The sequence below is a fragment of the Micromonospora sp. R311 genome (assembly GCF_056780015.1).
On sequence record NZ_JBSWCE010000020.1, the window covers coordinates 57,672 to 140,031 of the forward strand.

General features: G+C 70.0%; 80 protein-coding genes and 12 pseudogenes (1 of these 92 running past the window's edge). 59 read left to right on the forward strand and 33 right to left on the reverse strand.

Annotated features, from left to right (window positions below; genetic code table 11):
- The 4 genes from AC1WTP_RS18330 to AC1WTP_RS18345 all read left to right on the forward strand — a co-directional run.
- Positions 1–338 carry the 3' portion of a 2Fe-2S iron-sulfur cluster-binding protein gene (locus AC1WTP_RS18330; protein WP_481650484.1) on the forward strand. Its footprint begins 190 nt before the window's first position, so 338 of the gene's 528 nt are visible here — the last part of the coding sequence; its start codon lies off the left edge, out of view; the stop codon is at positions 336–338.
- Positions 335–1,324: an FAD binding domain-containing protein gene (locus AC1WTP_RS18335; protein WP_481650485.1), complete on the forward strand. Its 990-nt coding sequence runs from the start codon at positions 335–337 to the stop codon at positions 1,322–1,324. Before AC1WTP_RS18330 ends, AC1WTP_RS18335 begins: the two co-directional genes overlap by 4 nt.
- Entirely contained in the window at positions 1,321–3,462 is a 2,142-nt protein-coding gene (locus AC1WTP_RS18340; RefSeq protein ID WP_481650486.1) for a xanthine dehydrogenase family protein molybdopterin-binding subunit, read from the forward strand. Before AC1WTP_RS18335 ends, AC1WTP_RS18340 begins: the two co-directional genes overlap by 4 nt.
- Positions 3,463–3,771: 309 nt before the next feature.
- Entirely contained in the window at positions 3,772–4,941 is a 1,170-nt protein-coding gene (locus tag AC1WTP_RS18345; protein ID WP_481650487.1) for a low temperature requirement protein A, read from the forward strand.
- An 85-nt stretch (positions 4,942–5,026) separates the two neighbouring features.
- Here the strand turns inward: AC1WTP_RS18345 and AC1WTP_RS18350 are convergent, their stop codons facing one another.
- Positions 5,027–5,785, reverse strand: coding sequence for an alpha/beta fold hydrolase (locus AC1WTP_RS18350; RefSeq protein WP_481650488.1), 759 nt, complete (start codon positions 5,783–5,785; stop codon positions 5,027–5,029).
- 500 nt (positions 5,786–6,285) lie between these two features.
- Between AC1WTP_RS18350 and AC1WTP_RS18355 the strand changes: the two genes are divergently transcribed.
- The 3 genes from AC1WTP_RS18355 (at position 6,286) to AC1WTP_RS18365 (ending at position 9,622) form a co-directional block, all read left to right on the forward strand.
- Positions 6,286–7,026 (forward strand): hypothetical protein, encoded by a 741-nt coding sequence (locus AC1WTP_RS18355; protein WP_481650489.1) that lies wholly within the window; start codon positions 6,286–6,288, stop codon positions 7,024–7,026.
- A 265-nt stretch (positions 7,027–7,291) separates the two neighbouring features.
- On the forward strand, positions 7,292–9,445 hold the full coding sequence (locus tag AC1WTP_RS18360; protein WP_481650490.1) for an amylo-alpha-1,6-glucosidase: 2,154 nt from the start codon (positions 7,292–7,294) through the stop codon (positions 9,443–9,445).
- Between the two features lie 51 nt (positions 9,446–9,496).
- Positions 9,497–9,622: a hypothetical protein gene (locus AC1WTP_RS18365; RefSeq protein ID WP_481650563.1), complete on the forward strand. Its 126-nt coding sequence runs from the start codon at positions 9,497–9,499 to the stop codon at positions 9,620–9,622.
- A gap of 140 nt (positions 9,623–9,762) precedes the next feature.
- On the opposite strand, the gene AC1WTP_RS18370 is transcribed toward AC1WTP_RS18365, so the two are convergent.
- Entirely contained in the window at positions 9,763–10,800 is a 1,038-nt protein-coding gene (locus AC1WTP_RS18370; protein ID WP_481650491.1) for an anti-sigma-D factor RsdA, read from the reverse strand.
- Positions 10,797–11,369, reverse strand: a complete 573-nt coding sequence (gene shbA, locus AC1WTP_RS18375) for an RNA polymerase sigma factor ShbA (RefSeq protein ID WP_481650492.1) — start codon at positions 11,367–11,369, stop codon at positions 10,797–10,799. Before shbA ends, AC1WTP_RS18370 begins: the two co-directional genes overlap by 4 nt.
- 280 nt (positions 11,370–11,649) lie before the next feature.
- Here shbA and AC1WTP_RS18380 point away from each other — a divergent pair, with 280 nt between their 5' ends.
- The 3 genes from AC1WTP_RS18380 to AC1WTP_RS18390 all read left to right on the forward strand — a co-directional run bounded on the left by AC1WTP_RS18380 (position 11,650) and on the right by AC1WTP_RS18390 (position 15,791).
- A complete protein-coding gene (locus AC1WTP_RS18380; RefSeq protein ID WP_481650493.1) occupies positions 11,650–12,864 on the forward strand; it encodes a S8 family peptidase in 1,215 nt (404 codons plus the stop codon).
- 937 nt (positions 12,865–13,801) lie between these two features.
- Positions 13,802–14,851, forward strand: a complete 1,050-nt coding sequence (locus AC1WTP_RS18385) for a S1 family peptidase (protein WP_481650494.1) — start codon at positions 13,802–13,804, stop codon at positions 14,849–14,851.
- Between the two features lie 523 nt (positions 14,852–15,374).
- Positions 15,375–15,791 carry a Fur family transcriptional regulator gene (locus AC1WTP_RS18390; RefSeq protein ID WP_481650495.1) on the forward strand — a complete coding sequence of 139 codons (417 nt, stop codon included), beginning with the start codon at positions 15,375–15,377 and terminating at the stop codon, positions 15,789–15,791.
- A gap of 130 nt (positions 15,792–15,921) precedes the next feature.
- Here AC1WTP_RS18390 and AC1WTP_RS18395 read toward each other — a convergent pair whose 3' ends face one another.
- The 5 genes from AC1WTP_RS18395 to AC1WTP_RS18415 form a co-directional block, all read right to left on the reverse strand.
- Entirely contained in the window at positions 15,922–16,899 is a 978-nt protein-coding gene (locus tag AC1WTP_RS18395; RefSeq protein ID WP_481650496.1) for an ATP-binding protein, read from the reverse strand.
- A gap of 117 nt (positions 16,900–17,016) precedes the next feature.
- Positions 17,017–18,042 (reverse strand): LLM class flavin-dependent oxidoreductase, encoded by a 1,026-nt coding sequence (locus tag AC1WTP_RS18400; protein ID WP_481650497.1) that lies wholly within the window; start codon positions 18,040–18,042, stop codon positions 17,017–17,019.
- A 31-nt stretch (positions 18,043–18,073) separates the two neighbouring features.
- Positions 18,074–18,466 (reverse strand): SCO5389 family protein, encoded by a 393-nt coding sequence (locus AC1WTP_RS18405; RefSeq protein ID WP_481650498.1) that lies wholly within the window; start codon positions 18,464–18,466, stop codon positions 18,074–18,076.
- Between the two features lie 184 nt (positions 18,467–18,650).
- On the reverse strand, positions 18,651–18,914 hold the full coding sequence (locus tag AC1WTP_RS18410) for a type B 50S ribosomal protein L31 (RefSeq protein WP_481650499.1): 264 nt from the start codon (positions 18,912–18,914) through the stop codon (positions 18,651–18,653).
- On the reverse strand, positions 18,911–20,209 hold the full coding sequence (locus AC1WTP_RS18415; protein ID WP_481650500.1) for a CobW family GTP-binding protein: 1,299 nt from the start codon (positions 20,207–20,209) through the stop codon (positions 18,911–18,913). Before AC1WTP_RS18415 ends, AC1WTP_RS18410 begins: the two co-directional genes overlap by 4 nt.
- A 251-nt stretch (positions 20,210–20,460) precedes the next feature.
- Here AC1WTP_RS18415 and rpmB point away from each other — a divergent pair, with 251 nt between their 5' ends.
- The 11 genes from rpmB (at position 20,461) to AC1WTP_RS18470 (ending at position 30,123) form a co-directional block, all read left to right on the forward strand.
- A complete protein-coding gene (gene rpmB, locus AC1WTP_RS18420; protein ID WP_481650501.1) occupies positions 20,461–20,697 on the forward strand; it encodes a 50S ribosomal protein L28 in 237 nt (78 codons plus the stop codon).
- The gene (rpmG, locus tag AC1WTP_RS18425) at positions 20,697–20,864 is read left to right on the forward strand and encodes a 50S ribosomal protein L33 (protein ID WP_481650502.1); all 168 of its coding nucleotides are present in this window, start codon (positions 20,697–20,699) and stop codon (positions 20,862–20,864) included. The genes rpmB and rpmG overlap by 1 nt, the downstream gene beginning before the upstream one ends.
- Positions 20,864–21,169 (forward strand): 30S ribosomal protein S14, encoded by a 306-nt coding sequence (rpsN, locus tag AC1WTP_RS18430; RefSeq protein ID WP_481650503.1) that lies wholly within the window; start codon positions 20,864–20,866, stop codon positions 21,167–21,169. Before rpmG ends, rpsN begins: the two co-directional genes overlap by 1 nt.
- A gap of 78 nt (positions 21,170–21,247) precedes the next feature.
- The gene (locus AC1WTP_RS18435) at positions 21,248–22,720 is read left to right on the forward strand and encodes a choice-of-anchor M domain-containing protein (RefSeq protein ID WP_481650504.1); all 1,473 of its coding nucleotides are present in this window, start codon (positions 21,248–21,250) and stop codon (positions 22,718–22,720) included.
- A gap of 90 nt (positions 22,721–22,810) precedes the next feature.
- Positions 22,811–24,007 carry a WxL protein peptidoglycan domain-containing protein gene (locus AC1WTP_RS18440; RefSeq protein ID WP_481650505.1) on the forward strand — a complete coding sequence of 399 codons (1,197 nt, stop codon included), beginning with the start codon at positions 22,811–22,813 and terminating at the stop codon, positions 24,005–24,007.
- Positions 24,004–25,521, forward strand: a complete 1,518-nt coding sequence (locus tag AC1WTP_RS18445; RefSeq protein ID WP_481650506.1) for an anchored repeat ABC transporter, substrate-binding protein — start codon at positions 24,004–24,006, stop codon at positions 25,519–25,521. Before AC1WTP_RS18440 ends, AC1WTP_RS18445 begins: the two co-directional genes overlap by 4 nt.
- The gene (locus AC1WTP_RS18450) at positions 25,518–27,077 is read left to right on the forward strand and encodes a TIGR03773 family transporter-associated surface protein (protein ID WP_481650507.1); all 1,560 of its coding nucleotides are present in this window, start codon (positions 25,518–25,520) and stop codon (positions 27,075–27,077) included. Before AC1WTP_RS18445 ends, AC1WTP_RS18450 begins: the two co-directional genes overlap by 4 nt.
- Positions 27,074–27,823, forward strand: a complete 750-nt coding sequence (locus AC1WTP_RS18455; RefSeq protein ID WP_481650508.1) for an anchored repeat-type ABC transporter ATP-binding subunit — start codon at positions 27,074–27,076, stop codon at positions 27,821–27,823. The genes AC1WTP_RS18450 and AC1WTP_RS18455 overlap by 4 nt, the downstream gene beginning before the upstream one ends.
- A gap of 35 nt (positions 27,824–27,858) precedes the next feature.
- A complete protein-coding gene (locus tag AC1WTP_RS18460; RefSeq protein ID WP_481650558.1) occupies positions 27,859–28,683 on the forward strand; it encodes an anchored repeat-type ABC transporter permease subunit in 825 nt (274 codons plus the stop codon).
- Positions 28,684–28,822: 139 nt separating this feature from the next.
- Positions 28,823–29,473 (forward strand): choice-of-anchor M domain-containing protein, encoded by a 651-nt coding sequence (locus AC1WTP_RS18465; protein ID WP_481650509.1) that lies wholly within the window; start codon positions 28,823–28,825, stop codon positions 29,471–29,473.
- Complete coding sequence (locus AC1WTP_RS18470) at positions 29,470–30,123, forward strand: choice-of-anchor M domain-containing protein (protein ID WP_481650510.1); 654 nt, start codon at positions 29,470–29,472, stop codon at positions 30,121–30,123. The genes AC1WTP_RS18465 and AC1WTP_RS18470 overlap by 4 nt, the downstream gene beginning before the upstream one ends.
- Positions 30,124–30,458: 335 nt before the next feature.
- Here the strand turns inward: AC1WTP_RS18470 and pgi are convergent, their stop codons facing one another.
- Positions 30,459–32,093 carry a glucose-6-phosphate isomerase gene (pgi, locus tag AC1WTP_RS18475; RefSeq protein WP_481650511.1) on the reverse strand — a complete coding sequence of 545 codons (1,635 nt, stop codon included), beginning with the start codon at positions 32,091–32,093 and terminating at the stop codon, positions 30,459–30,461.
- 224 nt (positions 32,094–32,317) lie between these two features.
- On the opposite strand from pgi, the gene AC1WTP_RS18480 reads away from it, so the two are divergent.
- Positions 32,318–33,769, forward strand: a complete 1,452-nt coding sequence (locus AC1WTP_RS18480; protein WP_481650512.1) for a glucose-6-phosphate dehydrogenase — start codon at positions 32,318–32,320, stop codon at positions 33,767–33,769.
- 454 nt (positions 33,770–34,223) lie between these two features.
- On the opposite strand, the pseudogene AC1WTP_RS18485 reads toward AC1WTP_RS18480, so the two are convergent.
- Positions 34,224–34,532, reverse strand: a pseudogene (locus tag AC1WTP_RS18485) (inorganic phosphate transporter); the annotation flags it as partial.
- A gap of 59 nt (positions 34,533–34,591) precedes the next feature.
- Positions 34,592–35,236, reverse strand: a complete 645-nt coding sequence (locus AC1WTP_RS18490) for an arsenate reductase/protein-tyrosine-phosphatase family protein (protein ID WP_481650513.1) — start codon at positions 35,234–35,236, stop codon at positions 34,592–34,594.
- 197 nt (positions 35,237–35,433) lie between these two features.
- On the opposite strand from AC1WTP_RS18490, the gene AC1WTP_RS18495 reads away from it, so the two are divergent.
- The 16 genes and pseudogenes from AC1WTP_RS18495 to AC1WTP_RS18570 all read left to right on the forward strand — a co-directional run.
- On the forward strand, positions 35,434–35,739 hold the full coding sequence (locus AC1WTP_RS18495; protein ID WP_481650514.1) for an ArsR/SmtB family transcription factor: 306 nt from the start codon (positions 35,434–35,436) through the stop codon (positions 35,737–35,739).
- A complete protein-coding gene (arsB, locus tag AC1WTP_RS18500) occupies positions 35,739–36,836 on the forward strand; it encodes an ACR3 family arsenite efflux transporter (protein WP_481650515.1) in 1,098 nt (365 codons plus the stop codon). The genes AC1WTP_RS18495 and arsB overlap by 1 nt, the downstream gene beginning before the upstream one ends.
- The gene (locus tag AC1WTP_RS18505; RefSeq protein WP_481650516.1) at positions 36,833–37,033 is read left to right on the forward strand and encodes a hypothetical protein; all 201 of its coding nucleotides are present in this window, start codon (positions 36,833–36,835) and stop codon (positions 37,031–37,033) included. The genes arsB and AC1WTP_RS18505 overlap by 4 nt, the downstream gene beginning before the upstream one ends.
- A 20-nt stretch (positions 37,034–37,053) precedes the next feature.
- Positions 37,054–37,464: an arsenate reductase ArsC gene (locus tag AC1WTP_RS18510; RefSeq protein ID WP_481650517.1), complete on the forward strand. Its 411-nt coding sequence runs from the start codon at positions 37,054–37,056 to the stop codon at positions 37,462–37,464.
- On the forward strand, positions 37,461–37,892 hold the full coding sequence (locus tag AC1WTP_RS18515) for an NAD(P)/FAD-dependent oxidoreductase (protein ID WP_481650518.1): 432 nt from the start codon (positions 37,461–37,463) through the stop codon (positions 37,890–37,892). Before AC1WTP_RS18510 ends, AC1WTP_RS18515 begins: the two co-directional genes overlap by 4 nt.
- Positions 37,889–38,014: pseudogene (locus AC1WTP_RS18520) on the forward strand (NAD-binding protein); the annotation flags it as partial. The gene AC1WTP_RS18515 and the pseudogene AC1WTP_RS18520, both read left to right, overlap by 4 nt.
- A gap of 13 nt (positions 38,015–38,027) precedes the next feature.
- A pseudogene (locus tag AC1WTP_RS18525) lies at positions 38,028–38,252 on the forward strand (FAD-dependent oxidoreductase); the annotation flags it as partial.
- 26 nt (positions 38,253–38,278) lie between these two features.
- Positions 38,279–38,854, forward strand: coding sequence for an NAD(P)/FAD-dependent oxidoreductase (locus AC1WTP_RS18530; RefSeq protein ID WP_481650559.1), 576 nt, complete (start codon positions 38,279–38,281; stop codon positions 38,852–38,854).
- 161 nt (positions 38,855–39,015) lie between these two features.
- On the forward strand, positions 39,016–39,660 hold the full coding sequence (gene phoU / locus AC1WTP_RS18535) for a phosphate signaling complex protein PhoU (protein WP_481650560.1): 645 nt from the start codon (positions 39,016–39,018) through the stop codon (positions 39,658–39,660).
- Positions 39,661–39,853: 193 nt separating this feature from the next.
- A complete protein-coding gene (locus AC1WTP_RS18540) occupies positions 39,854–40,822 on the forward strand; it encodes a PstS family phosphate ABC transporter substrate-binding protein (RefSeq protein ID WP_481650519.1) in 969 nt (322 codons plus the stop codon).
- Position 40,823: 1 nt separating this feature from the next.
- The gene (pstC, locus tag AC1WTP_RS18545; RefSeq protein WP_481650520.1) at positions 40,824–41,771 is read left to right on the forward strand and encodes a phosphate ABC transporter permease subunit PstC; all 948 of its coding nucleotides are present in this window, start codon (positions 40,824–40,826) and stop codon (positions 41,769–41,771) included.
- Complete coding sequence (pstA, locus tag AC1WTP_RS18550) at positions 41,768–42,688, forward strand: phosphate ABC transporter permease PstA (protein WP_481650521.1); 921 nt, start codon at positions 41,768–41,770, stop codon at positions 42,686–42,688. Before pstC ends, pstA begins: the two co-directional genes overlap by 4 nt.
- 59 nt (positions 42,689–42,747) lie before the next feature.
- Positions 42,748–43,614 (forward strand): phosphate ABC transporter ATP-binding protein PstB, encoded by an 867-nt coding sequence (gene pstB / locus AC1WTP_RS18555; RefSeq protein WP_481650561.1) that lies wholly within the window; start codon positions 42,748–42,750, stop codon positions 43,612–43,614.
- Positions 43,615–43,884: 270 nt separating this feature from the next.
- Positions 43,885–44,640, forward strand: a complete 756-nt coding sequence (locus tag AC1WTP_RS18560) for a winged helix-turn-helix transcriptional regulator (protein ID WP_481650562.1) — start codon at positions 43,885–43,887, stop codon at positions 44,638–44,640.
- 165 nt (positions 44,641–44,805) lie between these two features.
- Positions 44,806–45,174 carry a hypothetical protein gene (locus AC1WTP_RS18565; protein ID WP_481650522.1) on the forward strand — a complete coding sequence of 123 codons (369 nt, stop codon included), beginning with the start codon at positions 44,806–44,808 and terminating at the stop codon, positions 45,172–45,174.
- A 135-nt stretch (positions 45,175–45,309) separates the two neighbouring features.
- Positions 45,310–46,193, forward strand: a pseudogene (locus AC1WTP_RS18570) (PhoX family protein); the annotation flags it as partial.
- Between the two features lie 79 nt (positions 46,194–46,272).
- Here the strand turns inward: AC1WTP_RS18570 and AC1WTP_RS18575 are convergent.
- Positions 46,273–46,623 (reverse strand): ArsR/SmtB family transcription factor, encoded by a 351-nt coding sequence (locus AC1WTP_RS18575; RefSeq protein WP_481650523.1) that lies wholly within the window; start codon positions 46,621–46,623, stop codon positions 46,273–46,275.
- Positions 46,624–46,687: 64 nt separating this feature from the next.
- Here AC1WTP_RS18575 and AC1WTP_RS18580 point away from each other — a divergent pair, with 64 nt between their 5' ends.
- Positions 46,688–46,921, forward strand: a complete 234-nt coding sequence (locus tag AC1WTP_RS18580; protein ID WP_481650524.1) for a hypothetical protein — start codon at positions 46,688–46,690, stop codon at positions 46,919–46,921.
- Positions 46,922–47,049: 128 nt separating this feature from the next.
- On the opposite strand, the gene AC1WTP_RS18585 is transcribed toward AC1WTP_RS18580, so the two are convergent.
- On the reverse strand, positions 47,050–47,571 hold the full coding sequence (locus AC1WTP_RS18585) for a hypothetical protein (RefSeq protein WP_481650525.1): 522 nt from the start codon (positions 47,569–47,571) through the stop codon (positions 47,050–47,052).
- A 363-nt stretch (positions 47,572–47,934) separates the two neighbouring features.
- On the opposite strand from AC1WTP_RS18585, the gene AC1WTP_RS18590 reads away from it, so the two are divergent.
- Positions 47,935–48,387: a hypothetical protein gene (locus AC1WTP_RS18590; protein WP_481650526.1), complete on the forward strand. Its 453-nt coding sequence runs from the start codon at positions 47,935–47,937 to the stop codon at positions 48,385–48,387.
- 75 nt (positions 48,388–48,462) lie between these two features.
- On the opposite strand, the gene AC1WTP_RS18595 is transcribed toward AC1WTP_RS18590, so the two are convergent.
- Positions 48,463–49,179, reverse strand: coding sequence for a nitroreductase family protein (locus tag AC1WTP_RS18595; protein WP_481650527.1), 717 nt, complete (start codon positions 49,177–49,179; stop codon positions 48,463–48,465).
- A gap of 124 nt (positions 49,180–49,303) precedes the next feature.
- Here AC1WTP_RS18595 and AC1WTP_RS18600 point away from each other — a divergent pair.
- Together AC1WTP_RS18600 and AC1WTP_RS18605 are read left to right on the forward strand one after the other, a co-directional pair.
- Positions 49,304–49,698 (forward strand): annotated as a pseudogene (locus tag AC1WTP_RS18600) (MauE/DoxX family redox-associated membrane protein); the annotation flags it as partial.
- 43 nt (positions 49,699–49,741) lie between these two features.
- Positions 49,742–50,478 (forward strand): annotated as a pseudogene (locus AC1WTP_RS18605) (radical SAM protein); the annotation flags it as partial.
- Here AC1WTP_RS18605 and AC1WTP_RS18610 read toward each other — a convergent pair.
- From AC1WTP_RS18610 to AC1WTP_RS18620, 3 genes and pseudogenes are all read right to left on the reverse strand, one after another.
- Positions 50,476–50,739: pseudogene (locus AC1WTP_RS18610) on the reverse strand (glucose-6-phosphate isomerase); the annotation flags it as partial. The pseudogenes AC1WTP_RS18605 and AC1WTP_RS18610 overlap by 3 nt on opposite strands.
- A 216-nt stretch (positions 50,740–50,955) precedes the next feature.
- Entirely contained in the window at positions 50,956–51,402 is a 447-nt protein-coding gene (locus AC1WTP_RS18615; protein ID WP_481650528.1) for a MerR family transcriptional regulator, read from the reverse strand.
- Positions 51,402–52,901, reverse strand: a complete 1,500-nt coding sequence (locus tag AC1WTP_RS18620) for a SulP family inorganic anion transporter (protein WP_481650529.1) — start codon at positions 52,899–52,901, stop codon at positions 51,402–51,404. Before AC1WTP_RS18620 ends, AC1WTP_RS18615 begins: the two co-directional genes overlap by 1 nt.
- 859 nt (positions 52,902–53,760) lie before the next feature.
- Between AC1WTP_RS18620 and AC1WTP_RS18625 the strand changes: the two genes are divergently transcribed.
- The gene (locus AC1WTP_RS18625) at positions 53,761–54,081 is read left to right on the forward strand and encodes a helix-turn-helix domain-containing protein (RefSeq protein WP_481650530.1); all 321 of its coding nucleotides are present in this window, start codon (positions 53,761–53,763) and stop codon (positions 54,079–54,081) included.
- 305 nt (positions 54,082–54,386) lie between these two features.
- Here the strand turns inward: AC1WTP_RS18625 and AC1WTP_RS18630 are convergent.
- Positions 54,387–54,713 (reverse strand): annotated as a pseudogene (locus tag AC1WTP_RS18630) (ATP-binding protein); the annotation flags it as partial.
- A 213-nt stretch (positions 54,714–54,926) separates the two neighbouring features.
- On the opposite strand from AC1WTP_RS18630, the gene AC1WTP_RS18635 reads away from it, so the two are divergent.
- Positions 54,927–55,292: an STAS domain-containing protein gene (locus AC1WTP_RS18635; RefSeq protein ID WP_481650531.1), complete on the forward strand. Its 366-nt coding sequence runs from the start codon at positions 54,927–54,929 to the stop codon at positions 55,290–55,292.
- Here the strand turns inward: AC1WTP_RS18635 and AC1WTP_RS18640 are convergent, their stop codons facing one another.
- The 4 genes from AC1WTP_RS18640 to AC1WTP_RS18655 all read right to left on the reverse strand — a co-directional run bounded on the left by AC1WTP_RS18640 (position 55,293) and on the right by AC1WTP_RS18655 (position 58,198).
- Positions 55,293–55,985, reverse strand: coding sequence for a PP2C family protein-serine/threonine phosphatase (locus AC1WTP_RS18640; protein ID WP_481650532.1), 693 nt, complete (start codon positions 55,983–55,985; stop codon positions 55,293–55,295). It lies immediately after the preceding gene.
- A gap of 16 nt (positions 55,986–56,001) precedes the next feature.
- Positions 56,002–56,631, reverse strand: a complete 630-nt coding sequence (locus AC1WTP_RS18645; protein WP_481650533.1) for a hypothetical protein — start codon at positions 56,629–56,631, stop codon at positions 56,002–56,004.
- Positions 56,632–56,784: 153 nt separating this feature from the next.
- Complete coding sequence (locus AC1WTP_RS18650) at positions 56,785–57,102, reverse strand: hypothetical protein (RefSeq protein ID WP_481650534.1); 318 nt, start codon at positions 57,100–57,102, stop codon at positions 56,785–56,787.
- 532 nt (positions 57,103–57,634) lie between these two features.
- Positions 57,635–58,198, reverse strand: coding sequence for a transposase (locus AC1WTP_RS18655; RefSeq protein ID WP_481650535.1), 564 nt, complete (start codon positions 58,196–58,198; stop codon positions 57,635–57,637).
- A gap of 97 nt (positions 58,199–58,295) precedes the next feature.
- Here AC1WTP_RS18655 and AC1WTP_RS18660 point away from each other — a divergent pair, with 97 nt between their 5' ends.
- The gene (locus tag AC1WTP_RS18660; protein ID WP_481650536.1) at positions 58,296–59,252 is read left to right on the forward strand and encodes a sulfotransferase family protein; all 957 of its coding nucleotides are present in this window, start codon (positions 58,296–58,298) and stop codon (positions 59,250–59,252) included.
- A gap of 289 nt (positions 59,253–59,541) precedes the next feature.
- Here AC1WTP_RS18660 and AC1WTP_RS18665 read toward each other — a convergent pair whose 3' ends face one another.
- Entirely contained in the window at positions 59,542–59,697 is a 156-nt protein-coding gene (locus tag AC1WTP_RS18665; protein ID WP_481650537.1) for a hypothetical protein, read from the reverse strand.
- 198 nt (positions 59,698–59,895) lie between these two features.
- Here AC1WTP_RS18665 and AC1WTP_RS18670 point away from each other — a divergent pair.
- The 6 genes and pseudogenes from AC1WTP_RS18670 to AC1WTP_RS18695 all read left to right on the forward strand — a co-directional run.
- Positions 59,896–60,128: pseudogene (locus AC1WTP_RS18670) on the forward strand (ISL3 family transposase); the annotation flags it as partial.
- 205 nt (positions 60,129–60,333) lie between these two features.
- Positions 60,334–60,684: an ArsR/SmtB family transcription factor gene (locus AC1WTP_RS18675; RefSeq protein ID WP_481650538.1), complete on the forward strand. Its 351-nt coding sequence runs from the start codon at positions 60,334–60,336 to the stop codon at positions 60,682–60,684.
- Positions 60,681–61,151: an SRPBCC family protein gene (locus tag AC1WTP_RS18680; protein WP_481650539.1), complete on the forward strand. Its 471-nt coding sequence runs from the start codon at positions 60,681–60,683 to the stop codon at positions 61,149–61,151. The genes AC1WTP_RS18675 and AC1WTP_RS18680 overlap by 4 nt, the downstream gene beginning before the upstream one ends.
- Positions 61,148–61,420: a dihydrofolate reductase family protein gene (locus AC1WTP_RS18685; protein ID WP_481650540.1), complete on the forward strand. Its 273-nt coding sequence runs from the start codon at positions 61,148–61,150 to the stop codon at positions 61,418–61,420. The genes AC1WTP_RS18680 and AC1WTP_RS18685 overlap by 4 nt, the downstream gene beginning before the upstream one ends.
- A gap of 23 nt (positions 61,421–61,443) precedes the next feature.
- Positions 61,444–61,986, forward strand: a complete 543-nt coding sequence (locus tag AC1WTP_RS18690) for a dihydrofolate reductase family protein (RefSeq protein ID WP_481650541.1) — start codon at positions 61,444–61,446, stop codon at positions 61,984–61,986.
- Positions 61,987–62,535: 549 nt separating this feature from the next.
- Positions 62,536–63,879, forward strand: a pseudogene (locus AC1WTP_RS18695) (ISL3 family transposase).
- 133 nt (positions 63,880–64,012) lie between these two features.
- Here AC1WTP_RS18695 and AC1WTP_RS18700 read toward each other — a convergent pair.
- Together AC1WTP_RS18700 and AC1WTP_RS18705 are read right to left on the reverse strand one after the other, a co-directional pair.
- Positions 64,013–64,252, reverse strand: a complete 240-nt coding sequence (locus AC1WTP_RS18700; protein WP_481650542.1) for a hypothetical protein — start codon at positions 64,250–64,252, stop codon at positions 64,013–64,015.
- A gap of 96 nt (positions 64,253–64,348) precedes the next feature.
- Complete coding sequence (locus AC1WTP_RS18705) at positions 64,349–68,083, reverse strand: S8 family serine peptidase (protein WP_481650543.1); 3,735 nt, start codon at positions 68,081–68,083, stop codon at positions 64,349–64,351.
- Between the two features lie 120 nt (positions 68,084–68,203).
- On the opposite strand from AC1WTP_RS18705, the gene AC1WTP_RS18710 reads away from it, so the two are divergent.
- Together AC1WTP_RS18710 and AC1WTP_RS18715 are read left to right on the forward strand one after the other, a co-directional pair.
- Positions 68,204–69,172 carry a TrmB family transcriptional regulator gene (locus AC1WTP_RS18710; RefSeq protein WP_481650544.1) on the forward strand — a complete coding sequence of 323 codons (969 nt, stop codon included), beginning with the start codon at positions 68,204–68,206 and terminating at the stop codon, positions 69,170–69,172.
- A gap of 286 nt (positions 69,173–69,458) precedes the next feature.
- Positions 69,459–69,989, forward strand: a complete 531-nt coding sequence (locus AC1WTP_RS18715) for a GNAT family N-acetyltransferase (protein WP_481650545.1) — start codon at positions 69,459–69,461, stop codon at positions 69,987–69,989.
- Positions 69,990–70,257: 268 nt separating this feature from the next.
- Here AC1WTP_RS18715 and AC1WTP_RS18720 read toward each other — a convergent pair.
- Positions 70,258–70,344 (reverse strand): annotated as a pseudogene (locus tag AC1WTP_RS18720) (IS5/IS1182 family transposase); the annotation flags it as partial.
- Positions 70,345–70,779: 435 nt separating this feature from the next.
- Positions 70,780–71,376 (reverse strand): tetratricopeptide repeat protein, encoded by a 597-nt coding sequence (locus tag AC1WTP_RS18725; protein WP_481650546.1) that lies wholly within the window; start codon positions 71,374–71,376, stop codon positions 70,780–70,782.
- Positions 71,377–71,514: 138 nt separating this feature from the next.
- Between AC1WTP_RS18725 and AC1WTP_RS18730 the strand changes: the two are divergent.
- Positions 71,515–71,823: pseudogene (locus AC1WTP_RS18730) on the forward strand (response regulator transcription factor); the annotation flags it as partial.
- A 363-nt stretch (positions 71,824–72,186) separates the two neighbouring features.
- Entirely contained in the window at positions 72,187–73,398 is a 1,212-nt protein-coding gene (locus AC1WTP_RS18735) for a cation:proton antiporter domain-containing protein (RefSeq protein ID WP_481650547.1), read from the forward strand.
- A 235-nt stretch (positions 73,399–73,633) separates the two neighbouring features.
- Here AC1WTP_RS18735 and AC1WTP_RS18740 read toward each other — a convergent pair whose 3' ends face one another.
- Positions 73,634–74,314, reverse strand: a complete 681-nt coding sequence (locus tag AC1WTP_RS18740; protein ID WP_481650548.1) for an STAS domain-containing protein — start codon at positions 74,312–74,314, stop codon at positions 73,634–73,636.
- Positions 74,315–74,624: 310 nt separating this feature from the next.
- Positions 74,625–75,095: an STAS domain-containing protein gene (locus AC1WTP_RS18745; protein ID WP_481650549.1), complete on the reverse strand. Its 471-nt coding sequence runs from the start codon at positions 75,093–75,095 to the stop codon at positions 74,625–74,627.
- A 470-nt stretch (positions 75,096–75,565) separates the two neighbouring features.
- Between AC1WTP_RS18745 and AC1WTP_RS18750 the strand changes: the two genes are divergently transcribed.
- Positions 75,566–75,823, forward strand: a complete 258-nt coding sequence (locus tag AC1WTP_RS18750) for a hypothetical protein (RefSeq protein WP_481650550.1) — start codon at positions 75,566–75,568, stop codon at positions 75,821–75,823.
- A 150-nt stretch (positions 75,824–75,973) separates the two neighbouring features.
- Here AC1WTP_RS18750 and AC1WTP_RS18755 read toward each other — a convergent pair whose 3' ends face one another.
- Together AC1WTP_RS18755 and AC1WTP_RS18760 are read right to left on the reverse strand one after the other, a co-directional pair.
- Complete coding sequence (locus tag AC1WTP_RS18755; protein WP_481650551.1) at positions 75,974–76,252, reverse strand: BON domain-containing protein; 279 nt, start codon at positions 76,250–76,252, stop codon at positions 75,974–75,976.
- An 80-nt stretch (positions 76,253–76,332) separates the two neighbouring features.
- Positions 76,333–76,764, reverse strand: a complete 432-nt coding sequence (locus AC1WTP_RS18760) for a PRC-barrel domain-containing protein (protein WP_481650552.1) — start codon at positions 76,762–76,764, stop codon at positions 76,333–76,335.
- A 208-nt stretch (positions 76,765–76,972) separates the two neighbouring features.
- Here AC1WTP_RS18760 and AC1WTP_RS18765 point away from each other — a divergent pair, with 208 nt between their 5' ends.
- From AC1WTP_RS18765 to AC1WTP_RS18775, 3 genes are all read left to right on the forward strand, one after another.
- Complete coding sequence (locus tag AC1WTP_RS18765; RefSeq protein WP_481650553.1) at positions 76,973–77,992, forward strand: S1C family serine protease; 1,020 nt, start codon at positions 76,973–76,975, stop codon at positions 77,990–77,992.
- A 59-nt stretch (positions 77,993–78,051) separates the two neighbouring features.
- Positions 78,052–78,738 carry a hypothetical protein gene (locus AC1WTP_RS18770; protein WP_481650554.1) on the forward strand — a complete coding sequence of 229 codons (687 nt, stop codon included), beginning with the start codon at positions 78,052–78,054 and terminating at the stop codon, positions 78,736–78,738.
- Positions 78,739–78,841: 103 nt separating this feature from the next.
- Positions 78,842–80,032, forward strand: coding sequence for a DUF2254 domain-containing protein (locus tag AC1WTP_RS18775; protein WP_481650555.1), 1,191 nt, complete (start codon positions 78,842–78,844; stop codon positions 80,030–80,032).
- A gap of 104 nt (positions 80,033–80,136) precedes the next feature.
- Here the strand turns inward: AC1WTP_RS18775 and AC1WTP_RS18780 are convergent, their stop codons facing one another.
- Together AC1WTP_RS18780 and AC1WTP_RS18785 are read right to left on the reverse strand one after the other, a co-directional pair.
- Positions 80,137–81,198 (reverse strand): FUSC family protein, encoded by a 1,062-nt coding sequence (locus AC1WTP_RS18780; protein WP_481650556.1) that lies wholly within the window; start codon positions 81,196–81,198, stop codon positions 80,137–80,139.
- Positions 81,199–81,589: 391 nt separating this feature from the next.
- Positions 81,590–82,360, reverse strand: a 771-nt coding sequence (locus tag AC1WTP_RS18785) for an IS3 family transposase (protein ID WP_481650557.1), incomplete at its 5' end; no start/stop codon positions are given.

An 82,360-nucleotide genomic window follows, 5' to 3' on the forward strand; every position in this document is an offset into this window, starting at 1 on the left:
TCGCCGTGGCACACGACGGCGCCACGATCGTGACAGCCGCCGGGCTGGCGTCGGACGGTGAGCTGCATCCGTTGCAGCGCTCCTTCATCCGCCACGACGCATTCCAGTGCGGCTACTGCACGCCGGGCCAGATCGTCTCGGCCGTCGGCATGCTGGCCGAGGCCGAAGCCGGCTGGCCGAGCGCGGTGACCATGGGTGAACCCGCCGGCACGGGCGGCGGCCCCGCGACCGTGGTGTTGGACGAGGACGAGATCCGCGAGCGAATGAGCGGGAACCTGTGCCGCTGTGCCGCGTACGCGAACATCGTGCCGGCGATCCAGGAAGTCGCCCGGAGGTGAGGACATTCCGCTATGAGCGTGCCAGCACGACGTCTGGCGCGGTCTTGCTGCTCGCCCGGGCGCCGCAGGGCGCCTTCCTCGCCGGCGGGACCAACCTGGTGGACCTGATGAAACTCGACGTCGCCCGGCCGGACCTGCTGGTCGACGTACGGCGGCTGGTCTCGGACCGGATCGAGGAGCTGCCTGACGGTGGGCTACGCATCGGTGCCGGTACTTCCAACAGCGACCTCGCCGCCGACCCGCTGGTCCGCCAGCGTTATCCGATGGTCTCCCAGGCCCTGCTGTCCGGCGCCTCCGGCCAACTGCGCAACCTCGCCACCACCGCCGGGAATCTGTTGCAGCGCACCCGCTGCCCGTACTTCCAGGACGTCACCACCTCGTGCAACAAGCGCGAACCGGGCACCGGCTGCTCGGCGATCGAGGGGCACCACCGCGACCTCGCCATCGTCGGTAGCTCACCCCAGTGCGTCGCGACCCACCCGTCGGACCTGGCCGTCGCGCTGGCCGCGCTGGACGCGACGGTCCGTACCGCGGGGCCGGACGGGGAACGCCTGATCCCGATGACCGAGCTGCACCGGCTCCCCGGGCCGGAACCGCAGCGGGACACGGTGCTCCAGCACGGAGAGTTGATCACCGCGATCGACCTGCCGCCGCTGCCGTTCGCCACCCGCTCGTACTACCGCAAGGTCCGGGACCGGGCCTCCTACGCGTTCGCGCTGGTCGCGGTGGCCGCCGCGATCGACCTGGCGGACGGTGTCGTACGCGACGTGCGGATCGCGCTGGGCGGGGTGGCGCACAAGCCGTGGCGAGCGTATCGAGCCGAGGAGCTGTTGCGCGGCGGACCGGCCGGCGAGGAACTGTTCCGCCGAGCCGCCGACGCCGAGCTCACCGACGCCCGGCCGCTGCGGGGCAACGCGTTCAAGGTCCCGTTGGCCCGAAACACCATGGTGCGAACGCTGCTGGATCTGACCGGAGTGCCGCGATGAGCACAACCACTCCGGCCATCGGGCAGGCGCTGGACAGGTTCGACGGCGCGGAGAAGGTACGCGGCCTGGCCCGGTACGCCTTTGAACAGCCGGTGGAGCACCCGGCGTATCTGTTCGCGGTGCAGAGCACCGTCGCGACCGGTCGGATAACCGGGATCGACTGCAGCCAGGCGAGCGCGCAGCCGGGTGTACTGGCCGTGTTGACGTACCAGAATGCTCCTCGGCTCAGCACTGACGACGGTGAGCTGCGCGTCCTGCAGTCCGATGAGGTGTCCTTCCGGGGCCAGATTGTGGGCGGGGTGATCGCGGAGACCTCGGAGATTGCCCGCGAAGCCGCCCGCTTGGTCCGGGTGGACTACGAGGGGCGGCCCCACAACGTCGACATCCGGGCCGAGGTGCCGGGCCACCGGGAGAAACTGCGGGTGCCGAACGAGGTGCTGCCGCTCTTTCCGATGGACACCGCCGAGGGTGACGTTGAGGCCGCGCTGGCCTCGGCGGCCGTCCGGGTGGACCAGGTCTACAGCACCCCCTGGTACACCCACAACGCGCTGGAGCCGCACACGACGATCGCCTGCTGGACTGAGCACGGGTTCACCCTGCATGTGTCGACCCAGGGGGTGACCGGGATACAGGCTGCGGTGGCTGGGGCCTTCCGGCTCGACCCCGGCCGGGTACGGGTGATCTCGCCACACGTCGGCGGCGCGTTCGGGTCGAAGGTCTATCCGCGTGCCGATGTCGTGCTCGCCGCGATGGCCGCCCGGTTCGTTCCGGGCCGACCGGTAAAGTTCCCGCTCACCCGGCAGCAGACGTTCTCCCTGACCGGCTACCGGCCGCCGACGATTCAGCGGATCCGGCTGGGCGCGGGCAGCGACGGTCGGCTGGTCGCGATCGACCACGGCTCGATCGAGCAGACCTCGAAGGTCAAGGAGTTCGCCGAGCACAGCACCAGAGCCACCCCGAGCATGTACGCCGCGCCGAACCGGCGTACCCAGCAGTGGGTGGCCGAACTGGACGTGCCAACGCCGACGATCATGCGGGCGCCCGGGGAGGCGTCCGGCATGTTCGCGCTCGAGTCGGCGATGGACGAGCTGGCCATCGCCTGCGGCCTCGACCCGATCGAGCTGCGGATCCGCAACGAGCCGGACCTGCACCCCCATTTCGGCCTGCCCTTCTCCAGCCGGAACCTGGTCACCTGCCTGCGGGAGGGGGCCCGCCGGTTCGGCTGGGAGCAGCGCGACCCCACCCCGCGGGCACGTCGGGAGGGGGGCTGGCTGGTAGGCACCGGGGTGGCGGCCGCAACGTACCCGGTACTGCGGCTGCCAGGATCGAAGGCGACCATCCGGGCCGGCGCGGACGGCCGGTACGTCGTGCTGATCGCGGCCGCGGACATCGGTACCGGCACCCGCACCGCGCTGACCCAGGTCGCCGCCGACGCCCTCCAGGTCGGCATCGAGCAGGTCGACCTGCGACTCGGCGACACCGCATACCCTCCGGCGGCCGAGGAGGGTGCATCTGCGGGGATCACCAGCTGGGGCACGGCCATCTACGCCGCCGCCGACCAGCTGCGCGAGCGACTGACCACCGAGCACGGCGGGACCGTGCCGGCGGACGGTCTGGAGATCACCGCCGACACGCCGGAGAACCCCTACCTCAAGCAGTACGCGATGCACAGCTTCGGCGCGCAGTTCGCCGAGGTGCGGGTGCACGAGGAAACCGGCGAGATACGCGTACCCCGACAGCTGGGCGTTTTCGCGTGCGGCCGGATCGTCAACCCGAAGACCGCCCGTTCACAACTGCTCGGTGGAATGACCTGGGGCCTGTCCATGGCGCTACACGAACAGAGTGTGGTCGATCTCCGGTTCGGTCACGTGGTCAACCACGACCTCGCCCAGTACCACGTCAGCAGCAACGCCGACATCGGCGCCGTCGAGGTGCACTGGATCGAGGAGGACGACACGTACGTCAACCCGATGGGGACCAAGGGCGTCGGTGAGATCGGCATCGTCGGTGCGGCGGCGGCGATCGCCAACGCCGTGTACCACGCCACCGGCGTCCGCATCCGAGACCTACCGATCACCCTCGACAAACTCCTCCCAGTCGAGGAGCCCGGGCGCTTCCCGGAAGTGTGGACACCGTGAAGCCTGGACGCCGGCCCAGAGAAGGGGCGTCCTCGTTGGGGCATTCGGCGATCGAAGCGGCCAGTACAGCTCGTGGGACCGCGGAACGCTCGTCCCGGGGTCCTCGACGCGGCGGACACCGGCAGCCGCCCTCGCCCAGACCCGCGCCGGGCCGTCAAGTGGGCGGGCAGAGCGGGTCGAGTTCGACGGTGCCCGAAGCATGGCAGGCTGTGCCGAGCCGCTGAGCAAGCGCCGGACGACGAGGGGCCGGGCATGCCCGACAATCCCGACGGCGACCCGACTTCCGCCGGGCCGGGCCGGGGCGACGCCGTGCCGGCGGACGGGACGCGGGGGCTGCTGCGCCGGCCGGGCTCGGCCGAGGTCACGCCGGTCGAGCTCTTCTTCGACCTGGTCTACGTGCTGGCCGTCACGCAGCTCACCCATCACCTGCTGGAGCACCTGACGCTTCGCGGGGCGGGCGAGACGCTGCTGCTCATGCTGGCGGTCTGGCTGGTCTGGATCAACACCACCTGGGCGACGAACTATCTCGCCCGGAACCGGCGGCCGGTGCAACTGCTGTTCCTTGGGCTGACGCTGGCCAGCCTGATCATGTCGGCGGCCCTGCCGCAGGCGTTCGAGGGCCGTGGCCTGGCGTTCGCGGCCGCCCTCGTGACGATCGAGCTCGGCGCGATCGTGTTCGAGCTGCTGGCCTCCGGTGGCCGCAACCCGCTCGTCGCGGTTGCGCAGCGGGTGCTGTTCTGGCTGTCGGTGCTCGCGGTGCTGTGGCTCGCCGGCGGGCTGGTGCACGGCGACGCCCGGGCCGCGATCTGGCTCATCGCCATCCTGGCCAGTTACGTGGTGATGTGGCTCGGGTTTCCGGTGCCGCGGCTGGGCCGTGCCCACACCACGGACTACACGATCGCCGGTCAACACATGGCCCACCGCAGCTACCTGTTCATCATCATCGCGCTCGGTGAGTCGATCCTGATCACCGGCTCGCGTATGGGCGAATCACCCGGCTCGGTGGTGAGCGTCGCGGCGTTCGTGACGGCCTTTGTCGGGACCGCCGCACTGTGGTGGATCTACTTCGACCGGGCGGAGGAGGCCGGCCTACGGGCAATCTCCACCGCGTCCGATCCGGGGCGTCTGGGCCTCGTCGCGTACACGTACTGCCACATTCCGATGGTGGCCGGCATCATCGTGACCGCCGCAGCCGACGAGTTCACCATCGCGCATCCGACCGAACCGGCCACCATCACCACGACGGCGCTGATCCTCGGCGGTCCAGCGCTCTACCTCCTCGGGCATGCGCTGCTGAAGTGGTCGCTGCTGGGCCACGTCTCGCACACCCGCCTGGCCGGCATCGCCGCGCTGATCGCGCTCGCGCCGCTGGCCGTCGTCGCCTCGGCCCTGGTACTCATGACCGCCGCGACCCTGGTCCTCGTCGGCGTCGTGCTGTGGGACCTGCACGCGGAACGGAGCGCTCCGAGCCTCGCCTGACCGCCAGACGTAGGGGGCTCACCTGGTGGGCCGGAGCGGACAGCGGGCAGCGGGCAGCGGGTATTGAAACGGTGGCGTCGGCTGGCTATCTGGTGGCCAGGACCTCGCGGAGCTTCGCGGCGAACTCCTCGGGCTTGCCCGCGTAACCGAACTCGCCGCCGAGGAAGCCGCCGTGGTGGCTTGGAAACACCGTCGCCTGCTGGCCGAGCAGTGCCGCGGTGCCGAGCGCGGTGCGCGCGGTGTACGTACCCGCCGATTCCTCGCCGACCGCGATCACGATGCGGGTCGGCGCGGCAGTGAGCAGCTTCGGGTCGGGGCGATAGTCGCTGATCGCCCACGAGTTCTTCGACAACAGCGGATCGTCACGCGTGCCGTCGTCGTCGGTTGGCATGCCGAGCGTCGCCGGGTCGGGCGTGGGCTGGGCGAAGTAGTCGTCGGTGAACTCCCCCCGCCAGGACGTCATCGCGACGAACGCGGCCATGCCCGCGCCGAAGCCGTTCGCCTGGTACGCCTCGTGGAAGGCGGCCCGGGCACGCTCGGCGGCCGCGGCATCGGGAAGCACAGCGTTGATCGGTGGTTCGTGCGCCACCAGTGTGACAACGTCGTCGGGGTGGGACGCGACCAGTTCGAGCGCCGTCACCGCACCACCACTGCTTGCGAAGACCTCGACCGGACCGGCGTCGAGCGCCTCAATCAGCAGGTGCAGGTCGGCCGCCTGCTGCTGCGGCGTGTGGTCTGACCGGCCGTCGGTGCGAATGCTGCGGCCCAGGCCGCGAGGGTCGTAGGTGACGACCGTGCGGTCGGTGAAGTTGGCGGCGAGCGCGGTGAAGCCCTCCGCCGTCATCGGCTGACCGATCATGAGTAGCGCGGGCCGACCGTCAGCCGGCGGGAGTGGTCCGCGCACGTCGTAGACCAGATCGACGCCGGGGGCGGCGAGCGTGTGGGTCTGTGTCGTCGTCATGGCGTGACCCTACGGTCCAGCTACGACATGTGCGGCCGGTCCCGAGGCGGGTTGATCGTCATCGCGGTCTTCGTGCGCGTGCTGATGGTCACGGCCGTCGACAAGTGGCAGCCGGAAGCGCCAGGGCGATGTGCTCGTTGTGGTACCCCTGGGCAGGTAGCCCAGCGCCCGGTGAGGAAGCGGGCGGTCAGGGCGCACCCGACCAGGACCGGCAGCATGGACTGTAGCGCCTTGACCAAGAAGTGAAGAGTCCGAGGTTCGAAACCTGCCGCGCGCCCACCAGACAACACCGACCGCGGGGAAGCATGTCTTCCGGGCGTGCTCGAGTCGAAGGCGGCCGACCCGCCTGACGGAGTGTCGCGTCGGCAGGTGATGATCGTGGGATGGGTATTCCAGGATCCCTGCGCGAATCTCTGCACGATCCGGCGTTCTGGGCGCGGTACACCTTCGCGATGGAGGACGGCCCCGGCGCCGACCGGCTCGGCGACCTTGAAGAGCTGCTCGATGAGGACGACGACGATGACGATGACGAGCGGGACACGACGATCAACGTCGCCTTCGACGTCGGCGGCGGCCACCTCATCGGGCTGGACGTCGACACCCGGCTCGGCTCGTACGAATTGGGCATCACCGGGCCTGGTTCCGCCGAGTGGGCTGGGCTCGGCTGGGACGACTTGGCGCACTGGCACCCGTACGCGCTGCGTTGGTCGGAGCTCGATCTGATCTGCCGCGCAGTCGCCGTGCGGGATCCGCTGCTGTCGCACCCCGGGGCGCCGATGGCCCTGCTGTGCCGGTTCGCCGCGGTCTTCGAGGACGACGACGTGGACGCCGCCGTTGCCGCCGTGGACGCGGCGTACGTCGCACTGCGGCCCCAGGGCTGGGACGGCTACTGGCCCAGTGGCGCCGACTGGCTCGAACGCGCCGACTTCCGGGGCGAACAGGTGGTGTGGCACCGCGACGAAGCAGGCAACCTGTGGGCCGAACAAGACGACGACCACGACGTCTCCTTCTACAGCACACGGGTAACACCGCCTTCGGAGGTCGAGGAGCGGTTCCCGCATGCTCGGCTCAGGAACCTGCTGGCCGCCGCCGCGACCACGGTAGCGACCGGATCCCGCCCCTAACCCCTGGGAAGCAGCGCGCCCTCGCGAGCAACGGGCGCCCGGATGGTCACGGGGCCGCCAACCGCCGACCGAAGACGACCGACGCTGACAGTCAGCAACGGGGGAGACGGCAGGTCAGCCGCCTCCGGGCGGCGGCTGCGCCGGCACTTTTAGGCCACCGAAAGGCCACCCTGTCCGGAGTGCGGCGATGTCGACCCGGGAGCACCTGTGAAATCACCCGGAGTGGGTGATGACCGGCCATGACTGGTGTTTCTACGGTCAACGCATGGCCGACCAGCGTCCGACACCTGCCGATCCGACGCCTCACCTCGCTGGGGCGAAGCGGAACGGCGCGCGGCAGCGGGATCTGCCGCCCGAACTCGACCCGGGTTCGATCGCGGTACTCAGTGGTTCCACGTTCATGTATTCCGACCCCGTCGGCAACATACCGGTGGGCTCGATCGGTGGGCTCGTGCATCTCGACACCCGGCTGCTGAACCGATGGATGCTGACCGTGAACGGAGGACCGCTGCTGGTTCTGCGCTCCGGGACGGTCGACCACTACTCGGCGGAGTTCTACCTGGCCAATCCGGACCTGCCGGACCTGCCGGCGGACGCACTCACCGTCCGTCGTCGCCGCTACCTCGGGGATGGCCTGCATGAGCGGATCGAACTGCACTACTCAGCGACCGAACCCGTCCGTGTCGAGCTGCGGCTGGGGGTTGGCAGCGACTTCGCTGACCTTTTGGAGATCAAGTCGGGTGTGCGGGAACGCGCCGAGGCCATCGCCCGACGGCATCGGGCGGACAGCGGTCGACTGTTGTTCCGCTACGAGAACGGCGACTTCGTCGCCCAGACCGAGGTGCATGCGTCGCCCGTGCCGGACCGGGTGGACGGTGACGACTTCGTCTGGGTGCTCGACCTCCCGCCCGGGGGTGACTGGGGGGTCGATCTGAAGGTCTCCCTCTCACCGGGCATGGGAGTGGTGGAGCCGGTGCGGGGGGATTTCGAGGACGTCTTCCGGCACAGCGCCGTCGATCCTGCCGCCCGGTGGCGCTCGGTGGTCGGGCGGTTCAGCAGCGACAGCGGCCTGTTCGAGCAGGCCATCGAGCAGACCCTCACGGATCTGGTGGCGCTGCGCCTGGAGTCCGAGATGAACGGACAACGGGTCGCCCTGCCGGCGGCCGGGCTGCCGTGGTTTCTTACCTTCTTCGGACGGGACACGCTGATCACGGCCTACCAGACGCTCATCGGCGGCCCGCGCCTGGCCAAGGGGGCGCTGGTGGCGCTCGCCGGGTTGCAGGGCCGCAAGGTCGACGACTTCACCGACGAGGAGCCGGGTAAGATCCTGCATGAGGTGCGCAACGGCGAGTTGACCCGGACCGGGCAGCGGCCCTACAGCCCGTACTACGGCACCGCGGACGCGACCCAGCTCTGGCTCATCCTGCTCTCCGAGTACTGGCGGTTCACCCGCGACGACGAACTGGTCCGGTTGCTGCGCCCCAACGCCCTAGCCGCGCTCGAGTGGATCGACCGGTACGGCGACCGTGACGGCGACGGCTACGTCGAGTACCTGACCCGGTCCCCGGAGGGGCTGGGCAACCAGTGCTGGCGTGACTCGTGGGACGGGGTCCGGTTCTCCGACGGCCGGTTGCCGGTCCTACCGATCGCCACATGTGAGATCCAGGGCTACACGTACGACGCGAAACTGCGCCTGGCTGAGCTGGCCGAGGGTCCCTTCGACGATCCTGATCTGGCACGGCGTCTGCGGGCGGACGCCGAGCGGCTCCGGGCCGCGTTCAACCGGGATTTCTGGGTCGAGGAGCGGGGTGGGTACTACGCCGTCGGGATCGACGGTGACAAGAACCGGATCGACTCCATCACCTCCAACATGGGGCACCTGTTGTGGAGTGGGATTGTGCCGGAGGAGCGCGCCGGGCAGGTGGTGCGGCAGTTGATGGCGGATGCGATGTTCTCCGGTTGGGGGATCCGCACGCTGTCGACGGACGAGGCGGCGTACAACCCGATCGGATACCACCTCGGCACGGTGTGGCCGCACGACAACTCCATCGCGGTGCTCGGAATGGCACGCTACGGCTACCGGGAGGAAGCGAACCGGGTCTCCCTGGCGCTGTTGGAGGCGGCGAAGGCATTCAGTTTCCGACTGCCGGAGGCGATCGCCGGCTATCAACGGGGGCGCTCGACCTGGCCGGTGCAGTACCCCACGGCGTGCAGCCCACAGGCCTGGGCGGCGGGCGCGCCGCTGAACTTTCTCCGTAGCATGCTCGGCCTCGACGCGGTCAACGGCAAGCTGGTGGTCGACCCGCAGGTCCCCGAGGAGATCGGACGAATCATGATCAGCGGGGCGCGGGCGTTCGGTCGGCACTGGGACATCGAGGCGGTGGGCTCAACCGGATACGTCCGGCTGGCCGAGCCCTGACCGGTCGCGCCGGCGACATTCGCCCCGGCCGTGGGCGGGAACGGCGTCGAAATGACGAAGCCTCGTGTGGTGATCGGGGCCGCGTCCGCCGGGCACCACGCGGCGAAGACGCTCAGCCGGCTGGCGAAAAACCGGGCCGACATCGTCGTGCTGAACGCGACCGACTACCTTCTCTAGTGCGGGCGCATCCTTGAACAGGCCGTTGAGCCACGATCTTTCCGACGGGTGTCTACGGTGCAGAGCGGAAACCTGCTGCCGGCAGAGCCGCGACGGCAGTGCATTCCACGAAGTTGTCGGCGTCGAGCCCTGTCCCACAGTCACCTCAAGGTCGGATCGGACCGTACCGGTCGCCCTGCTCCGGGTCCGGCCGGGTCCACTCGCGAGGGAACACTTCGAGTGGGGTGGGGCGCGTCGATGCCGGTGGTGAAAGCCGTTGTCGGCGGAGCTTGTGGCTGCGGAATCACCGCTGGGGCGCTCGGCTGGGCTGGCGGCGTCCCTTCGGGCAAGTTTGTCGGTCGGCTCCCGGTTGTTGGGGGCGTCGGTGTCGATTGGGTCGGTCGGCGGGGCGGCGACGTCGGTCCGGTGGTGGCCGCGGGCTGTTGAACGGCGGACGGTGCCAACTCCGTGTCGGACGGTGCCGGCACGCCGGCCCCGATCGAGGTGTCGGGGGCTGGCGGATTCGTCGGGTCCTGGGGCGGGATCAGGTGCCGCAGTTCGTTGATGTCGTCTCGCAGCCGGGTGACGGTCTCGTCATCGCCGATGCGGTTTAGCAGGGCCGTGGCACGGTCTAGGTGGTAGCGGGCGTTGGCGTGCTGGCCGCCGGCAAGGTCCTGCCGCGCCTGGTCCAGTAGTCGGCCGATTTCGCGTTCGGTGCGTAGCGCCTCCGCTCGGTCGGCGTGGACCAGTTGGGTGACCGGCCACAACAGCTCGCCCGGCTCGGCGCGGGCGGCACCGAGCCAGACGGCGCCGACGACGGTGACCAGGGCAAGCGTGGTGCCGGCGAACACCTTCGGTCTCCGGTGTCGCCACCCGGTGGCTTGATTGACGGCGGCGACGGCAGGGGGGCGGCCCATCCGGCCGGATCGGGCCGGAGCCGGCCCACCAGGCGCGGCGTCGACGGTCGAGTGTGATGGGGGATTAGCCGGGACTGCCGACGCCGCGGCCGAAACCTCCAACCTCGATTCCAACTGCTTCGATCGCGCCATCACCTCGGCGTGCCAGCGCGTCAGCAGGGCGGCGATCGGGTCGTCGGCCGGATGGTCGACCGGCCCGTTACCGCGACTGATCGCGTCGAGCAACTGGTCATCCCGCAGAACCGGGTCCGGCGACGAAGCAGAGGATGCCCCTTCGCTCACATGATCACCTCGGTGAAGGTGTCCCCGGCGAGTGTGCGGAGCCGGGTGAGCGCGCGGTGCTGTGCCAGTCGTACGGCGCCGGCCGTCATGCCCAGCACGGTACCGACCTCTTCGGCCGTCAGGCCGACCGCCAGCCGCAACGCCAGGATCTCCCGGTGGGTCGCCGGCAACTGGGCCAGCAGTTCGGCCAATCGGGCGTTGAGGTCGGCGGTGAGTGCCCGCATTTCCGGCCCGGGGGTGGGGTCGGGTGTGTCCGGGACGTCGGCGACGCTGTCGGCCCGCTCCCGGTGGGCTGCGCGGCCGGCGTCGGCCACCTTGCGGGCGGCGATGCCGTATACGAACGCGAGGAAGGGTCGACCTTGGTCGGTGAACCGCGGCAGGGCGCGCAGCACGGCGAGGCAGACCTCCTGTGCCACGTCTTCGGCGGTGGCTCCGCCGACGCCGATGTGGCCCAGCCGCGCCAGGCTGTAGCGAACCGCGATCGGCCTGATCAGCGCCAGGACCTGGGCGACGGCAGCAGGATCTCCGTCGGCGGCCCGACGGACGACGGCGGGATCCGGCGCCTCCATAAGCTCATGGGCCCCTTTCGCTGTGCCTGGCTCGACGGTATCCGCCCGCTGTCGCGGCACCAAGAGGGCGTGGTGAAACGCGAACGCACCACCCGCCGATATCCCGGGCAGGAGGGTTCGCGACCCGACGTCCCCGACGTCGGGTGTCCCGGTATGCCCCTTTTGCCTATATTTATATATTTCCAATAACAGATCCCGTTTCTTCCTGGTCCAAGCCGTTCCTGGTGGGGCAACCTGCGTGTGGGCCAACCGCCCCTACCGCACATGGAGAGGAACCCCTATGCGCAGAACCCTCGGCGTCGCGATGCTCACCGGCATCGTCGTCGCCTCCGCCGCGGCGACAGGCGCCACCGCCGCCCCCGCCGACGCGGCAGCCGGCTACATCGTCGTGCTCCGCGCCGATGCCGACTCCCCATCTGTCGCCGCCGAGCACGCCCGCACCAACGGCGCAACGGTCGGCCATGTCTACCAGCACGCCCTGCGCGGCTACTCGGCGCAGATGAGCGCCACCGCCGCGGAGCGCATCGCGCGTGATTCGCGCGTCCTCTTCGTGCAGGCCGACGGCGTGGCCACCACCACGGCGCAGTCGATGCCGACCGGCATCAACCGGGCCGACGCCGAGCTGAGCCCGACCGCGAAGATCAACGGCGTGGATGAGCGGGTCAACGTGGACGTCGCCGTCATCGACACCGGCGTCGACCTGGACCACTCGGACCTCAACGTCTACACCGCTGGCGCGAAGAACTGCAGCACAGGGCGCACCGCGGACGACGGCAACGGGCACGGCACCCACGTCGCCGGCACCATCGGCGCGCTCGACAACAGTACGGGTGTGGTGGGCGTCGCTCCCGGTGCCCGGATCTGGCCAGTACGGGTGCTCAGCAACTCCGGCAGCGGCAGCTTCTCGGACATCATCTGCGGCATCGACTACGTCACCGCGAACGCTGACAAGATCGAGGTCGCCAACATGAGCCTCGGTGGCTCCGGCTCCGACAGCGCGTGCGGCAGCAACAAGGACGCCATGCACGAGGCGATCTGCAAGTCGGTCGCCGCTGGCGTCACGTACGTGGTGGCGGCCGGCAACAGCGCCGCCGACTCCAACACCTTCGTGCCCGCGGCGTACGACGAGGTGATCACCGTCAGCGCGCTCGCCGACTTCAACGGCCTGCCGGGTGGCGGGGCCGCGGCCACCTGCCGCGCCGATGTCGACGACACTCTCGCCGACTTCTCCAACTACGGCGCCGACGTGGATCTGATCGCCCCGGGTGTCTGCATTGAGTCCACCTGGAAGGGCGGCGGCTACGACACCATCTCCGGCACCTCGATGGCGAGCCCGCACGTCGCCGGCGGCGCCGCCCTCTACAAGGCCAACAACCCGACCGCCTCGCCCAGCACCGTCAAGTCCGCCCTGCAGTCGGCCGGCACGACGGACTGGAACAACGTCGACGACCCGGACGGCACCAAGGAGAAGCTGCTCAGCGTCGCCACCTTCTGAGAGAAACCGGCACCGGCGGCGGTGCCGGCAGGCTCGAACCTTCCCACCCCGGATTCTCGCCGCACGTCCCGTGCTGCGGGAGCCGCCGAACCCGGCACTGGCCGCTCCCCACTCCCCAGGAAGCGGCCGGTGCACGGCTCTGCTGCGCCCACGCGTACCGACGGGTTGCTGCAGATTCGGGTGCAGCGGCGGTGCCCCGGCCGTCATCGGCCTGGGCGCCGCCGCGGGTGGCGCGAGCACGTAAAGGAGTACTGCCAAGCCGGAGTTGCGGCCGACTCGCCTACCGATGCCGTTCTCCACGCGGGTTCGACCCGAGCAGGGCCGGCCGGCCACCATCGCACCCACTCCGGATCGGACGGGTGACGTGCCGACAAAACGACCTGAAATAGCCAAGCCACCTCCTGACCGCCCACCGCTGTCCCAGTGCCGCATCCACCGTTTCCGGCTGGCCCCAGTCGGCGGGTCGGCCGGGTCTCAAGCGGCCCGTGGGGAGCATGACATGCGCGATCATGACCAGAAGCCGCCCCTGTCCTCACTCCGACCGGAAAGATGGCCGGGCGCTCAACCGTCCTACCGCACGGCATCCCAGGAGCGAAACCGGAACGAGCGGCCGGACGAATGGGCTTGGGCGGCGGCCGCCGCCGGCCGCAGGCGGCGCAAGCGGGGCGTCCTCTGGCTCGCCGCGGCATGCCTGCTCGTCGGCTTCGGCCTGGGCTTCGGTGCCCGCGCACAGGCGCGGTCGACCGGCGGCGAGCCGAGCGGTGCGGGGCCGTCTCGCGCCGCCCGCGTCATCGCGAGAGTTATTGATAAAGCACGATGAATACCGGTATTGCCATATACAACACCATCTAACACTATCTATATAGTCCGATTCGTCTTCCCAGGCCGGTGTGGCCCACGGGCTGCGCCGGACCACCCCAACCCCCTTGGAGGAGCGATGCGACCCACAAGGTCAACCTGGCGTCGAGCCGCAGCAGCCGCCGCAATCGGCGCCCTGCTGGTCACCGCGCTGGCCGGCACACCAGCCCACGCCGCCCCCGCCTCCCCGGAAACCGCCGCCAAGCTCGTCGCTACCCTCGGTGACCGTTCAGCGGGCAGCTACCTGGACTCGAGCGGCAACATGGTCGTGACCGTGACTGACGTGGCCGCGGCACGGCAGGTCGCCGCCGCCGGCGCTACGCCGAGAATCGTCGCGCGTGGCCAGGCGGAACTGCGCCGCGCAACCGCCCAACTGGAGCGCACCGCAAAGATCCCCGGCACTGCGTGGTGGACCGATCCCACCACCAACCAGGTCGTGGTCAGCGTGGACAGCACCGTCGTCGGAGCCGCTTTCGACCGGGTGCGCTCCGCTGTCGACCAGCTCGGCGCCACCGGCCGCCTGCAACGGGACACCGGCGTTCTCAACACCACCATCTCCGGCGGTCACGCAATCTACGCCGGCAGCGGTGGACGCTGCTCTCTCGGATTCAACGTCCGAAGCAGCAGCGGCACGCAGTACTTCCTGACCGCTGGCCACTGCACGAACATCTCCTTGTACTGGTACGCCAACTCGTCCCTGAGCACGTACCTGGGACCGCGCGTCGGCAGCAGCTTCCCCGGCAACGACTACGGCATCGTTCGGCACGACAACAGCAACGTCACCCGCCCGGGCAACGTCTACCTCTACAACGGCTCCTACCGCGACATCACCGGTGCCGGCGACGCGTACGTCGGGCAGTCGGTGTTGCGCTCCGGCAGCACCACCGGCCTGCGCAGCGGCTCGGTCACCGCGCTCAACGCCACCGTCAACTACGCCGAAGGCACCGTCTACGGTCTGATCAAGACCAACGTCTGCGCCGAAGGCGGCGACAGCGGCGGCTCGCTGTTCGCCGGAAACACCGCCCTGGGCCTGACCTCCGGGGGCAGCGGCAACTGCAGCACCGGCGGCACCACCTACTTCCAGCCGGTCAAGGAGGCGCTGGCCGCGTATGGGGTCACCGTCTACTGATCCAGCACATCACGCGGGGTCGTCGGAACCCTCGACGGCCCCGCCTCGCTGCTGATGGTCCCCTGCCGGGCTGCGTGGTCGGGAGCTTCATCACGGCGGGTTCGGGCTGATGGCCGCGATCGGCAATCAGTGGGCGGTCGCAGATGCCGCTGTCTTCATGGGTTCTGCCGACGGTCGACCTCGCATCGATCGAGGCCGGTGAGGCGGGAACCTGCCACAGGTCGTGCTTCTCCTTCAGACTGCTCTCCACATCGGCGCGTAGAAGCACCCCCATTACGTTCTCTTTCCTCCAGAGGACGGGGCCCTGTCGATGCAGGGCGCGTGCCTATGCCGTCGGCCGCACCTCCGCCTGGCGGCCGAGTGCGGTGGCACTGTCGGGGGCCTCTGGCCCGCAGGGATCGGCGGTGTCGGAGCGGCGAGGCTCGCCCGGCGCGGGCGCTGACGTCGGGCGACGCATAATGGTCCGACGGCAAGGGCCGGTGGTTCGACAGGTCGACCCCGCGGCGGCCGGGATCAGGGGAGGATGGCGGCGAGGGTGAACCAGGCAATCCCGAATGCGACCCGGAACACCCGGCAGCGCGGCGAGGTGCTGGCGCTGCTGCGGGAGGTCGAGGGCTTCCATACGGCGCAGCAACTGCACCAGATGCTGCTCGCCCGTAGCGCGCGGGTCGGCCTGACGACCGTCTACCGGACGCTGCAGCTGCTCGTCGACGCCGGCGAGATCGACTCCACGCGGTCGCCCGGAGGTGAGCAGCTGTACCGCCGGTGCAGCCAGAGCAAGCACCACCATCACCTGGTCTGCCGCAACTGTGGGCGCACGGTCGAGGTCGCCGGACCGGCCGTGGAACGGTGGGCCGACCAGTTGGCGGCCCAGCACGGCTTCACCGACGTCGGCCACACGTTGGAGATCTTCGGCACCTGTGCCCGGTGTTCGCGTTGATGCCCAGCACCACCTGATGCCGCCCGAACCGTCCGTCGGAATCTGAAGCGGGCGAGCCGCCTCAGGAGCGCGGCCGCATCCGCCGGCCCGCTGCGGCCGATGCGCCTCCTCGTGGGTGTGTCCCTGCGGCTCAGGCGGTCACGGCTGTCGGCACGCTGAGCGCCGGTGCGCCCATGCGGAAGTCGGGGTCGATCTGGGTGGCGAGGTCCATCCCGGTGCGGTCGTTGCCCCAGGCAGCCGCGTTGCGGCGGTGGAACTCGTGCGCCCACCGGGTGAACCGGTCCCAGTCCTGGCCGGTGCGGTCCACGCTCTCGGTCAGCTGGGCCAACACCGCCCGGTTGGCCGCCTCCAGCTCGTCGAGCGGGCCGACCGTGCCCCGCTCCGCGCGGCGCACGTAGGCCGATCGGGACGCCCAGGTCAGCAGGTCCGCGCCCACGTGTTCCCGCAGGAACTCGACGTCGCCGGCGTCCTCCACCTTGTTCCCGACGACGGACAGGGCCACGTCATAGTCGCGGGCGTAGCCTGCGTACTGCCGGTATACGCCCACGCTGCGTACCGTCGGTTCGCATACCAGGAAGGTGCGGTCGAACCGGGTGAACAGGCCGGACGCGAACGAGTCGGCGCCCGCGGTCATGTCCACCACCACGTACTCGCCCGGTCCGTCGAGCATGTGGTTGAGCATCAGCTCCACCGCACCCACCTTGGAGTGGTAGCAGGCGACGCCGAGGTCCTCGGGAGCGAATTCACCCGTCACCGCGAGGCGTACCGGGCCGACCGGGCGGACGCAGGAGGTGTAGATCGGGTTCTCTTCGGCGACGCGCAGCAGCCGCGAGCCGGCGCCCGGCGGGGTGGTCTTCATCATCTCCGCAGCGGAGCCGATGCGCGGGTTGCTGCCGCGAAGGTACTCCTTGATCGCGGGCAGGTGCTCGCCCAGCGGTGTCATCTCCGCGACGGCAGCGGTCGGTCCGCCGAGAGCGACGGCGAGGTGCTGATTGATGTCGGCGTCGATGGCGAGCACAGGCCGACCAAGCTCGGCGAGATGCCGGGCGAACAGCGCGGCCAGGGTGGTCTTCCCGCTGCCACCCTTGCCGACGAATGCGACCTTCACCGCTCATCCTCCGGGGCACCGTTAACAGCAACCGTTTTCATGAGCGGTACTGTAGCGGGCGTTCCGGACCCGCCGGGGTGAAAGCCGGCGCGTGTCGCCCGAGCGGCTGTGCTGGTGTCACGCCACCTCCGCGTGCAGCGGCTGGTCCGTGGGCAGGCCGAGCACGTCCGAGGCGAGCCGTCGCAGCGTCCGCACGGTGGTGTCCCGGCCGCCGGCCGCCTCGACCATCAACAACAGGTGCCGGACCCCGGGCAGTGCCGCAGCCTCGGCGAGCGCCTCCCGGCAGCGCTCGGGTGACCCGATCGGATGGATGTCGATCAGCCGCCGCACGTACGCGTCGATGTCGTGCGAGCCGCTCCGAGCACCGTCCAGCCGCACGTACTCGCGGGTGCCTGCCAGCAGCGGGGGCAGTCCGGCGCGCACGGTGCGCGCCGCCTGCTCGTCGCTGTCCTCGACGTGCGCCACGTGAGCGCTGGCATGCGCGATCAGTTCGGGGTCGTTGCCGTGGGCGGATGCCACCCGGGCGTACCGGTCGAGCAGGTCTGCCTTCTCGTCGGGCGCGGCGTGCAGCCCGAGCAGCAACGGCATACCGAGCCGGGCGGCGAGGTCCACGGTGGTCGGCGAGGTGGCGGCGATCCAGACCGGGATCCGGCGCCGGGGCCGTGGCACGACCCGTACCGGCCGGAACGGGAAACGCTGGTTGCCGGCCACCGTCCTCGCGCCGGACAACCACCGGGCCAGGACGTCCAGGGACTCGGCGAAGCCGGACTCGAAGCGTTCCAGGCCGGTGCCGAAGACCTCCAGATCCACCCACGGGCCGCCGCGCCCGACGCCGAGCAGGAACCGGCCGCCGGAGAGTTCGTCGAGCAGGGCCGTCTCCTCGGCCAGGGCGACCGGATTGCGGTTGGACAGGATGCAGGCAGCGGTGCCGACGGTGATCCGGCGGGTGGCGCCGAGCAGGTGCGCGGCGAAGGCCAGTGCGGAGGGGCACACCCCGTAGGGGATGAAGTGGTGCTCGGCGATCCATACGCCGGCGTAGCCGGCCTGCTCCGCCGTCCGGCCGTAGTGCTGGGCGTCGGCGAGAGCACCTGCGTGCGTGGAGCCGGGGCGCTGCCCGGCGAGCAGGAACAGGTGCGTCGACACCGCCCGCTCCGCTCGCCGGGCCGCGGGTGGGTCAGCAGTCACGCAATTCGGGGGACTGGTTGAGCAGTTGCCCACGGGTGGAGACGAACCGGCGGTAGGTCTCGGAGTCGACGGCGCCCGGTCGGAACGCCGCGACGCGGTGACAGTTCTGGAACGCCAGCTTCACGCCGAAGTGGCGCTCCAGGCTGGACCGGATCGCGTCGCTGGCCAGGGCGCGCAACAGTTGGCCCCGCTCGGCCTCGGTCGGCGGCGGGATCACGTTGTCGGCGAACTCGGCGTCGGACGACTCCAGGTCCGCGGCCACCCGGCTGACGGTCTGCCAGGCGTACGGCAGCGAGTCGCGCACGCAGGCGACGAAAGCCTCGTCGTCCACGGGACCGGTTTCGGCGGCCTCGAGCAGGGCTGGCGGCACAGTGAGAGACATGCTCCTCCTCACGCACGTTAACGATCACGGTTTCCGTTACCGTTATCGGCTGAGCACACCACGTAACGCTCGACCCGTCAATGGCCTGCCGCGTGTCGCCGCGGGTCGCGGCGCGTCACCCGACCGCGGCGCATCCCGGTGCGAGCACGGGCCCGCACCGCGTGGACGTGCGGGCCCGGCGATGTCAGGGCGGTGGCTGAGGGCCGCGCCGGGCGTAGCGGGCGCGGAACCTCTCCACCCGACCGGCGGTGTCGAGCAGTCGCTGCCTGCCGGTCCAGAAGGGGTGGCTGGCGGAGGAGATCTGGACATCGACGACCGGGTACGTGATGCCGTCGGTCCACTCGATCGTCTGCTCGCTGCGGGCGGTGGAGCGGGTGAGGAAGGCGAAGTCGGCGGCGCGGTCGCGGTAGACGACCGGCCGGTACTCCGGGTGGATGCCGGGCTTCATGTGGTGTCTCCTCCGGTGTTGACGGTCGGTGCGGACGGGGCGAGGTCGGCCAGCGGGAAACAGCCGGCGAAGGGATCCTGGTAGCGCCGCCAGATCTCCTCGCCGTCGGCGAGTTCGGCGTCGGTGAGCAGGCAGCGGGCGAGGGCGAGGTGCAGTGCGGCGGGGTCGAGGTCCAGGCCGATGAAGACCAGGTGCTGGTGGCGGTCGCCGTAGTAGGGATCCCAGTCCAGGGCGGCGGCCAGCCGGCGGTGGTCGGACACCTCGTCCCAGTACGGGTCGGGCAGGGCGGCCAGCCAGCGGCCGAGTGAGCCGAGGGCGAGGCCGCCGCCGGCGAAGTCCCAGGCGATGACCGTGTCGGGTTGGCTGGCGAGCCAGAGGTGCCCGCGGGAGCGGACGACCTCGGTATTGGCGTCTTCGAGGACGTCGTGCAGGCGCCGGGGGTGGAAGGGCCGTTGGGCGCGGAAGACCACGGAGACCACTCCGCAGTCGGGGTGCGGCTCGTGCACACCGAGGATGTGGCCCTCCAGGCCGCGGGACAGGACGCCGGGGGTCTCGGGGCGGTGCCGGAGGGTGCCGCGGAGTTGCCGGGTCAGCGCGCCGGCGTCGACCGGGTCGCCGTCGACGCGGACCTGCGCCGCCCACGGTGCCATCCGCTCCAGCAGCACCGACAGGCGGCTCGTGTCGTACGCCCCCTCGCGGGACTGTCCCCACAGGACGAGGGTGTCGGCGTACTCGATCTGCCGGACGATGACGTCGGCGAGCGCCCGGTCGTCATCGTCGGCGGCCTGGATACCGAGGGTCTTCAGGTCGTCGGTGCTGGCCAGCCCGTCGAGCACGTGCTCGGCGTCGACCACGGTCACGTAGGAGTCGACGTGCAGCAGGTCGGTGATCGGGGCGCCGTCGACCAGGCAGTGCGCGCAGACGGCGGCGACGGCCTCCGGCTCGACCACCTCGGGCAGCATCAGCAGCAGGTCGCGGTGCGGGTGCGTGCGGGCGAGCCGGGCGAGGGTGGGCAGCACGTCCTCGCGCAGGGTGCAGGAGACGCAGCCGTGCGCGAGCCTGATCCGCTCGTCCTCGAGCACGCCCGCACCGTCCCGGACGACCCGGTGCACGGTGCCGGCGGCCAGGTCGGTGAGGTCGTGCCGGACCAGCAGCAGTGCCGGGTCCGCGGCGAGCAGTGTGCGGGCGGCGGCGTACGTCGCCGCCGGCCAGAAGCCGCTGAGCACGGTCAACGACGGCCGGACCTCGGCCGTCGGAGCCCCGGGCTCGGCGGGCGCGAGCGGGGACGTGGACATCACATTCCTCTCGACACTTGTTGAAAACGATTGTCATTATAGGCAGATGATCCGTGGCGAGCGACAGGCGGGGCCTGCCCTGGCGGGCGTCGCGTCGGTGGAAGGCGGGTGACGCGATGGTCGCCCTTCATCGGCGGGCACGCCGCGGTGGTCGGAGGTCGTGGGGGACCCCGGGTGAAGGTCGCCCGATCGGCCGATGTAGAAACGAAAACGATTTTCGTTACGGTCAAGCCCGACTGGAGGAGTGAAACGTGTCCCGACGCTGTGACGTCACCGGCGCGAAGCCGAGCTTCGGCAACGCCGTGTCCCACTCGCACCGGCGCACCCGGCGCCGGTGGAACCCGAACGTGCAGAATCACCGCTACTGGCTGCCCTCGGAGCGCCGGTGGGTGCGGTTGACCCTGACGGCCAAGGCACTGAAGACAGTGGACCGCAGGGGCATCGAGACGGTCGTCGGGAAGCTGCGCGCCCGAGGGGTGAGGGTCTGATGGCCCGGCAGACCGATGTCCGCCCGGTCGTGCGGCTGCGCAGCACCGCCGGCACCGGCTACACGTACGTCACCCGCAAGAACCGCCGCAACGATCCGGACCGGCTCGTCCTGCGCAAGTACGACCCGATCGTGCGCCGGCACGTCGAGTTCCGCGAGGCACGCTGATGGCCCGCAAGAGCCTCGTGAACCGGCAGGCCCGACGCGAGGAACTCGTCGCCCGGCACGCCGAGCGCCGGGACGAGCTGAAGCGGCTGATCGCCGGCCCGGACACCGACCCGTCCGTGCGGGACGACGCCGTCCGCCGGCTGGCCCGCCTGCCCCGCGACTCCAGCCGCGTGCGGTTGCGCAACCGGGACGTGATCGACGGCCGCCCGCGCGGCGTGCTGGCCCGCTTCGGGCTCTCCCGGGTGCGGTTCCGGGAGATGGCACTGCGCGGCGAGTTGCCCGGCATCCGGAAGGCGTCCTGGTGACCACGCCGCCCGCTGGCGGGTCACCGGGAGTTTGACGACATCGGCCCGCCGACTGGTGCGGGCCGTGAAAGGGGAGGAATGAACATCGCCATCCGGCCGCGAGGCATCGCGGCCCTGATCGCCGGGGCGGTGGTCGCCGCCGGCGTGGTGCTGGCGCCGGCCACGGCGTCGGCCGCCGACCGGGTGATGCTGTCCAGGGGGCACACCGACGCGGTCGATGTGCACTACGCCGACGGAGAACTGTCCCTGAAGGTCAACGACGACACGATCAGCCCGTCGGTGATCCGGGATCCGGCGGACGTCACGTTCCAGGTGCTGCCGCAGGCGGCGATGCCGGTGCCGGACGACCCGCGGTTCGCGTTCCTGGGACCGGCCGGTGCGCGGATCTGGCTGCTGCCGATGACGCAGGACCCGGACCTGCTCTGGCCGGGCTGGAACACCACCCGGCTCGCGTCCGGCGTGTTCACCGGCAATCAGGTCAAGCTCAGCCTGGTCGACGTCGCCGGGCCTGGTGAGGTCAGCCTGTTCATGCAGGACGCGTTCGGCGGACCGCTGGTGAAGTTCCGCAGCGACGACGGCCTGCCGGACGCCCTCGACGTGCCGGTGGGCACCCACGCCCACGCCAACTGGGCGTTCACCGCGCTCGGCAGCTACACGCTGACGTTCCGCGCCGACGCCACCCTCACCGACGGCACGGCGGTCAGCACCGGCCCGGTGCGGTACTCCTTCCTGGTCGGTGAGCCGCCGACCGGCACCCCGGGGGTGTCGCTGGCGGTCACCGGCATGGCTGACGAGTACCAGCCCGGCGATACCGTGACGCTCAACGCGGTACAGACGCCGCGGACCGAACTGGACCACTACCACTGGTTCAGCCGCTGCCCCGGCACCGACGAGTTCGCGGTGATCCCCGGGGAGGCGGGAGCCGCCTACACGTTCACCGCCATCCGGGAGCTCAACGCCTGCGAGTACGTCGCGAAGCTCTACGACGACGACCACACCGTCGTCGCCACGAGCGAGCCGGTGTCGCTGTGGGTGGCGTTCCCGCCGCAGGAACCGGGCGCGTCGCAGACCATCACCGCGTCGATCGACGCGACCGCCGGGGCCCTGACGATCAGCGTCAACCCCGACGACCGGGCCGTGGTGCTGCCGCCCGCCCAGCTCAACGCGAGCGGCGACCGGTGGGAGAGCCGGGGCGAGCTACGGGCGGTGACGGTCACTGACACCCGGGCCGCCAGCCCCGGTTGGAGCGCCTCCGGGCAGATCCCGCAGGACTTCACCGCCGACGGCGGGGCCACGTTCAGCGCCGGCTACCTCGGCTGGACGCCACGGGTGCTCAGCCGGGGCACCGGCCAGGGAGTCGTCCCCGGCCCGGAGGTCGCCCCGTACGTCGTCGGGGCCGGCGGTGGCCTGGGCGCCAGCGCTGTCCTCGGGTCCGCGCCCGAGGGCGCGGGTCGAGGCACGGCGCAGCTCGGCGCCGGGCTGCGGCTGAGCCTGCCCACCGAGACCGCGGCGGGCACCTACACCGCCACGCTCACCCTCACCGCGATCTGAATCGCCGGCGCCTGGGGCGGGGCGCAGCTCCCGCATCCCGCCCCAGGCATCCGACCAACCTTTCGCACCCTGAAACGGATCACCGACCCTATGCGCCTGACCGCCGCCGTCGCCGCGGCCCTCGTCCTCGCCGTCGCCACGCCACCGCCCACCGCCACGCGAACCGCACCGTCCGTCCCCGCGGCCCTCGCCGCCGCGGCCCCCGTTCCCACCCCGTCACCCGATGGCACCGCCCCCGTCGCACCACGAGGTCCGGGCGCGGTGACCGTCGGCGTCGTTCCCTCCACGGCCAAGGGACCCGACGGGCGGTCGGCCTTCACCTACAAGCTCAACCCGGGCGTCACCGTCACCGACCACGTCGGCATCGTCAACCACTCGGCGCGGCCGGTCACCGTCGCCGTGTACGCCAGCGACGCGTTCACCACGGCGCAGGGCGGCTACGACCTGCTGCCCGCCGACTCCGCGCCGGTCGACGTCGGCGCCTGGGTGCGGTTGCCGCGGCGGACCGTCACCATCCCGTCGACCTCGCGCCTGGACATCCCGTTCACGCTGACGGTTCCGCGCAACGCCACCCCCGGCGACCACGCGGGCGGGATCGTCGCCTCCCTCGCCGGCACCAGCACCGACGCGCTGGGCAACCAGGTCCGCGTCGACCACCGGGTCGGCTCCCGCATCTACCTGCGGGTGGCCGGGCAACTGGCTCCCGGCTTGCGCATCGAGGACCTGCGGGTGCGGCACACAGGCTCACCCAACCCTCTCGCCGGGGGCACGGTGACCGCGACCTTCACCGTGCGCAACACCGGCAACGTGCGCCTGGCCGGCGTGCCGTCGCTGCGAGTGGCCGGCCCGTTCGACCTGCCGTCCCGTACCACCGACGCCGCCGCGCTGCCGGAGATCCTGCCCGGCGGCGCCCTGCGTGCGACCGTCCGCATGACCGGGGTGCCGCCCCTGGCGTGGATGTCCGCGCTTGCCGCCGTCCGGCCCCGGCCGATCGCCGATCAGGTGCTCGACCCCCCACCCGCCACCGCCACCGCGGAGGCCCGCTTCTGGGCACCCCCCTGGCCCCAGACCCTCCTGGCCCTCGGCCTGGGTCTTGCCGGATGGGCCGCGACCGCCGTCCGCCGCCGACGGCGACGGCACCTCGCCCTCGCCATCGAGCAGGCCCGCGCCGAGGGACGCGCCGACGCGGCCGGCGGTCCCGCGCCCGCCGGGCCGGCGGCCGCCGGGGCATCCACGACATCGACCGCCACGACATCCACGCACCACACGGGGAAGGACGATTCATGAGACGCACGCGCCGGGCCGGCGCGCTCGCGCTGGCCCTGACCATCGCCGCCGCCGGCTGTTCGCCAGGGGCGGCGGGCCGCGACGGCCGGGTGACGGTGGCGGTGACCACCGAGATCATCGCCGATCTCGCCCGCAACGTGGGCGGCGACCGGATCACTGTGGAAACCGTCGTGCCGCCGGGCGGCGACCCTCACTCCTACGAACCGACCCCCGCCGACGCGGCGAAGGTCGCCCGCGCCGACGTCGCCTTCACCAACCACCTCCTGCTCGAAGAACACGCCCTGATCAAGCTCTTCGACACCAACGTTCCCGACGGCGCCCCGAACATCAGCCTGGCCGAGAATGCCGAACAGCACGGCGCGACGCTGATTCCGCTGGTCGAGGACGTCGGCCTCGACGTGCTGTGGCTCGGCCTCGCCGTGCGCGGCAAGGGGCCCGGTCGGGGCGCCGACGTCCGGCTGTCGGCCACGGCGGTCGAGGGTCCCGGGCAGTTCGCGGTGTACCTCACTGACGCGCTCGGCCAGCCGCAGGTCTACTACAACGCGGCCGACGGCCTCGACACCGCCGATGTGGCCGTGCTGCCACCGGACGCGCACACCCACGTCAACTGGGCGTTCACCGAGCCGGGCGAGTATCGGGTGACCCTGTCGGCGCAGGTCGACCCGGGCGACGGAACGCCCGCCCGCCCGCTTGGCACGGGCACCGTCGCCTTCGCCGTCGGCGTCGATCCGCAGACGCTCACCGGGCACGGCCGCACCCGCGTACTGGACGCCGGGCACACCGACCTCGCCGTCGACCTGGACACCGCCCAGGTGTTCGCCCGCACCGACGAACAGGGCGACATCCCGGCCGAGCAGGTCGTCATCGACGTGCCCGACCGGGCCGTCGAGGAGGTGCCCGACGACGACCGGTTCGCTTTCCTCGGCCCGCCCGGAACGAAGGTGTGGCAGCTCCCGCAGGCGGTGCTCGGCAAGCACGTCCACGGTGAGATCGACCCGCACCTGTGGCAGGACGTTCGCAACGCCAAGGCCTACGTCCACGTCATCGCCGACACCCTGGCCAAGGTCGACCCCGACGGCCGGGACACCTACCGCGCCAACCGCGACCGCTACCTGCCCGAACTCGGCGACCTGCACGCCTACGTGTCGACCCGGCTGGCAATGCTCCCCCCGGAGCGGCGGCAGCTGATCACCACCCACGACGCGTTCGGCTACCTCGCCAAGGCGTACGGACTGACCGTGGCCGGGTTCGTCGTGCCCAACCCGGCGCAGGAACCCAGCGCCGCGCAGGTGACGAAGCTGACCCGGACCATCCGCGACCTCAAGGTGCCCGCGGTGTTCATCGAGCCGAACCTCGCCGCCCGCGCTGGCGTGCTGCGTCGCGTCGCCACCGACCAGGGCGTGGACATCTGCCTGGTCTACGGCGACGCCTTCGACGCCAACGCCACCAGCTATGTCGCCATGATGCGGCACAACGCCGACGAACTCCTGCGCTGCCTGGGAAGGAAAGCATGACCATCAGAGGAATCCGTACCGGCGCCACCGTCCTGGCTCTCGCCGTCCTCACCCTGACGGCCGGCACCGCGCCGGCCGGCGCCACCCCGCCGACCGTACCGCCGGCGGGCGCCGACCTGCTGTCGGTCGCCCTCGACGACGGCGCGCTGTCGCTGCGGGTCCGCGACGCCGTCCAGACCAGCCTCGGCCTCCCCGGCCACGCTTCGGACGAGATCGACATCGACGCCTCCGGTGGCGCCGCCGGCCGCGTCCCGACCGGGACCTCGTTCGCCTTCCTCGGTGAACCCGGCCGCGCCGTGTGGTCGCTGACCAGCGGGCACCACGGATTCCCGCAGCTGGACGCGACCGGCGTGCCTCGGGGCATCACCGTCGACGACGAGGTGCGGGTGTCCCTGCGCTCGGTCGAGGGACCCGGCCGGTTCACCGTCCACCGCCTGTCGGCACTCGGCACGCCGACCCCGCTGCTCGGCAGCGACCCCGCCGCACCGAAAACGATGCGACTGCCCGCCGCCACCCGCACCGGCCCCACCGTGTGGATGTTCGACACCCCGGGCGGGCACGAGCTCATCCTCACCGCCTCCGCGACCCTACGCACCGGCGTGAGCGTCTCCGCCGAGAAGACCTACCGAGTCGTCGTACCCCCGATCACGCCGTCCTCCGCCGTGCCTCCGCCGGCGCTGGCGGCAGTGACGGTCGAACCGGCGAATCCGGCGTCGGTCGCGCCGCGCGCGGCGGCTCCGCCGGCCTCGGCCGCCCCGCAGGCGCCCGCCCGGTCGCCCGTCGCCGCCCGCGCCGGTGAGCGGACGGTCATCTCCGACGGACACCTGGACATGGGGCCGCAACTGACCGGCGACACCTTCACCATCCGGATCAAGGACGACACGGTCAGCCCGGCGGTCTGGCGCGAGATGGCCGACGTCGTGCTCCAGGTCAAGGACAACGCGAAGATCACCGTGCCGGCCGGCGCCGATTTCCTCGGCAAGCCGGGCGACACCGTCTGGATGCTGCCCCAGTCCCAGCAGGCCGGCATCATCTGGCCCGGCTGGAACACCCAGCACGAATCCGTCGTCTCCGGCACCAGGGGCAACGTGACCTGGACGCTCAGGGGAGTCGACGGACCAGGCCGGTTCGCGCTGTTCCTCACCGGCGCCTTCGGCAAACCCGACGTGCTCTTCGACTCCGCCAGGTCCTTCCCCCAGCAGATCAGCATCGCCCCGAACACCCACGCCCACGGCAACTGGGCGTTCGGCAAGCCCGGCATCTACCGGCTCGCGGTGCAGATGAGCGGCACCACCACCGCCGGCCGGGCGGTCAGCGACACGAAGACGCTCACCATCGCCGTCGGAGGCGGAACCGATCCGGACCGCGGCTTCGGCGGCGGGGACACCGACGCTCCCGCTGGGAGCAACGACGCCGGGGGGCCGTTGCCGCGTACCGGCGCGGGCTGGGTGCTGACCGCGGCCGGCGTGGGTCTGGTGCTTCTGCTGGTCGGAATGCTGCTGGTCCTGCTCTCCCGGCGTCGCCGGGCCAGCGCTCGCGCGGCGGACTCCGCATGACGGCGGCGCTACGGGTGGAGTCGCTCTCCGTGCGGCTGGGGGAGCGGCTCGCCGTCGACCAGGTGGACCTCACCGTCGGGGCCGGGGAACTGGTCGGCCTCATCGGCCCCAACGGCGCAGGCAAGACAACCCTGCTCCGGGCGGTCCTGGGACTCACCCCGGCCGAGTCGGGACAGGTCTGCGTGGTCGGCGAGCCCGCCGCGCGGGTCCGGCGCCTCGTCGGGTACGTGCCCCAGCGCCACGAGTTCGCCTGGGACTTCCCGGTCGACGTGGCCGGCGCGGTGCTGACCGGGCGGACGCGGCAGATCGGCTGGCTGCGCCGGCCGAAACCGGCCGACCGGGCCGCCGTCGCCGAGGCGCTGGACCGGGTCGGCCTGGCCGACCTGCGGAAGCGGCCGATCGGCCAGCTGTCCGGTGGTCAACGCCAGCGGGTGCTCGTCGCCCGGGCCCTCGCCACGCGCCCGGCGGTGCTGCTGCTCGACGAACCCTTCACCGGCGTCGACGCACCCACCCAGGAACTGCTCACCACCCTGCTCGGCCGGCTCGCCGCCGACGGGACGGCGGTGCTGATGACCACCCACGACCTGCCGGCGGCCACCGTCACCTGCACCCGGCTCTGCCTGCTCAACCGGCGCATCGTGGCCGAAGGGCCACCGGAGGACCTTCGCGACCCCGACGTGTGGCTGCGCGCCTTCGGCGTGGCCTCCTCCGCGCACCTGCTCACCACGCTGGGGGGAACGCCGTGATCGACCTGCTCACCGAGCCGTGGCAGCACGTGTTCATGCAACGGGCCTTCGCCGTCGCCGTGCTCGCCAGCATCGTCTGCGCGGTGGTCGGCACGTTCGTGGTCCTGCGGGGAATGGCCTTCATCGGAGACGCCGTGGCCCATGCCGTGTTCCCCGGTGTGGCGGTCGGCTACGTGCTCGGCGCGAACCTTGCCCTGGGCGGGGCGGTCGCGGGCGTGGTGACGGCCCTGACCATCGCGGTGGTGTCCCAGAACCGGCGGCTCAAGGAGGACACCGTCATCGGCGTCTTCTTCGCCTTCGCCTTCGGCCTCGGCATCGTCCTGGTCAGCACCCAGAGCAGCTACACCGGTGACCTCGCGTCGTTCCTGTTCGGGCAGATCCTGGGCCTGTCGGACGGCGACGTGCTGACCGTCGCCGTGGTGGGCGCGCTGCTCATCGCGGTCACGTTGCTGCTGCGGAAGGAACTGGTCACCGTCAGCCTGGACCGGGAGACCGCCGCCGCAGCCGGCCTGCCGGTGTTCCGGCTCGACGTCACCCTGTACGTGATGGTGACCCTGGCCATCGTCATCTCCTTGCAGGCGGTCGGCAACATTCTCGTCCTCGCCCTGCTCATCACCCCCGCGGCGGCGGCGCGGATGCTCACCGACCGGCTCGGCGTGATGATGGCGCTCGCCGCCGGCATCGGGGCGTCCTGCGCGGTTGTCGGCCTCTACCTGTCGTACTACTACAACCTGGCTTCCGGCGGGCTGATCGTGCTGACCCTCAGCACTGTCTTCGCCGCTTGCTGGCTCGCCGCACCCCGCTACGGCCTCCTGAGCCGCCGCCACCGGCGGCCGTCACCTGCCGCCGCGTCCGCCTGACCCCGACCGCCCGAGCGCCCGTGTCGACCCCGCTGCGAGCCGACACGGGCGCTCGGCTGTCCGCGCTCTTCCATCGCTTAATAGAAACGACTATCGTTTCCATGCCGACTCCACCGGGGAGCCGGGAGAGGAGTGCCACGTGCGCAAGCCCATCCGCCTGCTGCTGGCCGCCGGGGCGGTCGCCGCAGGATTGGTCACGACCGCGCTGCCCGCGCAGGCCGCCACGACCGCCGTCCTCAACGCCGGCCACATCGACCTGATCGACATCGGCTACGAGGCCGGCGAACTCGAGGTCGGCGTCCACGACGAGGACAACGACATCGAGTACGCCGCCGGCGACGTCGCGTTCGTCGTGAAGCGCCAGGCCAGGGTGACGGTGCCCAACGACCCCGCCTTCGCCTTCCTCGGCGCGCCCGGGGTGTCGAAGGTGTGGGTCCTGCCGGAGATCCAGAACACCGACCTCATCTGGCCGGGCATCGCCACCGAGGAGATCGAGTCCGGGATCTTCGCCGACGACTCCGTCACGCTGACCGTGCAATCCGTCGCCGGACCCGGCGAACTCGCCGTCTACACCGAGAACGCCGTCGGACAGCCCACCATCCTCGTCGACAGCGGGGACGGCACCCCGGACGCGATCGCCCTCACCGTCGGCGCCCACACCCACGCCAACTGGGCCTTCGACAAGGCTGGCGCCTACTGCGTGACCGTCCAGGCCGCCGGCACCATCGCGGCCACCGGCGAACGAGTCACCTCCCAGCCGGCCGTGCTCCGCTTCACGGTCCAGCGGTGACCGCCATGCGAACCCGACACCGACTCCTGGCCGGTCTCGCCCTGACCGCCGCGCTGCTCGCCGGCTCCGCCACGCCTGTCGCCGCCGCCCCGGTGGTCCTGTCCAGCGGGCACGTCGACGTCCTCGACATCGACTACACCGGCGGCGCGCTCACCGTAGACGTGCTCGACGAGACCACCGGCGTGGCCGTCGAACGCGACCCCGCCGAGGTTGTCTTCCAGGTACCGGGCGCCGCCAAGGTCACCGTGCCCGGCGGATCGGCCTGGTCCTTCCTCGGCGCCGGCGGTCAGGCCTGGGTCCTGCCGCAGAGCAGCACCTCGGGACTGCTCTGGGCCGGCTGGAACACCGCCGGAATCCCGTCGAACGTCTTCCAGAACAACCGCGTCACGGTCAAGCTCACCAATGTCATCGGACCGGCCGGCTTCAGCGTCTACACCGTCTCCGGCGGCACTCCGACCGTGCTGTTCGACAGCGGCAACGGCCTGCCCGACAGCCTCAACGTCAACCGCGACACCCACGCCCACGTCAACTGGGGCTTCGACGCCGCCGGCACCTACGCGGTCACCCTCGAGGTGACCGGCAGACTCGCCACCAACGGCAGCACCGTCACCGCCGGCGCGACGACCTTCACCTTCGAAGTGCTGGCCTGACCTACTGCACCGGCAATCCGTCACCGTCTCGCCTTCCCGCCGAGGTAGGGGTACCTCGGGGCGGCGGAGCCGGCCGGCGCGAGGCCCCACCCACCCGGGTCAGCGCCGGCCGGGCCGGGCAGCGGCAGTCGATTTGGACGCGGCGGTCGTCGAGCGTCCGGCCCGGGTGGAACGGGAGCGGCACTACCACGTCGCCGTCCTGAACCGACCGGCACCGCCGGCACCACAGGCATCCTTCCGCTTCTTCGGCTCCGCTTCGAAGTCCTCGACCGCGAGCCGCCAGACCACCGCCAGTCTCCTGGCGGCGTACGGGTCGGCCCCCGCCGCGACCGGCGTCAGGCGCGCCTGCGCTGGCGCCGGTACCGGCTGATCAGGGCGGCGGTGGACGAGTCGGTGTCGCCGAGGTCCGGATCTGTGTCGGCGAGCAACGGTGCGAGCTGGTTGGCCAGCACCTTGCCCAGCTCGACGCCCCACTGGTCGAACGGGTTGATGTTCCAGATCGCGCCCTCGGTGAACACGATGTGCTCGTAGAGGGCCACCAGCTGCCCGAAGGTGGCCGGGGTCAGCCGCGGGGCAAGGATCGAGGTGGTGGGGTGGTTGCCCGCCATCATGCGGTGTGGCACCAGTTCCGCCGTGGTGCCCTCCGCCGCCACCTGCTCGGCCGTGCGGCCGAAGGCCAGGGCGGCGGTCTGGGCGAAGAAGTTCGACATGAACAGGTCGTGCATGTCGCCGATGTCGTGGTTCGGCTCGCCGAAGGCGATGAAGTCCGCGGGCACCAGCCGGGTGCCCTGGTGGATCAGCTGGTAGAAGGCGTGTTGGCCGTTGGTGCCGGGCTCGCCCCAGAAAATTTCCCCGGTGTCGTACGAGACTGCGCCGCCGTCCACCGTGACCGACTTGCCGTTGCTCTCCATGGTGAGCTGCTGCAGGTACGCCGGGAGCCGGTGCAGGTACTGCGAGTACGGCAGCACGGCGTGGGTCTGAGCGCCGAGGAAGTTGGTGTACCAGATGTTGAGCAGCCCCAGCAGCACCGGCACGTTGCGCTCCAGCGGCGTCGTGCGGAAGTGCTCGTCCACGGCGTGGTAGCCGGCCAGCATGTCCCGGAAGCGCTCCGGTCCGATCGCCAGCATCACCGACAGGCCCACCGCCGAGGGCAGCGAGTATCGGCCGCCCACCCAGTCCCAGAAGCCGAACATGTTCTCCGGGTCGATGCCGAAGTCGCGGACTCGCTGCTCACTGGTGCTGACCGCGACGAAGTGCCGGGCGACCGCCGTCTCGTCCTCACCGAGCCCGGCCAGCAGCCAGCGCCGCGCCTGGTGGGCGTTGGCCAGGGTCTCCTGGGTGGAGAAGGTCTTGGAGACCACCACGAACAGCGTCGTCGCCGGGTCCAGATCCGCGATCGTGTCATGGATGTCGGCTGGATCGATGTTCGACACGAACCTGCAGGTCAGGCTCGGGTCGCGGTATGCCTTCAACGCCTCGTACGCCATCACCGGCCCGAGGTCGGAACCGCCGATGCCGATGTTGACCACGGTGCGGATCCGCTCACCGGTCTGTCCGCGCCACTGCCCCGAGCGCACCCTCTCCGCGAAAGCCGTCATCCGGTCCAGCATCTCGTGCACGCCGGCGACCACGTCCTGCCCGTCCACGGTCAGCGAGGCACCGCGGGGCAGCCGTAGCGCGGTGTGCAGCACGGCCCGGTCCTCGCTGGCGTTGATATGCGCGCCGGAGAACATCGCGGCGATCCGGTCGGCCAGCCCGACCCGATCGGCCAGCGCGGTGAGCAACCCGAGCGTGGTGTCGGTGACCAGGTTCTTGCTGTAGTCCACGTACAAGTCGGCCATCTCGAGGGCCAGCCGCTCGCCGCGACGCGGGTCGGCGGCGAACAGGTCGCGCAGGTGGATTCCGCGGATCTCCTCGGCGTGCCTGCGCAGGGCCTGCCACTCGGCGGTGGTGGTGACGTCCGCAGCCATCAGGTCGATCGTCTCCCTCTGAAGCATCGGCAACCCGTCGGCATTCGGCCCTCCGACGGAGCAGGTGACTTCAGCCTGCCATCACAAAGATCAACGTGCGAGCCGGACGGGACAACTCTCGGATGCCGATCCCGCCCCGATCCGCGCCTGTCTCGACGCGCGGAACGGGATTGTGTCCGCGCAACAGGCACGTACCCGCCCGACCGGCGGGGCAAGGTGGGTGTATGACGATATCGACCCCGAGTGCCGCCGGTTCCGTGGCCGACCGTCCCGCCGGGGACCACGTACCCCAGACGCTGCTGTTGCTGGGCGCCAGCGGTGACCTGGCCGCGCGCCTGCTGCTGCCCGGGTTGGCTCGGTTGGTGGCCACCGGCGCCCAGCGCGACCTGCGGCTGATCGGCAGCGGCATGGATGACTGGGACGACGAGCAGTGGCGTCGCCGGGTGGCCGACTCCTTCGCCACGGTGGGTGCGGACGGACCACGGGAGACCGAGGTGATCCGCGCCGCCCGTTACCTGCCGGCCGACGTGACCCGGGAGGAGGACCTGCGGCGGCTGCTGGCCGCCTGCCACGGCCAGCTGGTGATCTTCTTCGCGCTGCCGCCGACGATCACCGCCCGGGCCGCCGCGGCGCTGGCCCGCATCGGCCTGCCGCCAGGGACCCGGCTGATGCTGGAGAAGCCGTTCGGCACGGACGCCGTTTCGGCGCGGTCGCTCAACGACATCCTGGCCGGGCTCGTGCCCGAGGACCAGGTGCACCGTATCGACCACTTCCTCGGCAAGTCCACGGTGGTGAACATCCTCGGGCTGCGCTTCGCCAACCGAATCTTCGAGCCGCTGCTCACCTCCGCGCACGTGGCCTGCGTCGACATCGTCTTCGACGAGCCCCTGGGACTGGAGGGCCGCGCCGGCTACTACGACGGCGCCGGCGCGCTGGTCGACATGGTGCAGAGCCACCTGCTGCAGGTCCTCGCGCTGATAGCGATGGACCCACCGCCCACCCTCGATGCCCGGGACCTGCGCGGCCGCAAGGCCCAGGTGCTGCGGGCCACCCGGGTCTGGGACGACGACCCGGCGAGGTGGAGCCGGCGCGCCCGGTACACGGCCGGGGAGGTCGCCGGGCGCCGGCTGCCCGGGTACGTCGAGGAGCCGGGCATCGACTCGACCCGGGGGACCGAGACGCTGGCCGAGGTGGTGCTGGCCGTGGACACCTGGCGCTGGGCGGGCGTGCCGTTCCGGCTGCGCTCCGGCAAGGCTCTGGCCGGCAAGCGCAAGGAGGCCGTCATCACCTTCAAGCAGCCGCCCCGGGTGCCCACCGGACTCCTCGGGTACGACCAGCCGGACCGGTTGCGGATCGGCTTCGGCCCGGACCGGCTCGGCCTCGACGTCAACATCAACGGCCCGGGCAACCCCCTGGAACTCGATCACGTGCACCTGGTGGCCGACTTCGGCCCCGGCGAGTTGCCGCCCTACGGCGAGGTGCTCCGGGCCGCCTTCGACGGCGACCCCACGTTGTCGGTGCGGGGCGACACCGCCGAGGAATGCTGGCGCATCGTGGAGCCGGTGCTCGACGCGTGGCGGTCGGGGGCGATGCCGTTGCAGGAGTACCCGGCGGGCAGTCACGGCCCGAGCGACTCCCTCCTAACCCCGGCACCGGGCCAGGTGCGGCGTCACTGACGACGGTCTCGACCGCCGGTGCGACCCGGACGCCCCGGCGGAGCCCCACGGCCGGGACGAGCCCTCGCCGGTGGGCGCAAGCCGGCCCAGGTTTTCTCAGGCCCTTCGCTTACCCTTCAGCCCACCGATGGATCCTTCGCTGCCTGGGACTCCTAAAAGGGGAGGGAGCCAGCGAGGCGGGTGGTAACTGCCGGGTAGTGGTGTACCGGTACCAGCGCGGCCGCGACGGGCATGACGATTGGAAGCTGCTTCCTGACGAGCGGGCTCTTGTGGCGTCTGGCCGTCTAGCGGTTCTTGCTCTCTACGCCTCGTGCGAGCGCGACTATGCCTGACAAAGCGAACCCGAAAGCACGCCGGGCCATCCACAGGCCGCCAAAGGTGGTGCCGCCGGGGGTCAAACCGGGCGACCTGAGCGGCTTGAGGAGGCGTAGGGCGGCATTCCGAGCCGATCATATGACGGCAACCCGAAGTACCAGGTGAGCAGGTTCCAGCCGATCGCCCCGACCAGCGCGGCGAAGACGACGAGGAGTCCGTCCTCGCCGGTGGGGGTGGCGATGATGCCGGCGCCGACGGTCTGCGCGACCCCGGTGCTGATCAACGCGCCGACGAGGTTCATGACCGCCGCCATCCCCAGCGCGACGCGGGGTGTCAGCGCCCGCGTGCCGATGGAGGTGGCGATGGCGTTCGCCGCGTCGTGGAAGCCGTTGGTGAAGTCGAAAGCCAACGCGATGATCACGATGGCGGCCAGCCAGGCCAGCTCCATGGGTCGTCCTTCGTTCTTGCCCGGCTGTGCCGCAGGGGTGGCGTACCCGGCCGCCGTGGTCAGGTGTTGTCGCTGGCCCTGACGGCAGGGGCGAGCCGGTCGATGCGGTCGGCGAGTTCGCGGTAGGCGGCCTCGAACGCCTCGTCGGTGTCGGCCGGTGCCGGGTCGGCCACCGACCAGTGCAGGTGCGCGGCATCGCTGCCGAGGTTCTCGTGCGCGTTGTCGCACACCGCCACGACGAGGTCGTCGGATCGGACGACGTCGGCGACGTGCACCGGGCGGGGGTGCGCGACCACCAGGCCGTGACGCTCTGCCGTGCGCAGGGCACGGGGATGCACACGCGGTGCGGGATCGGTGCCGGCCGAGGCGGCGGGGACGCTGCTGCGGTGCGCCCACAGTGCGGCGGCGAGCTGGGAGCGGGCGGAGTTGTGCGTGCAGACGAACACGACCCGGGGCGCGGTCCGGGTGGGAGCGGGTAGCAGGTCGTTGAGCATCTCGGGCACCAGCCGCACGTAGGTGCGACGCCGGTCGCCCTCTGATCGGTGCCGTACCACCAGACCGCTGTCCTGGAGCACCTTGAGGTGGTGCGCGGTCAGGTTGGTCGGCATGTCCATGCACCGGGCCAGCTCCCCGGGGGAGGCGTCACCGACGAGCAGGGTGTCGATGATGGCGAGCCGGGCGGGATCGCTCAGCGCCGCATGCATCCGGGCCCTAACCTCAAGGGACTTCCGCTCACCTGTCATTGACTCAATCTCCTTCGACTCAACCCTCGCTGTCAAGTATTGTTGCTTCCGAGAGGAAGCTGCGGAGGCACACGGACGGCTTTGTCCGGTTTCAGGCTCCCTGTCGGCTCAGAGGGGCCGATTGGACGGACGCCTCGCGGGCGTGCTTACATCATTGCGTGCTGATATCACACGCGCCTGATGTGATCCGGTTGCTGGCGGACCCGCTGCGCGCGCAGATCGTCGCGCTGCTCGCCGACGGGCCCGCCTGCACCTGTCACCTGGTGGAGGACACCGGCGCCAAGCAGCCCAACATCTCCAACCACCTCCGACTGCTGCGGGAGGCCGGCCTGGTGGTCGCCGAACCCCGCGGCCGGTTCACCTACTACCGCCTGGTGCCAGAGGCGCTCGAAGCCGCCGCCAGCCACCTGACCGACATGGCGCGCCACGCTCGCGCCCGTTCCGACGCCCGCAGGGAGTGCTGATGACCAACACCGACCAGCGTTCAACCGGGACGCAGGTGGTCGTCGCCCGCCTGTCCCGCCTCGATCAGTTCCTCCCGATCTGGATCGGCTTGGCGATGGTGGCCGGTCTGCTGCTCGGGCGGCTGATTCCCGGCCTGAACAGCGCCCTGGACGCCGTCAAGATCGGCGGCATCTCCCTGCCGATCGCCCTCGGCCTGCTGATCATGATGTACCCGGTGCTGGCCAAGGTCCGCTACGACCGGCTCGACACGGTCACCGGTGACCGGCGCCTACTGTTCTCCTCGCTCATGCTGAACTGGATCGTCGGGCCGGCGGTGATGTTCGCCCTGGCGTGGATCTTCCTCGCCGACCAGCCCGAGTACCGCACCGGCCTGATCATCGTCGGGCTGGCCCGATGCATCGCCATGGTCATCATCTGGAACGACCTCGCCTGCGGCGACCGCGAGGCCGCAGCCGTCCTGGTCGCCCTCAACTCGGTGTTCCAGGTCCTCGCCTTCGGCCTGCTCGGCTGGTTCTACCTCACCCTGCTGCCGCAGTGGCTCGACCTGCCCGGCGCCGAGCTGACCGTCTCCGGCTGGGACATCGCCGTCAACGTGCTCATCTTCCTCGGCATCCCGCTGCTCGCCGGATTCCTGACCCGCCGGCTGGGGGAGCGCGCCAAGGGCCGCGACTGGTACGAGGGACGTTTCCTGCCGAAGATCGGCCCGGTCGCTCTCTACGGGCTGCTGTTCACCATCGTCATCCTCTTCGCCCTGCAGGGCGACGCCATCACCTCCCGCCCCTGGGACGTGGCGCTGATCGCCGTGCCGCTGCTCGCCTACTTCGCGATCATGTGGGCCGGCTCCTACGCCCTCGGCCGGGCCATCGGCCTGAACTACGAGCGCACCACCACCCTGGCGTTCACCGCCGCCGGTAACAACTTCGAGCTCGCCATCGCCGTTGCCATCGGCACGTTCGGGGTAACCAGCGGTCAGGCCCTCGCCGGGGTCGTCGGCCCGCTGATCGAGGTTCCGGTCCTGGTGGCGCTGGTCTACGTCAGCCTCGGCCTGCGCCGCCGCCTCTTCCCAGAGATCACCGCGCCGTCGGCGATCCGATGACCTGCCTGGACTGCGGCGCCGCCGGCGTCGGGATCTGCACCGGGTGCGGCGCCGCGGTCTGCCGCGACCACGTCGTGGTCACACAGGTGCGCCTGACCCGCACCGCACCCGTCAACCGGCCGGTGACGGTCGAACCACCGGCACGCCAGTTGCGCTGCACCACCTGCAACGCCGCCCACCTCGCCGCCACCAACTGACACCACCAAGGAGTGCAGGAATGAGCGACAAGCCCACCGTCCTGTTCGTGTGCGTCCACAACGCCGGCCGCTCCCAGATGGCCGCAGGCTGGCTGCGCCACTTCGCCGACGACGACGTCGAGGTCCGCTCCGCCGGCAGCGAGCCCGCCGACCAGATCAACCCCGCCGCCGTCGAGGCCATGCGGGAGGTCGGCATCGACATCACCCACCAGACCCCGAAGCTGCTGGAGTACGCCACCGCCGAATCCTCCGACGTCATCATCACCATGGGCTGCGGCGACGTCTGCCCGGTCTTCCCCGGCAAGCGGTACGAGGACTGGACGCTCGAAGACCCCGCCGGCAAGGGCGTCGAGGCCGTCCGGCCCATCCGCGACGACATCCGCGACCGGGTCCAGCAACTCGTCCGCGAACTCGTCCCGGACCGGGCGTGACCCGGCTGCTGATCATCGGCGGCAGCGACGCCGGGATCTCCGCGGGGCTGCGCGCCCGCGAACTCGATCCCGGCGTCGCACCGCTGCTGGTCGTCGCCGACGCCTACCCGAACTACTCCATCTGCGGCATCCCGTACCACATCTCCGGGGACGTCCCCGACTGGCGCAACCTCGCCCACCGCACCCACGCCGACCTGGAAGCGGCCGGTCTGCGACTGATGCTGAACACCCGGGCCACCGCGATCGATCCCGCAGCCCGGCAGGTCACGGTCACCACCCCGAATGGCGACGAGCGGCGGCTGGACTACGACAGCCTCATCATCGGCACGGGCGCCGAGCCGGTGCGCCCGCCCATCGCCGGCCTGGACCAGCTCGGCCCTGCCGACGGCGTCCACGTGCTGCACACCATCGGCGACACCCGCGCCTGACCGCCACCCTCGACCGGACGCCCCGGCACGCGTTGATCGTCGGCGCCGGCTACATCGGCCTGGAGATGGCCGAGGCGCTGCACGCCCGGGGCCTGAAGGTCACCGTCGTCGAGCAACTGCCGCAGGTCCTGCCCGACGGTCGACGCGGACCTCGCCGGCCTCGTCGCCGAGGAACTGGACCGCCACGACGTCGAGGTCCGAACGGGCATCGCCGTCACCGCCATCGATCGCGCGCCGAACGGTCGCTTGGTCGTCGCCGGCCACCGCGCGAACGAGCCGCAGGACGCCTTCAGCGCGTCCGTTGACCTGGTGCTCGTGGTCGTCGGCGTGCGGCCCGACACCACTGTGGCCTGGTCCGCCGGCGTCGCGCTCGGCGTGCGGACGCGATCGCCGTCGACCGGCAGATGCGCACCAGCGTGCCCGGTATCTGGGCCGCCGGTGACTGCGTCCACACCTACCACCGCGTCCTCGACACCGACGCCTACCTGCCGCTCGGGTCGACGTCACACAAGCAGGGCACGGTGGCAGGGGATAACGCCATCGGCGGGCGACGCACCTTCGCCGGCTCCGTCGGCACCCAGGTCGTCAAAGTCTTCGACCTGGTCGCCGCCCGCACCGGGCTACGCGACCAGGAAGCGGCACAGGCCGGCTTCCACCCGGTCAGCCACCGCACGACCGCCGACGACCACAAGGCCTACTATCCCGGCCCCCGGCCCATCACCATCACGGTCACCGGCGACCGAGGCAGCGGTCGCCTTCTCGGCGCGCAGCTGATCGGGCACCGCGATACGGCCGTCGCCAAACGCGTCGACGTCTACGCCACCGCACTGCACCACACGATGACCGTCGACCAGATCAGCGACCTCGACCTGTCCTACACCCCGCCGCTGGGCAGCCCCTACGACGCCGTCCAGGTCGCCGCCCACCAGTGGGTGCTGCGGCAGCGCCCCCGCACCGTCTAAGCCCGGACGCCGCCCGGGCAGGGCAGTTGCCGGTCCTGCCGAGTGACGCCGAACCGGGTACGTTGCTGTTCATGCCTGGTCCGGCGATCCTGGCGTGCCGGGACGCCCTGCCGCTGGTCGCCTGGCCGGCTCGCCAGGACACGGCGGACGGGAGGGACGCGATGAGCCGGGACAGCTACGACGAGCAGCTCGACCGGCTGACCGGACTCCTCGCGGCGATGAGCCGCACCGCTGCGGCGGCGATCCGGGGCGCCAGCACCGCGCTGCTCGACGTCGACCGAGACGCGGCGGAGGCGGTGGTGCGCGGCGACGCGGTGCTCGACGGGCTGCGCGCGGACGTCGAGGCGATGATCCCGCTGCTGCTGGTCCGCCACCAGCCGGTGGCGTCCGACCTGCGGCTGGTGCTCTGCGCCATGCGGATCGCCGGGGACCTGGAACGGATGGGCGACCTGGCGGTGCACATCGCCAAGGTCGCGTTGATGCGCCATCCCGTCACCGTCGTACCGCCGATGGCGTCGGACGTGCTGACCGCGATGGCGGACGCCGCGGCACGCATCGCCGACAAGACCTCGGTCGTCCTGGCCACCCGTGACCAGGTCGATGCGATGCAGCTGGGGCTCGACGACGACGAGGTCGACGCCGCTCAGGCGCGCCTGCTGTCCCTGCTCGTCTCGGCATGGCCCTACGGTGTGGAGTCGGCGATCGACCTCGCGCTGATCGGTCGTTACTACGAGCGGTACGCAGACCACGCGGTCAACGTCGCGCGCCAGGTGGTCTACCTGGTGACGGGGGACATCCGCCTCTAGCGGGAGTTCTCCGTTCGGACATCAAGGCACTCGCCCGCCGGAAGGTCACATTTCCTTCGCTCCTGGCCATGATCCGCGCCGGGGAGTTCACTTTTCGTTCACCTGCGTCCGGCCGACCGGCTACCTAGCCCTCCTACCTTGACTCTCGTACGGCCCGGACGGGCTGATGCACCCCGATAGAGAGGCTTACCTGGTGAACCGCAAGGTGCTTTCGCGGCGCGTCCTCGCCGGCGTCGCGCTCGCCGCGCTCGCGCTTACCGGCTGCAGCAATAACGCCGAGAACGACCCCGCCGCGGGCGGCGAGAAGCTCTCCGGCGAGGTGAAGGTCGACGGGTCGAGCACGGTCGCTCCGCTGAGCGAGGCCGCCGCCACCCTCTACAAGGAGGACGGCGGGCAGTCCGGCGTCAACGTCTCGGTCGGCACCTCCGGCACCGGCGGTGGCTTCGAGAAGTTCTGCAAGGGTGAGACCGACATCTCCGACGCCTCCCGTCCGATCAAGGACGAGGAGAAGAAGGCGTGCGAGGCCGCCGGCGTCAAGTACAAGGAGCTGATCGTCGCCAACGACGCGCTCACCGTGGTGGTCAGCAAGGACAACACCTGGGCCGACTGCCTCACCGTCGACCAGCTGAAGAAGATCTGGGAGCCGAACTCCAAGGTCAACAACTGGAACCAGGTCGACCCGAAGTTCCCGAACGAGCCGCTGAAGCTGTTCGGCGCGGGCACCGACTCCGGCACCTTCGACTACTTCACCGATGAGATCAACGGCGAAGAGGGAGCCAGCCGCACCGACTACACCGCCTCGGAGAACGACAACGTCACGGTGCAGGGTGTCTCCGGCACCAAGGGCGGCCTGGGCTACTTCGGCTTCTCCTACTTCGAGGAGAACGCCACCAAGCTCAAGGCCCTCAAGGTCGACGGTGGCGCCGGCTGCGTCGAGCCGAGCCTGAAGACCGCCCAGGACAACACCTACAAGCCGCTGTCCCGCCCGTTGTTCATCTACGTCAGCGACACCGGCGTCAAGAAGCCGCAGGTCGCCGACTTCGTCAACTACTACATCGAGCACATCGACGAGGTCGTCGAGGCGGCGAAGTTCGTGCCGCTGACCGAGCAGCAGAAGGGCACGCTGAAGTCCGAGTTCGACGCTCTGAAGGCCGCGGTCTGACGTGACCACCAGCACCTCGAGCGCCGGTTCCGCCGCAGGGAGCGCCCTGCGGCGGGGCCGGCGCCGCCCCGTTGACAGCACCGTCAAGGTGCTGCTCGTCGCCGCCGCCCTGGTGTCGATCGTCACCACGGTCGGCATCGTCATCGCTTTGGTCGAACCGACGATCAAGTTCTTCCAAACGGTGAGCATCGTCGAGTTCATCACCGGCACCAGTTGGACGCCCACCTTCGCCCAGAAGGCGTACGGCGTGCTGCCGCTGGTCGCCGCGACACTGGTGGTGACCGTCATCGCGATCGCCATCGCGCTTCCGATCGGTCTCGGCTCGGCGATCTACCTTTCCGAATACGCCAAACCGCGCACCCGTAAGCTGCTCAAGCCGATCATCGAGCTGCTCGCGGGTGTGCCGACCGTCGTCTACGGCTTCGTGGCCCTGTTCGCGCTCAACCCGCTGCTGCAGCAGATCTGGCCCGGCGACCGGAAGCCCGGCTTCCAGAACCTGCTCATCGCCGGAATCGCCATGGGAATCATGATCGTGCCGACGATCGCCAGCATCTCCGAGGACTCGATGTCCTCCGTGCCGCGCAGCCTGCGCGAAGGCGCCTACGCCCTGGCGTCGACGAAGATGCAGGTGTCCACCCGCGTGGTGGTGCCAGCCGCGATCTCCGGCATCGTCGCCGCGGTCGTGCTCGGCATCTCCCGCGCCGTGGGCGAGACGATGATCGTCACCATCGCCGGCGGTCTCGTCTCCGACAAGGTCACCTTCGACCCGCTCGAGGGCGCTGCCACGATGACCGCCTTCATCGCCAACATCTCCTCCGGTGACATCCCGGTCGGCTCGCTCGACTACGACTCCGTCTTCGCCGTCGGCGCGCTGCTGTTCCTGATCACGTTCGCGCTCAACGCGCTGTCGATCCGGATGGTCCGTCGCTTCAGAGAGGTCTACGAGTGAGCGCCCCCACCCTCACCACCGCCACCCGGCCGGAGCCCTCCGCGCCGGGTAACGCGCTGACCCAGCGCCGTAGCCGACCCGGTGAGCTGGTCTTCCGCCTGGCCATGCAGGCCTGCCTGGTCATCGCCTTCGGCGTGCTCAGCGCGCTGCTGGCCTGGGTCCTCATGAAGGGCTGGAACCGTCTGGACTCCCGGCTCTGGGCCGAGATGCCCACCGGCCTGGTCAGCCGCCTCGACACCGCTGGCGTCCAGTCCGCGCTCGTCGGCACCCTGTGGATCATCTCGCTGGTGGCGCTCATCGCCCTGCCGATCGGCATCCTCAGCGCGATCTACCTCGAGGAGTACGCCGACAACACCCGCTGGTACAACCGGCTGCTGGAGCTCAACATCCAGAACCTCGCCGGTGTGCCATCGATCATCTTCGGCATCCTCGGCCTGGGCATCATCGCCCGCGCCCTCGGCCTCGGCTTCACGGTGATCACCGCCGCTATCGTGCTGTCCCTGCTGGTGCTGCCGGTGGTCATCATCGCCACCCGGGAGGCCATCCGTGCGGTGCCGCAGTCGATCCGTCAGGCGTCCTACGCCCTCGGCGCCACCAAGTGGCAGACCGTGTCCCGGCAGGTGCTGCCCTCGGCGGTGCCGGGTATCGCGACCGGCTCGATCCTGGCCCTGTCGCGCGCGATCGGTGAGGCTGCACCGCTGATCGTTCTCGGCGCGGTCACCTTCATCACCTTCAACCCCGACGGGCTGGACAGCCGTTACACGGCCCTGCCGATCCAGATCTACACGTTCATCACGCGATCCCAGGCCGAGTACACCGAGCTCGCGGCGGGCGCGATCGTCCTGCTGCTCGGCATCGTGCTCGTCATGAACTCGATCGCGATCTTCGTGCGGAACCGGTTCGAGAAGCGCTGGTGACGAACGCCGTGAGAACTGAGCCGCGACACCGCCGTACGAACGAAGCAGAGGTGACCACTGTGAACCAGCCCAGCACCACCAGCCGCCCGGCGGTCAGCATCTCCGCCGTCGGTAACAACGAGACCGCCGGACACCGGCCCACGTCCACCGCCCCGGTCATGGAATTGTCCGGCGTGAGCGTCTACTACGGCGCCTACGAGGCGGTGCGCGGCACGTCCATGCCGATCCAGGACAAGCAGATCACGGCGATGATCGGCCCGTCCGGCTGCGGCAAGTCGACGATCCTGCGCTCGCTGAACCGGATGAATGACCTGATCCCCGGTGCCCGGGTCGCGGGCTCGGTGACCTACCACGGTCAGGACCTGTACGCCAAGGACGTGGACCCGATCGAGGTGCGTCGCCGCATCGGCATGGTCTTCCAGAAGCCGAACCCCTTCCCGAAGTCGATCTACGACAACGTGGCCTACGGCCCGCGGGTGACGGGCATGAAGGTCGCCAACATGGATGACCTGGTGGAGAAGGCGTTGCGGGACGCGGCGCTGTGGGACGAGGTCAAGGACAAGCTCAAGAGCAGCGGGCTGTCCCTGTCCGGTGGTCAGCAGCAGCGGCTCTGCATCGCCCGGACGATCGCCGTCAAGCCCGAGATCATTCTGATGGACGAGCCGTGTTCCGCCCTCGACCCGATCGCGACCGCGAAGATCGAGGACCTGATGTTCGAGCTGGCGAAGGACTACACCATCGTCATCGTCACGCACAACATGCAGCAGGCCGCCCGGGTCAGCCACTACACCGCATTCTTCACCGCGGAGGTGGACCAGAAGCAGGAACGGCACGGACGGCTCGTGGAGTTCAGCCAGACGGGCAAGCTGTTCACCAACCCCGCCGACAGGCGCACCGAGGACTACATCACCGGCCGCTTCGGCTGATCCCCCGGGGCAGCGGTCGGTCATGGATATCGTCATCCGGAATCGGTGCCGTGCGTCTAGGTCATCCCGACCGTCCTTTCGGTGCGGCGTCGCCACGCGCGGGCGACGCCGCACCGGAGGCGGTTGCGCGACCCTTGTGCGAGGACACCGTTACCTCAGATGTCCCAGCTGTGCCGATCGCGCGGTGTCCTGCAGTGCGATGGACCGTCCTCAGCGGCGACGAAGCGTTGATGAGGGCCTGAACCTGATCCGGAGCCGGTGTCGATGCCGATGAACAATCTCGTCGAGGCCACCAAGGGTGACCATCGATCCGACGGGCGGTTCGTGCTGATCGTGGTCGACGACGACGAGAGCGTCGGCGGCGACCTGGTCGGACAGCTGTCCGGTCACCGGGTGCAGGGGCACCACTTCCGACATGCCGCGGAGGCCCTGCTGGGCGCTGGCGCCCTGCGACCCGACGCCGCTGTCGTCGCCGCCGGGCTCAGCACGATGAGCAGCACCGAATTGGTGCGGCTGCTGGCCGAGCGCGCGGGAATCCCTACCGTTGTTGGTGTAGGTGATGATGACGGGCAGGCCGCCGTCGCCGCGCTGAAGGCCGGCGCGACCGCCTGTGTGCGCCATCCATACCGGGTCGAGGAGGTCGTGCCGATTCTCCGCGCGATCCGGCCGGAGACCGTCGGGACCCTCGATCCACCCATCGAGTTGGGCGGGCTGCGCGTGGATCCCGCGACCTTCGAGGTCAGCTTGCGGGGCACGTCGGTGGCCCTGCCACTGAAGGAGTTCAAGCTCCTCTACTTCTTCATGACGCACGCCGAACGGACCGTCACGCGCGAGCAACTGCTGGCCGCCGTGTGGAACGGAACCTCCGGTGACAGCTCCAACACCCTCACCGTGCACATCAAACGGCTGCGTCAGCGGCTTCTGCTGGACCGCAACCAGCCGCCGATCATCCTGACGGTGCGGGGGCTGGGCTACCGGTTCGTGCCGCCGCCGGCCGCGTGGTCCGCCACCCCGATCACGCCGTGACGTCGCCCTCAGATTCGCAACCTGCCGGCCACGCAGCCGACGAACCGCCCGTAACAGATCCCACGGCGGCGGGCGACGTTGTCCTGGTGGCCGTGCCGGTGGCATACGTGCCTCACGTCGCGCGTCTGCTGGCCGAAACTTGACGCTCAGAATCGGCCACGCCCCGTGTCCCGCCACCGTGCCGAGCGGAAGCCCGAGCATCGGGGCGCCCACTGGCCTATCGAGGACCTGCGGCGCCTGAGCCAAGGCCGAAGCGCCACCCACCGCACCATCATCACCGTCATCGACGCGCTTGCCACACAGCCCGGCAAGGTGTTCAGCGTCGGAGAGTTGGAAGCGAACTCGGGCATTTCCCGGGGAAAGATCATCGGCGCGTTCGCCGGACTCACCCGCCTCCTGCGCGCCCACTACGACTACCCGAGCTACGGTTTGCCGTTCGCCAAGATCATCGGGCACGCGGAGGGTCTGCCCAAGGAGATCTACTACACCGTCGACGAGGAGCAGGCGCGCCGTTGGCGGCAGGCTCGGCAGTGATGATCCGGTAGGAACCCGGGGCCCGGCCGCCCGTCATGTCCCGTTCACCGAGGCGCCCGCCCGCGGTCGGGTCCACCTTCGTCGCTGGTCAATCTGGTGTCCCTAGCGTGCCGGTGACACGACCTCGGACCTGCCTCCGACAAGAAGATGCGCCGCGGTGACAGCCCCGCCGCCCGCAGCCACAACATGACCCTGCTCGAGTCGGGCACCCTGTACGTGGCGCAGTTCGGCGCCACGTCCGCCAGTGAGATCGACGGCAGCGGCATACTGCCCGCCGACGGGGCGTTCAACGGCGCCGGCCGGTGGATACCCCTGACGCGAGGCAACCGGTCGTTGGTGCCGGGTATGAGCATCGACGAGGTCCTCGTCCACACCCGTATCGCCGCGGACAAGGTCGGCGCCACCAAGATGGACCGCCCCGAGGACGTCGCCCCGAACCCGCGCACCGGCAAGGTCTACGCCGCCCTGACGAACAACACCCGCCGCGGCGCCGCCGGCCAGCCCGCCGCCGACGAGGTCAATCCGCGCGCCAACAACAAACACGGCCACATCCTTGAGATCACCGAGAACGGCGGCGACAACGCCGCCGAAACCTTCACCTGGACCATCCCGATCGTCTGCGGCGACCCGACGGACCCGGCGACCTTCTTCGCCGGCTACGACAAGACCACGGTGTCCCCGATCTCCTGCCCGGACAACCTCGACTTCGACGCCACGGAAACCTGTGGATCTCTACCGACGGCAACGCCCTGGGATCCAACGACGGTCTCTTCGCCGTCCCCGTCGAGGGCCCTGAGCGGGGGCACGTCAAGCAGTTCCTCACCGTGCCGCCGGGTGCCGAACAGGCATCCGCGCACATCGCACCGGACAACCGCACCGCCTTCGTCTCCGGGCAGCACCCGGGTGAGCTCGACGGCGCGAGCCTCGACAAGCCCGCCTCCACCTGGCCCCACGGCGACTTCGCCCGCCCCGCCGTGATCACCGTCTGGCGCCTCGACGGCCGCCAGATCGGTGCCTAATCGCACACCGACCGACGAGGGTGCCCTCCCCGCCAGGGAGGGCACCCTCGTGTCGTTTTCACCGCCGGACCGCTTGGATTCAGCAGCAGGTCAGCAGGTACGACTGCAGGTCGGCCAGGGCGGCGAGCGCGCCGTCGCGGTCCGCCCGGTAGTAGACGGCCTTGCCGTCCCGCCGCGACATCACCACCCGGCCCCGGCGCAGCAAGGTCAGCTGCTGCGACGTCGTAGCCTGGCTGATCCCCGCCCGCTCGGCAATCTCGCCGACCGACAGTTCGGCGCCCTGCGCGAACAGCATCATGATCCGCTGCCGAGTCGGACTGCCCAGAGCCTTCAAGAACTCCCGCGTGTCCTCCGTCAGCCCTGCGGTCGCGCCGCTCTGGTCCTCAGGCCCGCACGCTGGCCGGGCCTGTTCGGACGTCGACTGCTCCATGTCTCACACCCTCCCGCACCATCATCATATTGTCATTCAACGAAACGACGATATGATCGGTGGCGTGACTCCTCGAACCGAACCCGTGATCATCGTCGGCGGTCAGTTCGGCCTGGCCGCCGCCCGCGCCGCTCTGGCGGCCGGCCTGCGTCCGGTGGTCCTGCACGCCGGTACGGAACCGGTGGGATCCTGGCCGGACTACTACGACAGCCTCACGCTGTTCTCCCGGCCGGCTACGGCGCTGTCTTACCTGGAGCCTCGCCCTCATCGATCTCCGGGCTCGCCGCACCCGCCCTGAGCTGCAAGATCAGCCTGGAAAAGGCTCAGTTATGATGCCGAACGGCGGCTGCCGCACTGGGCGCTTTCCGGGTGATCCGCCGGCCGGTTCATTTCGGCGCAACGGCTGCATTTCTGTTTAGATCGGCATCACTCGACAAGCCGATCTCCAATAAAATACATCCGCTTCAGGATCTTCCCTTCCTTGCTTTTGTCGTAACTATAGTATCTCTTCTGCGGGTCGGCATCTGACCAGTTTATTGATGCGATCAGATCGTTCTTGTGGTGCTCTAACCGATCCGTATTTAAGTAACCTTCATCGGGCTGCCAGCCTCTTGGCAAATCGTCGCTTTCCCTGTAGAAGTACATGTAAAAATTCCTGCTCTTGCCTTCTGCTACTTTAGCTTCCCCTTCAATTGGGTGATCCTTACCGTATTTTTCAACCAATTCTTTCAGTTCTACTAGATCTTCGGGTGGATTCAGAATCATATAATGCTTTCTGAGAGTAACCTCCCGTTCACCCGCTTTACCGAAGACCTCCTCCGTGTTGTCAATTTCGAAGATCCTTGTTTCCCCATCTGATTCCTCATTCTCTGTGCATCCAAGCAGGCTCAGTGGAATGAAGAACGCGCCAATGATCAGGGCCAGAACTCTCAGATTGGCTTTAACCACTCAACTCCCTTCAAATGGCATCTCATTCCCGTTGAAATGGATGGACCGCGGCACAGCTGGCAACGTAGCTGGGCACAAGGCGTCGACGCGGCAAACGCCTCCGTCCGCTTCGACCGTCCTCACGGCGGCCCATCCGAAGAGGGGCCGCAAGACATGACGCGAGGGCCGCCGCGGCGCGGAGGCGCCATGAACGCGAGGCGAGGGGCAACGCGATCATGAGCGAGAGATTACCTATCGGATCGTGTCGGCAGCGCTGCCCGATCGCCCGATGCAATCACCGCCGGTGCGGCAGCGTCCCCCACCGGTAAGTGGCGTAACGGTCTGCCGGTTACCCACCGGTCAGCGGACATCAGGAGCTTAGCGATGACGACCGCACACGCCGCCAGGGGCACGGTGAGCCTGCCGGCCGGCCTCGTCGCCAGAGACGCCGGCGGCCAGGCCGGCGGAATCGTCTTCGGCGTGCTGATGCAGGCGTGGGGCATGCTGCCGATGGTGGCGACGCTGGTGGACAGCGGGTGGATCGCGGTCGGCTGGCTGGTCCACCTGGCCAACTCGGCCCTGTTCGGGGCGATCTTCGCGGTGCTGTTCGGGCGCTGGGCCGCAACACTCGCGATGTCGGCTGGTCTCGGTCTGCTCTACGAGGTGTTGTGGTGGGTCCTTGGTGTCCTGCTGATCATGCCGGCCGGGGCTCGGCAGAACGAAATGATCTTCCAGGTGAACGCCGACGCGTGGCGCAGCCTGCTCGGCCACCTGGTCTACGGCCTGCTACTGGGCGTCGTCTACGCCCTCACCTTGCCGAGGCTGCGGCGAGGCTGAGCACCGACGGTCGAGTAGGCGGGGGTCGCGTTGGACAAGGGTGACCTGGCTGCCCATCCGGACCGGGACCTGCTCCTACCGCCAGATCAGCACCTCGTCCAGGGGTTTGCGGTCGATCGCCGGTACGGTCGCGTTGTCGGCCGGGTAGCCCACCGGGATCAGCAGGTACCCGCGCTCGTGCGCCGGCCGGTCCAGGACGGTGTTGAGGAAACGCATCGGGCTGGGGGTGTGGGTCAGCGTGGCCAGCCCGGCCCGGTGCAGCGCGGCGAGCAGGAAACCGACCGCGATGCCCACCGACTCCTTGACGTAGTACGGGCGTGGCGAGTTCGGACCCTTATGGACCTCGAACACCACGATCACCGCAGGCGCGGTTTCCAGGAACGGCTTGCGCCAGGCGGTCCCCAACGGGGCCAACGCCTCCAGCCACTCCTTGCTGGCGCGCCGGGTGTAGAACTCGCGCTCCTCCGCCTCGGCCGCCTCGCGCAGAACGCGCTTCGTCGCCGGGTCCGTGACCACCACGAACCGCCACGGCTGCACGTTCGCTCCGCTGGGCGCGCTGGCCGCGGCCCGGACCGCCTCCCGCAGCACCCCGTCCGGGACAGGCCGATCGCTGAAGTCGCGGATCGTGCGCCGGGTCACCAGCTCGTCGGCGAACGCCCGGACCCGGGCCAGGCCAGCCTCGGCCGGCACGGCCGAGGCTGGCGCCGGCCGGCTGGCGGGCGCGATCGGCGGGTTCGGCGTCAGGTCCGGGTGCACCGGCCCAGTCTGCCCCACCGGCCTCCGCCGCGACATCCAACGGGTACTGACCGCCGCCCCTTGCCGCTCGTGGCACAGGTCGCGTCGGTGAGGACGTCGGCCGGGAGTTCGGTACGGCGGTTACAGAACGGCGAGAAATCCAGCCCGTACGGTCGGAGGTATGTGGTTGCGACTCATCCTCGGCGTGGTGTACGTCGGTATGGCGGTCGGGCAGCTGGCGTCGTGGACGCACATGCCGGAGATCCTGGCGGCCTACCAGGCGGGCGAACCGGCGGCGATGAGGGGGCTGTTCTCGTCCTGGTGGCCGGGGAGCTGGCCTGCGGACTGTGGTTCCTGACCCGGCCGCGGTCATGGGCACTGACCCCGGTGTGGATCTACACCGGGGTGTCGGTGCTGTGGGCGACGCTTGGTGCGCAGGCATTCGCGCGCGGAATAGAGGTCACCAACTGCGGCTGCTTCGGCCGGTATCTGTCCCAGCGGTTGAGCTGGCTGGTGCTGGCTCAAGACGCGCTGCTGCTGGCGTACGCGGCCTGGATGATCCGCTGGGCCCGCCGCCAGCCCGTACCGCCCGGGCCGGCGCCGGCCGGACCCGATGCTACTCCTGCAGTTCGTCGACGCCGCCCAGGCCCGCCCGATCAAGGCGGTCAACCTCAACACCAACGGCATCCGCCTGGCGTCGGACCGGGCGTTCGTGGCGGCCCTTGCCGAGCGCAACCGACCCGGCCGGGCGGTGAACATCTACCTGCAGTTCGACGGCTTCGACGAGCGCACCCACCGGGAGGTCGGCGGCCGGGACCTGCGGGCGGTCAAGCAGAAGGCGCTGGACAACTGCGCCGAGGCAGGGCTGACCGTCACCCTGGTCGCGGCGGTGGAGCGCGGCCTCAACGACCACGAGCTCGGCGCGATCATCGACTACGGCCTGGCCCACCCGGCCGTGCGCAGCGTGTCGTTCCAGCCGGTCACCCACTCCGGACGGCACGTGGAGTTCGACCCGCTCACCCGACTGACCAACTCCGACATCATCCACGGCATCGCCGTGCAACGCCCCGACTGGTTCCGGGCGTCGGACTTCTTCCCGGTCCCGTGCTGCTTCCCCACCTGCCGGTCGATCACCTGCCTGCTCACCGAGGGCACTTCCGGCAACCCGGACTTCGCTCTGGTGCCGATCCCGCGGTTGCTCGACGTCGCCGACTACCTCGACTACGTGTCGAACCGGGTGATCCCCGACTACGCGATCCGGGAGGCCCTGGAGAAGCTGTGGTCCGCCTCGGCGTTCATGGGCACCGACACCACCCAGGAGAACTGGCCGCCGCGGCCGCCCTGGACTGCGCCGAGCAACGGTGCGAGCTGGTTGGCTAGCACCTTGCCCAGCTCGACGCCCCACTGGTCGAACGGGTTGATGTTCCAGATCGCGCCTTCGGTGAACACGATGTGCTCGTAGAGGGCCACCAGCTGTCCGAAGGTGGCCGGGGTCAGCCGGGGGGCGATGATCGAGGTGGTGGGGTGGTTGCCCGCCATCACGCGGTGTGGCACCAGTTCCGCCGTGGTGCCCGCCGCGGCCACCTGCTCGGCGGTGCGGCCGAAGGCCAGGGCGGCGGGAGTGAGCAACCTGGCCCGCACGTTGGGATGCACCGTCGGGCCCGCCGCCGCCGGGCTCGCCTGGAGCCTGGGCGGCGGCGGATCCGTGGTTTCCGCACTGGAGTCGTCGTGCTGGCCGCCTTCGCGTTCACCGCTCTGGTAGCCCTCGTCGCCACCGTCCGGCGCGCGCCCTAGCCGCTGTGCCCGGCCGCGCATCGATGGCGTCGCGCCGGATCAGCGGTGGGACGTGTGCTGGTCGAGCTGGTGGCGCAGGGTGTCGGCGAAGCCCTCGGCGGTGGCCAGCTGCTCGCGCAGGGCGGTCACGCGAGCGGCCGCGATGGTGTGGAACATGCCGAGCCGGTCGAGCAGGGCCGGCCGGTCGTCCTCGCCGGCAATGGGCAGGGCGTCGAGGACGCCGAGCAGGTCCCGCATCTCGTCGAGGGTGAAGCCGAGCGGTTTCATCCGCTTGACCACGGCGAGCCGGTCGAGGTCGGAGTCGGTGTAGAGGCGGAAGCCGCCCTCACTGCGCGCCGACGGGACGATCAGCCCGGCGTCCTCGTAGTGCCGGATCGTGCGGATGCTCAGGCCCACCCGGTCGGCGGCCTCGCCGATCTGCATGAGCCGCCCGGCGGCCGAACCGCAGGTGTGCTCCGGCCCGGCGCCGCGCACGACGCCCGGCATCAGTGGCCTCCGCTCAGGGTGCCGGCGAGGGTGCCGTGGATCGCGGCGCTGGGCTTGTTCAGCTCGACGATCTCGACGGTCTTGCCCCGCGCAGCGTACTTCGTGGTGATCGCGTCCAGCGCGGCGACCGATGAGGCGTCCCACACGTGGGCGTGGGTCATGTCGATGACCACGTTCTGCGGGTCGTTCGCGTAGTCGAACTGGTAGACCAGGTCGTTGCTGGAGGCGAAGAACAGCTCACCGTGGACCGAGTAGATCCGGGTGCCGCCGTCGGGGTCCAGCACGCTGGTGACCTCCACCAGGTGCGCGACCCGCCGGGAGAAGATCACCATGGCGGTGAGCACACCGACGATCACGCCGATGGCCAGATTATGGGTCGCGAGGACCGCGCCGACGGTGGTGACCATGACCAGGGTCTCGCCCAGGGGCATGCGCTTCAGCGTGGCCGGAGCGACCGAGTGCCAGTCGAACGTGGCCACCGCCACGATGATCATCACGGCGACGAGGGCGGCCATCGGGATCGCGGCGACCACGTCACCGAGGCTGACCACCAGGATGAGCAGGAACACGCCGGACAGGAACGTCGACAGCCGGGTTCGGGCGCCGGACGCCTTCACGTTGATCATCGTCTGGCCGATCATCGCGCAGCCACCCATGCCGCCGAAGAACCCGGTGACGATGTTGGCCACGCCCTGACCCCAGGACTCTCGGGTCTTGTTGGAGTGCGTGTCGGTGATGTCGTCGACCAGCTTGGCGGTCATCAGCGACTCCATCAGCCCCACCAGCGCCACCCCGAGGGCGTATGGGGCGATCAGGGCCAGGGTGTCCACCGTCCACGGGATCTGCGGCAGGCCGAGGGTCGGCAGGCTGTCGGGCAGCTCGCCCTGGTCACCGACGGTGGGCACGCTCATGCTGGCGCCGACGGTGATGACGGTCAGCACGACGATCGCCACCAGGGGAGCCGGCACGACCCTCGTGAGCCGGGGAAGACCCACCATGATCGCCAGCGCCAGGCCGACGAGCGGGTAGACCAGCCACGGCACCCCGAGCAGGTACGGAACCTGCGCGGCGAAGATGAGGATGGCCAGGGCGTTGACGAAACCGACCATCACGCTGCGCGGGATGAACCGCATCAGCTTCGCCACCCCGAGTACGGCCAGCAGCACCTGGATGACGCCGCCGAGGATCACCGCGGCGATGAGGTAGTCCAGCCCGTGCTCCTTGGCCAGCGGCGCGACGATCAGCGCGATCGCGCCGGTCGCGGCGCTGATCATCGCCGGGCGGCCGCCACAGATCGCGATGACCACGGCCATGGTGAACGAGGCGAACAGCCCGACGCGCGGGTCGACCCCGGCCAGGATCGAGAAGCTGATCGCCTCGGGAATCAGGGCCAGAGCGACGACCAGACCGGCGAGCACCTCGGTGCGGAACACCTTCGGCGACAGCCAGGACGGGCGGGACAGACGCGGCCGGAGGGCCGCGGACAGCACAGAAGACATACAGCCGTTTCCGCTCAGGGTGTGCGCCAGGCGCACACGCGATGCCGCGCCCCACGCGGGGAACGGCGTTTACGTGCACATCAGTACCGGTCGGACGTTTCCGGACCGTTTCCGGGCACCGTCGCCCGGGAGAAGACCGCGAGGGGCCAGTAGCCGCACCTCGACGACCTGCACCGAACCTACCGTCCGGAGAGGGTAGAGTTCAGCTTCCGTGATGATCATCACCGCTGGTGCCGCGGCTCTCGTCATGCTTGCTCGGCGGGCCCAGTCATCCTGGCGGCCGGCGGTCAAAAAAATCTAGGCTGGGACGACTAGACATCTTCGACGGTGTGGAATACTCTTCTTCGAGTCGAGAGTGAAGATCCGTCAAGACGCAGACGGGCTGTCCGGGGTGAGGTCACGACGGGCAGCGAGGGGCGGGAACGGTTTCCCCGTTCCTCCCGAGAGGTAGTAGGAGCACGTCAGTCCCCGACGGGATAGGCGCCGGGGTGCAGGTGGGGCCGTTGCTTTTTCGAGGCTCCAGCTGTTGTTCGCCGTATGTGTGGGGGCCATGAAGTCGCGTGGGCTCCGGCACCGGTGGACCGTACGTCAGCACGGGAAAGAGAAAGAAGAGGAAAGGGGAGGGCCGTACACCGTTGGATCGCCCGCCGTCGGCCGTCATGTCAGGCCGGGCGGACACCGCAGTTTCCATCGAACGAGAGGTGGTCTCCGGTCACGCTTATGCGATCCTCGCACCCGAAGCCTTCACTTGCGGCTGGTGCGGATACGACAAGCCGACGTTCCTGTCGGTAGATGGTGTTCTGACCCGTAACCCTGGGCCCCGGCGCTTACGCGCCGGGGCCCTCGACGTGGAGGTGACATGGGGCAGAACCCCGATGACATGTTCGGCGATGAGAACTACCCGGCCTACACCATCGGCCAGGCCGCGGAGATGCTCGGCACCACGCAGGACTTCCTGCGCCGCCTGGACGAGGCGAAATTGATCAACCCGCACCGCTCTGCCGGCGGGCACCGCCGCTACTCCCGCTACCAGCTACGGCTGGCAGCCCGGGCCCGGGAGATGGTCGACCAGGGCACCGCCCTGGAGGCCGCCTGCCGGATCATCATTTTGGAAGACCAACTCGAGGAAGCTCTGCGACAGAACCAGAACCAGCAGCAGGGACGCGGGCAACGCGACTGACCGGACCACCGTCGGGCGAGGCCGCCGGCGGGCGGTGAGCCGGCTGGCCCGCCAGCGCGAATCACCTCGGCCTGCCAGCCGTACTCCTGCTCGTCGGACCTCTTCCCCTCCGGGCCGCCAGCCGGGTGGCGGTGCGAGACCGGGGTCCGACGGGCCGCCAGTCGGCCGCCGTGCCCGGGCGCCGCGGATGGCGTGTGGCGTCCAACCGTGGGCAGCAGCCGGTCATCGGATCGGTGATGCTCGTGCGTCGGTGAGTGTTTGGTGATGCGTAGCAGCACGTGGTCCGGTGGCCCGGCGACGAAGGCGGCCGTGTCGGCGAGTGCGGCGATCAAGGGCAGCCCACGGCCGCCGACGGTAAGCGGGGCGGGGAGTTCGGCGTCGAGTCCAGCGCCATTGGGGGTACTGCCGCGGTTGCCGACCTCGAGTAGGCAGACGTCGTCCTCGATGACGATGGTGATGTCGACGGCGCTGTCGGGATCGGCGTGCATCACCGCCTTGGCGCATGCCTCGGTGATCAGCACGGCGAGGTGGCCACGGGAGTCCTCCGTGACATCGGTGAGGCTCAGCAGGGTGGTGCGTACATGGCGGGCGCGGGTCACCGAGGACGCTTGACGCGGGAGTGACAGGGTCATGCTCACCCGCACTACATAGCTCCTCCCCGGCCCGTGCCTGACCCGCCGGAGGACTGCGTCACCCTGAGGCGCGATGCTCCGGTTGTGGATCAGCCCTACCCGGGGTTGCGGAGGTGAAACGGTCAGTGTGTCGGCTCGACGTACGCCGGCCGACGGGTTCACCTACCGGCAGAATATGGTAGGCGGGGGTCATCGGCGTAGGGGAGGGTTGTTGTGGATCTGCTGTTGTCCGTCCGGCCGGGCCGGGGTTGCACCGTGCTCGAGGTGCGCGGCGAGCTGGACATGGCGACGTCCCCGCGGTTGCGCGACGGCCTGCAACGGTTGGTCGACGCCGGTGACCGCCAGGTGGTGGTGGATCTGGCCGGGGTGGGGTTCATGGACTCCAGCGGGCTGGGCGCGCTGGTGGTGATGTTCAAGGCGTTGCGTGATGTCGGCGGTCGGTTGTGCCTCGCCGCGGTGCAGCCCGTCGTGCGCAGTGTCCTGACGGTCACGTCGGTGAATCGAGTGATCGGCATTTATGACAGTGTGCAGGCGGCTGAAGCCGAAGTGCCGTCCACGGACCACGCGACAGGCCGTTAGTCAGTCGGGCAGCGGGGTGCTGGCACGCTCCTGGTCGGCGCCGGCGCTGGTACGCCGGTCTTCGCAGTGCCCGCTGTGCCAGTCGAGGATGAACAGGGTGGCGTCATCGGCCAGAGCCGGTCCGCTGACCTCGAGTACGGCGTTGGCCAACGCCCGGGCGGCCTCGCGTGGATGCAGACCGGTGATCGACCGCAACATGGCCGGTAGATCCAGGTTGGCGGCGTTCCGCTCCCGCATTCCATCGGTGACCACTACCAAACGGTCGCCTGGCCGCAGCTCGATCTCGCCAGCGCGGTGTCCGGCGCCGGCGAACATACCCAGGGGGAAGTTGGCCGGCAGCGGCAGCGCCCGGGTGTCTCCGTCGCGTACCAGCAGCGGCGGCACGTGCCCGGCGTTGAGCAGCGCGCAGACCCCGGTGCGGAGGTCGAGACGGCCGAGGACCCCGGTGATGTAGCTGCCGGGCACGGTGGCGTGTTCGGCCACGTCGGCATTCGCGGCGTCGGCCTGCTCCACCAGACCGACCCCGCGGCGGCGGCTGTTGCGCAGGCTACCCACGCCCAGGGTGGCCGTCAGCGCGCTGGCCACCCCGTGGCCCATCGCGTCGGTGACACTGAAGTGCAGCACGTCGCGGGCGAGGCTGTAGTCGAAGGTGTCCCCGCCGATACTCGCTGCCGGCTCCAGCCGACCGGACAAGGTGAACGCGCTGGCCTCACACGTGAACGAGGCGGGCAGTAGGCGGTGCTGGATCTCCCCGGACAGGGTGAACGGGGTGGTGCGTTTGCCCCCACTCGAAGAGGTCGGTGTACCGCCGGTTGGCGATCACCACGAACGCCAACAGGTGCGCCGTGCGGGCGATCTCCTCCAGCGCCCGCGGGGCGGGCTCGTCCGGCAGGATCATCTCGAGCAGGCCGATCGCCTCACCGCGGTCGGTCACCGGCGCCAACACCGTCCACCTGTCAGGCTGCGTGACAACCCGCACCGTCTGGGTGCGTAGCGGCTGCTCGGCGGGCCCGCCGTCGAACGGCATCACGGTGGCGACCTCATCACCGCCCCGGCGTCCCTCACCGGTCCCGTCAAGCGGCACGTGGGTCATCCGGACCAGCGCCCGGCCGCTGAGGTCCGCGATCAAGAAGGCGACGGTACGTGCGTGCAGCGCCGCACCGAGTTCCCGGTGACCGCCTCGACCGCCTCGACCGGGGAGGCGTTCTCCGCCGCATCCAACATCTGCGCCGTGATCCGCCCTCGACTGCTTTCCACTGTCCGAGCCTACGAGACCCGGCTGGTCATCGCCGAGCACGAGAATCGTCACAGCAGCGTCGACAGCCCAGATCAGGTCCACGGTCAGGGCCTGTAGACGGGCCTGGTCCCCGACACGCCGCTGCGAAGGTCGCGTTGCCGGAAGCGGCAGCACCGGCGTCACGGACTTGCTGCGCGTCGTCCTGGTCGCCGAGCCGCGCACAACGCCATGGTCGACGAAGCCTGCTGGCCCCAGTCAGCGGCGGTCGAGTGCCGACTGCAGTCGTTGGATGAGTGTCCTGCGGCCCTTCCTGGCGCGTACCGCGCGTAGCGCCGCCCCGAGTTGACCGGCGTCGAGGTCGCGGACGTGTCGGGTCGCCTCAGCGACCGGCATCTCCGTGAGCGGCACGGCCCCGGTGTTCCGGCGCGCGCGCCTGGCCGGCCCGGTGTTGGCGACGTACTGCTTGCCGGACTTCGAGTCCTTGCGCTTCTTGGCGTCGGTCGGTCGGAGTATCCCCGGCGTTGGTGGCTTGCCTGCATCACGCGAGACTTCGGCATGGGACTGCTGATCCACAACTCGACCGGCAAAGGTGGGTTGGCGCGCTCGGGTTAGTACTCGAGCCGCATTTTGCCTGACCTGGAGTTTTGGCGGCTCATCGGGATGATCGACGTCCGAGTTGTACCGGCCATGTAGCTGCGGACGTCGATGCTGATCGGCGGATGGGTTGCGTGGCCGCACGGTCTGTTGTGGTCGGTCGCAGGGCGGGCAGGCTCCCGTGCTCTGTTGATAGATGAGATCGTGGGCTGGCGGGCAGGCTTGGACGATCTGCCGGCGCGGTTCGCGCACCGATTCGGGCGGGCGGAGCCGCGCCGGCAGGCGCTGAGCTACCTGGCCGGGTTGCTGTCGCCGCTGGCGAGCAAGAACGGCTGGACCCTGGCCGAGGCCGCCGGCGGCACCACATGCAACGGCTGCTCAACAGGTCCGCGTGGGACCGGGCCGCTGTTCGCGAAGATCTGTTCGCCTACGCGACCGAGCACCTCGGCCACGACCAACGTCGTCCTGTCATGGCTCCTCTCTGTGTCAAGACATCGTCGGGAGCGGGGGTCTATCCTGGGTGTCGGCGGGTCCGGGAAGTGACTTCTCCGAAGAGCCGGCTTGGGGATGCGAGTTGGTCACGCTGGAGTCTGTTGTCGTTCCCCGGTGTCCTCCCGGGCCCGTCGCCACGGTGGCCGCGGCGTCGTTGATCATGCGCTGGTAGACGATGTCGGACAGGCGCCGTTTCAGCGCGCATCGCTTCCATTGATGCCTTGCCGGCGGCTTTCTTGCGGTCGAAGTAGGCGCGTCCTTCGGTGGGGTTGCGGAGCTGGACGGTGGCCATCATGTGCAGCACCCGGTTGATCTGTCGGTTTCCGGCGCGGGAGAGCCGGTGGCGTACCTGTTCGCCGGATGATGCGTCGATGGGGGCGGTGCCGTTCCAGGAGGCGAAGTGGGCCCGGTTGGGGAAGCGGGTGATGTCGCCGACCTCGACCAGCAGCCGGGCGGCGCCGGAGGGTCCGATGCCGTGCAGGTCCATCAGGGTGGTGCCGGTGGAGGCGACCAGTTCCTTCAGCTCCTTGTCGGCCTCCTTCGATAATTCGTTGCTTGCTTGTTGGAGGCGGTCGTCCGGCACGTACTCGGCGCGGCGGGTGCGGGTCCGGCCCCGTGGCAGCGGGTGAAGGGGATAACTGGCTTGCGCAGGCGCTGGGCTGAGAGTTTGACTGCTCGCCATGCCGTTCCCCTCACCGATCTTCGTTGCGGGTACGGGTCGTTCGGGAACGTCACGGATCGCCGACATCATCGGCGAACATCCGCTGATCCATCGGATTCCCATGGAGACCCGGTTTCTCATCGACCCGGGTGGCCTGCGGGACCTGGCCGACGCGCTGACCGATCGATACGACCCCATCGTCGGTGAGGATGCCCTGCACCGGCTGAGCGACATCCTCACCGTACGAGTGCCCGGCCGGCGCGACGATCGCGGCAAAACCGTTCCCGAGCTGGTCGGCGAGCGGCGCTACCGGGACGCGGTGCACCAGCTCTGGCCGCAGTTGATCGCGTACACATACGACGAACCTGCGCCCGCGGAAGGCTTCGGGAACGCCGACCGGCCTGCCGGGCCGTTCGAGCCGCTGAGCCGCCGGCGGGTACTTCCCAGGTATTTCAGCGACCGGGGCGAACTGCTCGGAATCCTGCGGGGCCTGATCGACACCGTGTTCGGCGGAGCAGCCGCCGACGCGGGCAAGCCGACCTGGTGCGAGAAGACACCGTTCAACCTGCTGTGCATGGAGTTCCTCTGGGAACTGGTCCCCGAAGCGACCATCGTGCACATCAAGCGTCACCCGGTCTCAGTGCTCGCATCCCACCTGGCCCAGCCATGGGCGCCGCCGACCGTCGACGGCGCGCTCGCCTACCTCGAGCCGGTCTACCACCGATGGCTCACCTGGAAGAACACGGTCGACCTGACGGGCAGGCGATACATCGAGGTGAAAGCGGAAGATCTCGCAGCCGACTGGCCCGGGCAGCGCCGCGCCCTGTTCGAACGACTCGACGTCGACGACTTCGCCACCCCTTCAACGTTTCAGTCGCACAAGCTGACGAACCGCAACGGCCAATTCGACGACGAAACCCGCGAGTTCATCGAAGAAGCACTCGGCAAGGTCATCCCGGCCATGGGATATGAGTGACGGGCTCTGGCTCTCCACCTTCACGACGCCGCGTCGCGCCCCTCGAACGCCCGGTAAAAGCTGCTTCAGCCGAACCGCATCGCAGACCACGTTGCTAACTTTCCGGGCGTCTTTTGAGCCCGCGCTTATGGGCGGGTGCACGCTTCTGCCGCGATCCGCGCGCTGCGGTGCGTGACCACCCAGCAGCAGCCCTCGGAGTGTCCGGACATTCCGAATAGCGCGTGTGAGAAAACACTTGAGCGCCCGTCCGTGACTGAGAGAGAAGTCGCGGTGGTGAGGGACTGCGCGGTCAGGGCCGGGATTCGAGCATGGCCTGGATGTCCAGTTGGACGGTGATCTTGTCGCCTACGATGATCTTCTGACCTTGGCCGGCAGTGGCGCCAACGCCGTAGTCCGATCGCTGGATCGTCGTGGTTGAGATGCCGATCCGTTGCTCGCCCTGCAATCCGGCTCTTCACAGACGAGGGTGTGATCGCTTCGTTGGCGGTGTCGGCTCGTCGGCGCGACGAGACAGGTCGAGGTCTTCCAAGGATGAAGGTTCCTACACCGCCCATCCGTAAGACCTCGACGTGCCCGACGCTCCTCCTGACGCCGGATCCGCCGTGCTGATCTGACTGTGGTCTGATCCTTCGGGCCTGCCGATCTGGCGGCGCTCTGCCGGCTCGACGAGCTCGGGCTGAAGGTCACGGGGGCAACGCAACGCCTCGAGTCGGGCCGGGCGGTCTTGGCGTGCAGGGTCATCCCGGGGCGGACCGCGATGAGCGCTGGGGTCGCGAGAAAGGCGCGCCGCGCGACAGCGTGGTCCGGCGGCTGGCGCACGAACCGTTCGGCTGGCGCCCCACGACGCTGCTGGTCACGATCCGCCGCTACCGGTGCGGCGACCGGCCTCAGCTCAGAGCCACTGGTAGCGGCTCGGCCGCGATCAGGTCGGCTGTCCCAAGCCGACGGTCGGGGGCAGCGCAGATGACCTGATCTGCGCTGTCCTGGTCGTTGCGAAGAGCGCCGAGATGTGGCGCTTGCGCTCATTGGCCGCCGACTCGTTCGGACCGGTGCCTTGATGAACACTTCACGAGCTGGTTAAATGAACGAGGTGACCGCCACTGATCAGCTCAGCCTCGTGTTCGCGGCGCTCGCCGACCCCACCCGGCGGGCGATCCTCGCCGAGCTCACGGTCGGCGACGCCACCGTGACGCAGCTCACGGCGCCGCTGCCGATCTCGATGCCGGCGGTGTCACGGCATCTGAAGGTGCTCGAGGGTGCCGCCCTGATCTCACGCTCGCGCGAGGGGAAATGGCAGCGGAGCCATCTGGAGGCGGCGGCGCTCCGGGAGGCGGCCGTCTGGATCGAGCGCTTCCGGGGGTTCTGGGACTCGTCCTTCGACCGCCTCGACGCCCACCTCGCCACGCTTCAACAGGAGCAGGAGAACCGATGACCACCGAAACACCCGACCTCTCCATCTCGCGCGTATTCGACGCGCCCCGGGCCCTCGTCTACCGGGCCTTCACCGACCCGGAGCAGGTGGCGGCCTGGTGGGGGCCGACCGGCAGCGTGCGGCCGCTCGACGAGATGGAGTTCGATGTCCGACCCGGCGGCTACCAGCGGTTCGTGGAGGTGTTCCCCGACGACCCGTCCATCCGGGCGGAGGTGCACATCGACCTCGCCAACGTCGCCGAGGGCAGGGTGCTCGACGGCGTGATGTGCGTGCGTGGCCGCCTTCCGGGGGGCTTCGGGGCGTTCGAGACACGGTTCCGGTTCGAGTTCTACGACGAGCCCGACGGGCGCACCCGCCTCGAGGTGCGCCAGTGGCTGCCGGCGCACGTCAGCGGAGCAACCGAGGAGGGCTGGCGCCAGAGCTTCGCCGAACTCGACGCCCACCTGGCGACGATGGCGGTGTCGTGAGCATGGGCAACCTCGTCTACTTCACCAACGGCTCCCTCGACCTCTTGATCGAGGACGAGCACGGCAGCCTCGACCGGAGAGCGCCGTCCGACGAGCTATTCGTGCACCCCACGAACCTCATCCGCCCGCTCGGGCCACACCTCTACGGCTGGCAACTCTATGAACCCATGGCCCCGTGGGAGACGTCGCCCGAGCTCGCAGCCCAGTCCGACTTGACCGCCGAGTCCGCCTGCACCTGGGCAGCCGCATCAAGGGGGACCTCTCGGTGAGACCACTTCGATACTCGATCAACGTGACGCTTGACGGCTGCTGCCATCACGAGGCAGGGCTCCCCCCGGACGAGGAGTCGATGCACTACTGGACCGCTGAGATGGAACGAGCCGATGCCCTGCTATTCGGCCGGGTGACCTACGAGATGATGCAGTCGGCGTGGCGGCGTCCGGCCACGGGAACGTGGCCTGACTGGATGGGTGAGTGGCAGATCCCGTTCGCCGAGACCATCGACCGGGCCAAGAAGTACGTCGTGTCGAGCACGCTGAGCGGGGTCGACTGGAACGCCGACCTGGTACGGGGCGACTTAGGGCAAGCGGTTGAGCGGCTCAAGCAGGAGCCGGGCGTGGGCCTGTGGGTGGGTGGCGTGACGCTGCCCCTGGCGTTGGCGGATCTGGGATTGATCGACGAGTACGAGTTCCTTGTGCAGCCGGTCCTTGCCGGACAAGGGCCGACGTTGCTCGCCGGTCTGCATAAGCGCATCCAGCTTGAGCTCGTGGATCGCCATGAGTTCCGGTCGGGGGCGGTCGCCCTGCGATACCGGCCCACGCGAGCTACGGCTTGACGGAATTCGTCGTGGCATGTCGGCCGTCGCCGCGCGACGGCCGACAGCTCTGGTCGCACTTCAGCAGGTGCCCGGTGGCCCCAGAACGCTCAGGCGTGCCGCCACGGGACATGCCCGCCAATGTGCCGATAGGTGACGATCAAATGTGGGCACCGCGGCGTCGAGTCCTGGGGCCGCTTGACGATCGTCCCGCAGGTGCGGGTAAGACAGCCATGAGCCGAGACCAGTGTCGTCGCGCCTCGGGGCGGGCCACCGCCGGACGGGAGCTGTCGGATTTACTGCGGACTCCGGTCCAGGTGCGGTTGAGTAGCCCGCCCGTCATCGCCCGCCGTGCTCGTGGGCCCACGGCCTATACCTATGTGGAGCGATGGCTATGCGTATCGATGACCAGAGCGAAGCCGACCCTTTCGGCGCACAACGGGCAGTCCTCCTTCAACGTTGCGGCGAGCGCTTGGCGGCTCTTCAGGTCTGCGGCGTGTCGTTCGTCGGGATACGGGTCGAGGTCTTTCGATGATGAGTTCTCACGCGGCCTATCCGGAAGACCTCGACTTGCGCGACGCTACTCCTGCAGCCGGCTCCGCCGGTGCTGATCTGTCCTTCGCGCCTGCCGATCTGACAACCTTCTGCCGGCTCGACGAGCTCGGCCTGGAGGTCACCGGGCAGCGTCTGGAGCCTGGTCGGGCGGTCCTGGCGTGCCGGGTCGTCCCCGTGGACGGCTCTGATGAACGCTGGTGTCGGGACTGCGGCTGCGAGGGCGTGGCTCGGGACACCGTGGTCCGGCGGCTGGCGCATGAGCCGTTCGGGTGGCGACCCACGACGCTGTTGGTCACGGTCCGCCGATACCGGTGCGGCGACTGCGGACACGTGTGGCGCCAGGACACCAGCCGGGCCGCGGCGCCGCGAGCGAAGCTGTCCCGCCGAGCCCTGCGCTGGGCGTTGGAGGCCCTGGTAGTCCAGCACCTGACCGTCGCCCGGGTCGCCGAAGGCCTCGCAGTGTCGTGGAACACCACCAACGACGCCGTCCTGGCCGAGGGGCAGCGGGCGCTGATCGACGATCCGACCCGCTACGACGGTGTCAGCGTCGTCGGGGTCGATGAGCACTGTTGGCGGCACACCAGGCATGGAGACAAGTTCGTCACCGTCTCATCGATCTGACCGCCGTGCGTGCCGGTACCGGCCCTGCTAGACATGGTCGAAGGCCGCTCCAAGCACGTGTTCAAGGCATGGCTCGCCGGCCGACCGCAGGTCTGGCGGGACGGTGTCGAGGTAGTCGCGATGGACGGGTTCACCGGGTTCAAGACCGCCACCACCGAGGAACTCCCCGACGCGGTCGCGGTGATGGACCCCTTCCACGTCGTGCGGCTGGCGGGCGATGCGCTGGACCGGTGCCGGCGCCGGGATCAGAACGACATCCATGGTCAGCGAGGTCGCAAGAACGACCCGCTGTACCGCGCCCGGCAAACGCTGCACACCGGCGCGGACCTGTTGACCGAAAAACAGTCGGCACGCTTGCGAGCCTTGTTCGTCGAGGAGCAGCACGTAGAGGTCGAGGCAACCTGGGGTGTCTACCAGGCGATGATCGCCGCCTACCGCGAGCCGAACCGTGCCCGCGGGAAGATGAGGATGCAGACACTCATCCACTCGGTCAGCCACGGCGTCCCAGCCGCCCTCCGCGAGGTCATCATCCTCGGGCGGACGCTAAAGAAGCGCGCCGTGGACGTGCTGGCCTACTTCGACCGGCCCGGCACGTCCAACGGCCCCACCGAGGCGCTCAACGGACGGCTCGAACACCTACGCGGCTCCGCGCTCGGGTTCCGCAACCTGACCAACTACATCGCCCGGTCCTTGCTGGAAACCGGCGGATTCCGACCCCGACTACACCGTCTTCTGTGAAGAGCCCGATATCCTCTAGGTCGCTCGCGTCCACTAAGGGCTGCTTCAACCCTTACACATCGCGGCGAACCGTGGGTTGTGCATGGCGCCAAGGATCCGGACCGACCCCGCGCCTGGCGGGGCCAGAAGTCTCCTAGCGTTGCGCGGGGCGCGGTGAGATCGCCTTGAGAAAGACGTCCCCGATGGTTGCGGGGTCCTTGGCGATGAGCACGCCACCGCCGGTGACGGCGGTGATCTTGTCAAGGTCCGTGCGGTTTACCTGCTCGCCCAGCTGCCACGGTGGTTCGGCGCCGCCCATTGAAGTGGCGGCGGCGATCCGCCGATGGCGGACGCGTGGGCGGTGCCGGGCGACGAGGGTGGGGTCGCCCGGCACCGCCGGCCGTGGAGAGCGACCGGAGCAGCGCTGTCCACGGTGCCGGTCGGGCCCGCACCGCCGCGGTGACGCGGCCGGCCCGTCCGACGGGTGAGATCAGGGCAGCACCTTCCAGGCCCGGGTGATGGTCTGGTCGATGCGGTTGCCGGCGCGGTCGGTGGCGGTGACCCGGACCGTGGCGAACCCCGCGTCCGCCGGCGCCGCCGGCAGGGTCGCCGTCACCCTTCCGGTGCCCCGGACGGGCGCCTTCCGCCAATGGGCGCCGTCGTCGTACGACACCCACACGCTGACCTCGAACCGGCCGGGCCCGGTCGCGCCGGGCTGGTAGCCCGGGGTGAGCGACAGCGGGTACGGCTGATCCGCGCGGACCGCGTTGGACAGGTCGGTCCGGATGTCGTAGCGGAGCTGCGGCAGCGTGAGCACCTGCGGCTGCTCGCCCCTGGGCCGCCCGGAGCGGAACGTCCACGTGGTGGAGGTCGCGGTCGAAGTGGTCCACCAGACCCGGTCCGGGAACCGGTCCCGGGTGACGTCCAGGGTCAGGTGGTAGGTCCGGTTGCCTGGGCCGACCGTGAACTGCTGCGACGACCCGCTGGTGGTGCCGACGACCCGGTCACCCCGGCGCAGCGTCATCCGGGCCCGGTCGGAGCCGCCGTCGATCCAGCCGTACGCCGTGACGGCCCCGTCGGCGTACTGCGGCACGGCCACCCGGATGGTGTCGTGCCACCGGTTGACCGGTGTCCCGTACGGGTAGTTGGGCGCACCCGCCGGGACGGCGGGCCGGGTCAGAGCCCGGAACCACACCTCCCGCGTCCGCTCACCGGGCCGGTACGCCCGCAGCGGACCGTACATGGTGCCCTGGGTCCCCTGCCGGTTCTCGCCCTCGGCGGTGGCCTGAGCGCGCCAGAGCACGCCGCCGGTGTTGACGTGGTCGGTACGCCGCTGCCCAGCGGTCAGCGACCGGTTGAAGCCGAACGCGACGGTCACCCCGTCCGGGTAGCCGGCCCGCGAGTCCAGCGCGCGCATCTCTGGCGCGTGCTGGTGGAACTCGCTGTCCACGGTGGCCAGCGCCAGCTCCTTCGCGGTGTAGTGCACGTCGGCCGGGATCCGGTTCGGCTCGGCCAGCAGCAGGTCGTAGTGGTAGGGGCTGTGCGCCGCGCCGGTCAGGTTGACCGTCACCGTCCCGGCCGCCAACCGCTCGCGCAGCCGCTGGGCGTCGGCGTACTCGATCTGGTAGGCGGGTACCGGTGAACCGTGGCCGCTCGGGTAGATCTTCCCGGGCTGGTCGGGGGCGAAGAGCACCACCACGGCACCGGCCGCGGCCGCGGCCCGCAGCTGCTCCGCGACCGCCTCGTCGCCGACGTACCGCAGCAGCAGCGCCGCGCCGCGGGCGGCGCCCAGCCCGGCCGGCTCGCCGTCGCCGCCGTCGACCAGCGGCAGCGTGCGGGTGCCGTCGAGCACCGGCGCGTACTCCAGCGGCAGCGGGCGGGTTAGGCGGAAGCCGCCGGCGCCGGTCACCTCGGCGGTCAGCTCGGGGGCGCGCAGGTCCCACCGGCTGAAGAACTGGAACGTGCCGGTGTCGACCGGCCGGGTTGGTACCGCGTAGACCCGCCGGACGTTCCACGGGTTGAACGCCCAGCCGGACAGGTTCGACCGGCTCCCGGCGGTGCGCTGCCACGAGATGGCGCCGCGGCCGATCACTGTCGGGTCCGCGACGTCCATCCGGATCTCGTTGCCGGCACGCGCGTCGAGGTGCACGGTGCGGTCCGTGTCGACGAGCAGCTCCGGGTCGCCGGCCACGGTGAGGTCCTTCTCGGTGCCGCTGGCGTCCAGGCTGTGCACGAGGGCCATCAGCGAGTACCGGCCGGCGGGCAGCTCCACGGTCGCCCGGCCGTCGGCGAAGAAGCCGTAGTACTGCGCGCCCGTGTCCAGGTTCCACAGCTCCGCCCGGTCGGGGAATCCGCTGGCCGGCCGGCCGTCGCGGTTGGTCGCCGCGATGGTGAGGGTGTGCGCCGGCGGCGTCACGCTGAGGCCGACCGGGGTCCGCAGCCGCAGCCCGGCAGCGGTCGCGGTGAGCACCCCGGCGTACTGGTTCGGGCTGGTGGCCGCGGTGTCCAGACGTACGGTTGCCGTCGCCCGCCCACCGGCGGCGATGGTCAGCCGGGCCGGCGTGACGGTCAGCGCGGCAGCCCGGCCGGTGGCGCCGGTGTCGGTGGCGGCCACATCCAGGTCGAGGGTGACGGGCTTCCGGCCGATGTTGCGGTACACCACGTCGGCGCCGCGCCGGGCGGACCCGGCCGGCACCTGCCCGAGCACGACGTTGGCGGTGTCGACCTGGACGGTCTGGCCCAGCGCCGCCGGGACGTCCATCCGGCCGACGCCCTGCGCCCAGACCGGCGCGGTGCCGACCGGCTCGGCGTTGCTGACCAGCGCGGCCTTGAGCTGTTCGGGCCGCCAGTCGGGGTGGGCTTGGGCGAGCAGCGCGGCCGCGCCGGCCACGTGCGGCGCCGCCATTGAGGTGCCGGACATCGCGGTGTAGGACTGGTCGACGAGCTGGCCGAGCGAGGTGCGCGCCGCCCGGGCCGCCACGATCCCGACACCCGGTGCGGTGATCTCGGGCTTGACCGCGCCGTCGTCGAGGCGCGGGCCCTGGCTGGAGAAGTTCGCGAGGGCGTCCTGCTTGGAGACCGCACCAACGGTCAGTGCGGCGGTGGCGATACCGGGCGTGCCGACGGTCTGCGGCCCGGGGCCGGAGTTGCCGGCGCTGACCACGAAGAGCGTGTCCGAGCTGGCGCTCAGCGCGTCGACGGCCTCGCTGACCGGGTCCGGGCCGCCGTACGACGGGGCGCCGAGGCTGAGGTTGACCACCCGGGCGCCCTGGCGTACCGCCCACTCCATGCCGGCAATGATCCAGGACAGGTCGCCGGAGCCGGAGTCGTCGAGGACCTTGCCGACCAGCAGCCGGGCGCCCGGCGCCACGCCCCGGCCACCGGCGCGGCCGGCCTTTCCGCTGCCGGCGACGGTCGCGGCGACGTGCGTGCCGTGCCCGAACCGGTCGACCGCCGTACCGCCCTCGGTGGTGAAGTCCGCGGTGGCGGCCACCCGGCCGGCGAGGTCCGGGTGGGTGGGGTCGTAGCCGCTGTCGAGCACCGCCACGGTGACGCCCCGCCCGTCGTATCCGGCCCGCCACGCGGCCGGCGCGCCGATCTGGGGCACGCTGTCGACCAGGTCGGCGCGGACCTTCCGGTCCAGCCAGACCTTCCGTTCGCCGACGGCGAGGGTACGCGGCCCGGTGGTCAGCGCAGTCCAAAGCGCCCGCGCCTGCGTCTTGCGGCCGGTGACCGCGACCGCGCCGATGCTGGGTAGCACCCGGGTCCGGGTGGCGCCGGGCGGGGTCTCCGGAACCGCTGCCCGGGCACCGGCGCTGGCCGGCACCCCGGCCACGAGCAGCGGAAGGGTCGGGCTCGCCGCGTCGTGATAGCCCTCGGCGACGAGGTCCGTGACGTTGAACAGCGCCTCGTCCAGCAGGCCGGCGGAGACGTACGGCACCGCCTCGTCCGGCACCACGTAGACGTCACCGTCGCGGTGGGACAGTCGGAAGCCATGCCGGTCGGGGCTGCCCCGGCCGTCGATGGTCGCCTCCTGCCGGCCGTCGGCGAACCGGGTGAGCCGGACGACATCACCGTTGATCAGCGTGACCGTGTACACCGAGCCGGGGGCGGTGGTTGGCGCAACTGCGTCAGCGGCGAGGGCCGTCGCGGCCGGTGGCGCCGCGGCGACCACGGTGACCGCGACCACCGCCGCGACAAGCACTTTGCGTAACGAGCTGAACACGAGGCCCCCTTCGACGTGCCGGCCGTACGGCAGGCAGCGTCACACCTCGTCAGCGGGACGGTAAAGGATCTAGAGTCAGCGCAGCTGTGACATGGCCCAGATGCGCCAGGGAGGACGATCGTGCTGGGACCGGCGGGGCTGAGCGCGGCGGAGGAGGCGACCTACCTCGCACTGGTCCGCCAGGGCGGTGCGACGCCGACGCAGCTGACCACCCGGACCGGACTCACCCCCGCCCAGGTGCGCCGCGCGGTGCTCTCCCTGCAACGCAAGGGCTTCGTGCATCACACCCCGGCCCCCGAGGAGCGGGTCGTTCCGGTCCCCCCGGAGCTGGCGGTGGAACAGCAGGTCCGCCGCCGCCAGGAGGAGCTGGAGGGCGTACGGGCGGCCGCCCACCGCCTCGCGCAGGAGGCGCGCAGCCGGGCCAGTAATCGGCGTACCGAGGAGCTGATCGAGATCGTGTCCGGCCGGGCGGCGGTCGCGCAGGCCTTCGACCGGTTGCAACGTACCGCCCGCCAGCAGATGCGGGTGCTGGTCGCGCCGCCGTACGCGGTGCCGAAGGACGTCAACCGGCAGCAGCTCGAACGGCAGGCCGCCGGGATCACCTACCGGGCGGTGTACGACGTGGACGCCCTGACCGACCTCGGCTTCGTGGCGAGCGTCGTCGTCCATGTCCGGGAGGGCGAGCAGGCGCGACTGGCGCACGGCCTGCCGACCAAGCTCGCCGTCGCCGATCGGGAGCTGGCCCTGCTGCCGCTGGCCTGGACGCAGGCGGCGCACGACGCGGCGTTGCTGGTGCACCCGTGTGGCCTGCTCGACGCGTTGATCGCGCTCTTCGAGACGGTCTGGAACCAGGCCACGCCCCTGTCCGTGGCCGACTCGGCCGACCTCGCCGCCGCCACGGCGGTCTCCGCCGCCGACCGGCACCTGCTGTCCCTGCTCGTCGCCGGCCTGACCGACGAGGCGGTGAGCGCGCGGCTCGGCGTCAGCCGCCGCACGGTGGTCCGCCGGGTGCAGCACCTCATGGAGCTGACCAACTCGCGGTCGCGGATGCAGCTGGGGTGGCAGGCCCGCGACCGCGGCTGGCTCTGAGCGCCGCTGGATACCGGTGTCTGGGCGATCATGCACCCGAGCAACTCCGCCGGTAACGCGTACATCAATATCCTGTCGATGCCGTCAACCGGATTCGAGGAGCCTGTTGGCTATCCGCTCTTCGGCTCCTTGCGGCTCGGTCCGCGATTGATGGTGGGCGTAGCTCCGTCTCGGGGACTGCTTTTCTGGGGGTGTTGCGACGACCGTTGATCAGTCCGGGGTGTGATGTGCGGTGCTCGGGGATATTCGCTGGTCGCTGCTTGCTGGCGGTGTTCATACTGCCGCAGTGGATCCGGTGACTCTTGAGACCGACCGTCTGGTGCTTCGGGCCTTCACACCTGCCGACGTGGATGCGGTGTACGAAGCCTGCCAGGACGAGGACATTCAGTTCTATACGCCGGTGCCGGTGCCGTACCGGCGTGCGGACGCGGAGAAGCGCATCGGCGAGGAACTGCCCGCGGGCTGGGCCACGGACAAGAGCTATACCCTCGGCGCCTTCCGTAGGGACAGTGGCGCCCTGGTCGGCTCGTACTGCCTGTTCATCATCAGTCCGGGCGTCTACGAACTCGGTTACTGGGCGGTCAAGGAACAGCGCGGACGCGGGTACTCGGTGGAGGCCGCTCGGGCCCTGTGCGACTGGGGCTGGGCCACCCTCGACGTCCACCGCATCGAGTGGTGGGCCATGGCCGGGAACACCGGCTCGCGTGCCGTCGCCGAGAAACTCGGCTTCACCGTCGAAGGGACACTGCGCAATCGCGGCATCGCCAACGATGGCAAACCGCACGACTGGTGGGTGGGCGGGCTGCTGAGGCCCTGATGCTCGGGCCGGTGCTTCGCCGGCTGCATTTGCTCTTCCGCAGGGAAGTTCCCAGTTCGGACAGTTCCCGCAGAAGAGCCACACCCATTGGTCCGGGGGCAGCCGTGACGCCGCAGTGGCCGCGCGGATTCTTCGAGTGTGCCCAAGAAGTGGGCCTGGTCCACCTACGCACCGGGCTCCCGCACGCCGCGCTGTACGGCATCGCCCGCTCCACGATCTCCCGCGCCATCGGTGAGATCCGCCCGTTGCTGGCCGTGCGTGCGATCGGGGTGCCGTCGACGATGGCGATCTGGTCGACCGGCCGCCGGCGGACCGGGGCAAGGGCGAGCAGCGGTCCGAGGGTGTCGATGACCCGGGCGGAACTGGGCCGGCTGCAACCCGGTGAACGGAAAGATCGACTCCGGCTGCCTCGCGGTGATCACCTGCACCCCGCAATCCTCGATGATCGTCCTTACCGGACAGACGCCGGGGTTAACGAGACGCCTCTTAGCCAGCCGCTTGCCACCAGCCGGCGGTTGGTCTGAGGGTGAGTGTCGCGCACGGTCGGGGCAGAAGCGGATGCCGGAACATGTGCCGGGCGATCCGGCGGGCAGCTCACCGATAGGGCGTTCTCGGCCGTTCATGGTTTGTGCTTTCGACGTCGCATGGAAACCGGCGACGCTGCAGTCCCGTGACATCGAAGGTGTGGCAACGGGGGAGCACACGTTAGAGATCTGGATCGGCCCACGCTGACCGTGGACGTTCTCGACACGCCGCGCGACAGTGACTGCTGCGGCTAAGCCCGCCAGGTTCAGCGGTCCAACTCCATCACAGTGAGTTCGCCGCCGCATCGGAGGCACGGCACGTTGAACGCCGAGTCGGCGTCGCCGAGCAGGCAGGGAACGCAGAATACCTCGTCGCAGGCCGTGCATTGCACGCCGACCTTGGGCGAGATCACGTTGACGTCGAAGGTACCCGGCTCCGTCCGGTGCACGGGCCGGTGGCACTCGCGGCAGTAGTCGATACCCCGCCGCCGCATGGTGGTCGCCGCTTGCGGGTGGCCGAGGCGCGCGGCGTGCACGATGTGCTCGTCGGCCTCCGCGAAGCGGCCGAGCTTGCCGAGGGCCATGCCGAGCGCGTTGTGCGCCTCGGAGTACTCCGGTCGCAAATCGAGGCACGCACGCAGCGGCTCGAGTGCCTCCTCCCACCGACCGGCGTTGGTTAGCGAGACCCCGAGGAACAGTTGGCAGCTCGACGAGCCCGGATCGGCGCCGGCTGCCTCGGCGAACCCGTCGGCTGCCTCCGACCAGCGCTTCTGGTCGAACAGCGCCAGAGCGCGCTGGTACGTCGCCCGCGACTGCTCGACGTCGGAGCGATTGTCTCTGCTCTTGCGCGAGAACGAACCCACCGGGACCTCCTTCGACGGTCGACTCATCGTAGGCGTGGCGTCCGCGACGCCGGTTGATCTCCGGAAGCCCAGAGCTGAGCCCGTGGGCAGTGGTCGCCTACTGGCGGACACTTCCGTCGAGGCGTTCATCGCGAGCAACTCGCCGCCGGCGACGGGCTGCTGGCACCCTCGGTGACCCGACGGCTCATCGCGGAGTTCGTCCGTAGCCACGAGCCAACAGGTTCGTTCTCGCCGGCACTGGACCGCGTCACCGACCGGGAACGCGAGATCCTCACCCTCATTGCCCGTGGCCTGTCGAACGCCGAGATCGCCGAGCGGCTGCGGCTGAGCCCCGCCACGGTCAAGACCCATGTGAGTCACCTACTGACCAAGCGCGACCGTGCGCAACTGGTCATCATCGCGTACGAGTCAGGGCTGATCTCCCCCTCCTCGTCGCCGTCGAGGTGAGTCGAACAACCCCGCCCCGTCCGGCGGCGTCGCGGACGTTACCGCCGCCGCCGAGCAGGCAACGGCAACGGACGCGACGTTCGATCTCGTCCCGGATGGCCGGACGTCGGCCAGGCCAAGGTTGGTGGGGCCCAGGTCCAGTCACTACGAAAAGACGACTCGAAAGCCCGTTACCGGTGATCACATTGGCTCCGTCAGCCTGATGTACGAGCTCGCGAACAGGAGCTTGATCTGCTCGGAGAGGTTGCCGGGGTGGATCGGCGGGAGCATCCGCGTCCGGCCGCGGATAACAGCGCTGGTCGTGGGCATCGGCGGGCAGCCCCGAACCGGTGTATGACCTCGTTGGGCGGGTAGTGCGTCGGGATGGATCTACTGCACCTCGGCTACGCCCTGGTTGGTGTGCTCGCGGTGCTGCTGGCGTTCTGGTCCGACGCCATCCGCCGTGCACCGGTCAGCGAGCCGTTGCTCGCTCTCGCCCTCGGCGTTCTTGCCGGGCCTATCTCCGGACTGATCGACCTGCGAAACCACGATGCCCCGGGGCTGATGCTGGAGGCCAGTCGGATCCTCCTGGCCATTTCGCTGATGGCGGTCGCACTTCGGTTCCAGCTGCCTCAGTACCGGTCGGTGATCCGTCCGGTGGGTGTGCTGTTGGCCGTGGGCATGGCGGGCATGGCGGTGATCAGTGCCGGCCTGGCGTGGCTGGTCCTCGGCCTGCCGTTGGCCCTGGCGCTACTGCTCGGGGCGTGCATAACGCCCACCGACCCGGTGCTGGCGTCCAGCATCGTGTCCGGAGGCCCCGCCGAGCGGCAGCTTCCCGCTCGGCTACGGCAGTTGATCAGTGCCGAGTCGGGCGCTAACGACGGACTCGCGTTCGTCTTCGTCGTCCTTGCGCTGATTGCCGCAGCCCACCGCCCGGCGGGTGGGCAAATCAGGGAAGCAGTCTGGGGAGTGCTCGGGGCCGTGCTGGTCGGTGTGATCATCGGTTGCGCCGCAGGCCGAGCCGTTATGTTGGCCGAGGCGCGCGAGGATGTCGACGAGGGTTCATTGTTGATCTTCGCTGTTGTGCTCGGTGTTGCGGCCCTGGGCGTGGCCCGACTGCTGCACACCGATGCGCTGCTGGCCGTCTTCGTCACCGGACTGGCCTACAACGGGATGATCGGGGACGAGTCACGGGCCTCGGAGCAGAAGCTCGACGACGCGCTCACGCGTTACCTGGTGTTGCCGCTGTTCTTCCTCCTCGGTGTCGAGGTGCCCTGGCGTGACTGGCTGGACCTGGGCTGGCTGGTCGCGGCGTTCGCGGTCGTGGTGTTGCTGCTGCGCCGGCTGCCGGTGCTACTGGCGCTGAAGCCGGCCCTGGGCCTGCCGTGGCGGGACGCGCTGTTCCTCGGCTGGTTCGGGCCGATCGGTGTGTCGGCGTTGTTCTACCTCACCTACAGCCACGAAGAGGGTGCCCGTGATCCGCGGCTCTGGGCGGCCGGCAGCCTGGTCGTAGCGCTGAGCACCGTCGTGCACGGCGTCACGGCGACGCTCGGTCGCCGCTGGTACGCCGTGCGGCCGACGTCCTCCCGGGTCTGACTGTCGCGGCGGCTCTACGGCGATGCCCGGTGTCCTCGGTCAGCCGGGTGGTGGGGCTGTCTGGTGCCTGCGGTGGATGGATGGTGATGTCCTGGGCAACCGAGGCCAGCCGGAGGCCGTGCCCGGCGAAGCGGTCAGTACCCGTTAGGTGACCGGGCCCCTGACCACGCCGGATCTGCCGAGCTTCACACCGCGAAGCGTGAACGTGCGCACCTGCCCGTCTCTGCCGGTGCCTTCAGTACTGGCGTTTGGTCCGCCGTCGGGGGGCGTCATCGTGTGCGTTGTTGAGGACCGGGCGAGGAACCGACGACTGGTAGGGCTGCCGTCGCGAGAACAGTTGGGCGATCGCTTCGCTGCGGCTGGTGAAGATCGGGAAGAGGCAATCGAGGCGCATGGTGTGCAGCACCGTGAGGATGAATCGGGACGGCGCGGCGAGGCACAACTCGGCGCCGCGCCTGCGGGCCTCGCGTTGGCCGCGGACGAGCAGCCCGAGGGCGGTGGAGTCGATCAAGTGAACCTCGGTCAGATCGACGACGACGTACCCGCTGACGTCGATCGCCGTGTGCAGGGCGGAACGCAGTGACTCACAGGCATCGACATCGATGTCGCCTACGACGGCCACGATGGCCACCTCGTCCAGGTAATCGATACCCGACACGGCGCCGGCCCGGCCGTGGTAGCCGTTCCTACCGGCACCGGCACCGGCACCGGCACCGGCGTCCGTGGCCGTGGGGAACAGCCCGCATCGTGGACAGCGGTGCGGGCCCGTGGAAAAGGGCGACCCGGTCCAACCCTGTTCAGTGACCAAGGTCCAGACGACCTCGGTGTCGGGCAGCAGTGGGCCGTTCCCGGTGATCATGTCACCGCAGGTGTCGCAGATGAGCGTCAGAGAGTTCTCGTCCGGCACGACGGTCATCGTCATCTCCTCGATGCGGTCGTCGCCGGCCGATCAAGGCCTCTTGGTGGCGCCGTCGGCGACCCGGGGTTGGCGGATGCGGAGTGACGGCTGTTGTCAGCAGCAACGCGGATGGTGAGGCTGGCGCAGCCGCGCCGGACGACAACATCGGGTGAGCCTGCGCTGGCGTCGACGTGGGCAACGCCGGCGGCGATCATGGGATTGGTGCTGCGGCGATACCGACGGCCAGCGCCAGGCAGCGCGGGACGTATGGCCGGCAGCCTGCCGAGCGCTCCGGTGACGTGGTGGGTGGCGGTCATGCTGCTTTCCCTTACACCATCGGTGGCTGATGGACGCCGGCCAGCGGAGCATCAGCGGGAGTTCCCGGTTGCTCTGCCGCGCTGCCCCGTGTCTGTCGGTTGGACGCGGCTGGTCCCGATGAGCAGCCGGCGTCCGGCCGGCGGGCACCCCGCGTTGTCGAGACGACGGTCGTGATGATGGGCAGGACCTGGTCCAGACGGGCGACCTGCAGGATTCGACGGACGCGCGGATGGGGATCGCGGATACTCAGCACCCCGTGGTGATCCTGGAGTCTGCGGCGCACGTCGACCATCAGCCCGATGGCTGTGGCGTCGATATGCCGACAGTGCGACAAGTCGATCACCACGTGCTCAGGACGCAGCGACAGGATCCGGTCGAGGACGACGCCGGCGCTGTCCAGGCTGGCCAGATCCAGTTCCCCGCGCACCCGCACCTCAACGGTTCCGATGGTGCAGTCGGTGTCCGGCGGCGCCGATGCCATGTGCTCCCCTTCACGTAGCGGCGGTCCCCGAGGTACCACCTTGAGACGTGGCCTTGGCACCAGCACCGCAGTCACGTGACAGTCGGGTGACAAATCCCTTCGTGGCCGCCCGCCGAGACCATGGCTGCCCGCGCAGACCTCCGGCAATCTCGGCCCCTTGCTGCCGTGACCGCGCCTGGAGGATCTGATGCCCCGATTCGTCACGCCACCGTCACGCGATCGCGCGGCGGCCGTCATGGCGTCGGGCATCTCTAGTGGCAGGAGCAGTGTCCAGCGCCGTGACAAGGCAGGTGATCATCATGACCGGCCAGGGCAGCGCCTGTCGGGCGGCGATCGCCGCAGGGCTGATGATGGCAGCTTTGCTCCCTGTCGGATGCAGCCGCGACCCGGCACTGGAGCGGTCGCCCCGACCTACCAGCACGAGGCCAGCGAGCACGGTCGCCCGGGCCGAGGCCGGTGACCGGTTGACGGTGACCGCCGCAGTGGAGCGGGTGGTCGACGACGGCGCCTTCGTGGTCCGGGACGTGGATTTGACCGACGGCTCGCTGCTCGTCCTGACCCGGCGGCCAGTCGAGGCGTTGCCGCCGCAACTGGTCACCATCGAGGGCACCGTCGTCTGGTTCTTGTACGGGGACCTCGTCGGACGCGGACTGGGCAACCCGGCGGCGTATCGCCCGTTCGAGGGGCAGAAGGCGTTGGCGGCCGCCCGCGTGACTGTGTGGCGGTGACGCTGTCTGTCGACACCACCGCGCGGCCGGCCCCTGACGGGGGACGGCCGCTACCGGTACGGCTTCTGCGGCTTCCGCTTCATGTCCAGATGCCCGGCCCTCAGGCGGGCCGGGCATCTGATCGCGAACGGGTTCTGGCGGGTCATCCGCTCACCGTTCCAACCGGTGCAGCCGGTTGTTGACGTCGTGCACCCCGGGAGTGCTCCAGGCGCTGGCCTGGGCCTCGGCGCTCACCTCTGCGGAACTGACGACGCCCTCCAGGATCACCACACGGTTCTGAACCTCAATGCAGATGCGCTCGTGGCTCAGCAGCGGGTTCTGCTGCATGCGCTCGAGCAGTCGGCAGGCCAGTCGGGCGTCCTCGGAGGTGGGCCGGGTCTGAAACAGCGACGGTAGCTCGTGGGGGAAGAACCAGGGGACGTAGGTCATGGGGTCTCCTCGCGTTGCTCGGGGTGCCGGGGCCGCGTGCGGCCGCCGCGAACACCCGCTCCGGTCGGGGGCACCCGTGCTCAGCGCCGGCTGGTCGGGGGTACCGGGTACGGCGGGGCGACCCCGCTGGGGTTGAAGAACGGCGCGTAGCCGTAGTACCAGTACAGATCCTCGTAATGGCTGGGCTCTTCGATGACCTCCGGGTCGTACGCCGGCGCCTGCTCGATCTTGCGTCGGGTCAGGTCGACTCGCACCGTGTCGTCGGTGACGTCGCTGACCGCCTCCGCGGGGATGAACGTGGCGGTGGCGCCGATGCCGAGGATCCCCCCGTGCTCGACCCGCAGGAACCGCACCCTGCGCTCCTCGCTGTCGATCAGCAGGTCGTCGACCTTGCCCAGGTCTTCGCCGTCGGCGTCGAGGACGCGCCGGCCGCGCACGTCCTGCTCGGCCGCCGCGATCGTCTGGCCGGAGTCACCGAGCTTGACCAGCGTCGCCGTCCTGTCGCGTGGCATGAGTTGCTCCTTCCGTAGCGGCTGATCCCCCTGCGCTACCCGCAGGACGCCCCGGGCAACACGACGGAACGATGACGATTCGTTCCCACCCGTGTGACGACTCGCCGTGGTAGGGCGGCCGACGTTTGCCGAGGGAGAGTTCGGGTAGCGGCCTAGCCAGGGCGCAGGGATCGCGGCGCCGCCGGACGATCTCGGGGAGGAGGCGGCCGTGACACGCCGATCGCGCTGGCTGGCACTGCTGGCTTGCGGGGCCATGGCGGTGGGCAGCGCCGGCTGCACCGCCGACGGTGGCGGCGCGGCGACGGCGGCGCCCACCACAGCGCCCGTGCCGACCGCCGCCGACCTGCCGCAGATCGTCGCTCGCCTCCAGCCGTCCGTTGTCACCGTCCGGGTCGGTCAGGGCCTCGGCTCCGGGGTGGTCTTCCGCGACGGCGGGCTGATCCTCACCAACGAACATGTCGTGGGTGACCAGCGGAACGTGGAGATCGCCCTCGCCGACGGCACCCGCGTGGAGGCTCGAGTGGTCGCCGCCGACGCCGTGACCGACCTCGCTGTGCTCCGCGCCGAGCGTCGCGACCTGCCGCCCGCGCCGTTCCGCACCGAACTCCCACCGCCCGGCGAGCCGGTGGTCGCCCTCGGCAGTCCACTGGGTTTCCTCAACAGCGTCACCGCGGGCATCGTCTCCGGCGTCGGTCGGGAGGTCCCGGGATCGGCGACGCAGGGCAACGCCTTGGTCGACCTGGTCCAGACCGACGCTGCGATCTCGCCCGGCAACTCGGGCGGCGCGCTGGCTGACTACTCGGGACGGGTGATCGGCATCAACGACGCCTACCTGCCGCCGCAGACCGGTGCGGTGTCCATCGGCTTTGCCATCCCCGCTGCCACGGCCCCCGACATCGCCGATGACCTGCTCGACGACGGCCGGGTCACCCAGCCGTACCTGGGAGTGGCCGTGGCCCGCCTGACCCCGCAGATCGCCCGATCCCTGGGCGCCGGCACCGACCGCGGCGTGCTGGTCCGCGACGTCGCCGGAAACGGCCCGTCGGCGGCGGCGGACCTGCGGCCCGGCGACGTCATCACCGAGGTCGCCGGAGAGCGCATCGACACCCTGGAGGCGTTCCTCGGCGCGCTGCGGTCGATCGAGCCCGGCCAGCGGGTGCCCGTGACGTACCTGCGGGGCGGCGCCACCCGACAGACGACCGTGACACCGGCCGCCGCCACCCGCTGAGGCCCCGTGCCCGCCCGCCACGAGAAACCGACGTCGTACCGGCACCGGCCGGCCCGCCGATGACCGGACCTCCGACCGCCGAGGAGCGGTCCCAGGACGCCGCGCTCAACGGTCTGGCCCGGCGGCTGGACAAGCCGATGGGCGCCCTCGGGGTGATCTTCCTGCTGGTGGTCCTCGGGCAGGCGCTGGCCCGCCATCCCACGCTCTCCACCGCCCTGACCGTCGCGAGCTGGGTGCTGTGGGCGGTCTTCGTCGCCGAGTTCGCCCTGCGCGCCTGGCTGGCCCGCCACCATGCCCGCCGCTTCTGGCGGCGCAACTGGTGGCAGGTCATCTTCCTCGCCGTGCCCTTCCTGCGCTTCGCCCGCGCCGCCAGCGCCCTGCGTGCGGCCCGTGCCGGCGGCGTCGTGACCGCCGCGGTCCGCGGCTCCCGCTCCGCCGGCCGATTGTTGACCGACCGGCTCGCCTGGCTGGCGATCATCACCACCGCGGTCATCCTGACGGTCGGGCAGTTGTTCGTCCTCGCCGGCTCCTACCGGTCGTACGGGCAGGCACTGCACGACGTCGCCCTGACCACGATCACGGGCGAGCCCCTGACCGTTACCGACCCGCTGGCTCAGATCGTCGAACTGGGGCTCGCGGTCTACTCAGTGGTCGTCTTCGGTACCCTGGCCGGCGCCCTCGGCGCCTACTTCCTCAGCGCCGAGCGCCAACGCGGCGACGGCGATCGTGAAGCCTCCACGGGCTGACCCCGGGCTCCCGGGCCGGTTCGCTCGTCCATCTCGCCCGATAGCGAGCACGAACGTGCGGGGTGCGCCACGATTGAGGTGTGAGGCCGAGAACCCGGTCGCCATGAGCCGACCCCGCACGCCCCCGTCCCGAATCGCTCAGATACGGGACAGCTTCTGGCTGGTGCCGGCGGTGTTCGCCTCGGGCGCGATGCTGGCGGCGATCGGGTTGTCCGTGCTGGAGTTGCGCCTCGGCCTCGCGGTGGAGGGGATCCTGCCCAGCGGCCCCACCGGCGCACGGTCACTGCTGTCGTCGATCATCACGGCGATGATCTCGTTCACCGCGCTGGTCTTCTCCATCACGGTCGTCGCGCTGCAGTTGGCCAGCAGCCAGTACTCCCCACGGGTGCTGCGCACGTTCCTGCAGGACCGCGTCATCCAGGCGACCCTCGGGACGTTCGTCGCGACCTTTCTGTTCGCGATGGTGGTACTGGCCGCGCTGCCGGCCGACGACAACGAACGACTACCGGAACTCTCCCTCGCCGTGTCGATGTCACTCGTTCTCGCCAGCACCGGCGTTTTCATCTACTACCTGCACCACATCACCGCTGTCATGCGGGTGTCCCACATCATCGGCGCGATCGGCGCCCAGACCCGCCGCACGCTCGACCTGCACGTGCCCGAGTGCGACGAGCCGGCCCCGGTGATCATCGGCGAGGTCGTACAGGTCGTGCCGGCGCCAGGGCCGGGGCTCGTCACCGATGTCGACCTCGCTCTGCTCGCCCGGTTGGCCCGTGAGTACGACTGCGTCCTGGCGGTCGTACCCAGCCCCGGCGACTTCGTGGTCGCCGGCGCAGCGCTGCTGAACGTTCATCGGGTCCCCGGCCGCACGCCCCGCCCACTGCCGGCCGAGCGCGCCGTTCGAGGTGTGACCGTCGGTGTGGAACGGACGCCGGGTCAGGACATCGGGTTCGGCTTCCGGCAACTGACCGACATCGCCGAACGAGCGCTCTCGCCCGCAATGAACGACCTCACCACCGCCGTGCGGGCGGTGCAGGAGGCGCACGACCTGCTCCGCCGGCTCGCGATGCGCCCCGAGGCGGCCTGGGTCGTCCGCGACGACGACGGCTCCGTGCGGGTCCGGGCGAGCCCTCTGGCGTATGACACCTGCCTGGCGATGATCGTTGACGAACTACGCGCAACCGGTCTACAACCCCGGATCGCCCGGTTGCTGGAGGCCGTGGTCACCGACCTGGACACGGTCGCGCTGCCCGCTCACCGGCCCGCGATCCGGCGCCGGCTGCCGGCACCGTGACCGTTCCCGGGACGGCCAGCGCGGCGCCTCACCCTGACGCGGTGTCGTGGACAGTGACAGCATCGGCGGCCGTGTTTCGGTCGGTCGGTATCTCCGCCAGGTGATCAGACCCGGCCTTGTCCGGCTCTGGTACGACCGAGGTAGGCAGCCAGTTGGACCCTCCGGTTGGCGCCGTCGATGGAGCATCCGGTCGTGCGAAGCATGTCGCTGGCGGTGACACGGACCTGGGTGGCGGCGGCTGCGCCGAAGGTGCCCAGGCCCGCGTCTCGCGCACATTCGGCCTGAACTGCGGCGCGTAGTGCGATACGCCGGGTCTGCTCGTGGAAACGGTCCTTGCGGACTTCGCGATGCAGCTGGTCGACCGCGTCTGCAAGCGCTCCGACAGCATCCCCCAGATTACCGGGCACGTGTTCGCGGTACTGCAGGGCAGTGGCAGCGCGGCGCGCGAGGTCCTGGCTGTCGTCGATGACACGGACGAGGTGGAGAGATCCCCACTCGTAGCGGTTGAATTGTCGCCGGTGACTCCACCGGACGGGTGCGATGGTGACCACCTCCTCGGCCCCCTTGATGGCGTCCTGCATGCGTTCGACGTCCGGGTTCATCCCGCGGAGGGCCTCCATCGCGTCGACGGCTCGTTCGGCGTTGTGTTCATTCAGCGCCTGCGCGAGGGTCCGGAGCTGGTCGGCGAGTTGCCGGAATACGGGCCCGGCCGCTCGATTGATGATCCGGATGGGGTGCAGTGGCAGGAGAAGCCCCACCACGACGAGGCCGACGAGGCTGCCCGTGACCGCGTCGACGATGCGCGGTAGCTCCAGGTTGCGCTGGCTGGTGGAGAGGGTGGCGATGAGGACCGCGGTGCCGCCGACCTGGCTGACAATGGTGCCGCCGCGGCCAGCGAGCCCGAGGGCTATCCCGATCGCGATGGTGACGATGATGGCCGTCTGCCACGCGCCGCTGCCGATGAGGTACACCAGGCCATCGCCGATGGCGATGCCCAGCCCGATACCGAGGAGAAGTTCGAAGGTGCGTCGGGTGCGTTGACCGAGTGCCGCAGCGATCGTGCCTACCGCCGCCGTCGGGGCGAAGACCGGGTTCGGGTTACCGAGCAGATTGTGGGCGATCCACCAGGACAAGCCGGCCGCAAGCCCGGACTGCACAGCGATCACGGCGATGACCTCCAGCTGTCGCAGCCGCGACCGGGCCAGACTGCTACCCCGACTGCCAGCTCCGGACGCCGTTCTACCGATGTACCGGGCCATCACCCGCAGTGGAGAGCGGTAGTCCGACCCGGGTCGGGGGCGTCCCGTCATGGCGGCGGATACCCGCGTGGTGCAGGGTGAATCCTGCCGTCCGTAGAGCCGCCGGCTCGGCGATTCGTGCCACGGTTACCCGTCAGGCCTCGGCCCGGCCCCTTCGGAAACGGTGTGTCGGCGACGCAGCAGTACCTGCGGTAAGCCGGTCGCTAGCAGCCGTGCGTGGCCGCGGCCCTACAGGGTATAGCCGGGGCGGATTCCGGCTCTGACTGGTTGTCAAGCCCCGGGTTTGATGGAGAGTTGGTTAGCTGGTTTTCAGGGGTGCGGTGACCGGGTGGGTCATCGCGTGTAGTGCCTCGTGCTCGGCGGGTGGGACGTGGCCGAGCTCGCCGTGCAGCCTTCGGTTGTTGTACCAGTCGATGTACTCGACGGTGGCCATCTCCAGGTCGTCGAGCCCGCGCCACGGGCCCTTGTTGCGGACGAGTTCGGCCTTGTACAGGGAGTTGAATGCCTCGGCCATGGCATTGTCGTACGAGTCGCCCCTGGAGCCGACCGAGGCGACGGCGCCGGCCTCGGCGAGCCGCTGGCTGTAGCGAATCGCTCGATATTGGACTCCCCGGTCGGAGTGATGGACGAGTCCGCCCAGGTCAGCACCTTGGTTCTCGCGGCGCCAAATCGCCATCTTCAACGCGTCGAGAGCCAGATCCGTGTAGAGCGACGTGGACACCTGCCAGCCGACGATCATGCGGGAGTACACGTCGAGGACGAACGCGGCGTACACCCATCCCACACTCGTGCGCACGTAGGTCAGATCCGCGACCCACAGCTGGTTCGGGCCCGCTGCGGTGAAGTCCCGTCTGACCAGGTCAGCAGGGCGGCTGGTCTCGGCTGCCGGGCGGGTCGTGCGCGGCGACTTGTCGCGCAGCAGCCCACGCAACCCGGATTCACGCATCAGCCGCTCGACCGTGCACCGGGCCACCCGCACGCCGCGTCGGTGTAGCTCGTGCCAGATCTTGCGGGCCCCGTAGACGCCGTAGTTCTCCGCGTGGATCCGCTCGATCACCGCGGTCAGCTC

Bases quoted from the DNA above. Each gene is read 5' to 3' on its own strand.
- AC1WTP_RS18450 (WP_481650507.1), top strand. From the start codon at position 25,518: ATGACCATCAGAGGAATCCGTACCGGCGCCACCGTCCTGGCTCTCGCC.
- rpmG (WP_481650502.1), top strand. From the start codon at position 20,697: ATGGCCCGGCAGACCGATGTCCGCCCGGTCGTGCGGCTGCGCAGCACC.
- AC1WTP_RS18390 (WP_481650495.1), top strand. From the start codon at position 15,375: ATGGCGGCGAGGGTGAACCAGGCAATCCCGAATGCGACCCGGAACACC.
- AC1WTP_RS18775 (WP_481650555.1), top strand. From the start codon at position 78,842: ATGAGCCGACCCCGCACGCCCCCGTCCCGAATCGCTCAGATACGGGAC.
- AC1WTP_RS18595 (WP_481650527.1), bottom strand. From the start codon at position 49,179: ATGTCGCGGCGGAGGCCGGTGGGGCAGACTGGGCCGGTGCACCCGGAC.
- phoU (WP_481650560.1), top strand. From the start codon at position 39,016: ATGAGCCGGGACAGCTACGACGAGCAGCTCGACCGGCTGACCGGACTC.
- AC1WTP_RS18660 (WP_481650536.1), top strand. From the start codon at position 58,296: ATGCCGTTCCCCTCACCGATCTTCGTTGCGGGTACGGGTCGTTCGGGA.
- AC1WTP_RS18365 (WP_481650563.1), top strand. From the start codon at position 9,497: ATGACGAAGCCTCGTGTGGTGATCGGGGCCGCGTCCGCCGGGCACCAC.
- AC1WTP_RS18455 (WP_481650508.1), top strand. From the start codon at position 27,074: ATGACGGCGGCGCTACGGGTGGAGTCGCTCTCCGTGCGGCTGGGGGAG.
- AC1WTP_RS18740 (WP_481650548.1), bottom strand. From the start codon at position 74,314: ATGACCGTCGTGCCGGACGAGAACTCTCTGACGCTCATCTGCGACACC.
- AC1WTP_RS18560 (WP_481650562.1), top strand. From the start codon at position 43,885: ATGAACAATCTCGTCGAGGCCACCAAGGGTGACCATCGATCCGACGGG.
- AC1WTP_RS18405 (WP_481650498.1), bottom strand. From the start codon at position 18,466: ATGTCTCTCACTGTGCCGCCAGCCCTGCTCGAGGCCGCCGAAACCGGT.
- AC1WTP_RS18620 (WP_481650529.1), bottom strand. From the start codon at position 52,901: ATGTCTTCTGTGCTGTCCGCGGCCCTCCGGCCGCGTCTGTCCCGCCCG.
- AC1WTP_RS18480 (WP_481650512.1), top strand. From the start codon at position 32,318: ATGACGATATCGACCCCGAGTGCCGCCGGTTCCGTGGCCGACCGTCCC.
- pgi (WP_481650511.1), bottom strand. From the start codon at position 32,093: ATGGCTGCGGACGTCACCACCACCGCCGAGTGGCAGGCCCTGCGCAGG.
- arsB (WP_481650515.1), top strand. From the start codon at position 35,739: ATGACCAACACCGACCAGCGTTCAACCGGGACGCAGGTGGTCGTCGCC.
- AC1WTP_RS18410 (WP_481650499.1), bottom strand. From the start codon at position 18,914: ATGAAGCCCGGCATCCACCCGGAGTACCGGCCGGTCGTCTACCGCGAC.
- AC1WTP_RS18385 (WP_481650494.1), top strand. From the start codon at position 13,802: ATGCGACCCACAAGGTCAACCTGGCGTCGAGCCGCAGCAGCCGCCGCA.
- AC1WTP_RS18760 (WP_481650552.1), bottom strand. From the start codon at position 76,764: ATGCCACGCGACAGGACGGCGACGCTGGTCAAGCTCGGTGACTCCGGC.
- AC1WTP_RS18745 (WP_481650549.1), bottom strand. From the start codon at position 75,095: ATGGCATCGGCGCCGCCGGACACCGACTGCACCATCGGAACCGTTGAG.
- AC1WTP_RS18355 (WP_481650489.1), top strand. From the start codon at position 6,286: ATGGGTATTCCAGGATCCCTGCGCGAATCTCTGCACGATCCGGCGTTC.
- AC1WTP_RS18625 (WP_481650530.1), top strand. From the start codon at position 53,761: ATGGGGCAGAACCCCGATGACATGTTCGGCGATGAGAACTACCCGGCC.
- AC1WTP_RS18575 (WP_481650523.1), bottom strand. From the start codon at position 46,623: ATGGAGCAGTCGACGTCCGAACAGGCCCGGCCAGCGTGCGGGCCTGAG.
- AC1WTP_RS18680 (WP_481650539.1), top strand. From the start codon at position 60,681: ATGACCACCGAAACACCCGACCTCTCCATCTCGCGCGTATTCGACGCG.
- AC1WTP_RS18615 (WP_481650528.1), bottom strand. From the start codon at position 51,402: ATGCCGGGCGTCGTGCGCGGCGCCGGGCCGGAGCACACCTGCGGTTCG.
- AC1WTP_RS18460 (WP_481650558.1), top strand. From the start codon at position 27,859: ATGCAACGGGCCTTCGCCGTCGCCGTGCTCGCCAGCATCGTCTGCGCG.
- AC1WTP_RS18440 (WP_481650505.1), top strand. From the start codon at position 22,811: ATGCGCCTGACCGCCGCCGTCGCCGCGGCCCTCGTCCTCGCCGTCGCC.
- AC1WTP_RS18445 (WP_481650506.1), top strand. From the start codon at position 24,004: ATGAGACGCACGCGCCGGGCCGGCGCGCTCGCGCTGGCCCTGACCATC.
- AC1WTP_RS18510 (WP_481650517.1), top strand. From the start codon at position 37,054: ATGAGCGACAAGCCCACCGTCCTGTTCGTGTGCGTCCACAACGCCGGC.
- AC1WTP_RS18340 (WP_481650486.1), top strand. From the start codon at position 1,321: ATGAGCACAACCACTCCGGCCATCGGGCAGGCGCTGGACAGGTTCGAC.
- shbA (WP_481650492.1), bottom strand. From the start codon at position 11,369: ATGGAGGCGCCGGATCCCGCCGTCGTCCGTCGGGCCGCCGACGGAGAT.
- AC1WTP_RS18735 (WP_481650547.1), top strand. From the start codon at position 72,187: ATGGATCTACTGCACCTCGGCTACGCCCTGGTTGGTGTGCTCGCGGTG.
- AC1WTP_RS18505 (WP_481650516.1), top strand. From the start codon at position 36,833: ATGACCTGCCTGGACTGCGGCGCCGCCGGCGTCGGGATCTGCACCGGG.
- AC1WTP_RS18590 (WP_481650526.1), top strand. From the start codon at position 47,935: ATGACGACCGCACACGCCGCCAGGGGCACGGTGAGCCTGCCGGCCGGC.
- rpsN (WP_481650503.1), top strand. From the start codon at position 20,864: ATGGCCCGCAAGAGCCTCGTGAACCGGCAGGCCCGACGCGAGGAACTC.
- AC1WTP_RS18415 (WP_481650500.1), bottom strand. From the start codon at position 20,209: ATGTCCACGTCCCCGCTCGCGCCCGCCGAGCCCGGGGCTCCGACGGCC.
- AC1WTP_RS18360 (WP_481650490.1), top strand. From the start codon at position 7,292: ATGGCCGACCAGCGTCCGACACCTGCCGATCCGACGCCTCACCTCGCT.
- AC1WTP_RS18490 (WP_481650513.1), bottom strand. From the start codon at position 35,236: ATGCATGCGGCGCTGAGCGATCCCGCCCGGCTCGCCATCATCGACACC.
- AC1WTP_RS18770 (WP_481650554.1), top strand. From the start codon at position 78,052: ATGACCGGACCTCCGACCGCCGAGGAGCGGTCCCAGGACGCCGCGCTC.
- AC1WTP_RS18755 (WP_481650551.1), bottom strand. From the start codon at position 76,252: ATGACCTACGTCCCCTGGTTCTTCCCCCACGAGCTACCGTCGCTGTTT.
- AC1WTP_RS18675 (WP_481650538.1), top strand. From the start codon at position 60,334: ATGAACGAGGTGACCGCCACTGATCAGCTCAGCCTCGTGTTCGCGGCG.
- AC1WTP_RS18435 (WP_481650504.1), top strand. From the start codon at position 21,248: ATGAACATCGCCATCCGGCCGCGAGGCATCGCGGCCCTGATCGCCGGG.
- AC1WTP_RS18350 (WP_481650488.1), bottom strand. From the start codon at position 5,785: ATGACGGCGGAGGGCTTCACCGCGCTCGCCGCCAACTTCACCGACCGC.
- AC1WTP_RS18380 (WP_481650493.1), top strand. From the start codon at position 11,650: ATGCGCAGAACCCTCGGCGTCGCGATGCTCACCGGCATCGTCGTCGCC.